This is a genomic window from Streptomyces sp. NPDC002788 (assembly GCF_053592115.1).
Window position 1 is genome coordinate 1 of sequence record NZ_JBSFVB010000017.1, and the last position, 111,711, is coordinate 111,711.

A 111,711-nucleotide genomic window follows, 5' to 3' on the forward strand; every position below is an offset into this window, starting at 1 on the left:
TTCCCTCCCCGACGCTCTTCCGATCTGCGAACACAAGCCGCCACCGTCGTTTCTGCGCGCCTTCGCCGCGCGGCCCGTGGGGGCTCCGTACCCCCACCCCCTCTTGGCACGGCGCCCCGGGTCGGAAGCCCGGCGCGGCGCAATCGCACCGACCGGAAGCCGCTCGCGGAAGCGAGGGGCCTTCTCATATGCCCCAGGGCCCGAGGGCGCTCCTCCTCTGTGGCCGGAACCCGGCCCACCGCACGGTTGGCCGGATACCCTCTCGCCATGGCAGCGCGCGACCTCCAGGAGCGGATCAAGAAGCTCATCATCGACCGCCGGCTGGCCTCCGGGGCCCCGCTGCCGACCGAGCCCGAGCTGATGGAGTACCTCGGTGCCAGCCGGAACTCGGTGCGGGAGGCGCTGAAGGCGCTGCAGGCGATGGGCATCGTGGAGATCCGGCACGGGTTCGGGACGTACGTCGGCCCGATGTCGCTCGCACCGATGATCGAGGGCCTGGCCTTCCGCACGGTCGCCGGGCACTACCGGGGCGAGGACTCCCTGCTCCAGCTGCTCGAACTGAGAGAGGCCGTGGAAACCGGGCTCGTCTCCCGGCTCGCGGGCCGGATCCCGCGGGAAGACCTCCTTGAACTGGACGCGCTCGTCGACCGTATGGAAGAGCAGGCCGCGCACGGAGCCGGCCTCGCCGAGACCGACCGGGCCTTCCACGCCACCCTCTACCGGGGGCTGGACAACGCACTGCTGAGCGAGGTCCTGGAGGCGTTCTGGGACGCCTTCCACCGGGTCCGCACGGACCTCGGGGGCGAGCCGCAGGACCCGAAGGTGACCTGCCGGCAGCACCGGGAGATTCTGGACGCGGTGCGGTCCGGCGACTCGATGCGAGCGGAGGAGGCCATAAGGGAGCACTTCGGCAACATCCGCGCCCGCCTGTCCACGACTGCCCCACAAGGTCACCGCAAGCGCCCCAATGAACGGGTATGACCGGTAAACACCGCGTTTCGCATCTTGCGATCATGATGAACACCGTAGAACTCTGGCTTTCCGGTATTTCAAGGTGCCGCGGTTTCGCGGCAGTTGGGGGGAGTCCGAGCCGGTTGCGGGCTGGGCGGGGGCAGGGGCCCCGTTCATGAGGCGATGCCGTGGGGGGCATCATGCAACCGGAAGGTCGCTTTATCGTGTCTATAGGGTGTGGGTGACGTGGTGACTGCGACCCACCACTGATACGTCTGTGAAGGTCGAGGGGGACCCGCAGCAGACGGTAGGAAGCTACGAAACACGCGGTTGTCCGCGTGTGGGGGGATGACTCATGACGTCGAGGCCCACGGGTGCCCGGCAGGACCACGACCCGTCCCAGACCACCCAGCTCAGGGTGCCGGCACATCGGATGAGCACCACGGGGACGTTCCGGCGGATCAAGAAGACGCTGCCGCGATACGACTACGAGCACTACAGCCGGCTCGCCGGTCCCCTCACCCAGCCGGATCCCAGCAAGCCGTACAAGGTGCAGTACCGCTCGCTCATCTCGCAGGAGCCGCACCGCATCAGGGTCGCCCTGATGCTGGCCGCGGCGCCGGTGCTCTCGCTGGTGCTGCTGTTCTGGCTGCTCCAGCCCGAGCACTGGACCGAGCGCGACTACCCGGCCTTCGACTGGCTGCCCGCGCTCGACATGGTGATGCTCGTCTCGATCGGCCTGATCGAGTTCTTCCGCTGCATGAACGTGCTGTCGAACGCGCACGCCACGCTGGTGGCCCGCGACCCGATCCCGGTGGTGCCCGAGACCGGCACCAGAGTGGCCTTCCTGACCTCCTTCGTGCCCGGCAAGGAGCCGCTGGAGATGGTGACGAAGACCCTGGAGGCGGCCGTCAGGATCCGCCACCGGGGCCTGATGCACGTGTGGCTGCTCGACGAGGGCGACGACCCCGAGGTGAAGGCGGTCTGCGAGCGCCTGGGCGTGCACCACTTCTCCCGCAAGGGCGTCGCCAAGTGGAACCAGGCCAAGGGCCCCCACCGCGCCAAGACCAAGCACGGCAACTACAACGCCTGGCTCGAGGCGCACGGCGACGACTACGACTTCTTCGCCTCGGTCGACACCGACCACGTGCCGCTGCCCAACTACCTGGAGCGGATGCTCGGCTTCTTCCGCGACCCGGACGTCGGCTTCGTCATCGGCCCGCAGGTCTACGGCAACTACGACAACCCCATCACCAAGGCCGCCGAGTCGCAGCAGTTCCTCTTCCACGCGCTGATCCAGCGCGCGGGCAACCGCTACGGCTCCCCGATGTTCGTCGGCACCTCCAACGCCGTGCGCATCAAGGCGCTCAAGCAGATCGGCGGCCTGTACGACTCGATCACCGAGGACATGGCGACCGGCTTCGAGATGCACCGTCACAAGAACCCGGCGACGGGCCGGAAGTGGCGCTCGGTGTACACGCCGGACGTGCTCGCGGTCGGTGAGGGCCCGAGCGCCTGGACGGACTTCTTCACCCAGCAGATGCGCTGGTCGCGAGGGACGTACGAGACGATCATCGGGCAGTACTGGAAGGGCTGGTACTCGCTGCCGCCGAGCAAGCTCTTCAACTACACGATGATGATCATCTTCTACCCGATGTCGGCCCTGAACTGGATCCTGGCGGCGCTGAGCTGCTGTCTGTTCCTGGGTCTGGGCGCCTCGGGTGTGAACATCGACCCGGCGGTCTGGCTGATGCTCTACGGCAACGCCTCCGCCCTGCAGATCGGCCTGTACGTCTGGAACCGCCGGCACAACGTCTCGCCGCACGAGCCGGAGGGCTCCGGCGGTGTGGCCGGCATGGTGATGTCCGCGCTGTCTGCGCCGCTGTACGCCAAGGCGCTGATCGACTCCGTGCTGCGACGCAAGAGCAAGTTCGTGGTCACTCCCAAGGGCGACTCGGCGAGCCCGGACCGCTGGTTCGGCACGTTCCGCTACCACTGGTACTTCGTCGCCATCTTCGGCGCGTCGATCGCCGCCGGCTTCGTGTTCGGCCACTCCCACCCGGCCATGATCATCTGGGCGACGTTCGCGTTGCTGATCACCGCCTCGCCGGTGTTCGCCTGGCGCTGGCAGCTGCGGCAGGACGCGAAGAAGCCCGCCGGCCACGCCGCGGAACAGCCGCAGGACCCTGCGGGACCGCACGGGACGCAGCCGCTGCCCATCCCGCAGCAGCAGGCGCCGCACGCCCCGCAGCACAAGCCCAGTTGGGCCGCCGCCCCGGGCGGAAACGGGGAGGTCGGGGGATCCGACCAGACCATGCAGATCGCCCTTGGTGGACTTGGGGGACGTAAGGAATGAACGACCGTGCAGGCCGCCGCCGGGCCCGTCGACTCGCGATCGGCACGGCGGTGGTACTCGCGCTGGCCGGGATGAACGGGCCGTGGCTCTACCGCTTCAGCACCGAGAAATACCACCAGTACAAAATCGACAAGCCGGAGTACAAGGCCGCCAACGGCAAGTGGGAGATCATCGATTTCCCCGAGGAGTACCGGCAGAACACCATCCACGCGGCGCTGCTGCGCACGGGCAAGGTGCTGCTCGTCGCGGGGTCGGGCAACAACCAGGCCAACTTCGACGCGAAGAAGTTCGACACCCGGATCTGGGACCCGGTCAAGGGCACCATCAAAAAGGTCCCCACGCCCAGCGACCTGTTCTGCACCGGCCACACGCAGCTCGCCAACGGCAACCTGCTGATCGCGGGCGGCACCAAGCGGTACGAGAAGCTCGAGGGCGACGTCACCAAGGCCGGCGGCCTGATGATCGTCCACAACGAGAATCCGGACAAGCCGATCACGCTGAAGGCCGGCACCAAGTTCACCGGCAAGGAGAACGGCAAGACCTTCGTCTCGAAGGACCCGGTCCTGGTGCCGCGCGCGAAGAAGGTCTTCGACAAGGCGACCGGCGCGTTCCTGCGCAACGACCCCGGCCTCGGCCGGATCTACGTCGAGGCGCAGAAGCGGGGCCAGAAGTACGAGACGGGCACGCAGGACAACTACCGTGTGCACGGGCTGAAGGGCGATGACGCGCGTAACACGTACGGCATCGCGCAGAAGCTCGCCCTCGACAAGAAGGACTTCCAGGGCATCCGGGACGCCTTCGAGTTCGATCCCGTAGCCGAGAAGTACATCAAGGTCGACCCGATGAAGGAGGCCCGCTGGTACCCGACGCTCACCACCCTGAGCGACGGCAGGATCCTCAGCGTCTCCGGCCTCGACGACATCGGCCAGCTGGTCCCGGGCAAGAACGAGGTCTTCGACCCGAAGACCAAGAAGTGGACCTACACCGACAAGGTCCGCCAGTTCCCGACCTACCCGGCGCTGTTCCTCATGCAGAACGGCAAGATCTTCTACTCGGGGTCCAACGCGGGCTACGGGCCTGACGACGTGGGCCGTGAGCCGGGCGTGTGGGACGTGGACACCAACACGTTCTCGAAGATCCCCGGACTGAGCGACCCCGAGCTGATGGAGACGTCCGGCACGGTGCTGCTGCCGCCGGCGCAGGACGAGAAGTACATGGTGATCGGCGGCGGTGGCGTCGGCGAGTCCCCGGAGTCCAGCGAGAAGACCCGGCTCGTCGACCTGAAGGACGCGAACCCGAGCTTCGAGGACGGCCCGTCCCTGGACAAGGGCACGCGCTACCCGAACGCCTCGATCCTGCCCGACGACAGCGTGCTGATCTCCGGCGGTTCGGAGGACTACCGCGGCCGCGGCGACTCCAACATCTTCGAGGCGCGGCTCTACGACACGGAGAAGAACGAGCTCAGGCGGGTCGCCGACCCGCTGGTAGGCCGCAACTACCACTCCGGGTCGGTCCTGCTGCCCGACGGCCGCGTGATGTTCTTCGGCTCCGACTCGCTGTACGGCGACAAGGCCAACACCAAGCCGGGCAAGTTCGAGCAGCGCATCGAGATCTACACGCCGCCCTACCTCTACGGCGACGGGGGCCGGCCCTCGTTGTCCGGCGGGCCGCAGACCATCGAGCGCGGTGAGGCGGGGACGTTCACCTCGTCGGACGCGGCGAAGATCAAGAAGGTCCGGCTGATCCGGCCGAGTGCCGCCACGCACGTCACGGATGTCGACCAGCGGTCGGTCGCCCTGGACTTCAAGGCGTCCGGCGACAAGCTGACGGTGACCGTGCCGGAGAACCGGAACCTGGTCCAGGCGGGCTGGTACATGCTGTTCGTGACGGACGCCCGGGGGACGCCGAGCAAGGCGCAGTGGGTCAAGGTGCCGTAACCGGCTGATGGGGCGCTCTCCGGCAGGGAGGGCGCCCCTTTCGCTCGGGCCGGTACGTCAGCCGCTGGCCTTCGCCAGCTTCAGGGCGTAGTCCGCCCACCACTGGCCCGCCTTGGGGCCGCCCTTGCACTCGCCGTCCGACTCGCCGGGACGCTTGACCCACAGGTAGGCGTCGACGAGCGGGTCCGCCGTCTTCGTCGTCGGTGTTTCACCGAGGGCGCGGCCGGGCGGGTTGCACCAGCGTTCGTCCGGGTTGCCCTCGGTGTAGGGGCCCTTGCCGTTGCGGCTGGTGTCGATGACGAAGTGCTTGCCTCCGACCTTGGCGGAGAGCTGTTTGCCGTAGGCGATGGACTCCTCGGTGGAGTAGAAGTTGGAGACGTTGACCGAGAAGCCGTCGGCCTGTGCGATGCCCGCGCGGTTCAGCGGCTCGAAGATCTGGTCGGGGTTCTGCCAGCCGGCGTTGCCCGCGTCCAGGTACACCTTCGTGTTCTTCAGGGACTTCAGCTTCGTGACGGCGCCCTTGAGGAGGTCGTAGCGCTCCTCGTGGAACTGCTGCGGGGTGCAGCCGTCCACGAGGTGGAGCAGCGCGTCCGGTTCCAGGATGACCGTGGCGGACCGGTCGCCGATGCCCGCCGCCACGCCGTCGAGCCATTCGCGGTAGGCGTTGCCGTCGGCGGCGCCGCCCTGCGAGTACTGGCCGCAGTCGCGGTGCGGGATGTTGTAGAGGACGAGCAGGGCGGTACGGCCGGCCTTGCGGGCGGCCTCGGTGAAGCCCCGGGTCTGCTCCTGCGGATCGTCCGGGCCGACCCACTCCGCGACCGGCTGCTCCGCGATCTTGCGGATCTGCTCGGCGTCCTGCTTCTTGCCGGACTTCTCCAGCGCGGCGACCTGCCGGGCCGCCGTGCCGTCCGGGTTGACCCAGAACGGGGCGGTCGTCCTGGGTTGTTGGGTGATACCTGCGCCGACGTCGGCGCCTTCGTCCGATCGGTCTCCTCCGTCGGAGGAGGAACATCCCGTGATCAGCAGTGCCGCCCCCAGCACCACCGCGGACATCCGCCTCCCCGCGGACGCCCCGACCCCCCTGCTGCCGTACATCCAACTCCCCCTTGGGTGCACCGTTCCAAGTGTCAATCCTGACATACGCCGCGACACCCACGATGCCGAACCCAGCCGGAGCCGTCAGAGGCCGGTTCCCGTCAGGTACGCCGAGACGACCACGTTCGCCGTGTAGCTGCGGGTCGTACGGTCGAAGCTGCCGCCGCAGGTGACCAGCCGCAGCTCGGCCCGCCCCGACTCGCGCGGCCCGTACGCCTGGTGGGCGTCGAAGCGGTCGCGGGTGAGGACCTGGACGGACTCGACGGTGAACTCGGCGACCTTGGCATCGGCCCGGATCACCCGGATCGTCTGGCCCGGCCGCATGGCGCTGACCTTGTAGAAGACGGCCGGACGGGTGTCGGTGTCGACATGGCCCACCATGAGCGCGGTGCCGGGCGCCCCGGGCGCCACGCCTCCCGCGTACCAGCCGACCACACCCGGCTGGTCGTACGGCGGCGGATCGAGCGCCCCGCGCGCGTCCAGACCGCGCGCCACCACCGGTGCCTGGACACCCAGCCCGGGGATGTCGACGCGTTGCGGCAGCGCGTCCCCCAGCGGGCGGTGCGCGGGCGGCAGCTTCACGTCCGGGGGCCGTCCGGCCGCCGCCATGTCGCCCGTGGTGGGCGCTGAGATGCCGTGCCGTACATCGGTCACCTCGCGCCCCCAGAGCCACAGCCCGAGCAGCAGCACCACCCAGGCCACACCGGCCAGCAGGCGGCCGGTGCCGGATGAGCCTCCGTGCGTCTGATCCTGGTCGGACATGGTCAGCCCGTTCCCCGGCCCCTGCGGACGCCGCCCAGTGCGACGACCACCGCGGCCACGCCCGCGAGCACCAGCCCGGTCACCCCGTGTGCGGTGTTGGGACCGGCCCCGCGGTCCTCGGCGGCGACAAGGTCGGCCGCACCGCCGCCGCCCGCCTGGACGGGGGCGACGGGTGAGGCCGGCGCGCCGGGCGACGGCTCCTCGGTGGCGGGAGCGGACGGCTGCCCGCCCTTCCCGGGCACGGGCGGCCGGCCGACGGTGCCGGGTGCGGGCGGCTGCCCATCGGTCCCGGTCACGGAGGACTCGTCTCCGCCCCCGGTCGCGGAGACCCCCTCGCCGACGCCGGTCACGGAGAACTCCCCACCGGCCCCGGTCACGGAGGACTCGTCTCCGGCCCCGGTCACGGAGGACTCGTCTCCGGCCCCGGTCACGGAGGCACCCTCACCGACGCCGGTCACGGAGGACGTTTCTCCGGTGCCGCTCCTGGACGGCTCCCCCTCGGCTCCGGACGCGGACGAACCGCTCCCGGACGGAAGATCCCGCCCAGGGCCGCCCCGGACGGTGAACGTGCCGGTCCGTTCGCCGCTGCCGCAGGTGACCTGCACGGCGTACGTCCCCGGTTCGAGCGTGGAGCGGACGCGGCTGTCACCGGCGAGCTCGCGGCCGTCGATGACGGTGAGCCGGGCGTCGGCGACGAACGCCTTCGAGGCGGCGACGGCCGTCCGCTCGGCGCAGTCGGTCAGGCGGAGCGTGACGTCACTGCCGGGCGCGGGGGTCGCCGGAGTCACCGTGACACCCCCTCCGTCCGCCGCGTGTGCCACCGGGGTGAGGGCGACCACGGCGAGAACGCTCGTACAGACAGTGACTCTCAGGGAACCCATCGTGAACCTCCAGACGACTGGAGCCTCCCCCGCACGGTGGGCCGCCGCATCCTCAGGGACGCGGTGGCTGCTCCATGCGGGTGACGAGGGGTTTGAGCCCGGTGTGCGGTGCCTCCCGGGGTCAGATCCGGTCGACCAGGTCCGCGATCGAGTCCACGACCTGCGACGGCCGGTACGGGAAGCCGTCGACCTGGTCGGGCCGGGTCAGGCCGGTGAGCACCAGGAACGTCTGCATCCCGGCCTCCATGCCGGCCAGCACGTCGGTGTCCATGCGGTCGCCGATCATGGCGCTGCTCTCGGAGTGCGCCCCGATGGCGTTCAGGCCGGTCCGCATCATCAGCGGATTCGGCTTGCCCGCGAAGTACGGCTTCTTGCCGGTCGCCTGGGTGATCAGCGCGGCCACCGCACCGGTCGCGGGCAGCGGGCCCTCGGTGGACGGGCCGGTCTCGTCGGGGTTGGTGCAGATGAAACGGGCGCCGCCGAGGATGAGCCGGACCGCCTTCGTCATGGCCTCGAAGGAGTACGTGCGGGTCTCTCCGAGGACGACGTAGTCCGGCTCGTGGTCGGTGAGGATGTATCCGATGTCGTGCAGCGCGGTGGTCAGGCCGGCCTCGCCGATGACGTACGCCGAGCCGCCCGGCCGCTGGTCGTCCAGGAACTGGGCGGTGGCCAGGGCCGAGGTCCAGATGCTCTCGATCGGCACCTCCAGGCCCATGCGCGCAGCCGGGCGTGCAGGTCGCGGGGGGTGTACATCGAGTTGTTGGTGAGGACCAGGAAGGGCCTCCCCGACTCGCGGAGCTTCTTCAGGAAGGCGTCGGCGCCGGGGATCGGTACGCCCTCGTGGATGAGTACACCGTCCATGTCGGTGAGCCACGACTCGATGGGCTTGCGTTCTGCCATGTGCGGGATCTCCTGCCGTACGCGGTCCAGCGTGCGTCCCAGCCTAAACAGTGGCGGGATCTTGCGGAACGGCTCCCGTACGGCGTCCCGACAGGCGGGACGACGGGTTCAGCGGCGCCGGCGCACGAGGAGCAGCGTGCCGCCCGCGGTGACCAGCAGGGCCGCCGCTGCCGCCGCGACCCGGCCGCCGGCCCCGGTGCGGGCCAGTTCCTCGGCGAACGGGAACCGGTCCTCCCGGGGCGGGACGGTCGCCTCGGAGTCGGGCGGAGGGTCGTCCGTCCGGGTGTCGCCGCCCGTCTCTCCGTCGTCGATGCCGAACCGGTAGTCGTTCGACTGCCCGACCCAGTCGCCGTCGTCGTCGTGGCGTTGCACGACCGCCGCGTTGACGGTGACGTCGTTCGGCACGGCGTCCGAGGTGACCGCGAGCCGTACCTTCACGGTGACGGTCTTCCCCGGCCCGACGGTGAACCCGCCGAAGCGGCCCTCCTCGTCGGTGAACGCCCCGACGAGCTCGTCCTCCCCGGTCTTCTCGAACCGCACGGGATGGGCCCGCGGTCCGTCGAAGAACTCCAGCCGGGGCTGGGACGGCTCCAGGACCCGCTTGTCGTCCATGATCACGACGACGGGGTGGATGTCGCCGCAGGTCCGGTCGGTCGTGTTGGTCAGGTCGACGTACCAGGTCCCGAACCCGCCCCCGGCCGTGTAGGAGTCCGGGCCGCCGTGGATGCGGGTGGTGAGCGGGAAGGTGTGGTCGTCGGGCGCGGCACAGGCGGGCGCCGGGTCGTCCGCGTACGCCGGGTGAGCACCAGGGATCAGGACGGCGGCTGCCGTCGCCAGGCAGAGGTGAACGGGCGTGCAGAGTCGCATGATGATGTGACATTGCCGGGCGGCGAGGCCGGCACGTCGACGTCGCCGGGAAGTACCTCGAACGGCGGTGCGGATCCGCCCGGTCGGCGGACAGGCGCGGTGGCCTCCGACACTCCAGGACCTTCGCGTGCGTGCCCCGGGAGGCCGCGCCCGAGGCGCCGGACGCCAACTCCAAGTGGCCCAGCCGGTCAGGAGGGCACCGGCGGCGGTGAGGGCGGAGTGGGCGACGAGCGGCCGGCGCAGGGCCCGCCACCCGCTGGGCCGCCTCCGGCCTCTCCTCGGCCACGGCGGTATCCGCCGACCCGAACGCGGGCGACCGGGCCGGCCTGGTCCAGAGCGCGATCGACCGGCAGGTCGACGGCATCGCCGTCGAATCGGGCCGCGCACCGGCCCGGCCACCCCCTCAGCCACCCCCACGCCCGAACACCGGCCCCAGCACCAGCTGAGCCGCCCCGACCGCCACGACTCGCCCATCCCCCGGGGCGACCCGCACGGGCACCGTGTCCTGACCGGTCCGCCGGGCCCAGGCCCCCAGCACCGCACCGACGCCCCGCACGAACACCTCGGGCGCCGCCGTCACCGTGCGGCCGCCCAGCAGGACCACGTCGATGTCGAGCAGGCCGACGAGGTTCGCCGCCCCGGCGCCCAGCACCCGGGCCGCTTCCGTCAGGTCGCCGCGCGCCACCGCGCCGAGGCACAGTGCCTCGACGCAGCCGCGGTTGCCGCAGGTGCAGGGCGGGCCGTCCAACTGGATCACCTGGTGGCCGAACTCCCCGGCCCCGGTCCGGGCGCCCCGGTGCACGCCGCCTGCGATCACCAGCCCGGCGCCCAGGCCCGTCCCGAGGTGCAGGTAGGCGAAGGAGCCGCCCTCTCCCCGGGCGGCGAGGCCGAGCGCCGCCGCGTTGGTGTCCTTGTCGACCACCACCGGCACTCCGAGCCGCTCGGTCAGCGCCTCCCGCAGCGGGAAGCCGCCCCACTCGGGGAATCCGGTCACACGGTGCAGCACGCCCCGGGCGTGATCGAGCGGCCCGGGCAGCGCCACGCCCGCCCCGAGCAGGGCACTGCCGAGTCCGGCCATCGACTCGCCTGTCGTTCCCGTCACCGCCGCCAGTACGGCCTCGGTTCCCGCCCCCAGGTCCAGCGCGGCGCGCCGCTCCCGTACCACGCTGCCCCGGAGGTCCACGAGCACGGCCCGCACCTCGTCCCGGTCCAGATGGACGCCAACCGCGTGCCCGGCCTCGGGCACCAGCCGCAGCACCGTGCGCGGCTTGCCCCCGGTCGAGGCCCGTCGCCCCGCCTCCGCCGCGAGCCCGTCCTCCCGCAGCCGGCCCGTGATCTTGCTGACGGCCTGCGGGGTGAGCCCGGTCCGCTCGGCGAGTTCGAGCCGGCTGATGCCCTCGGCCCCGGCCGTGCGCAGCAGGTCGAGCACCAGCGCGGCGTTGTGACTGCGCAGCGCGAGCAGATTCACCCCGCTGCCGGTGCCCCGCATGCCGCCCACTCCGCCCGTCCGGTCGTCCGCCCTGTCCACGTCACCCATTGTCCCCGGCGCTTGCACTTTGGCAACAGCGTTGCGAAAGTGGGTGGCATGACTGGCACACCCCTCGGCACAGCCCCCGGCTCGCTCCGCGTCGGCCTCGTCGGCTACGGCCTCGCCGGCTCCGTCTTCCACGCCCCGCTGATCGCCGCCACCGAGGGCCTCGTCCTCGACGCGGTGGTCACCTCGAACCCGGAACGGCGGCAGCAGGCCCGCGCCGAGTTCCCGGACGTGCGCCTCGCCGCGACCCCGGACGAGCTGTTCGGCCGGGCCACCGAGCTGGACCTGATCGTCGTGGCGTCGCCGAACAAGACGCACGTGCCGCTCGCGAGGAAGGCCCTGGAGGCGGGACTGCCGGTCGTGGTCGACAAACCCGTCGCGGGCACCGCGGCCGAGGCCCGCGAGCTCGCCGCCCTGGCCGAAGAGCGCGAACTGCTCCTCTCCGTCTTCCAGAACCGCCGCTGGGACAACGACTTCCTCACCCTGCGCAAGCTGCTGAACGAGGGCGAGTTGGGCGACGTCTGGCGCTTCGAGTCCCGGTTCGAGCGCTGGCGCCCGAAGCCGAAGGGCGGCTGGCGGGAGTCCGGCGACCCCGCAGAGATCGGAGGTCTGCTCTACGACCTCGGCAGCCACGTCGTCGACCAGGCCCTGGTCCTGTTCGGCCCGGCGGCCGCCGTCTACGCGGAGACGGACATCCGCCGCCCGGGCGCGGAGACGGACGACGACACGTTCATCGCGATCACGCACACCAACGGCGTCCGCTCCCACCTCCACGTCTCCGCGACGACCGCCCAACTGGGCCCGCGCTTCCGCGTCCTGGGCTCCACCGCCGGCTACGTCAAGTACGGCCTGGACCCCCAGGAGGCCGCCCTCCGGGACGGTCTGCGCCCCGGCGCCGACTGGGGCGTGGAGCCCGAGTCGCTGTGGGGCCGCGTGGGCTCCGGCGAGTCCCCGGTGACGGGCGGCGGCCGCCCCGAACCGACCCTGCCGGGCGACTACCCCGCTTACTATGCGGCCGTGGCGAAGGCCCTGCTGGAGGGCGCTCCCAACCCGGTGACCGCGCGGGAGGCGGCCGCCGCCCTGGACGTACTGGAGGCCGCCCGTCGTTCGGCCCGCGAGAAGGTGACGGTGACCCTGTGACTCACAAGAGCAACCCTTCGCACAGCCCGGAACTCACCCCGAAGTTCCACCCGGAGCTCACCCCGAGCCTGGAGGAGTTGGAGAGGGAGGAACGCCGCCTGGTGTTCCGCCGGTTCTCCCATGACGACGCCTGGGCGCTCGGCTCGCTCCTGGTCGAGATGGCCCGGGAGCGGCAGGCACCGGTCGCCATCGACATCCACCGCGCCGGCCAGCAGCTCTTCCACGCGGCGCTGCCCGGCTCCACCCCGGACAACGACGCCTGGATCGCCCGCAAGCGCCGGGTGGTGGAGCGCTACGGCTCCGCGTCCTACCTGATCGGCGCCCGCTTCCGCGCCAAGGGCACGACGTTCGAGGAGTCCTCACGCCTCGACCCCGACACGTACGCGGCCCACGGCGGCTCCTTCCCGATCACCGTCGAGGGCGTGGGCGTGATCGGCGCGGTGACGGTGTCCGGTCTGCCGCAGCTCCACGACCACCGGTTCGTGGTGGAGGCGCTGGAGCGGTTCCTGGACAACGGCCGGTAACCGGCCGGAATGAGTGAGGGGTCCCCCCGGTTGGCACCTGCTGTACGCGTGATCGACACGGCGCCCAACCGGAGGGATCGGACAGATGAGCACGCCCGTCAAGGAAGCGGTCGGCCGATACGGCGTCTGGAGCGTGGGCCTGCGCTCGGAGGACCCGGAACGGCGCGGCGAACTCGCCGAGGCAGCCGCCGAACTGGAGGAACTCGGCTACGGCGCCGTGTGGCTGGGCGGAAACTCCTCCGCCGCCAACGCGGTCCCGCTCATCGAGGCGACCTCTAAGCTCACCGTAGGCACCAGCATCCAGAGCATCTGGCAGCACGAGCCGGACGCCGCGGGCGCGGCCTTCGCGGACCTGGAGTCGGCCCACCCCGGGCGTTTCCTGCTGGGTCTCGGCGTGAGCCACGCCAAGCGGGTGGAGCAGTACGCCCGCCCCTACTCGGCCCTGGTCGACCACCTCGACGGCCTGGACACCGCCGGAGTGCCGGCGGACCGCCGTCTCCTGGCCGCCCTGGGCCCGAAGTCGCTGCGGCTGGCCCGCGACCGGGCGGCGGGCTCGATCCCGTACCTGGTCACCCCGGAGCACACCGCGCACGCCCGCGAGATCCTGGGCGACGCCCCGCTGCTGGCCCCGGAGGTGGGCGTCATCCCGGAGACGGACCCGGTCCGTGCCCGGGCCCTGGCCCGCGAGTTCCTGGGGTTCTACCTCCCGTTGCCGAACTACACCAACAACTTCCTCCGGCACGGCTTCACCGAGGACGACCTGAAGGACGGCGGCAGCGACCGCCTGGTGGACGCCCTGTTCGCGTGGGGCGACGACACGGCGATCCGCACCAGGCTCGACGCCTTCTTCGAGGCGGGCGCGGATCACCTGGCCCTGCAGGTCTTGGACGGCACGCCGCGGGACACCCTCCCGAGGAAGGCGTGGCGCGACGTGGCCGATCTCCTGGCATGAGAGCGAGCGCAGCCTGATTCGATGGGGCGGGACGAGTCAGCCGAAGGGCTCGGCCCATCGTCATGGCATGCCGCGGTCGCTGACCGCCTCGGCCTGCTGGGCGTCCCTGGACGGGGCCCCTTCGGGCGCCGGTGGCTCGGCTCGGAACGGTGGACGGCCTTCGGCGAACGTTCACCTGCTCGGAGTGCGTTCAGGTTCGGCAGCTTCGCTGCGTAGATCCAGTCGAAGCCGTCGTAGCCGGTGCCGTCGAGGTGTTCTGCCCGGATCAGGCCGGCACGTACCGCCACGCGCTGGGAGGCAGCCCGAGGCGCGGATCTCCCGGCAGCAGGAGTCTGTCGACCTGGGTATTCCCACCTTCCGGGAGATCGCTGCTCGCACCGATACGGCCGCCGCACCGCCAGAGCCTTCGTAAAACTGCGATCACCCACCGGAGTGGTGGAGGGCCCAGTTCCGGTCGTTCGGCGTTGGCTCGGTCCGCCAACGAGCCCGCAGGAATCCGTCGCCATCGGGCATGACAGCGGTGAACAGAGGAACACGTTCACCCGCGTATACGGACAGGAGCGCGGCGGCGGGAGCGCGGCGCATCCGGGCGGTCAGCTCCGGGAACGCGCTCTCGTCGGCGATGGCGCTGTGGATGTGGCCGTCGTCGTCCTGCCAGACGCCTTCGACGAGTCCTTCTGCGGGGAGGGCTCCCAGGACGGCGTCGATGTTGGAGGACAGGGGCGGCCATACGGCCAGACGGGCTCGGGGAGCCACTCCGGCGCGAATCGTGTCGACGGCGTCGCGGGTCAGGTGGTGCCATCGTGAGGCGCCTTCGAGGTACATCTCTTCCAGGATTCCGGCGCTGCCGTCGGCGACTGCCCGGTGCAGGTCGGCCCAGAAGTCATCGTCGCCGGGTCGCTGGACAACGTCCTCCTCGGCCTCGAAGCCGTACGGGGAGGCATCCAGGCGTTCTGGGAACAGTCCAAGCCCGCGGGCGCGTGCCGACGCTTCCTCGCAGGGCCGACTGCTGCTGATGTACAGGTACTGGTCCCATCCGACGTGCACTGCGAATGTGCCCTCCGCTTCCAGCCGGCACCAAGCGCCGCTGTCGCGAAGCATGAGCCGCACCAGCTCCAGTCCGACGTCGAGCGGCACCTCCGCTCCGTCATGGAAGCCGGTGAGGCCCGTCGAGAAGAGCCCCTCGAGCCCGAAGCCGTCCAGGGGCCGCTCGAGGCCGAAGTGCGCGAGGGACGGGACCTGCGGCTCGCGTACGGACAGGCGATCGACGCCGGCCTCGACGGCGAACGCCAGGACTGACTGCAGATAGGCCGCCTCGATCTCGCCGTGATCGCTTTCGGTGTCCTCGGTGCCCGTGCAAGGCCCGTATTCATCACGGTCGGCGGGGTCGTATTTGGTGACGCGGTAGACGTAGGGGAGCTGCACATACGCATCTTCCCGCACAACCCTGACATCGCCCCGAAGGGACTCCCACCGCCAAGCGTGAGGGCCTTCACCTCATGGAGGTGAAGGCCCTCACCGCGTGGACGGACAGGCGGGGCGGCTGCCCACTCCTCAGGCGCTCTTGAACTCCTGCCGCTGGCGCCCGAGCCCGTCGATCTCCAGCTCCACGACATCCCCGGCCCGAAGGAACGGCTTCGGCTCGGGCGCCCCCAGCGCCACGCCCGCCGGCGTCCCCGTATTGATCACATCCCCGGGGTACAGCGTCATGAACTGACTGAGGTACCGCACGACCTCCCCCACCAGGAAGATCTGCTCGGCCGTCGTCCCGTCCTGCTTCAACTCCCCGTTGACCCACAGCTTCAGAGCGAGATCCTGCGGATCCGGTACTTCGTCCGCCGTCACCAGCCACGGCCCGAGCGGATTGAACGTCTCGCAGTTCTTCCCCTTGTCCCAGGTCCCGCCCCGCTCGATCTGGAACTCCCGTTCGGACACGTCGTGCGCCACCGCGTACCCGGCGACATGCGCGAGACCTTCCTCGGCGGACCCCAGATACCTGGCCGTGCGCCCGATGACGACGGCCAGTTCGACCTCCCAGTCGGTCTTGAGGGAGCCGCGGGGTACGAGCACGGTGTCGTCGGGCCCGACCACCGTGTCCGGCGCCTTCATGAAGACGACCGGCTCGGCGGGCGGCTCGGCCCCCGTTTCGCGGGCGTGGTCGTGGTAGTTGAGCCCGATGCATACGATCTTGCCGATCCGTCCGAGCGGCGGTCCGATCCGCAGCCCGACCGCGTCCAGGACGGGCAGCGTGCCGGCGTCGGCGGCGGCCCGCACCCGGCCGAGTGCCTCCTCGTCGGCGAGCAGCGTGCCGTCGATGTCCGGGACGACGCCCGACAGGTCCCGCAGGGTCCCGTCGGCGTCGAGCAGCGCGGGCCGCTCCGCCCCCGCCGTACCGACTCGCAGCAGCTTCATGGTCACGTCTCCCTCGATCGCGGGCGCCCGCCCGATGCGCGCGACCCGGATGCGGCGGGGCAGCCATCGGAGGACTGGTCGATCCTCCAAGGTGGGCGTGCACTGCGCAATACCCCGTTCACGTACTGGACCTTCACCTGGCCGGCCGGTCGGTCACCGGTACAGCACGGCCCGCTCGACGACGCTCCACGTCGTGCTGGTCACCACGTACAGCGCGGCGGCCAGCGGTACCACGGCCACGGTGACAAGGGTGAAGAACGACATGAACGGCATCACCCTGGTCATCGCCCCCAGCCCCGGCACCTGTTCGCCACCACCGGCCTGAGCGACCGGGTTGGCGGCCATCATGCGCTTGCTGAGGCGGTAACCGACCGCGGCGACGCACCCGACGACGACGAACAGCCCGGCGTACACGAGCCCCGCACCACCGAGGAGACCGCCCTGCAGCGCGTCCACCCACCGCTCTCCCAGTGGCGCGGCGAGCAACCGATGACCGAGCAGCTCATTGGCCTGCCCGCCGATCGTGTCGCTGGAGAACAGGTGGTAGAGCAGGAAGAACGCGGGGATCTGGAGCAGCCCGGGCAGGCAGCCGGCGAGCGGCGACACCTTCTCCTCGGCGTGCAGTTCCAGCACGGCCCGTTGCAGTTTCTCGGGGTTCTTCCCGTGCTTCCTCCGCAGCTCGGCGATCTTCGGCTGGAGGGCGGTGCGGGCCTTCTGGCCGCGTGCGGCGGCCCGTGACAAGGGGTGGACGAGGAGCCGTACGAGCGCGGTGAACAGGACGATCGCGGCGGCGGCCGCGGACGCGCCGAACAACGGCCGGAGCAGGTCGGCCAGGTGCTCGACCAGGTTGGCGAAGACGGACATGGGTGAGCCCTCCGGGGGTCTCGTCGTGCCGGGAGTGGGACATGGCGGCATGACGACCCGCGCGGGGTCCGGTTACGTGGACAGGCCCCTACGCGACGGTCGCCCGGAGGGCGTGACCGGGTGCTCGGGGCCGGGTGCGCCCCCGGGCGTCGGGATCGCGCTGGGGCAGGAAGGCCGTACGGCGGTCCCGGTCACGGATGGCCGTACGCACACGCGTGCGCGGCACGGTGGGCGCGCAGCGCGAGGCGACGACGGCGCAGACCGCGAGGGCGGCCGAGGCGGCGGCGGTCGCGGCGAGCGCGACGGTGGCCGAGAGGCTGCCGGTGTCGAGCAGCGCCACCTCGACGAGCAGGAACAGCAGCGCGAGGGCGGGACGCAGAGTCGCCCAGCTGCGGTTCATCGGCTGCCCCTCCCTCGTACGCGTGTACGCCCTGTTGTTCGTTATACAGGATCCCCCTCCCGAACACGTCCGAGACTTCGTACACGGGTTTGAGGAAGGTACGTCAGAACTCTCGACAACCCACCCGCCACGCCCGATGCTTCTCGTCACCGACAACGGGGCACCTCGCGACGCCGGGCCGGGGGGCGGCGTCCGTCCCCCATCTCCCTTACGGAGGAGCCGTGATCAGACGCAGGAGTCTGCTGGCCGCAGCAGGCGGTACGTTCCTCGGCAGCGCCCTGGCGACGGGCACCGCGCACGCGGACGCCACGATCGCCGTCAATCCGTCGACGACGTACGGCACCTGGGAGGGCTGGGGCACCTCCCTGGCTTGGTGGGCCAACGTCTTCGGAGCCCGGGACGACTTCGCCGACCTCTTCTTCACCACCAAGTCCGTGACGTACAACGGCCGTTCCCTGCCCGGCCTGGGCCTCAACATCGCCCGCTACAACCTCGGCGCGTGCAGCTGGAACAGCGTCGGCGGCGAGACGATGGTGGAGTCGCCCAACATCCCCGGCTTCAAGCAGATCGAGGGCTTCTGGCAGGACTGGAACAACGAGGACCCCACCTCCTCGGCCTGGAAGTGGACGGCGGACGCCAACCAGCGCGCGATGCTGGTGAAGGCGACGCAGCGGGGCGCGATCACCGAGCTGTTCGCCAACTCCCCGATGTGGTGGATGTGCAGCAACCACAACCCCTCGGGCGCGGCTGGCGGCGGCAATAACCTCCAGACCTGGAACTACCGCCAGCACGCCTCCCACCTGGCGGCGACGGCCCTGTACGCACGGAACAACTGGGGCGTGAACTTCGCGACGGTCGACCCCTTCAACGAGCCGGCCTCCACCTGGTGGACCGCGACCGGCACCCAGGAGGGCTGCCACATGGACCCCGCGGTCCAGGCGGCCGTACTCCCCTACATGCGCAGCGAGTTGGACAAGCGCGGCCTGACCGGCATCCGGATCGCCGCCTCGGACGAGACCAACTACGACACGGCCCGCTCCACCTGGGCGTCCTTCAACTCGTCCACCAAGGCCCTGGTCTCCCAGGTCAACGTGCACGGCTACCAGGGCTCGGGCGGCCGCCGCGACCTCCTCTACACGGACGTGGTGACGACGTCCCGCAAGAAGCTGTGGAACTCCGAGACCGGCGACAGCGACGGCACGGGCCTGACCATGGCGTCCAACCTCTGCTACGACTTCCGCTGGCTGCACCCCACGGCATGGTGCTACTGGCAGGTCATGGACCCGACGACGGGCTGGGCGATGATCGCCTACGACAAGAGCACCCTCCAGCCGACGACAGTCCAGACCAAGCACTACGTGCTGGCCCAGTTCAGCCGCCACATCCGCCCCGGCATGACGATCCTGGACACGGGCGTGAGCTACGCGGTGGCGGCGTACGACGCGACGTCCCGCCGCCTGGTGATCGTCGCGGTGAACACGTCCACGTCCGCCCAGACCCTCACCTTCGACCTCTCCCGCTTCTCGACGGTGACGGGCGGCACGAACGGCGCGGTCCCCCGCTGGAACACGGTGACGACGGGAGGCGGCGACCTGTACACCCCTCGCTCGGACATCCGCCTGTCCGGCAAATCGGTCAGCGTCCCGTTCGCCGCGAAATCGGTCCAGACCCTCCAGATCGACGGCGTGACGCGGTAGACCGGGCAGCCGGGCCGCTGGGGCGCTTGGTCACTGGCGGCTCGGCTTGGCCGCTTGGCCGCCGGCGACTCGGCTTGGTCGCTCGGCCGCTGGCGGCTCGACTTGGTCACTGGCGGCTCGGCAGCTGCTCGGCGGTGGTTCGGGGCGACTGTGGAGCCGGGGATGGCGAGTGTGGGGAATCCGGGCAGGCCGGTGGTCTGGCCTGCGCATCTCTCACGCTCGTCACCTCCCGGCAGTACGGTGTCCCCCATGCGCCCCGACACGCCTGCCGAAAACGTCGACCACACCGCCGAGGCGGCACGCCTGGAGCGGACCGCCGGCCTGTACCCCGAGGACGCCGAGGCCCTGCTGCTGCGGGCAGCGGCCCACCTGGAACTCTCCGGCGACCGCCCCACGGCCACGGCCCTCTACGACCGTCTGCTGTCCTCCACGGACGGCCTGGAGAACCCCCACCTGGTACGGGCACTCAAGGCCTCGAACCTCTGGGAGTACGGCCACGAGGCCGAGGCCAGGGCGATCATCGAGGGCGTCCGGGTGGCGGCCCCCAAGGACCCGGCCCCCTGGGTGATCGTCGCGGAGTCCCTGGAAGCCCACGACGAGCTGGAAGCGGCCCACGACACCTTCACGGAGGCCGTACGCCGCCTCCTGACGGACGTCGCGGAGCCCCCCTACGCCACCCACCCCCTCCTCTTCGGCCGCCACCGCGTACGGCGCATGCTGGGCAGGTCCCATGACGAGTGGGACGCGCTGGCGGACACGGTCCACTCCCTCCCGATCACTCTGGACGAGCTCCACGACCCCAAGCGCGTCTGGTCCCTGGGCTCGGAGAACCCCGCGGAACTGGAGGCGGAGATCCTCCGCCTCCGGGCAGAACTCGGCGCGTACCGGGAGGCCCTCTCCCGCCCCTTCCCGGTGGCGGTCCTCCACTGGCCCGCCGAGGAGCTGACGGAACTGCTCGAGGCGTATCCGATCCTGGCGACGGAGTACCCGTCCCACGGCGAGCACCTGTCCTCGATAGAGCGGTCCCTGCGCGAACTCTCCACCTCCGGCACCCCCAACCTCGGCATCGTCACCGGCACGGTCCCGTCGTACGAGGCCTTCGCGGCCTCGGAACTCTCCTCCCCGGGTGATTCGACCCTGCTCCCCCAGTACGCGACGACACTGGCGGCGCGGGGGCGGGCCGTGGCTTGGCCGCCGCAGCAGGGGGCGGGGTGCTGGTGCGGGGCGGAGGCCCCATACAGCGAGTGCCATGGGGCCGACCAGGGCAAGGGTGGAACGGCCAACGCTTGTCTGTACACCCCTTAAAATCGCCCTCTCCCCGGTGCGCTGCGCGTAACCGAGGGTTAGTCTCGCCAGCCTGGTATCCGGCGGTCACCTACTGGTGTCAAGGGAGAGCCTGGTAAATGCGAGACTTTGGTTCGGAGCGCCCGTCCACAGCCACGGTCCCTCCTCAGCACGATGGTTCATCCCCAGAAGGAGCGGCATGCCCCCCAGCGGCCAGAAGCGTCCGCAGTTCACCACGCCACTGACCTCGATCGAGATCTGCGCGGGGGCCGGTGGGCAGGCCGTGGGGCTGCACAATGCCGGATTTGACCACTTGGCACTTGTCGAGTGGGACCAGCACGCGGTCAGTACACTGCGGGCCAACGTCGGACGCTGGCCCGGGTGGACGCCTCAGAAGGCCCAAGCCCTCGAGCCTATGGACGTCAAGGAATTTCTCACATCAGACGCATGCCAGGGTATTGACCTCAGAGGCGACAGCCTCGACCTCTTCGCGGGCGGCGTTCCCTGCCCTCCTTTTTCCCTGGCCGGAAAAAGACTGGGCGAAGATGACGAGCGCGATCTTTTCCCGGAAGCTCTGAATATAATTGAAAAACTCACCCCTAAAGCAGTCATGATCGAAAATGTCCGGGGGATCCTTGAGCCACCCGAGGTTTTCATTGAATACAGGGGCAAGATCCTCGATCGATTGCGCCGCGCTGGCTACACAGTCCCCAACGTTGACGCTTCACTTTCCCCAGAAGCCCAGGATCTCGAGATGCGAAAGGTGTGGCGCCGACTCGACGCGAAGGATTTCGGCGTCCCTCAACTACGCCCTCGAGCCATCCTAGTCGCCATCCGTGAGGACTTCTCAAAGCCCGGCATCAATGAATTCTGCTGGCCGCTGGGAATCAAGGCCGATGAAGCCACTGTCGCGGAAAGCCTCAAAAGGAGCATGCGGGAACGGTGCCTTCCGTACTGGGACAAAAACAAGTGGGGCGAGCCGGCCAAGCCCGGACAGCGGACAGGCGAGGACGTCTACAACGACTGGCTCGACGCGGCCCAGAAGTCCGCGGCCGCCGGCCGCGGCGTTGCCCCGACCTTGGTGGGTGGATCCAGGAAGCACGGCGGCGCCGACCTTGGACCCACGCGAGCCAAGAGGGCATGGGCAGCCATGGGAGTTGACGCCATGGGAGTCGCCAACGACCCGAAAGCATGTGACCCGGAACGGGACTTGTTCAGGGAGAACGGCCCTATGCTCACCGTCGAGCAAGCCGCCATCATCCAAGGGTTTCCGCGAAACTGGCGGTTCCAGGGGAAAAAGACAGCACAGTACCGGCAAGTGGGAAATGCCTTCCCTCCGCCGGTCGCTGAAGCCGTAGGCCGCGCAATCGCTGCTATTCTGCGACCGGAGCACCGGGAAGAACTTCTTAGCAACTACGACATCGACTCCTCGGGCTCAGCTGCCCTAGATGACATTCCACGCCAAATGGAACTCTCAATTTCAGCGACAACCACTCCCGCGCCTGCGCGCGAGGACCGTCGCGGCAATCTTGTCGGCACAAGCCACTGACTGCTCGTGCTCCCAGAACCGGAGCACGAGCCAGCCCGCGTCACTGAGCCTCTGATCTGTGTCCCGGTCCCGCTTCACATTACGCAGCACCTTCTCCGACCAGTAACCGGAGTTCGTTCTAGGCGGCACATAATGTTCAGGGCAGCCATGCCAATAGCAGCCGTCAATGAATACCGCGACCTTCGCTGGGCGGAAGACCAAGTCGGCCGTCCGGCGAAGGTCTGGTAGGGGGCGTGCTGCCACCCGGTAGCGGAGCCCTTGGGCGTGCACCAGACGTCTGATCAGCCATTCCGGCTTTGTATCTCGGCTGCGGATCGCCTGCATGTTGCGACGGCGGGCGGCGGACGAAGCCCAGGAACCTTCCGGGGCTTCCCATACGGCTTCGGAGGACACAGCATCGATCGTAGTGCGCTGCGTCCACCTCACGCAGCCAGCTACCGGTTGCCCCCCAGGTGACTCAGCAGCGCTTCGATGTCGCTCGGCGCCAGACCAGCCGCCACCGACGGCTCCTCTTCCAAGTCGGCAAGCTGCTGGACTGTGGGGTCATCCAGGATCTGGCCCATGAAGGCCAGCTTCTGTTCCAACCGCGCAGCCACGACCTCGTCTATGGAGTTGCGTACGGCGAGGACCGTGACCCGCGTCTCGGTGTCCGGCGCGAGGCCGAGGCGATGGATGCGGTCCAGGCTCTGCAGAAACCGGCCGGCCATGAAGTCGCGGTCCACGTAGACAGCGTCATGACAGTGGTGGTGCAGGCTGATGCCCTCGCCGAGGGTCGCCGGGTTGGAGATGAGCACCATGCAGGCCGGATCATCGCGGAACCGCCGGATCTGCTCCTCTCGGTCGGGGGTCCCTCCGTAGACCACGGCCGGACTGAATTTCCCCAGCATGCGCTCCAGCGTCGTAAGGCTCCGGACGAACGTCGTCCAAACCAGCGTCTTACGTCCAGCCGCCGCGTTCTCGGCGATGATCGCCACGGCTTCCTTGTACTTCGGTGACAGCTCGTGGTCGGGGAGGTTCTGCAACTTCGAGTACAGAGAGGCGCCTGGGGGAATCTCCAGCGGAGGCAACTGGTAAGCCAGCGGCTCGTACTTGGTGGCTCCCTCCAGGAGCAGAGCCGGACTCGTAGCGGCCATCAGAAGCCGCAGAGCCGTCTTGCCGAGCGCGCTGAGATCCTCCCTGGCCGCCCCGTTACTCATCCCGCCGACGAGGGAGCTGTAGATCTCGTCATGCAGGGGCGGCATGTCCACGTAACGGATGCCCAGATCAACAGGAGGCAGACCGAGTTCCTGCTTGGTCGTCCGCGTGAACAACGGCCGCAGCACCTTACTTGCCTGCCGAAGGTCTCCCCCGGCCACGGCGCGCACGACGGTCTGTTGCCCGTGCCCCGGCCACACGAAGCCCAATAGATTCTCCAGGTCCTTGGAACCGTTCGGAGCCGGCGTACCTGTGAGGATCAGCCGCCGATCCGCATGTGGCCCGAGGGCCATGCACGCGGCACCGTAGGTGCCCCGGGCCCCGAGCTTCATCCTGTGCGCCTCATCAAGAATGATCATGGAGGGCTGGGCTGCCAGCCAGGTGGTCAGCATCGACAGCGAGCGGTCCAGCCGTTCGTAGTTGACGACGAGCACCTCCGCCCACTGGTCCAGCGACCCGTCCAGGACGTTGACGCGCAGCGCGTGCGTCAGACACTCCGCCGTCTCGAAACGCCACGAGTCGTAGGCCGACTTCGGGCAGACCACCAGAAGCCGCCGCGCGTGGCCGACGGCCTTCTGAGCCGCATACACAGCGAGCGCGACGCGCGTCTTGCCGGCCCCGGGCACGCTGAAGTTGGCACCGTGCTGGAGAGACAGGAGCTTCGCGATGTCCCTGCGCTGGAAGGCGCTCAGCTCACCCTTCCAGTTGTCACCGAGCAGACTCGGGACATCGTCCGCGTCGACCTCGCCGACAGATCCCGTACCCGCCAGCCTGGTTTCCACGGTCCGCGCGTCCTGGAGGACGCCGGTCGCCAGCTTCCTCAGGGCGGAGGACCACTCCACACCGCTGGGGTCAGGCCAGTCACCAAGAACTTGCAGGTTAGCCAGGAAGTCATCAAGAGCAACAGAGGCGCTGAGCAGGCCGAGCTGGCCGCCCGTCCGGAAACGGGCGGCCAGCTGGACCAGGTCCGGCTGGTGGTGCTCAGTGGTCCGGAGCACGACACGCGTGTGCGTCTCGTCAAACCCCAGGTGCAGAGACGTTCCGCTCGGTTCGTTCGTCACTGCCGACCCTCCGTGACGACGGCGTCCATCAGCCAGGCCACGCCGTCGCCCGGATTCTGCAGACCACGGCCGGCCTGCTGCGCGAGCTTCAGCAGGCTGCCACGGAGCTTGATCACCGCGTCATCGAAAGCTTCTTCGTCGAGACTGCGCGACGTGCGGGCCTGCACTAGGTCGCTCACGCACTGGTCGATGCTGGCGCACGCCTCTGCGAGACGGGCCGGCGCAAGCTGCTTCCGCTTGCGCAGCCGGGCATTGCGGCCAGCGGCTTCGATGGCGTCATCGAAAGTATTCTTCGCGTCTTCCAGGAGGCTCTGCGCCTGCTCCTTCGCCTCGTTACCGAAGTCAGGGCCCTCGCTCCTGCTTCGTACAACAGCGGCGGCCCGCAACAGACGGTCGTTGAGCGCCTTCATGTCGGCCACCGCGGAGGAGGCGGCCGGAACCTCCACCCCGAGCCCAGGGATCACTACGCCCGTCGGCTTGGCCTCAGGCCGATCCTCAGGCGCCGGACCGGCAGAAAGAAGCCTCTGCTCCAGCCCCTCCTTGAGGAAGTCCTCGTTGATGTGCCGCACGTCGGTCTTGGAGAAGTTGAGCAGAATGGCGGCCAGACGCAGTTCCTTGAGAATCTCCGCCTGGTCGCGGTCGAGCGTCTCCAGCTTCACGTACAAGCGCTGGAGTTCCTTGAGGCGCTCCTGGGCGCCTTCCCAGTCGACGAGCCGGAGGCCGTTGCCGTTGGCGTCCTGGCTGCGCTTGATCAGCTCACGGATCGTGGCAAGGATCCAGCGTTCTTGGTGGTACGTCCGGACCTGGATCCGGAACTCCTTAGCAATCTGTTCGGGCGTACGCCCGAGGGCCGCCTGCTCCTCCATGGCGATGATGCGGTTGATGTAGGAGTAGTCACGCCGGTGATCCCGACGGAGCTGCAAGGACAGCTCCACGGCGTTGATGTCCGCCCAGGTGAACCACTCGGGCAGCACGCCCACCCGCATCGACTGCACGCCAAGCAGTTTCAGGGCGGCTGCTCGGGTATTGCCGTTGACCAAGATGCCCTGATGAGTGACGAGCCCGGGGTCGTTCTGGCCGAACTCTTCGAGGCTGTCCTTGAGGGCGTCGAACTCGACGTCGCGCAGACTGGTGTCGGCCGGCGAGACCTGGAGCAGGAAACGGAGGTAGTCCTGGCTCTCCTCACTCCACGGGTCCTGATCCAGCCCCGCGTCCTTCGCGGCGTCGTGGCTCCGCTGGGCCCGGATACGGTGCGTGCTGGGGTTGAAGTAAAGCTTGCTGAGGGGCAGGTCGATCACGTCGACGTGCGCCTTCTGCTCATTCCAGTCAACCGTCACCGTCTCGCGGGTCCCGCCCGCCGTTTGCGCCTCCGCAACCTTCTTCTTGATCAGTTCGCTCAGTTCGTCCGCCTGCGGCGGAGCGGGAAGTTCTCGCATCATTTTTTCGGGTGTCCTGTTCCTAGTCGTTCGCGCCATCGAGTGCATCCGCCACAGCCTTACGGGAGGTCTCCGGAAGAGTCCGGTACTGGCCCCAGAGCTTGTCCAGCGGGCTCAGGGAACGCCGGTCCGCAGCGATCCAGGCCCCAAGCACCCGCTGTTCCATGGGCGACAGGGCAGCCGCCTGCTCCAAGACCCGCCCGAGGTCGGCCTGCCGGCCGGAGCTGCCGACACCACACCGCTTGCACTCGGTGACCAACTCGTAGGCGACGTCTCCGCCAGGCTGGATCACCTGGCGGCGGGCCACGTTGAGCACCGCCTGTTCGATTCCCTCCTCGTACGGCTCACCAGCCGCGATGCCGCACGTGCGGCAGAGATAGCCGTCCTCGTCCAGCACCTTGGCGCGCTGGGCGGCGGTAAGGCTCGCCTTGTGCTTCGGCGCCTTCGACTTGCCAGGAATCCACACCTCCGCCCCTTGCGCCACGAACCGCTGCTCCTGCTGACGGAGAGTCGGGTCCTCACGGCTAGTCGAGATCTTCCAGTCGTGGTCCCGCAGGTCGCGCATGCGCCGGTCGATCTGAGCGACGTCCGGGAACGCCTCGCGCAGCTCGGCCTTCGTGAAGATCTTGCCCTCCCCCACTTCCTGTACGAGCCACAGTGCGGCCCGAGCCATGCTTCCCAGCTTCGCGTCCCGCCAGGACGGCAGCGCCATTTGTCACTCCTGATGTCGAATCGCACGCATTTTGGCAAAGGCGCAGTATGCGCGCATGCGTAACTCACGCAGCGACACAGGCGCCTTAGCCACCCCCCGCTCCACGAGCGGCTATCCACAGTGTCCCACCGAGAACCGAAAACCAGTCCCCACTGGAACGCTTGCGCACCAGGTAGCAAGAACACAACTCGCCTCCCGTCGTGCACAATTGACCAGGCCTCAGTCTGGAGTGGCCGCAATGTCGACAACACGGGTCAGCGGCAGGCCGATTTGAGCCAGTTCGCTACATATAGACCGGAAAGCGAAGTGCGTGATATGCCACGACCAAAAGGAAGCAAGACTCCTTACTGCTGGACGGTGAAGGAGTTCGGCAGTGACGTTCCGCCAGGGAAACGCGCGCTTGCTGCTGAGCTGCAGAAACTCTGCCGCCTCCTGGCCTTGGAACCCAACGGCAGCGCCCCCACACAGAAGCAGGCAGCCGACCGGCTGCACACCTGCGATACGTCACTGTCCAGATTTCTCCGCGCCGAGTACCTGCCGGACATAACGATCGTCAGGCTTCTTCACGCTGCCGCGGCCAAGGATGCGGGGGGTGTGGAGAAGGTAGGCATCACGCTCGCCGATCTGGAGGAGATGCACTCCACGGCCACCGCGGAGCAGCAATGCGGCGACTGTGTGAGCTTGCGCGGTGAGGCGTCGGCGTTGCGGCAGCAGGCCAGCGATAGCGGCGATGAACTCAACAACATCCAGGCCGAACTCGGCACCGTAAAGGAGGAGACCGCAGCCCTACGGGAGGAGGCTGCGGCCTTGAAGCACGAGGTGCGGACACTGAAGGCGGAGGTACAGACACTAAAGGCGAGAGAGGGGCGCGCACTTAAGGCCACCGCACGGCGTGCCATTCGGGCCGGCCAGCGATCACGTCTGGCGGCCCGGGCGGATGCGGCTCTGCTGCCGGTCCCCCCTCGGAAGGGGGACCGGCAGCAGAGTAATCCCGAGAAGAGGGCGGCACTGACTGTCGCCCGCCAAGCCAAAGCCCTGCAGAACGGCAGCCGGCAAGACGAGGCTCTGGCTCTGCTGCGCCACTCAGTAGAAGTGCTCAGCCCGGCAGAGACGGCGGCTCTTGTATGCGTCCTGCGCGAAGGTCAACTGGACGAACTGGCAGCCACATTGATCCACATCTACGGACGGGACAACCCTGAACTTCATGTGATGCGGGCAGCGGCCCAGCTTCACCAGCACGGAGCGTCTGACGATGCCGCCGCACTCTTGCGAGCGGCTCTGTCTTCGCGGCAAGGGGCACCTTGAACCCAAGGGCAGGCCTGTCGGCGGTCAGGCGGCGGCAGCCACTTCGGCTTCATAGTGCACTTGTGCCCGGTCGAGTACGTCATCCGGGTCTTGGCCCTGGGCGGCGGTCCAGTGCAGCAAGTCCGCGATCAGCTCGACCGCAGATTCCTCAAGGAGAACCGACTTGCTGCGACCTTCCGCAGCCATGGCGGGGTGGCCCTCTCTGTACCACTCAAGCGCTCCGCGAGCCCGCTCGGCACGTCGGCACACAGCCGTCGGCTGTGCAGCGATCTCACACCACACGGACTTGCCGGCAGCCGTGAGGACGGCCCCCCAGTCCGCCGCCAGAGCCGCGAGCAAATGGAGGCCGCGCCCGCATTCCTCGTCACAGCGAGCCCTCACGGGAGTCGGCAGGACACGGCTCTTGTCGTGGACCTCGACGCGCAGGCGTTCATACCGCCACTCCAGGATGAGTGTCGCCGGGGCGCCCTCTCCCACGTGTTTGATGACGTTCGTGACGAGTTCCGTCACCAGCAGCTCCGTCTCTTCCGCCGCAGAAGACACGCCCCATCGGGCAAGCTGTGCGACGGTGGCTCTGCGCAGCAGACGGACTTCCGTGGGCTCCGCCTCAAACGGCAGGACACAACGGAGTCCGGGTTCGGTGACTTGCCAGCCTGACATTGGGCCACTCCTCCCTCCCATGCCACGCACCTAGTGCGCTGCCGTATTCGTACGGCTGCATTGCGTAGCGACCTGTCGAGCATGGCACAGAGAAGTCTCACTATGTAACTTCTCATGAGAACCTATCGGGTGAATCTGATGGTGGCGCGGCGCCCCGCTGCCTAGCCTGATGAAGATTTCCGGGCCCGCCACCCAACGCTTGGCGAAGGAGCTGCATGTCCGAGCGGACTACCACCCGTCGGCGACAACTGGGCGCGATGTTGAGGAAGTTGCGTGCCCGGCAAGGGCTGACACTTGAGGAGGCCGGCCGACGCGTCGACGTGTCCAAGGCAACAGTCAGCAGGTACGAGACCCAGTCCGGACCGGTCAAGTGGATCCTCGTCGATGCACTGTGCCGCGAGTACGGGGCGACGGATACCGAACGCGACGCCATTGTCCGACTCGCCAAGGACGCCAAGCAGCAGGGCTGGTGGAGCTCCTTCGCTGACGCCATCCCTGAAAGCATGAACCTCCTGCTCACGCTGGAGGACGAGGCAGTAAGCGAGAACCACTTCTCCTGCGTGTACGTCCCAGGCCTCCTACAGACGCGTGCCTACAGCACTGCGCTGCAGAGAGCCAACGAGGTGCCGCTGGAGTCGACGGAAATCGAGCGGCTGGTCGACATCCGCATGAAACGGCAGGAGATCCTCACCCGCACAAAGCCGCTGCGCCTCTGGGCGATCCTCGACGAGTCAGTGATCCGCCGGGTTGTCGGTTCACCCGAGGTCATGCGAGAGCAGCTCGACCGGCTACTCAAGGCGAACGAGTCTCCTCACATCACACTCCAGGTGCTGCCCTTCTCGCAGGGTGCCCATGCGGCAGCGCTGGGGAGCTTCGTCATCATCGGCGGCCCTCAACCAGCCCTCGATGTGGTGTATGTCGACTTCCATACGGGCTCTCTCTTCCTGGAAAAGGAAGCAGAACTGGAGCGGTACAGACTTGCGTTCGAGTACCTCCGCGCACAAGCGTTGGACATGGAGGCTTCCTCCGCCCTGATCCATCGCGCCCGCAAGGAGCTATGAATGGCCGCCGGTCCCCAGATCGCCTCCGAGCCCAGGTGGTTCAAGTCGTCCTACAGCGGCGGCAACACCACAGAGTGCGTGGAGTGCTCATACAGCGCCAACGGTGCGCTCATACGCGACTCCAAAATCTCAAGGGGACCCATCGTCCACGTCGGGAACGAGGCATGGCGGTGCTTCATACGAGCGATGAGCAGCTCGCCATGGCCCGCGTACTCGAGAACGCCTTGAAAGTCGTGCCCGTTGCTGACGTGCGGTGATCGAAGGGCCCGGGACGCGACCTAGTGCAGCCCCTTCTCGAACCGGTACTGCTCGACCAGTTCCTCCCACTCATCGGCGTCGCCTTCGCTCAGGGTAATGGGCCGTTCCTCCCCCACGAGCGTGCGCACCCGGAGTGCCACCTGTGTGGCCTGGCCGCTGGACGTATACACGCCCAGAACGAGAGCGGTGGAGTCGTCGGGGCCCCCGCCGGCGACGGTAAAGCTCCAGGGGACCTCGCACGGCGGCGCGTGGTCGGGGTCCGGGCACAGGAGGCGTTTGATCGGGTCCTGGAGGGCGAGCGCCTCCTCCGTGCTCGGGTGTCCGGCGATGCGGATCTCGTACACCCGTGATTGGTCTTTGGCCGGTGACAAGCGCCCCTCCTAGTTCGGCTCAGCGGCCTCAGACCGTAGAGACCACCGCGTACTTGCGCACCAGGTTTTGCCTCGGCAGAGGGGGTGAACGCGTTCGAGCCGTGCCAGGCGCAGTCATTGACCGCCATGCTGTCCCGCTCCCGAAGGCGCGGTTAGCCGCCCTAGTGACGGACCGATCGGGCCCGGTGCCCCGCTCTCCGCAGGTCGATAAGCTCGCGGGCATGACTGACTTCGTGCAGGTATCCACAGCGACGGAAACCCGTGAACAAGCGGTCGAACTGGCCCGATCGGTCGTCCAAGGCAGGCTCGCTGCGGGCGCCCAGATCGTCGGCCCAGTGACCTCCGCCTTCTGGCACGACGGCGAGTTCGGCACCGGCGAGGAGTGGCAACTGCTCCTCAAGACCCAGCAGAGCCGGTACGCGGCTCTGGAGACACACCTGCTCAAGCATCATCCATGGCAGAACCCGGAGATCGCGGCCGTGCCGATCGTGGGAGGCTCGGAGGCCTGCCTGCGGTGGCTCACCACTCACACGACGCCCGGCGAGTAGGCGTCACGCCCTAGCCTTGTCCAAGACCTCGGCGACGGCTGGGAGTGCCTGGTGCTCGCTCAGCCGTTGCAGTAGGGAGGCAAGGCGCTGCCGTGGCCGTACAGAGGCAACCCCGGAGGCGAGGTCGAGCGCTCGGTTCGTGACCGAGGCCGCCTGCTCGACCTCTCCGGCGGTCAGGTAGGAGTCGGCGAGCCAAGACAGGTAGAGGCTTTTGTCCCGCGCGTGCGCATCGTCGTACTGGGCGAGCGCGGCTTCGAGCACGGGGACTGCGCGGAGAGGTCGGCGCAGCTCCGTCCAGCACCGGCCCGTCATGATCTGTAGTTCGGCTTGGTCGACCCACGCCACCCAGTCAGGCTGCCGGTTGTCGCCGTCGACCTCGGTCAGGGCATTCTGGGCAGCCTCCAGAGCCCGCTCCGTCTCCACGTCGTTGCCCGCCACGGCGTGCGCCCACCCGAGCCGCTCATGAAGCAACGCGCGAACACCAGGAGCCGCGCCCGGCCCTGCCTCGTTCACGGAGCGGGTGGCGATCTGGATGCCCGCTTGGCGGTCGCCGTTGAGGGCCTGGTAAGCAAGGAAGGCGAGCGCGTTGCCTGCCAACTCGGTGTCCCGAGCGTCGACCGCGGCCCTGTGGCTGTCTTCGTACAGGCCGGCCGCGTCCCGGTGCCTACCGCTGTCGAACGCTGCCCAACCGGCCTGCTGCGCCTGCTCGGCGAGCACAGAGAGAAGGGCACGCCCTGTCTGATCGGTGTACGTGGCGTCGCGCAGGAGCGCCTTCGTAGCCGTGTACTCGCCGACGTATACCCGGTACGTGTCGCCACCGCCGAGGACGTCATCAAGACGGCGCAGGCGCGCCGTCCGCTCACGTAGCCGCTTGGGGTAGTCACTTCCGATCCGGCTGCCCAGGCGTGGGTGCGCCAACTCGGGCAGACCGACCGCGAGCCCAGCCGCGGCCGAGGTCTTAAGGAATTTCCTGCGCCGCACTCCCTCTCCGTCCCCGTCGAGTCCAAAAGCAGATGCCGGAAAGGCCCTGTGCGGCGAGGTCGGCCTCTCCCAGTCTCGGGGGGCGAGGCCGAGCAGCTGCCCTGGGATCCGTAAGGCATCCGCGATACGCGTGATCTTCTCGAACGTTGTCACGCTCCCCTGCCCCCGCGCCAGAAGTCCGACGCGGTCCGGCTTCATATCGCACTCGGCTGCGATCTTCGAGTAGCTGATCTGAGCCTCGGCGCGTGCGAGACGGAAAACTGTGCCGAAGTCGTGAGCCGCAAGCGCGGCCAGCATGTCCGCCCGCTCGAACAGTCGGCGCGGTAGTGCGGTTGGCGGTTCGTAACCGGTCATCAAGGCTCCCGTCACACCGTGCGTGTCGCTGCAAGGGAAGCAACCTACCCATGACGGGGATACCCGCAGACGGGAAGTCAGCAGCGCATCCGGCTGGCAGGTTGAGGCGCTCAGACCCGGTGACATGGCAGGGCCCCGGGCGTGGTCAACGCTGCTGAGGAGCGCCCGGCATCATGCCGCACCTACCGGGCGACACAGTCCCCCGCCCCGCACCCATAGCGCTGCAGCGGGGGGGAATGCACCACGCCCATCCGAAGCACATCCGACTCAAGGAGGCAGGGCACGTGACCACGATGAAGGAACGCCCCACGACCGACCCCCGCAGGCTGCTCGGCGCAGAGATGCGGGAGACCCTCGCATCCAGCATGCTCGACAAATTCCCCCAGCTGACGCCGGAGAAGGCCGACCGCGGCGTGGGGCAGATGCTCGCCTTCCTCGCAGCATGCGCATACGCCGGCCGGCCGCTCAGCCCCTCACCGCTCGTCGACGACTTCTGGCACGCCTTCCTCCTCCACACCCAGGCGTACCGGGAGTTCTGTGAGGAGAAGTTCGGGCGCTTCCTTGACCACCAGCCCGGCTTCCTCGACAGGGCGGAGCACGGGGGCGGCAAGGCGCTCCGGGCCCGGACGGTCGACGCCATCACCCTAGCCGGGTACGAGATCGACCTGGAGTTCTGGCCCGAGCTGGATCTCGCCGACTGTTCGCAGTGTCACGCCAACTGCTCCGACAGTCCGAACCATCCCTGACGAGACAGGCCCCCGGTCTGTGTCACCCTGTGGCCAGGCCGGGGGCTGTCCCGTTTCGCTCGACCCGTCACAGGAGACCGCGGTGAACCGCATCGAATGGCAGGACCTCCCCTCTGCGACCCGGGCCGCCGTCGAACAGCACATCGGCCCGGTCAAGACGGCCGAGAACCCGCCGCACGGCGTCATGTCCCGGCTCGCCTGCATCGTCCGGACATCGACGGGTCGAGCGTTCGTCAAGGGAACCCGCCAGGACGACCCACAGGCATGGGTGTACCGCCACGAGGCGGACGTCACGCGCTTCGCCCCCTGCGCGCCCAAGGTGCTGTGGGCAGCCGACGCCGGCGGCTGGCAGCTTTACGGGTACGAGTACGTCACCGGCCGCCACCCGGACCTAAATCCCGGCTCCACCGATCTCGGCCCACTCGTGCGCACCCTCGCCGTACTGTCCGAGGCGCCCTGGCCCGAGACCCTGCGCAAAAAGCCGCTCCACTCACGCTGGAGCGAGTTTCTGCCCGAGGACGTACCGCCCTACCTCCAAGGCGAAGGACTCGCGCACACGGACATGTCCCCGCACAACATGCTGATGACCCCAGCGGGCGACCTGCTGCTGCTGGACTGGGCCCTTTCCTGCCCCGCACCTGTGTGGGCAGACACCGCACTAATCATCCCCCGGCTCATCTCCGCCGGCCACGCACCGAAGCAGGCAGAGACGATCGCCTGGCAGGTTCCCGCGTACCGCGCTGCCGCCCCTGCCGCCGTCGACGTATTCGCGCACACCGTCTACGCCGCTTGGTCGGACTGGGAGCGCACCCGCCCGATGCCCCATAGGGCCGCGCTCACCGCCGCCGCCCGGGACTGGGCGGCGTACCGCGACTCAGTCGCCCACGTCGGTACATGATCACCTGTACAGGGCCTGGGCATCCTTCCTGAGGCGCTGAACTGCTGGTTGGCCAAGCGGTACTCACGACCGCCCGGTTCTCACGACGTTGGCGGTTCAGGGGCGAGGGTGGGGCGGCGGGGCCCGGTGAGTGGGGGGTCGCGGAAGCGTGGCCGGGTGGCGTGTTCGGGAGGGGGAGCGAGGTCAGGACACACTCGCACCTTCTCAGTCCTCCGTTTTGTCCAGTTCTCCTCGCTCGACGCAGAACTCATTGCCCTCCGGGTCCGCCATAACCACCCAGCCCCGGCCGTTCGGGAGGGTGCGGTCCGTCAGGATCCGGGCGCCGAGGGAGACCGCGCGTTCGACCTCCTCGGCGCGGGTGCGGCCTGTGGGGCCCAGGTCGAAGTGGATGCGGTTCTTGGCTGTCTTGGCCTCCTCGACTCTGACGAAGAGGAGGCCGGGCACTCCGTTGGGGAGTTCGACCAGGACCTCGTCGTCGCCGGGCTTGTCGATGTCGGAGATCGGGTGGCCCAGGAACTCGGACCAGAAGCGGGACAGTTCGTAGGGCTCGCCCGTGCAGTCGAAGGTGATGTGGCGGATGGTCGGGTTCAACGGCCCTCTCCCTCAGAGGTGTTCTGCGAGGTGCGTCTCGCAGGATGCGTGGGGAGGCCGGGGCCTGTCGAACTATTTGGGGTTCTCGGGCAGGTTTCCGTCGCCGCCCAGGTTGGCGACCATCCGGCGCAGGACGTTGATCGTGGTGATGAAGTCGGCCTGGGCGATGCCCTCGTGGGCCTGGGTGTGGACGCGGAGGTTGCGTTCGCGGGCGCGGAGACGGCCGGCCTCGCCCTCCTCGGTGAAGGTCATGGCGCCCGTCGCGTCCTCGGTCAGCCAGCCCCGGCTGATGAGGTCGTCGTAGACCGCGTCGAAGTCGGTGTCCTGGTCGTCGTAGGGGGTCAGGCGGTCGGTCAGGGTCGCGCGGGTCCATGAGCCGGGGGCGCCGGACGCGTGGTTGAGGGTCCGCCAGTGGAACTGGGTGAGGCCCTCCACCGCCAGTTGGGCACGGAGGGCTCCTACCACCAGGCGGTAGGCCTGGCCCGTCCATGCGCCGATCGGCTGGGCGGCCAGCTCGTCGTGGGTGTACTCCTTGAGGTCCTGTTCCTTCGTGTGCGCGCTCACGCGTTCCCCTCCCGTGGTTGCCTGGACACGATCAACGTAGAACCTCGAGTTTGGTTGAGCTCAAGGGTCAGCCGATGAAGGTCCTGATCGCTTCGTACAGGCGGTCCGGCTGGTCCAAGTGGACGTCGTGGGCCGCGTCGGGGATGCGTGTGAGCCGGGTGTGCGGGCGGTGGGTGAGCATCGTGGCCGGTTCGTCGGGGCGCATCGTGCCGTGTTCGCCCTGGATGAGGAGGGTGGGACAGGTGATGCGGGACCACTCGGTCCAGTAGGCCGTGGTGGCCAGTTCGGCGACCGTGTCGATGATCGTGGTGCGGTCCCACGCCGGATACCAGCCGTCTTCTCGTTTCTCCAGGCTTCTCGCCCAGGCCTCGTGGCCCAGGAAGGCCTCCGCCTCATCGAGGGACTTGAATGGGGTCGGCCAGCTGTCCAGCCAGGCCGCGATCTGGTCGGGGAGGCCGGGGGCCGGGCCGGCCGGGCCCGCTTCGACCAGGATCAGGGACTGCACCAGGTGGGGGTGGGCCGCGGCCAGCAGCAGGGCCGTGTGCCCGCCCAGGGACTGGCCCAGCAGGGTCACGGGGGCCAGGCCCAGTTCCTCGATCAGGGCTACGGCGTCCTGGACATGGGCCGCGCGGGTCGCGGTCGCCGGGGTGCGGGTGCTGGCGCCGTGGCCTCGGGCGTCGTACGTCACCACGCGGTGGCCGTCGGCCGACAGCCGCGCGGCGAGCGTGTCCCACTCGCCCTGGTGGCCTGCCAGGCCGTGCTGGAGGAGGAACGTCGCCGCGGGTTCCCCGGCGGGGCGGTGGTCTCTGTGGGCGAGGTGCGTGCCGTCGGGGGTGGTGAGGGCTGCTGACCTCGTGCGGGTCAAGTGGCGGCTCCTGGCGGTGGCTTGGCCGTCTGCCCGACGGCCACCGTCGGCCTCGGCGGTGGCCGTCGTACCGGGTGTCTTGCGCGGTGTCGTACCCGGATCCGGGGCCTACGCCGCCGGACTCAGGTCCGCCCGGCCGAACAGGAGGGCGTAGCCGGCGGGGAGTTGGGCCAGGATGCGGGTCACCAGGTCGTCGCCGACCAGGGACGGCAGCACGCTGAGGACGGAGCTGACGTCCCAGCGGGCGGTGGCCGGGGTCGCTCCCTCGATACGGGCCGCGACGGAGTCGACGAACTCCGCGGCGGTGAGCCGGCGCGTGGCCGGGATCTGGGAGGCGACCACTCTGGCGGCCTCTTCGGGCAGGGCGCGGGCGAGGTCGACCCGTTCGTCGCCGATCACGTGACCGCCGAGGGCGGACAGGACGATACGGGTGACCCGCTCGGCCTCCGGCCTGGTGGCGTACTGCCCCGCTTCCTGCACCGCTTCGACCAGCCGGGCCCAGGCGTTGTCGTCGCCTCGGGCCTGGCGGTCGTGCGGCGGGGCGGGGATCAGGGTCTTCGGGGCCGTGGGTGTCGTCGTCACACTGGGCACCGTCGTCACGCTCATCTGCGGGTCTTCCTCCGGATCCGGTGCTGCCTCGTGCCGCCGGGATCCGATACCGGCGGCACGCGGCGTGGGTGAGGTGCGGGGCCGCCCCGGGGGGACGCCCTCGGGACAGCCCTCGCGCGTGGGTGGGTACGGTCAGCCGCTGAGCTGCCTGCGCGCGTCGCCGCCCGTGATCTGGATGCGGCGGGGCTTGGCCTGTTCGGCGACGGGGATGCGCAGGGTCAGGACGCCGGCCTCGTACGAGGCGTCGATGCGCTCGGTGTCCAGCGTGTCGCCGAGGAAGAGCTGGCGGGTGAAGGTGCCGGTGGGTCGCTCGGCGACCAGCGGTTCCGCACCCTCGGGGGCCGGCGACCTGCGCTCGGCTCGCACGTTCAGGACGTTGCGCTCGACGTCCAGCTCGATCGTCTCGGGGTCGATGCCGGGGAGATCGAAGTGGACGAAGAAGTCGTCCCCGGAGCGGTAGGCGTCCATCGCCATCGCGGACGGGCGGGTGGCGGAGCCCAGGACCTGCTGGGTGAGGCGGTCGAGTTCACGGAAGGGGTCCGTGCGCATGAGCATCACTGGTCACTCCTCTCTTCAGACGCAGTAGGTGCGATGCCCAACGTTCTGCGTCTTCTTATATAGCTCGGAGGAGGAAAGTTGACAACCCCAGGCTCAGGTTGGGGTGCGCGCTTCCTGTGCCCTGGCGCATGTGCCCCGCGGCGCGGGAGCTAGCCTCAAGATCTCGAGCAGGGCCCGGAGCAGAGCTGAGAGCTTGGGCGCGGCACAGGATCGCAGGACGCGGGAGGCAGGTATGGCGAAGGTTCCGAGCGCGGTGGTGGCCGCGAGTGGGCTTGTGGGCGGGTACGGCGTGGCCCGCTGGACCAGGCAGCGGCCGCTCGGCGGGGTCGTCCTCGCCGTCGCCGGGGCGGCGGCCGCGCGGCAGTGGCGGCAGCAGGCGGGTGGGGTGGCCGCGGGCGCCTTGTCCGCCGCGTACGTCGCCGCCTTCGCCGGGTCGCACCCCCTGGCCAGGAAGGTGGGCGCCTGGCCGGCCGTCTTCGGGGTGGCGGGGGCCGTGGGGCTGGCGTCGTGGGTGGTGGCGGATCGGCAGCGGCCCACCGCGTAAATGTGTGCACAGCGAAGAACCCGGCCCTGAATCCCAGGGCCGGGTTCTTGTCGGAGCGCCGGGCAGGCCTTGCACCTGCATTTCCCCACAGGAAGTGGGGCGTCTTTCCTTGGACCACCAACGCACTGTCCGCCAGCCGGAGTTCCGGCGGCTGGACGCAGATCAACTATAGCGCAGTTTTTGTTATCGCCCTCACCGTCCGGGCGTCTCCTCGCCGTCCCCCACAGGTGAGCGACTTACGACGCCGAGGTACGACGACGTGACACGACAGTTCAGCCGCCGGAGCATGCTGAAGGCCGCGGCAGCCGGAGCCGTGGGAGCCGGGATGGGCACGGCCGCGCCGGCCGCCGCTGCCGGCTTCGCTCACCCCGGACTGCTGCACACCAGGACCGACCTGGACCGCATGGCCGCCAAGGTGAAGGCGGGCGCCAGAGCGTACACGGCCGGGTTCGCCGCGCTCACCGCCAACCGGCACGCGCAGAGCGGCTGGCAGCCGAACCCGCAGGCCACCGTGTACCGGGGGTCGGGTACGCCGGAGAACTACCGGATCCTCTACAACGACCTCCACGCCGCCTACCAGAACGCCCTGCGGTACCACGTGAGCGGGGAGGAGGCGCATGCGCAGCGCGTCCGTCCGCGGCCGGCGGCAGTCGCACGTCCCTCTGCGCCCCTACGCCCCTACGCAGTCACCGGCCTCGATCCCCGGGTGCCGGCGTCGTCGTCTCCCGGGCCGTTGCCCGTCTGCTTCTCCGCAGCCGTCAGCGGGTGGGCGATGTCCTCCAGGGAGCGGCGTTCCGCCTTCACCGCCAGGAGCACCGCCACCAGCCCGGCCAGGCACATCAGCGTCGCGCCGATCGAAAAGGCGAGGACCGTGTCGGCGACGACGCCGGTCTCCGTGAGCTTGGCGAAGAGGAGCGGGCCGCTGATGCCGCCGGCCGCGGTGCCGATGGCGTAGAAGAAGGCGATCGACATCGCCCGGGTCTCCATGGGGAAGACCTCGGAGACCGTCAGGTAGGCGCTGGAGGCGCCGGCCGACGCGAAGAACAGGACCGCGCACCAGCACGCCGTCATCGTGGTCGCGCTCAGCAAGCCCTGGTCGAAGAGCCAGGCCGTGCCGAAGAGGAGCAGGCCGGACAGGAGGTACGTGCCGGAGATCATCACGCGGCGGCCGACCGTGTCGAAGAGCTTGCCCAGGAGCAGCGGGCCGAAGAAGTTGCCGAGGGCGATGACGGCGAAGTAGTAGCCGGTGCTGCCGCTCGGGACGTCGAAGAACGTCGTCAGGATCGCGCCGAAGCCGAAGGTGATCGCGTTGTAGAGGAAGGCCTGGCCGATGAAGAGGGAGAAGCCGAGAATCGCCCGCTTGCGGTAGTCGGAGAACACCGTGCGGCCGATCTCCAGGAAGGAGACGCTGCGGCGCTGGTGGATGGTGATCTCGCCCTCCGCGGGCGGCAGCGGCTTGCCGTTCTCCCGTTCGATCTCCTGCTCGATCGAGGAGACGATGCGTTCCGCTTCGTCGTCGCGGCCGTGGATCAGCAGCCAGCGTGGGCTCTCCGGGACGTGCCGGCGTACGAGGAGGATCACCAGGGCCAGGACGGCGCCGAGTGCGAAGGTCAGGCGCCAGCCGACGTTCGCCGCGAAGATGTCGGTGTCCAGCGCGACGATCGACAGCAGCGAGCCGAAGACCGCGCCCAGCCAGAAGCTGCCGTTGATCATCAGGTCGACGCGGCCGCGGTACTCCTTGGGGATCAGTTCGTCGATCGCGGAGTTGATGGCCGCGTACTCGCCGCCGATGCCGAAGCCGGTGAGGAAACGGAAGAGGAAGAACCACCAGGTGTCGAAGGCGATCGCGGTGAGGGCGGTGGCCGCCAGGTACACCGCGAGGGTGATCATGAAGAGTTTTTTGCGCCCCCATTTGTCGGTCAGGCGGCCCCAGAACAGGGCGCCGGCGCAGGCGCCCGCCACGTAGAGGGCGGCTGCGAGGCCGGTGACCTCGCCGGACGTGATGGGCAGGCCGCTGCCGGGTTCCGACAGGCGGCTCGCGATGTTGCCGACGACGGTGACTTCCAGACCGTCGAGGATCCACACGGTGCCGAGACCGAAAACGATCGTCCAGTGCCAGCGCGACCACGGGAGGCGGTCGAGGCGGGCGGGGATGTCGGTCGTCACGGTTCGGCCGGTCTCGGCCTGCGCGGTGGTCATGGGCTCCCTCCCCATCGAGAAGAACCCGGTTCAGGTGCCCTGAGCGCTTCTTCTTACGCCCCCAGTGCGTGCGACACCGTGTAGATCAGCAGGCCGGCCAGCGAGCCGACGACCGTGCCGTTGATGCGGATGAACTGCAAGTCACGGCCGATGTTCGCCTCGATCTTCCGTGTGGTGTGCTCGGCGTCCCAGCTCGCCACCGTGTCGGTGATCAGGGAGGTGATCTCCTTGCGGTAGGTGGTGACGACGTAGACGGCCGCGTCCTCCACCCACTGGTCGACCTTGTCCTGCACCTTGCGCTCGGCCGCCATCCGGGAGCCCAGCGACAGCAGGGAGGCCCGCACGCGCAGCCGCAGCTCGCTGCGCTCGTCCTCCGCCGCCGCGACGATCATGGACCGTACGGCCGTCCAGGCGCTGGCGATGAGGTCCTGCACCTCGCCGCGGCCCAGCACCTCGCCCTTGAGGCGCTCGATGCGGGCGCGGGTGTCGGTGTCGGACTGGAGGTCGGAGGCGAAGTCGGTGAGGAAGCGGTCGAGGGCGCCGCGCGCGGGGTGGGCGGGCATGTCGCGCATCTCGGTGGTGAAGCGCAGCAGCTCCCGGTAGACCCGCTCGCCGACCTTCCGGTCGACGAACTTCGGCGTCCAGCCGGGGGCGCCGCCCTCCACGGCGTCCATCACCTCGTCGCGGTGCAACACCAGCCAGTCGTGCGCGCGGGTGACGACGAGGTCGACGACCCGTTTGTGGCCGCCGTCCGCGACGACCTTCTCGAGCATCTTGCCGATGCCGGGGCCGATCTCCTGGGCGTTGGCCCGCCGGGTGATGGCCTCGCCGACCACGGCCTGGACGTCGGAGTCGCGCAGGACCGTCAGGGCGCCGCGCAACGCGGTCGACAGCTCGGCGGTGACCCGGTCGGCGTGTTCGGGGACCGCGAGCCAGGCGCCGAGGCGGCTGCCGATGCCGACGGCACGCAGCCGCTGCCGTACGACGTCCTCGGAAAGGAAGTTCTCACCGACGAACTCGCCCAGGGAGACGCCGAGCTGGTCCTTCTTGGTGGGGATGATCGCGGTGTGCGGGATGGGGATGCCCAAGGGGTGGCGGAAGAGGGCGGTGACGGCGAACCAGTCGGCGAGCGCGCCGACCATGCCCGCCTCGGCGGCCGCGGCGACATAGCCCGCCCAGGGGCCGGCGCCGGAGTTCTGAGCCCACTTGGCGAGGACGTAGACCACGGCCACGAACAGCAGGAGCCCGGTCGCGGTGAGTTTCATGCGGCGTACGCCGCGCTGTTTCTCCTCGTCCGCCGGACTGAAGGTCGTCATCGCACGGTTCACGGCGACGCCGGTGCGGGCATGCTGCCCTCCGACGCCGCCCTTTTCTTCGGCTTTCGTCCGTTCCATCCGCTCCACCCGCTTGGTGATCCCGCACACATTGTCCCTTCCTGACCGACTCCTGGAACGGAACAGGAGTTCCCGGCGTCTGTCGGGAGGGGGTTTTGCCACGGGGTCCTGTGAACTTCCCCCGGTCCATGACGCATCATGGGCACATCAGATCGGAGCCTTGGGCTCCCATCGCCCGAGGAGAACTACACAGCATGACCCGAGGACGTGGCTACGCCCTCCTGGCCGTGGTCGTCGCAGCGATCGTGGCCCTTTCCACCGCCATATACGTCGGAGCGGCTTCCGACGACGACATGCGCAACCGGGCCGTTCTCGGCGACGGCCGCGCCCCTCACAACTCCGCCGCCCCCGCCTCCACCGGCACCTGGGTCGGCACATGGTCCGCGTCTCCCTCCGCCGGCGAGCCCGGAACCGAGACGACCGGCATGGCCGACCGCTCGGTGCGCAACGTCGTCCACACCAGCGTCGGCGGTACGAGTGCCCGCGTGACGCTGTCCAATCTCTACGGACAGTCGCCGCTGAACATCACGCAGGCCTCGATCGCCGTCGCCGCCGGCAGCGGGACGCCCGCGGCGCTCACGGACACCCTGCGGCAGCTGACCTTCAACGGCGGTCCGGCGGTCGTCATCCCGCCCGGCCGGCAGGTGCTGAGCGACGCGGTGCGGATCGTCATCCCGCACGACGCGGACGTGCTGATCACCACGTACACGCCGACCAGCTCCGGCCCGGTGACGTACCACCGGCACGCCCGGCAGACCTCCTACGCCGCCCAGGGCGACCACACGCAGGACGCGACGGGCACGCCGTACACCGAGCGGACGGGAGCCTGGCGGTACCTGACGGCGCTGGACGTGCTGAGCAACGAGTCCGACGGGACGGTCGTCGCCCTCGGCGACTCGCTGACCGACGGCATCACGTCCACCTCGGACACCAACAGCCGGTGGACCGACGTGCTCTCCGACCGTCTACGCGCGGAGATCGCGGCCGGGCGGGACCTGCCCCGCTACAGCGTCGTCAACCAGGGCATCAGCGGCAACCAGGTCCTCGCCGACGGGCTGGGCCGCCCCGCGGACAACCCCAGCGGGCTGAACCGCTTCGCACGGGACGTACTGGAGCGGACGAACGTCAAGGTCGTGGTCATCGATCTCGGAGTCAACGACATCCTGCGCAACCCGCGGCTCGCGGATCCGAAGGCGATCCTGGACGGACTGCGGACGATGGTGGGGCAGGCCCACGCCCGCGGGGTGAAGGTCGTGGGCGCGACCCTGATGCCGTTCTACGGGCACCGCGGGTACACGGAGGCTCGTGAGGCGGTACGGCAGACCATCAACGCCGAGATCCGCTCGGGGCGGGTCTTCGACGCGGTGGCCGACTTCGACCAGGCGCTACGCGATCCGTACGACCCGCGCAGGCTGCGGCCCGTGTACGACTCGGGGGATCATCTGCACCCCAGCGACAAGGGGTACGCGCGGATGGCGGAGTCGTTCGACCTGGAGACGCTGAAGGGGTCGGCGCCGGCGGAGCTGTAGCCCTGCCCGCCGTCTGCGGGCAGGCGGCGGCGCTCAGAGCTCAGGGCTCAGTGCTCCCAGTGCGAATCCCGGCGGCGGGGCTCGTCCAGCTCCCGTCGCCCCGCCTTGCGCTCCAGCTTCTCCTGCCGCCGCTCCTCGCGGATCCGGAGCGTCTCCGCCCGCGTCGGCTTCCGCTGCACCCCGACCCCGCCCCAGAACGCGAACCCGGTCACGACCACCCGCGGCGCACCCGGCTCGCCCGGTACGCCCTCCTCACGGTGGTCGAAGCCGCCCATGACGCCGATGCCGCGCACGACGACCTCGACCCCGGGCGGCACGACCACATCCACCCCGCCCATGATCGCGACGGCGTTGATCTCGACCTCGCGGTCGGTGAAGTTCGCCTCACGCAGGTCGATCTCCCCGCCGCCCCAGAAGGCGAGGCAGGTGAACCGCCGGGGCATCGTCCAGTGTCCCTTGCGCTGGAAGCCGGACATCACGGCGACGGCCCACGTCGAGGACCCCTCACCGCCGACGATCCGCCCGGACCAGTCCGAACCCGTGACCGCCTCCTTGCTCAGCGACACCACCGGTGCCGTGACGCCCGCGGCGGGCAGATCCCGGGTGATCGGCGCCAGTTCGCCGTACGTCCGTGCCTGGTACGTCGCGTCCAGCCGCTCCTCGAACTCCGCCATGTCCAGACGGCCCTCCGCGAGGGCGTCCCGCAGGATGTCGGCGACCCGTTCGCGGTCGGCGTCGGAGGCGCGGAGGTCCGGGACTGCGTCGTCGGTCATACACAGCAGCCTACGAGTTCACCCCGCCGGGGGCTACGAGATCACCCGCTCGGCCTGCTCGGCGTACATCTTGGCGATCACCGCCTCGATGTCCGGCTCCCGCACCGACAGATCGACCAGCGGATACTCCGCCGCGATCCGCGCCACCAGCGGCGCCGCCGACTCGGACGCGGGGAACGCCAGCCACTGCCGCGGACCGTCCACCCGGACGACCCGCGCGGGCGCCGGCGCCTCGATGGGCGGCAGTTCCCGCTCCAGGTCCACGACCAGGATCCGCTCGCTCTCCCCCGCCTCGTGCAGCCCGGCGAGCGGACCGTCGTACATCAGGCGCCCGTGGTCGATGACCATCACGCGCCTGCACAACTGCTCGATGTCCTGCAGGTCGTGCGTGGTCAACAGCACCGTCGTACCGCGCTCGGCGTTCACCTCCCGCAGGAACTCCCGCACCCTCGACTTGGAGACGACGTCCAGCCCGATGGTCGGCTCGTCGAGGTACAGCACCTCCGGGTCGTGCAGCAGCGCCGCCGCGATGTCGCCGCGCATCCGCTGGCCGAGGGAGAGTTGCCGTACCGGCACGTCCAGCAGGCCGCCCAGGTCGAGGAGTTCGACCAGGCGGTCGAGGTTCTCCCGGTAACGGGCGTCGGGGATGCGGTACATGCGGTGCATCAGCCGGTAGGAGTCGACCAGCGGCAGGTCCCACCACAGCGTCGTACGCTGCCCGAACACCACGCCGATGCGGTGGGCGAGGCGCGTCCGCTCGCGGGAGGGGTCGATGCCGGCCACCCGGAGCCGACCCGCGCTCGGCGTGAGGATGCCGGTCAGCATCTTGATCGTGGTCGACTTGCCGGCGCCGTTCGGGCCGATGTAGCCGACCATCTCACCGCGCTCCACGCGGAAGGAGATCGAGTCGACGGCCCGCACCCGCCGCCGCTCCCGCTTCATGAAGCCGGTCTTCTTGCGCACCTCGAAGACCTTCTCCACACCGTCGAGTTCGATGAACCCGCTCTCCGAACCGAACCCGCTCTCCGAACCGGTCAACTCAACTCCCTGTACTCCGGTAGGAACGAAGCCCCGTCCGCCACGCCATCGCGGCCAGTACGCAGCAGGCCGCCGCCACCAGCGGCGAGGCGAACGCCGTCCACTCGGGCAGCCCGATCGGATACGGCCGTCCCAGCACATAGGCGGCGGGCACCCAGTTCACGAAGGCCAGCGGCAGCATGAAGGTCACGCCCCGCACCAGGTCCTTCCCGAACACGGTCGGCGGATACTGCAACAGCGTCGTCCCGCCGTACGTGAAGGCGTTCTGCACCTCGGCGGCGTCCTGCGCGAAGATCTGGAAGGCCGCGCCCGCCACGAACACCGCCGAGAAGATCACCGCGCCGCCGGCCACCATCACCGGCACCAGCAGCACCTTCGCCACGCTCCAGTCGACGTCCACCGACACCAGCGCCCAGCCCAGCACCACCGAGCCCTGGGTGATCCGGCCCAGGCGGCGCAGCGCGAACCGGTCGGCCCCGACCTGGGCGAGCACCGGCGCGGGACGTACCAGCAGCGTGTCGAAGGAGCCGTCTCGTATCCGGGCGCCCAGCACGTCCATCGAGCCGAGCGCCAGGTCGGCGATCCCGAAGGCCGTCGCAGACAGCCCGTACAGGAAGGCCACCTCGGGCAGCGACCAGCCGCCGAGCGAGTCGACCTGCGAGAACATCAGCAGGATCCCCACGAAGTCCAGACCGGTCACCACCAGGTTGCCGAACACCGTGACGACGAAGGAGGTGCGGTAGGTCATGCTCGACCGGATCCACATCCCGGCGATCAGCCGGTAGGCCCGCAGCCCCTCGGCCAGGGCACCGCGCTCACCCACCCTGCACCACCACCCGCCGCGTCGCCGCCGACTGCATCAGCCGGCCCGCCGCCAGCAGCACCACCGCCCACGCCGCCTGGAAGGCGAACGCCCTGAGCGGGTCGGTCTCCCCCATCAGCACATCCGCCGGCATCTGGATCTGCGCCGCCCACGGCAGCACCCGCACGACCTCCCCGAGCGTGCCCGGGAAGGCGTTCAGCGGCAGCACCATGCCCGAGAAGAAGACCCCCGTGACCATCAGGACCTGGCTGACGCCCGTGCCGTCCATGAGCCAGAACACGCTGAGCGCCGCCAGGTAGCGGATCGCGAAGCTGACGACCGCCGCCAGCAGCAGCGTGACCGAGAAGGCCGCCCAGGGGGTGATGTCCGTCGGCAGCGCCATGGGGAAGAAGACCGCGCCGAACGCGAAGGGGATCACACCCCGCCCCAGCATCTGGAACAGCGCCCGCCCGATGTCGCCCGCCATCCACCACAGCTGGAGATCGGCCGGCCGGTACAGGTCGACGGCGATCTCACCGGTGCGGATGCGTCCCATCAGGTCCTTCTCCGCACCACCGCCCTGGATGGCGAGGGTCGCGTAGAGGCACTGCCCGAGCCAGACGTACGTCACGGCCTGCGCCTGGTCGTACCCCCCGAGGTGCGGTTTCTCGTCCCACAGCGCCAGATACGTGTGGACGAGGATGACGCCGAAGACCGTGTTGGTGAACACCCCGGCCACCGTGGCCGCCCGATAGGTCGCGTACCGCCGGAAACCCCCCGCCGCGACGGCCGCGTACAACCGTCCCGAGCCCACAACCACAGCCCTCCTCGCCGCCCGGCACCGAAGCGCAGGAGCCTAGTGGTCCGGCGATCGGGCATGCCACAGGTTTTCGCGGGGCCGGTGCCGGGCGCGGCGCGAGTCCGCACCGGGCCAGACGGTACGATCCGAGACGTCCGCGTGGGCCGAGGCACCCGTGGCCAGGGCGAGCAGCGTGGCGGCGGTGCCGGCCAGGGCGGAGCGTGCGATCCGTCGCACCTTCGGTCGTGCCCCCTTCGGGGGATCTCGCGCAAGCAGGATCGCAACGAACAGGCGTACGGGGTGGCGGGTTCACCCTCCGTTCGCCTGTACGTCCCCCGCGTGCCGCCGGCCCGGCCACCCGCCACACGACACGGCCCTCGATCAGGGAACTGATCGCCGGATGGGACAGTCTTCATCACAGGCGCGCAAGAGCGAGCAGAGACGTACGGGAACGACGTACGCGACGCGAAACAGGAGTCCGTGCACGACATGAGTGACGAGCCTCAGCCGCAGCAGCCGAGTCAGGGCTGGGCACCGAGAGAGCCGCAGGCGGACGCCGACGGCGCCCCCGGTACGCCCCAGGCGGCCGGGAAACCGAAGCGGACCGGCTGGCGCCGGATGATCCCGACCTGGCGCATGACGCTGGGCGCCTGCCTCATGGCCGCCCTGCTGCTGGTCGGCGGCTTCTTCCTGGGCTACTCGCTCGTGAAGATCCCCCCGGCCAACGCGCTCGCCACCAAGCAGGCCAACGTCTACCTGTACGCGGATGGCTCGGTGATCGCCCGGGACGGCGAGGTCAACCGGGAGAACGTCACCCTCGCGCGGATCTCCAAGGACGCCCAGCACGCCATCCTGGCCGCCGAGGACCGCGACTTCTACACCGAGTCCGCCGTCGACCCCAAAGCCATGGTCCGCGCCGCCTGGAACACCGCCCTCGGCAAGGGCAAGCAGTCCGGCTCCACCATCACGCAGCAGTACGTCAAGAACTACTACCTGCGCCAGGATCAGACCGTCACGCGCAAGGCCAAGGAGTTCTTCATCGCGATCAAGCTGGACCGCGAGACGAGCAAGGACCGGATCCTCGAGGGCTACCTCAACACCAGCTTCTTCGGCCGCAACGCCTACGGCATCCAGGCCGCCGCCCAGGCCTACTACGGCATGGACGCCAAGGACCTCGACCCCGCCCGAGCCGCCTACCTCGCCGCGCTCGTCAACGCCCCCAGCCAGTACGACGTCGTCGCCCACCCCGAGAACCGCAAGGCCGCCGAGTCCCGCTGGAACTACGTCCTGGACGGCATGGTCAAGAAGGGCTGGCTCAGCGAGTCGAAGCGGGCCGGCATGAAGTTCCCCGTGCCGAAGGAGTCCACCCTCTCCACCGGCATGTCCGGGCAGCGCGGCTACATCGTCCGGATCGTCAAGGACTACCTGGTCCAGAACAAGATCATCGACGAGAACAAGCTCGACGCCGGCGGCTACCGCATCACCACCACCCTGCAGAAGCCCGAGCAGGACGCCTTCGTGAAGGCCGTCGACGACAAGCTGATGTCCAGGCTGGACACGAAGAACAACAAGGTCGACCGCTACGTCCGCGCGGGCGGCGCCGCCGTCGACCCGAAGACCGGCAAGGTCGTCGCGATGTACAACGGCATCGACTACGTCAAGCAGTACACCCCCAACGCCACCCGCAGGGACTTCCAGGTCGGCTCCACCTTCAAGCCCTTCGTGTTCACCTCGGCCGTCGAGAACCACTCCGAGACGCAGGACGGCCGCGTCATCACCCCGAACACGATCTACGACGGCACCAACAGGCGCCCCGTCCAGGGCTGGACCGGCGACCCGTACGCCCCCGAGAACGAGGACCAGGTGTCCTACGGCGACATCACCGTCACCGAGGCCACCGACAAGTCCGTGAACTCGGTGTACGCGCAGATGGCCGCCGACGTCGGTCCCCAGAAGGTCAAGCAGACCGCCATCGACCTCGGCATCCCCGAAGCCACCCCCGACCTCGCCGACGGCCCCGCCATCGCGCTCGGCACGGCCACCGCCAGCGTCCTGGACATGGCCGAGGCCTACGCCACCCTCGCCAACCACGGCCGCCACGGCTCCTACACGATCGTCGAGAAGGTCGCCAAGGAAGGCACCCCGATCGACCTGCCCGACCGGCGCACCCGGCAGGCCGTCAGCCGCGAGGCCGCCGACACCACCACCAAGGTCCTGCAGAGCGTCGTCCAGAACGGCACGGCCTCCGCCGCCCAAGCCACGGGCCGTCCCGTCGCAGGCAAGACCGGCACCGCCGAGAACGACAAGGCCGCCTGGTTCGCCGGCTACACACCCGACCTCGCCGTGGTCGTCTCCGTCATGGGCCAGGACCCCGTCACCGCCGCCCAGAAGCCGCTGTACGGCGCCCTGGGCCTGCCCCGCATCAACGGCGGCGGGCCGCCCGCCGAGATCTGGGCGCAGTTCACCCGCGACGCCCTCGAGGGCAAGCCGGTCACGGACTTCGACCTCAGGCTCCAGCCCGGCTCCGACGTCCCCCAGACCCCCGGCACCACGGCCCCCTCCGACCCGGCCACGGACGGCACCGACGACGGCACCACCACCGGCGGTCAGGACGAGGGCGGCCAGACGCCCGAGCAGAGCCCGAGCGCCCCCGAGGGGCAGAACCAGGGCCAGACCGACGGCGGCGCCACCGACGGCACCACCGGCGGCGAGTCCCCGACCGGCGGCGGCACCGGCGACGGCGGCGCGACCACCGACGGCGGCACCTCCGACGGCGGCACCACCGGAGGCGGCGGCGACACGAGCGACGGCGGCACCACCGGCAACCCGACGGGCCCCGACTGGGGCGCGGTCCCGCAGACCGCGCGCCGCGAATGAGTCAGTGACCCGAGGTCGCCTTCAGCCCCACCACGGCGACCAGCAGCAGGCACACGAAGAAGATGCGGGCGGCGGTCGCCGGCTCCCCCAGAACCACCATGCCGAACACCGCCGCCCCCGCCGCACCGATCCCCACCCACACGCCGTAGGCGGTACCGATGGGCAGGGTCCTGGCGGCCTGCGACAGCAGCAGCATGCTGGCGACGATGCCGATGCCGGTGAGAACACTGGGAACCGGACGCGTGAAGCCGTCGGTGTACTTCATGCCGACGGACCACCCCACCTCGAGCAGACCGGCGACGACGAGCAGAACCCAGGCCATGACGGGCACCTCCGGGAACGGGCTGACGGTGCAGGTGCGTCGTCTTTGCCTTGGGCCCGGTACGGCGCGTCTCGTCGGGGCCTCCAACGTAGCAAAGCCGCAGTCATGGCGAAGGGGCCGGTGACAACCGTCACCGGCCCCTTCGCGCTGCCGCCGGTCCTACAGGTAGAGCCCCGTCGAGTCCTCCGAGCCCTCGAACCGGTCCGCGGCCACGGCATGCAGATCGCGCTCGCGCATGAGCACGTACGCGATGCCCCGCACCTCGACCTCGGCCCGGTCCTCCGGGTCGAACAGAACCCGGTCGCCCGGCTCCACGGTCCGCACGTTCTGTCCCACCGCCACGACCTCGGCCCAGGCCAGCCGCCGGCCGACCGCCGCCGTGGCGGGGATCAGGATGCCGCCGCCGGAACGCCGCTCGCCCTCACTGGTGTCCTGCCGCACGAGTACGCGGTCGTGCAGCATCCGGATGGGCAGCTTGTCGGGATGGGTGCTGTGCTCGTTTCTCTTGGCGCTCACGCCCTGAAACCTACCTGTCTTCCCGGCGAACGTACGCAGTCGGGTCAGCCCTTGCGGCGCCGCGCGCTGATCGCGAGCAGCCCGACCACTCCGACCACGACGAGCGCGACGGGCACGACCCGCTCCAGCCGCGGCGCGCCGTCCTCGTCCACGAACCGGGTCCGCACATCGGTGACGGCCCGGTTGACCCCCACGTAGGCCCGCCCGAGGGTGTGATCGATGTTCGAGGCGACCTTGGCCTTGGCATCCCCGACGATCGTCTTCGGGTGCACCCGCACCCCGATCTCGTCGAGGGTCTCGGCCAGGGTCGCGCGGCGGTGCCTGATGTCCGCCTCGATCTGCGCCGGGGTCCTGGTGTCCGCCGTGTCCGCCACCGTGTCGCCTCCGAAGTCGGTGTGAAGCCTGTGCCGGACAGTCTGTCAGCTCCACGGCTCATCGCACGGTCAGGACCCCCGGTTAGGCTGGTCCGATGAGCGAGCGACTCCAGCCGGGGGACGTGGCCCCCGCCTTCACCCTGCCCGACGCCGACGGCCACGAGGTGTCCTTGTCGGACCACAAGGGCCGCAAGGTCATCGTCTACTTCTACCCGGCCGCCCTCACCCCCGGCTGCACCAAGCAGGCCTGCGACTTCACGGACAACCTGGAGCTGCTGGCCGGCGCGGGTTACGAGGTGATCGGCATCTCCCCCGACAAGCCGGAGAAGCTGGCCAAGTTCCGCGACAAGGAGTCCCTGAAGGTCACCCTGCTGGCCGACCCGGACAAGCGGGTCCTGGAGTCCTACGGCGCCTTCGGCGAGAAGAAGCTCTACGGCAAGACGGTCGTCGGCGTCATCCGCTCCACGGTGATCGTGGACGAGGACGGCAAGGTCGAAAGGGCCCTGTACAACGTCAAGGCGACGGGCCACGTGGCCAAGATCATCAAGGACCTGGGTATCTAAGAACTCGGGTACCTGAAGGAAACCCAGACATCGGGAGCCAGGTCGGCCCGCCCGGGAACCGGCCTGCGCTCCTCCGTCCACGCCCCCGGCGCCAGCTCCTCGCCAACCCGCCGCCAGAAGCTCACGGCGCCGGGATTGTCGTCCTGAAAGGCGACCTGCCACTCCCCCGGATGCCGCCCCACGACATTCCGCACGGCCGCCAGCCCGACCCCTTCCCTGCGCATGCCCCGCACGACGAAGAAGCTGTTGATCACGCGGGTGGGCGCGCTGAGAGCCCTCACGAACGCGAACCCGACGGGCTGCTCGCCGCGGCTGATGAGATACGGCGCCCAGTCGATGGCCCCGGAGAGGGCGGCCTCCAGCCGCTCACTGCGGAAGGTCCCGTCCGGGTTGGGCAGTTGCCCACCGAACTCGGACATGTCATGCCCGAACATGAGCCAGAGGCGCTCGACGGTGGGGCGGTCGGCGGGGGTGGCCGGGCGGACGGTCAGCTCTGAAGAGGTCATGAAAAAAGCCTCCCGAGCGGACAAGGGCCGTGTCGGAAGGCGTCATTGATGAGTGACAGTGCGAGGAGCCTCTACCAGAACGCGAACGGCGCAGCTATCCGGAAGAACTCCTCAGAGAAGCCGCCGCTCACTCGTACAGCATCCGGGAGATGCTGGAGTACATGGGGCTTCCTCCACGCGACAGCCCGTACGGCCACATTAGAAGGAAGCTGGACAAGTTCGAAATCGACACCTCGCACTTCACCGGAAGAGGCGGCAAACGCCCGGGGACTCTCTTTCCACGCGAAGACATCACACGAGCCGTCGCCGAATCGCACAGCGTGGCCGGAGTGATTGTGCATCGAGCGCGGCACAGGGGAAATTCGGCAGGGCAGGAAGCTCGTTCTGGAAGTCGACCACATCAACGGCGATCGGCTGGACAACCGGATCGAGAACCTGCGATACCTCTGCCCGTCCTGTCACAGTGAGACGAAGACCCACTCTCAGCCTCGCCGCACAGTCACCGCGATCGACCCAGTAAAGTAACCGTGACGGGTCCGTACCCCAGCTGGCCAAGAGGGCGCCGGTTTAGGTCCGGTGTGTCGTGGGTTCGAGTCCCACCGGGCCCACCGCCAACTGGGGCGCAGCACCATCGCGGTGCCGCGCCCCTTCGGCCTATGTGCGTGGCGCAGTGCTCAGCCCAACAACTCCCGAACCACAGTCACCAGCGCCCTGAACGCCTTCCCCCGATGACTGATCGCGTTCTTCTCCTCAGCGCTCAGCTCCGCACACGTCCGCGTCTCCCCCTCCGGCTGCAGAATCGGGTCGTACCCGAAGCCGTTCGTGCCCACCGGCGCATGCCGCAGCACCCCCCGCAGCTGTCCCTCCACCACCCTCTCCGTGCCGTCCGGAAGGGCGAGCGCCGCCGCGCACGCGAAGTGGGCGCCCCGGTGCTCGTCCGCCATGTCGGACAGCTGGGCCAGCAGGAGCTCCAGGTTCGCGCGGTCGTCGCCGTGGCGGCCCGACCAGCGAGCGGAGAAGATACCGGGAGCGCCGCCCAGGACGTCGACGCAGAGGCCCGAGTCGTCGGCGACGGCGGGCAGGCCCGTCGCCTGGGCCAGGGCGTGGGCCTTCAGCAGCGCGTTCTCCGCGAAGGTGACGCCGGTTTCCTTGACGTCGGGGATGTCCGGGTAGGCGTCGGCACCGACGAGTTCGTGGGGCAGCCCGGCTTCGGCGAGGATCGCGCGAAGTTCGGTGATCTTTCCGGCATTGCGGGTGGCGAGGATCAGGCGACTCATGGCCCCAGTATTGCCGCAGTACCGGGCGCGGCCCCGCAGGGGGCGCAGCCCGACAGGGCGCGGGGAACCGAGGCGACCAGCCCCCACGCACCCGCGCTCACCCACCGGCACCGGCACCGGCACCGGCAGGCGAGCGGCGTGGCCCGGTCGGCGCGGCGTTACGGCGTGCAGACCTTCGTCAGTTCGCCCGCGGCGTCCGTGACCGGGCTGATGTCGGGCGTCTCGTCGCCGTTCTCGATCGACGTGCGGACGTTGCCGACGGCCTTGTTCAGGTCGTCGACGGCCTTGCTGACATCCGCGTTGTCGGTCTTGTCGCCGATCTCGCCGAGGTTCTTGTCGATGGAGTCGAGGGACTCGTCGAGCTGCGTCGGGTCGCCCGCGGCGTTGTCGACGGCCTGCTGGAGATCCGTGACGCTGTCTGCGATGGCGTCGGCTGTCTGGACGCAGTCCAGCGCCTTGTCGACGGCGGCGCAGCCGGTGGTGAGTCCGGCGGTCAGCGCGACGGCCGCCAGGGTGGTGGCGACGGCTGCGGTGCGGCGTCGGCGGCTCGCGGCCATGGAACGGTCCCTCTCGTTCGACGGGCCGGTCGGGCCCGGTGGCTGGCCGGACGCACAGGGATGAGCCGTGCGCCCGTACCTCTTCAGACGCGAGTGTGCTCGGCGCGGTTGCCCGTGCCGAGCACCGGTTTTGGCGCGTCCTTTACTTTTCGAGGGCCGTTTCGAGCGCGGTGCGCTGGTGGGCGGCGAGTTCGGTGCAGCCGGCGACGGCGAGGTCGAGCAGGGCGTTGAGTTCGTCGCGGGCGAAGGGTTCGGCCTCGGCGGTGCCCTGGACCTCGACGAAGCGGCCGTCGCCGGTGCACACGACGTTCATGTCGGTGTCGGCCTTGACGTCCTCCTCGTAGCAGAGGTCGAGGAGGGGGACGCCGCCGACGATGCCGACGGAGACGGCGCTGACGGTGCCGGTGAGGGGCTGGCGGCCGGCCTTGATGAGCTTCTTGCGCTGGGCCCAGGCGACGGCGTCCGCCAGTGCCACATAGGCGCCGGTGATGGCGGCGGTGCGGGTGCCGCCGTCGGCCTGGAGGACGTCGCAGTCGAGGACGATGGTGTTCTCGCCGAGGGCCTTGTAGTCGATGACGGCGCGCAGCGAACGGCCGATGAGACGGCTGATCTCGTGGGTGCGCCCGCCGATGCGGCCCTTGACGGACTCGCGGTCGCCGCGGGTGTTGGTGGAGCGGGGCAGCATGGAGTACTCGGCGGTGACCCAGCCTTCGCCGCTGCCCTTGCGCCAGCGCGGGACGCCTTCGGTGACGGAGGCGGTGCAGAAGACCTTGGTGTCGCCGAAGGAGACGAGGACGGAGCCTTCGGCGTGCTTGCTCCAGCCGCGTTCGATGGTGATCGGGCGGAGTTGCTGGGGGGTGCGGCCGTCGATTCGAGACATGCCGCTGAGCCTATCCGTACATGCGGAAGGGGCCCCTCCCGCGGTGGGAAGGGGCCCTCATCGGTGACCTCTGGGGTCTGTGCGGTGACCTCGGGGGTCTGTCAGGGGGTGAAGCCCGGGACGATCCCCGCGCTTCACATCATGTCTTCGATCTCCGCCGCGATGGGGTCGGCGTCGGTGCCGATGACGACCTGGATGGCGGTGCCCATCTTCACGACGCCGTGGGCGCCGGCGGCCTTCAGGGCGGTCTCGTCGACCTTGGCGGGGTCCACGACCTCGGTGCGCAGGCGGGTGATGCAGCCTTCGACCTCTTCGATGTTGTCGATGCCGCCGAGCCCGGCAACGATCTTCTCAGCCTTGGTGGCCATGTTGGTTCTCCCTGATCCGAACCGCTTTGTCGCAGTAACCCACAGTTGGCTCATCTTTGCGAGCGGTCATGTCGTGCGTACCCGAGGGGTGGCGTCACGTCAGCGCGACCGTCCGAACGACTGGTCTACACCACGAGCCCGTCTCTCGACAAAGGGGGCCGGAAATGAGTACCGACGGCCCTGCCGGCGCCGACGCCGTCGCCAGCCCTGCGCGGGCTGGCTGGAACCGGTTGTTCCAGGGCTCCAGAAGACGGGCCCGCGGTCTCATGCTGCCGGTGGCGCTGACGTCGTTCGTCACCGGGATCACCGAGCCGGTCGAGTACTCGTTCCTGTTCGCCTCGCGCGGTGCGGTACGTGATGCACCCGCTGCCGACGGGGGTCTCGATGACTATGAGTGGGGGCTGGGCGTGCGTGACGGCTTCAGCTTCTCGGCGGGGCTGGTCGACTGCGTCGTCCACTGGAACCGGCGACCGAGCCGTGGCCGATCATCCCGATCGGTCCGGGTCCCGCGCTCCTCTCCTGCGTGATCTTCCGGTTCGCGATCACGAAGTTCGATCTGGGGGCCGGGGGCGGGCGCCCGCGGAGGAGTCGAGGACAGTCAAGGGGTGATCGTCGCGGCGGGCGGAATTGGTGGGTTCCACTCGTTCGGCCTACCGTGCTACAACTGGTCTACACCACTCACCGGTGGAGGTCGCGCGGTGGAGACCGCGTTCCCCTTTCTTTGAGACGCCGCCGTCCCCCGTCGCGTTCTTCCTGGGCGGCGCCGTGCCCCCTGGAGGAAAGTTCACATGTCCACAGCCACAGCCGCGCCCGCGAGCCCGAAGAAGGGGTCGGCGGTGATGGCCGTCCTGCAGCGCATCGGCCGCAGCCTCATGCTGCCGGTCGCCGTGCTGCCGGCCGCCGCGCTCCTGGTCCGCCTCGGCAACAGCGACATGCTGGGGCGGGACTCCTTCCCGGGGTTCATCACCAAGATCGCGAGTTTTATGACCGCGGGCGGCAACGCGATCCTCGACAACATGCCGCTGCTGTTCGCCGTGGGCATCGCCATCGGCTTCGCGAAGAAGTCGGACGGCTCGACCGCGCTCGCCGCCGTCGTCGGCTACCTGGTCTTCAAGAACGTGCTGGCCACGTTCACCGATCCCACCCTGCCCAAGGTGGCGACGGCTGTCGACGGCAAGGCCCTCATGACGGACGCCCCCGCCGACGCCAAGGTGCTCGGCGGAGTCGTCATGGGCCTGGTCGTGGCCTTGCTCTACCAGCGGTTCTACCGCACCAAGCTGCCCGACTGGGCGGGCTTCTTCGGCGGACGCCGCCTGGTCCCGATCCTCGCCGCCTTCGCGGGCCTGGTCCTCGGCACGGTCTTCGGCTACATCTGGCCGGTCCTCGGCACCGGGCTGCACAACTTCGGTGAGTGGCTGGTGAACTCCGGCGCCTGGGGCGCGGGCATCTTCGGTGTCGCCAACCGGGCGCTGATCCCGGTGGGCATGCATCACCTGCTGAACTCCTTCCCCTGGCTCCAGGCCGGCTCCTACGAGGGCAAGAGCGGCGACATCGCGCGCTTCCTCGCCGGCGACCCGACCGCCGGGCAGTTCATGACCGGCTTCTTCCCGATCATGATGTTCGCCCTGCCGGCCGCCTGCCTCGCGATCGTGCACTGCGCGCGGCCCGAGCGCCGCAAGGTCGTCGGCGGCATGATGTTCTCGCTCGCGCTGACCTCCTTCGTCACGGGTGTCACCGAGCCGATCGAGTTCACGTTCATGTTCATCGCCCCGGCGCTGTACGCGCTGCACGCGGTGCTCACCGGTGTCTCGATGGCGCTGACCTGGGCACTCGGCATGAAGGACGGCTTCGGCTTCTCCGCGGGCGCCATCGACTTCCTGCTGAACCTCGGCATCGCGACCAAGCCGTGGATGCTGGTGTTGGTCGGGCTGTGCTTCGCGGCGGTCTACTACGTGGTGTTCCGCTTCGCGATCATCAAGTTCGACCTGCCGACGCCGGGCCGGGAGTCCGACGAGGAGCTCGCCGAACTCCAGAAGGCCGAGGCCAAGTAACCCGAGTGACGCCGAAGGCCCCGGAACCCGCCCTCGGATTCCGGGGCCCTCGCGTGCCGTATCTCAGATCTCGTACGTCTGCCGCGGTGCCGCGAGGTCCACCGGACCGTCGTACACCTCGCGGGCGTCGGCGAGGTTGACCTGGGGGTCCGTCCACGGCGGGATGTGGGTGAGGACCAGGCGGCGGGCTCCGGCCCGGGCCGCCGTCTCGCCCGCCTCGCGGCCGTTGAGGTGCAGGTCGGGGATGTTCTCCTTGCCGTGGGTGAACGCCGCCTCGCACAGGAACAGGTCGGCGTCCCGGGCGAGTTCGTCCAGAGCGGGGCTCACGCCGGTGTCGCCGGAGTACGTCAGGACCTTGCCGGCGTGTTCGACGCGGATGCCGTACGCCTCCACGGGGTGGGCCACCCGCTCGGTGTGCACCGTGAACGGGCCGATCTCGAAGGTGGACGGCTTGACCGTGTGGAAGTCGAAGACCTCGCTCATGGAGGAGGCCGAGGGGGTGTCCGCGTAGGCGGTGGTCAGCCGGTGTTCCGTGCCTTCGGGGCCGAAGACGGGGAGCGGATCGCAGCGGCCGCCGTCATGGCGGTAGTAGCGCGCGACGAAGTAGGCGCACATGTCGATGCAGTGGTCGGCGTGCAGATGGCTGAGGAAGATCGCGTCGAGGTCGTAGAGACCGCAGTGGCGCTGCAGCTCGCCCAGGGCACCGTTGCCCATGTCGAGAAGCAGCCGGAAGCCGTCGGCCTCGAGGAGGTAGCTCGAGCAGGCCGATTCCGCGGACGGGAACGACCCCGAGCAGCCGACGACGGTGAGCTTCATGAAGCAGAAACCTCCGCTGGCGGGAATGTCTGTGAGGGGCGTCGGGGGTCGTGCGGTTCGTCGAGCGTAAGGCGCAAAACCTCCAGTAGCTCCTCCGCCAGGGCCCGTTGTGGGCGAACTCACCCGTGGTGTCACCGGTTCGGCTGGCACTGTCGGGCGGGAACCTGGTGAGGGGGAGCGCGCGGGAGGGACGGCGCCGGTAACGTCTCAGTATGGACACGTCCTGGTGGCTGGCGCTCGCCGCGGTGGTGCTGCTCGCGCTCATCGCCACACTCGTCGACGGCTGGGGCCGGGGGCGGCGTCCGCCGGCCCGGCGGAACCGGACGGCGGCACCGGGCGTCGCGCCGACGGGCCGGCCGCAGCCGGCGGAGATCTGGTGGGCGGACGTTCCCTACGAGGATGAAGCCCGGGCCAAGGACCGGCCCTGCCTGGTGCTGGCGGTGCGCGGCGAGCGGGCCACCGTCGCGAAGATCACCACGCGGTTCCGCGACGAGCGCACCGGCGTGATCCCCCTGCCCCCGGGTTCGGTCGGTGACGCCCAGGGCCGTGCGAGCTTCCTGGAGACGGACGAGCTGCGGGAGGTCCCGGTGTGGGGCTTCCGGCGGCGGATCGGGGTGGTGGATCCGGCGCTGTGGGACCAGGTGCGGTATCTGGCGGGGTGAGAACGGAAAAGGGCTGGAGTCGTGACCCCAGCCCTTCTCGCCTGTTCTGTTCGCCGCCGGCTACGCCCAGAGCTGCCCCTGGAGCGTGTCGATGGCCTCCTCGGTCGTGGCCGCCGTGTAGACGCCCGTCGAGAGGTACTTCCAGCCGCCGTCGGCGACGACGAAGACGATGTCGGCCGGTTCACCGGCCTTGACGGCCTTCTTGCCGACACCGATCGCGGCGTGCAGCGCGGCGCCCGTGGAGACGCCGGCGAAGATGCCCTCCTGCTGGAGCAGCTCGCGGGTGCGGGTGACCGCGTCCGCCGAGCCGACCGAGAAGCGGCTGGTGAGGACGGACTCGTCGTACAGCTCGGGGACGAAGCCCTCGTCGAGGTTGCGCAGTCCGTAGACCAGGTCGTCGTAGCGCGGTTCGGCCGCGATGATCTGGACGTCCGGCTTGTGTTCGCGCAGGTAGCGGCCCACGCCCATGAGCGTGCCGGTGGTGCCGAGGCCGGCCACGAAGTGGGTGACGGACGGCAGGTCGGTGAGGATCTCCGGGCCGGTCGTCGCGTAGTGGGCGCCCGCGTTGTCCGGGTTGCCGTACTGGTAGAGCATCACCCAGTCCGGGTGCTCGACCGAGAGTTCCTTGGCGACGCGCACGGCGGTGTTGGAGCCGCCCGCGGCCGGGGAGGAGATGATCTCCGCGCCCCACATGGCCAGCAGGTCCCGGCGTTCCTGCGAGGTGTTCTCCGGCATCACGCAGACGATGCGGTAGCCCTTGAGCTTCGCCGCCATCGCCAGGGAGATGCCGGTGTTGCCCGACGTCGGCTCCAGGATCGTGCAGCCCGGCGTCAGGCGGCCGTCCTTCTCCGCCTGCTCGATCATGTGCAGGGCCGGGCGGTCCTTGACCGACCCCGTCGGGTTGCGGTCCTCCAGCTTCGCCCAGATGCGGACGTCGGTGGACGGCGACAGCCGCGGCAGGCGCACCAGGGGGGTGTTGCCTACCGCGGCCAGGGGGGAGTCGTAGCGCATCGGTGATCAGACCATGCCGCCGGCCACGGCCGGCAGGATCGTGACGTTGTCGCCGTCCGACAGCTTGGTGTTGATCCCGTCGAGGAAGCGGACGTCCTCGTCGTTCAGGTACACGTTGACGAAGCGGCGCAGCTGGTCGCCGTCCACGATGCGGGCCTGGATGCCCGCATGCCGGGTCTCGAGGTCGGTGAACAGGTCGGCGAGGGTGTTCCCGTTGCCCTCCACCGCCTTCTGGCCGTCGGTGTAGGTGCGGAGGATGGTCGGGATGCGGACCTCGATGGCCATGGCTCAGGGCTCCTGTCGGAAGGTGTCGTCGGGTGGTGGCGCGCGGCGGCGCGGGATTGCGTGGTCGTACGCAGGCGGAGCGTTTCGCCGCGGCTCACGGCCGTACGGCGGCAGGGTGCTGCGTCAACAGATGGCGCTGGCGAGCCTGCACAGGTCGACGTGCAGCCGCGCCACGAGCAGATCGCCCGGCGTCTTTTCGCTCACGTCGTGGAAAACCATGGGCTCATCGTATCGATTCCCGAGCGGGCCCCCGGAGTGTGATCCCACACTTCGGACGAAATTCATCCGCATGTCGAGATCTCCGAGTTCAGGCCGAGATCAGCCGAGGATCGGGGGGAGATCATCCGGAGTTCAGTACGCCTGGACGACCGCGACTTCCTCCTCCGTGACCTCGCCCTCGATGATCCGGAAGGAGCGGAACTGGAACTCGCCGGCCCCGTCGGTGTCGGCGGTGGAGACCAGGACGTAGTGCGCGCCGGGCTCGTTGGCGTAGGAGATGTCGGTGCGGGAGGGGTAGGCCTCGGTCGCCGTGTGGGAGTGGTAGATGACCACCGGCTCCTCGTCGCGGTCGTCCATCTCGCGGTAGAGCTTGAGCAGATCACCGGAGTCGAACTCGTAGAACGTGGGCGACATGGCCGCGTTCAGCATGGGGATGAAGCGCTCGGGGCGGTCCGAGCCCGCCGGGCCCGCGACGACGCCGCACGCCTCGTCGGGGTGGTCCTTGCGCGCGTGGGCGACGATCTGGTCGACGAGGGCCTGGGTGATGGTCAGCATGCTGGCCAGGATAAGCAGAAGGGCCGTTCCGTACCGAGGGTTGGTACGGAACGGCCCACATGCCGGACGCCCTGAGCGGCAGCCGCAGGGAGTGCCACGAGTACTTCCTGCGGCGGGCGTCCCGCGGGTTGGTCAGCCGACCTTCTCGAACTCCGCGTCGCCGCGGCGCTCGGTGATCTGCGGGTTGCGGCTCTTGAGGACCTTCCAGCCGATGCCGAGGGCGACCGCCCAGCCGGCCGCGACGTACAGGCAGACCCGGGCGTCCTTGTCGTACGCGATCATGCAGGTCACGCCGACGAGGAAGAGGAGCGCGACCCAGCTGAAGAGCGCCCCGCCGGGGGCGGGGAAGGACGAGGCGCGCAGCCGGCCCGCGTCGACGGCGGCGCGGTAGCGGATGTGGCTGACGAGGATCATCATCCAGGTCCAGATGCCGGCCGCGGTGGCGACGGAGGTGACGTAGAGGAACGCCTTCTCCGGGACGACGTAGTTCAGGACGACGCCGATACCCATGAGCGCCACGGAGACCGTGATGCCGACGGCGGGCGTCTTGCGGGCGTTGAGCTTGCCGAACGCCTGCGGCGCCTCACTGTTTGCGGCCAGGTCGCGCAGCATCCGGCCGGTGGAGTACATGCCCGAGTTGCAGGACGACAGGGCCGCGGTGAGCACCACGAAGTTGACGATGCCCGCGGCGAGCGGGATGCCGATCTCGCCGAAAGCGTGGACGAACGGGCTCTCACCGGCGGAGAACTCGGTCCACTTGACGACGGAGAGGATCACCAGCAGCGCGCCGACGTAAAAGACGATGATGCGCCAGGGCAGGGTGTTGATGGCCTTGGGCAGGGTCTTCTCGGGGTTCTCGGACTCGCCCGCGGTGACGCCGACGAGCTCGACGGCGAGGTAGGCGAACATGACGCCCTGGAGCGTCATCAGGCTGGAGCCGATGCCGTTCGGGAAGAAGCCGTCGTGCGACCAGAGGTTGGAGACGGTGGCGGTGTCGCCGGCGTCGGAGAAGCCGAGGGTGAGCACACCGAGGCCGATGACGATCATGCCGATGATGGCCGTGACCTTGATCATCGAGAACCAGAACTCGACCTCGCCGAAGATCTTGACGGAGATCAGGTTGACGCCGAAGAGCACCACCAGGAACACCAGGGCGCTGACCCACTGCGGGATGTCGGGGAACCAGAAGTGGATGTAGATCGCGGCGGCCGTGAGTTCGGCCATGCCGGTGACCACCCACATGAGCCAGTACGTCCAGCCCGTGACGAATCCGAAGAACGGGCCGAGGAATTCGCGGGCGTATTCGGCGAAGGAGCCGGAGACGGGCCGATAGAGGAGCAGTTCGCCCAGCGCCCGCATGATGAAGAAGATGACGACGCCCGCGAGGGCGTACATGAGGATGATGCTGGGGCCGGCCTTGGCGATGTTCGCTCCGGCACCCATGAACAGGCCGACGCCGATGGCGCCGCCGATCGCGATCATCTGGACCTGGCGGCTGCCGAGTCCGCGCTCGTACCCCTCTTCGGAGACGTTTTCCGTGTCGACCTGCGCAGAGGTCATGTGTGGTGCGCCTTTCTCCATGCCGACCCGGACCTCTCGTCGGCCTCGGATCGGGTCTCGATCCCCCCGGATTGATGGAGTGAGCGGGTCTCGGAAGCCCGCTCGTGCCTGGCCGGCTGTTGCCGGCTCGGTGGCGCACCCGGCCGAACATTCGGGTGGTGCTCAGCCGGGCGATCGTGAAGATTTATCACGGCCGCAATACTGATCACAGGGGCGCGCTGTGGCACACCGCACAGGAAAACTGGACAAAGAGAACCCGAAGGGGCCATAGAAGGCAGGTGCGGTGACGCGATCGTTATCCGGATTTGAGTGCCCTCTGAGCGAACACGAATCGGTCACCCGGCGGTCACGGAATCTGCACAGATCAGGGCATAAGCGTTCCGACCAGCGTCTCCTGGAGTCCACCCAGCCACAGATAGGCCATCACCATCGGCTTGCGCGGATCCTCGTCCGGGAGACGGAAGAGGAGGTCGCTGTCCTCCTCGTCGGTGATCTCCAGCCGCGAGCCGATCGCCAGCCGCAGGTCGTTCAGGGCACCCAGCCACCGCTGCGACTCCTCCACCGACAGCTTCAGCACCGCCCCGCCCTCACCGGCCGAGGCCGAGGCGAGCGCGTCCAGGGAGCGGATCACCGCCAGGGCGTTGTCCCGCTTGCCGGCCCGCAGGTCGTTCTCGGTGTAGCGGCGGAACTCGGCGGAGTACGCCCGCTGCTCCTCGGCGTCGCGGGGCGAGCCGGGCTGCTCGGGGTCGCCGTAGGCGTCCGGGAAGAGCCGCCTCAGCACCGGGTCGGCGGGCGGCTCGCTCGGGCCCTGCGCGAACAGCTCGGCGAGCGGGTCGTCGGAGGCGTCGCCGGCGGGGCCCGGGCCGATGAGCTCCAGGAGCTGGACGGTGAGCGACCGGATGATGGAGATCTCGACGTCGTCGAGGGCGACGGCCGCGCCGCCGCCGGGAAGCGGTTCGAAGGTTCCGGGCATGAACGCCTTTTCGCTGCTGGGCGGGATGCTGGCTACTTGCGGTCCTGCTGGAGGGTGGCCCACAGGCCGTAGCCGTGCATGGCCTGCACGTCGCGCTCCATCTCCTCGCGGCTGCCGCTGGAGACGACCGCCCGGCCCTTGTGGTGGACGTCGAGCATGAGCTTGGTGGCCTTGTCCTTGGAGTAGCCGAAGTACGTCTGGAAGACGTACGTCACATAGCTCATGAGGTTGACCGGGTCGTTGTGGACGATGGTGACCCAGGGGACGTCCGGCTCGGGTACGGCGAAGACCTCCTCCGCCGACTCGGTGCGTTCGATCTCCAGGGGCGCGGGTGACGTCACACTGCCCATGCTGCCACCCGAGAGGGGGAGACGCACAAACGGGCCTGGCCATAAGGCGATCGCGCCCCTCGGGACCGCAATCGTCAGATTGACGAAATGGGGGTACGATCCCGCTCATGAACACAGCGGACCTTGGGCTGCCGGTGGATGTCCCCTCGACGGCGCTCTTCACGGACCAGTACGAGCTGACGATGCTGCGGGCCGCCCTCTCGGCGGGGACGGCCGAGCGGCGGAGCGTGTTCGAGGTCTTCACCCGGCGGCTGCCGAACGGACGGCGCTACGGCGTCGTCGCGGGCACCGGGCGGGTGCTGGACGCGGTGGAGAACTTCCGTTTCGACACGGGCGTCCTCGGCTTCCTGCGCGAACGGGGCATCGTCGACGAGGCGACCCTGGAGTGGCTCGCCGGCTACCGCTTCAGCGGGGACATCTGGGGCTACCCCGAGGGCGAGGTGTACTTCCCGGGCTCGCCGATCATGCGGGTCGAGGGCACCTTCGCCGAGTGCGTGCTGCTGGAGACCGTGATCCTGTCGATCCTCAACCACGACTCGGCGATCGCGGCGGCCGCCTCGCGCATGTCGGCGGCCGCGGGCGACCGGCCGCTGATCGAGATGGGCGCCCGGCGCACCCACGAGCTGGCGGCGGTCGCGGCGTCCCGGGCCGCGTACGTCGGCGGCTTCGCGACCACCTCCGACCTGGCCGCCGGGTTCCGCTACGGGATCCCCACGGTCGGCACCTCGGCGCACGCCTTCACCCTGCTGCACGACAGCGAGCGGGACGCCTTCCAGGCGCAGGTGAACACGCTGGGTCGGGGCACGACGCTGCTGGTGGACACCTACGACGTGGCCGAGGCGGTCCGGACGGCCGTCGAGGTCGCCGGGACCGATCTGGGTGCGGTGCGGATCGATTCCGGCGACCTGCTGCTGGTGGCGCACCGGGTGCGGCAGCAGCTGGACGAGCTGGGAGCGACCGGCACGAAGATCGTCGTGACCTCGGACCTGGACGAGTACGCGATCGCCTCGCTGGCGGCGGCGCCCGTGGACGCCTACGGCGTGGGTACGCAGCTGGTGACCGGCTCCGGCCACCCGACCTCCTCGATGGTCTACAAGCTGGTCGCGCGTGCCGAGTCCGCCGACCCCAAGGCGCCACTGGTGCCGGTCGCGAAGAAGTCCAGCGGCGGCAAGTCGTCCGTGGGCGGACGCAAGTGGGCCGCCCGGCGGCTGGACTCGTACGGGGTCGCCGAGGCCGAGGTGATCGGCACCGGGCGGGTGCCGGGCGAGCTCGCGGACCGGCAGCTGCTGGTGGAGCTGGTCAAGGGCGGCGAGGTCGTGGCACGCGAGCCGCTGGACGCGGCGCGGGAGCGACACATGGCAGCGCGGGCGGGGCTCCCGATGTCGGCCACGCAGCTCTCGCGCGGGGAGCCCGTCCTCCCCACGGAGTACGTGCACGGCACCTCGGGTAGCTAATTGCGGTGTGCCGTGATGCGCCGACCCGTCCCCCTTCCCGCCCTCCCCTCCCTGTCAATAGGCTCGGTGGTTCACCGGCCGGGCTTGCCGACCTCATAGCCGAAGGACTCCGACCATGCGCCGCGCCTTGATCGTCGTCGACGTGCAGAACGACTTCTGCGAGGGGGGCAGTCTCGCGGTGGCCGGCGGTGCCGATGTGGCCGCCGCCATCACCGAGCTGATCGGGCAGGCGGCCGGGGCCGGCTACCAGCACGTCGTAGCCACCCGCGACCACCACATCGCCCCCGGCGGGCACTTCTCCGCCAGCCCGGACTACGCCCGCTCCTGGCCCGCGCACTGCGTCGCCGGCACGGAGGGCGTCGGCTTCCACCCCAACTTCGCCCCGGCGGTCGCCTCCGGCTCGATCGACGCCGTCTTCGACAAGGGGGCCTACTCCGCGGCCTACAGCGGCTTCGAGGGCACCGACGAGAACGGCACGCCGCTGGCCGACTGGCTTCGCACCCGCGAGGTCACCGAGGTCGACGTCGTCGGCATCGCCACGGACCACTGCGTACGCGCCACGGCCCTGGACGCCGCCCGCGAGGGCTTCCGCACCCACGTCCTGCTGGACCTCACGGCAGGCGTGTCCCAGGCCACGACGGAACGGGCCCTGGAGGAACTCCGCGAAGCAGGCGTGGAACTCTCGGGCAAGCCGGTCGTGCAGTAGCCGCAGCCGGGCGGGGCTTCCCGGGCGGACGGCTGCGGGCCGGTCCTGCCCGGCCGGCCTCGCGAGACGCGCGGCGCGCCCCGGCCGGGGGCGACGGGCATCACCCTCGGCGCGGCCCGTCGGCGTGGGAAGGGACGTCAGGTCCGGGGCGTCGGGCGGCGCAGGAGGGATCGGATCGGGCGCCACAGTTCCTGGACCAGGTCCGGGGCCGTTGCGACACCGTTTTCGGGGGCGGTGCGCCATATGAGGCCGTCCGGGTGGTGGAGGACCGCCGTGATCTCGTCGGGAGTCGGCGGGGCCGCGTTGCCGCGCAGGTAGACCGACCTCAGGCCGAGGTTGCGGAGCCTGGTCAGGGCTCGGGCGCGGTTCACGGAGTGGACGAGGACGCGGACGGCACCGGGGCCGTCGGCGGCGGGGCTGGGCAGGTTCAGCGCCACCACCACCATGCCGTTCGGCAACTTGCAGAAGCCTCCTGCGGCCATGCGCTCATCCCCCCGTGTCGGTCGGTGTCAATAAGAGAGCCACAGGACGCACCTAAACACGGATCGGCGGTGACCCGCCAGTGGGTCACCGCCGATCACGCTCTGACCTGCGAGGATGCGGGTTACCTACCTGCGGGGCCGACCTCCAGCTCGATCGTCGAGCCGTTCTTGGCCTCCTTGAGGATCTTGATCTTCGTGTTGGTGTCAGTGATCTTGACACCCGCGGTCGGGTTCGACGCGTCGTAGTAGTCGCTCGTGCGGTCGTTGAAGACCGACACGCCCTTCGAGCCCGGGATGTACTTCGCCACGTCCGCCTTGTGCAGCGTCATGCCGTCGGTGCGGTAGAGGCTGAACGGCGAGTCGTAGGACTGGATCCGGTTGCGCATCAGCGTGCCGTCGGCCCACTTCAGCGCGGTCGGGTGCGAGTCGATCGGCAGGACCAGACCGGTGCCCTGGTGCTGGCTGGTGTTGTTGTCCGCCTGGGAGGTGTCCCACTTCCAGATGAGCAGACCGTTCTGGTACTCGTAGTGCTCGACCCAGTCCGGACGCTCGGTGAAGCCGAAGTTGTACGGGCCGGTCTTCAGCGTCTTGTCGTACGACACGTACTGCCGGTTCTCGGCGAGGTAGTACTGGGCGTAGTCCTTGGTGAAGGACGCGCCGATACGGGAGAAGCCGGTGGCCTTCCAGGCGGCGTCCGCGCTTTCGGCATTGTCGGCGAAGACGGGCGCGCCGTCCGCCGTGACCGTGATCGCGTCGGCCGCGAAGCCCTTCTTCGACACGCCGCTGTCCGTGGCGTAGCGGAAACGAAGGTCGATCTTCTTGCCCACGTAGGCGTCGAGCGGGTAGGCGAGCTTCTGGTACGAGTCGACCGTGCCGTCCAGAGCGGGGTTGTCGCTGCCGTCCCGGCTGATCGCCTTGCCGTTGGCCGTGCCGTCCACCGCCGTCCAGTTGGCGCCGCCGTCGGTCGACACCTCGGTGTAGACGAAGTCATACTTCTTCTCGGTGTCCCACCAGCCGTCGAGACTGAGGGTTGCCGAGGACTTGCCCGTGAGATCCACGGAGCGGGCGAGCGTGTTCTTCAGGTTGTTGCCGCTTCCGCTCCACCATTGAGTGGCGCCCTGAGCCGGAGTGACGAGCTCGGTGGTCACCCGCTTCTTGGGCAGCTCGACGACCAGGGCCTGCTTGTGCTTGGTGTTGTACTCCGCGACACCCAGCTTGTGCCAGGAGTTGACGCCCGCCTTGGCCGTGTCGTAGTTCAGCCAGCCCAGCTGGAGCTTGTCCCAGGCGGTCATGTCGCCGGGCAGGTCACCGATCTCGTTCTTGCCGGTGCCCAGCCAGGAACCGGACGACATCAGCGTCCAGAAGCCGGTGGAGTTCTCGCCGCCCGCGGTGTCGTAGTGGTCCGGCAGACCGAGGTCATGGCCGTACTCGTGGGCGTAGACGCCGAGCCCGCCGTTCTCCGGCTGGACGGTGTAGTCGCCGACCCAGATGCCGGTGTCGCCGATCTTCGCGCCGCCCAGCTTGTTGTTCTCCGGGCCGGTGGCGCCTGCGTCGGTGCCGAAGGCGTACCAGCGGTGGGCCCAGATGGCGTCGGTGCCCTGGGCGCCGCCGCCCGCGGACTCGTCCTCGCCGGCGTGCACGATCTGGAAGTGGTCGATGTAGCCGTCGGGCTCGTTGAAGTCGCCGTCGCCGTCGAAGTCGTAGCGGTCCCACTCGTCGAACCGCGCGACGTCCGCCTTGATCTGGGCGTCGGACCTCCCCGCTGCCTTCTGCTGGGAGACCCAGGCGCTCAGACCGTCGCTGACGACGTTCCACACGCTCGAGCAGTTGGTGTCACCGCAGGCGTTGTTGCCGTAGCGGGCCTCGTTGTAGGGGACCTTGACCCAGTCGGAGACCTCGCCTTCGACCGAGTAGCGGCCCGAGGACTGCTTCTCGTAGTACGTCTTGACCGAGTGGACGCCCTTGCCGGAGCCGAAGTACAGCTCCTCGAAGTGCTGCTGGTCGTAGTCGGACTTCCAGGCCGTGGAGTTGTCCTTCTTGCGGTCGGGCTTGGGGATCTGGTTGTGCAGCGGGCCCGGGGTGCCGCCGTAGCGGCTGTCGATCTTGTCGCCGAACTCGACCAGGATCGTGAAGATCTTGTCGGTCTTCTCTCGGCCGAGCTCGACGTACTTGTTGTCGCCCTTCTTGCTCTTGAGCTGGACGACCTTCGAGCCCTCGCGGTCCTTCACCTTGGCCTTGCCGGAGATGACCTGCTCGAGGGCCTCCTGGCGCTGCGCCTCCCGGGTCTTGCTCAGGGGGCCTTCGAGGTCGTGCTCGTCGTGGTGACGATCCGCCGGGTCGTGCCGGTCCACGGTGGTGGACCGCGGAGCGGAGGCGTCGTCGGCCACCGCATAGGTAGAGGCGGTGGCGGTGGCCGCCGCGAGCGCCACACCGATGGCGGCCGCTCTGAACGTCCAGGGTCTACTGGTCACTTGAGTTCCTCCCCCGCGTCCGGGCGCGCGGGAGGCCGGGTCTGGTCATGGAAGGTCCGCGCGCGCGTGATCAACGCGTGTAGTCAAGTGACGACATTTGACTAGAGGTTCACTGAAAAAGACAGACCTTGACTTGCACAAGTCAAGTGCACTATGCGGAGCCGACGTTCGTTTTACGGACAACCAAACGGTTGCCCCGAGACCCTCCCGGCCGTGCGGGCGCGTGCACATGTCCACTCCGTGGACGCCATGACTCCGTGCGCCCCCTGTGCACCGCCCTTGTTGATTAGGTCACGCTTACCGCTCGTTCCGCTCGGGCACGCTGCCGGTGAGAATGTCGGCGGGCGGAACGCCCGGAAGCCGGCGGAATGCCGGGCCGACACCCCCGTGGACCCCCACTTTCGAGGACATGATGGCCATGCCCCGTCCGACTGCCGCACAGCTCGCCTATGGTTCGTGCACCGTGATCTTCTCGACCCTCGCCATGCTGACGCTGTCCCAGACGACTTCGGGCGCGGGGGTCGCGATCATCGCCGTCGCGGCGCTCGTCCTGGGGCTGCTGGTCGCCATGACGGTGCCGCTGCCCGGAAGGCGCCCGGCCGCCGTGGAGCGGCCCGCACCCCGGCAACCCGTACGGGCCTCGATCCCCGCGCCCGCCCCGGAGCCGGTACGCGAGCGGGCGGCCTCCTGACCGCCCGCTGACTATTTGACTCTTCCGCAGGGACAGCTGACCCCGCCATGCCTCAATTGGTGCTGACTACGACCGTTTTGGCCGCCTTGTCGTGCAGACCCTGCTTGTAAGGGCGGTCGAAGAAGCTCCAGCCGCCCGCGATCGCGGTCCAGACGCAGGCGCAGCAGAAGGCGAAGGGGATCCACAGCACCGCCGCGCGCACCAGCGCGTTCTGCACGGAGGGCGTGGCGCCGTTGTCCAGGTTGGCCACGCGCAGGTGCAGCAGTTTCTTGCCGAGGGTCTGGCCCGTTTGTGCGGTCAGGACGGTGTCGTAGGCGATGTAGAGGACGGCGGCCACCGCCGACTGCCAGAAGGACTTGCCGACCTCGATGCGGTCGCTGTCCACGTCGTACTCGTTGACACCGAAGCCCCAGGTGAGGAGCCAGACGACGACACCCACCAGGATCATGTCGATGATGCGGGCGAGCGTGCGCTTGCCGCTGTCGGCGAGCGGGGGCATGCCGGCGAGGGGGTCGGTGGGGTGGGAGCCGCCGCCGTACGGGTCACCGCCGTAGGGGCCGCCGCCGTAGGGGCCGCCCGGACCGCCGCCGGGGCCGCCACTCGGACCACCCGGGCCGCCCGGGCCGCCGCCCGGATACGAGGGCGGGGGTTCGCTGCCGTAGGGCGAGCCCGTGCCCTCGCGGGGCTGCTCGCCCGGGGGGCGCTTCCTGAACGGATCGTCTTCCGGGGGCTGCTGACCGGAGCCGGGGGGCGGTTCACTGCTCATGGCCCGAGTCGACCGCGAACCCCCCGGCTCCGCATCCGGCAGACGGCCGTCCGAGGTACGGAATCCTCTGACGCCGTCGCGGTACGCCGCCCTGCTGTGGGAGGCGTACGACTGCTGCCGCTCAGCCCGCCACGAACGTGCGTGCGACCTTGTCGTGCCAGCACTGGCGCCACGGCTTGTCGAAGAGGCACCAGGCGACGCCGACCAGCCCGATGACGAGGAGCCCGGGCACGCTGTACACCAGCCAGCGGCGCAGGGCCGCGCCGAACTCCGGGGCGTCGTGGCCCTCGATGTCCCGCACGTCGAGACCCATCAGCTTCTTGCCGAGCGTGCGGCCCCACTTGGCCGTGGGCAACACCTCGGAGACGACGCCGACGAGCAGCAGCACGGCCACGACGATGCCTAGGTACATCGACGTGGTGCCGTCGAGCAGCCAGACGGTGACGGTCTCACCGGAGAGCTTGGCCGCGTCGATCTTCTCGTTGACGTGGTCGACGGCCTTGATGCCGAGCGGGACGGCGGCCGCGGCGGTGACGCCGGCCAGGACGACGGTGTCCAGCAACCGAGCGGCCAGCCGCTTTCCGAGACCTGCGGGGCGGGCCGCCGCCTGACGCCGGGCTGCCGCCTGGAACACGTCCTCGACCGGGGGCTTCCAGGGCGCAACGGGCTGCTCGTCACCGCCCCCGGCGAGCCGGTGCACCTGCTGCGCCCAGGACGGCTGACCGCCGCCGGTGCCCGCGCTGAGTGGGGAGGCGGAGGATGCGGCGGCGCCGGGCCGGGCGCTGCCGGGTCCGCCGGACTGCGCGGGGACCGCGGGGGCCGCGGGGGCCGTCTGGGGGCCGGACAGCGCCGGAGCGGCTGCCGCGGCCTGAGCACCGGCTTGCGCGGCGGCGGCCCGGGCGGCGGCAGCCTTGCCGGCCGCGAAGCCGGGCCCCGCGGAGCCGCCACGGGAACCGGCCGCCCCGGCCGGCCCGCCGAAGACGGGTCCCGCCGGGCTGCCGTCCGGGTCCGTCGATCCGGCCGGCCCGCCGAAGGCGGGCGCCGAGGGGGTCCCGCCCGGCCCCGCCGCGCCGAAGCCCGAAGCCCCGGAGTCGCCCCCGGAGCCCGCCGGGCCGAAACCGGCCGCCGCAGAACCGTGGCCCGAACCACCCGGGCCGTCGGCCGGCTTCGAGCCGCCGGACGCACCCCCCGGCGACACCGCGCGGAACTTCATCGTGCCCTCGTCGGGGGCGTCCGCGGAGGCCGATCCCCCTCCCCCGGGCTTCCCCGTCGGGCGGCGGAACACGAACGTGCCGCCGGCCTCCGCGGCGTTCGGCCCCGGGCCGGCCGAGAGGTTCGCGGCCGTGCCGTCGGTGCGGGGGGACTCGCCGGCCGGCCGGCGGTCGGCGCCCGTCACCCTCGGGTCGGCACCACCCTGCTGGGGAGCGCCTTGTGCCCCTTGCGGTGCCCCCCACGACACGCGGCGGTCCTGGTCGCCCCCGAAGCCGGACTGGCGGGAGCGGTCGGCGCCCCAGGCGGAAGCCGGTTCGGGACGACTGCCGTGCTGGGCATCGGCAGGAGTCGGCTCGTCGACCGGGTCCTCGTCGAAGAAGTGCGGGCCGGTCTCCTCGACCGGCGCGGCGGGTGCCGCCCCGGCACCCGGCGGCGGCGCCAGTGACTCGCCGTCCTTGGGCGCCGGACGGCTGGTGCCCGGTACCCAGGAGGCACCGTTCCAGTACCGGACGTATCCAGGAATGGACGGGTCCGGGTAATACCCTTCGCGGGGCCTGTCGTCACCGGGGGCCGGGGTTGGGGCGCTCATGTCCGTCCGTCCCGTATCTGCTCGGGGGCCAAGTGGGGGCCTCCACATCTATCAGACGAGCGCAAGCCCCACTGCCGCTCCCACCGGACCCACCCCTTTCGAGCACCGATGTGCTACGCACCGCACTCCGGCGGATGCCCCCTGCGGAAAAACTTCCGGCGACCCGCGTAATGCCGCCGCCCCGGACCGCTCTCAACCTCCTGACCGGCCCTCGCGGGCAGCCGTCAGGAGAAGGGAACACGCCATGCGGACCGTGGTGGAGCGGGAACTGGAGTTGAAACTCGTCCTGTCGCCGGAGCGCAGATTCCCGGTGCCGGCCCGGCTCGGGTATGTCACCGACGATCCGTACGCCGTGCACATCACCTTCCACATCGACTCCGAGCACCCGGTGCACTGGACGTTCGCCCGGGACCTGCTGGTGGAGGGCGTGTTCCGGCCCTGCGGGCAGGGGGACGTACGGGTGTCGCCGACGAAGACCGAGGGGCGCGGTGTCGTGCTGATGGCGCTGAGTTCGCCCGACGGGGACGCCCTGCTGGAGGCCCCGGCGGCGCAGGTGTCGGCCTGGCTGGAGCGCACGCTGCGGGTGGTCCCGCCGGGGACGGAGGGTGAACAGCTCGGGCTCGACGACGAGCTGGCCCGGCTGCTCGCCCGGTGAGATCAGAAGAGCTTGCCGGGGTTCAGGATGTTCAGCGGGTCGAAGGCCTGCTTGACGGCCCGCTGCATCTCCATCCCGACAGGGCCGATCTCGCGCGCCAGCCACTCCTTCTTCAGGACGCCGACGCCGTGTTCACCGGTGATGGTGCCGCCGAGTTCCAGGCCGAGGGCCATGATCTCGTCGAAGGACTCGCGGGCGCGCCGGGACTCGTCGGGGTCCGCCGGGTCGAAGCAGACCGTCGGGTGGGTGTTGCCGTCGCCCGCATGGGCGACGACACCGATGGTGAGTCGGTACTTCTCGGCGATCCGGTCGACCCCGTCGAGCATCTCGGCCAGCCGGGAACGCGGCACGCACACGTCGTCGATCATCGTCACGCCCTTGACGGCTTCGAGCGCGGTGAGCGACAACCGCCGTGCCTGGAGGAGCAGTTCGGACTCGGCCGGGTCGTCGGCCGGGACGACCTGGGTGGCGCCTGCGGCCTCGCACAGTGCGCCGACGGCGGCGAGGTCGGCGGCCGGGGCGGTGGTGTCGAAGGCGGCTAGGAGCAGGGCTTCGGTGGTCTCGGGGAGGCTCATCTGCGCGAGGTCGTTGACGGCCTTGACCGTTGTGCGGTCCATGAGTTCGAGGAGTGACGGCACGTGGCCGCCCTCCATGATCCGGCACACGGCGTCGCAGGCGGCGGCCCCGGAGGCGAACTCGGCGGCCAGCACCAGCTGTGCGGGCGGCTTGGGGCGCAGTGCGAGGACGGCTCGTACGACGATGCCGAGTGAGCCCTCCGAGCCGACGAACAGGCGGGTCAGGTCGTATCCGGCGACGCCCTTGGCGGTGCGGCGGCCGGTGGACATGAGCCGCCCGTCGGCCAGCACCACGTCCAGTCCGAGGACGTATTCGGCGGTGACCCCGTACTTCACGCAGCACAGGCCGCCGGAAGCGGTGCCGATGTTGCCGCCGATGGTGCACATCTCCCAGCTGGAGGGGTCCGGCGGGTAGTACAGGCCGTGCTCGCCGACGGCCCGGGACAGGGCGGCGTTGATCACGCCCGGCTCGACGACGGCGATGCGGTCGACCGGGTTGATCTCCAGGATCCGGTCCATCTTCGTCAGGGAGAGGACGATGCAGCCCTCGGAGGCGTTCGCGGCACCGGACAGTCCGGTGCGGGCGCCCTGGGGGACGACGGGGACGCGCAGGGCGGTGGCGGTGCGCATCACGTGCTGGACCTGTTCGGCCGTGCGGGGCAGCACGACGACGGCCGGGGTGCCGGCCGGGCAGAAGCTCGCCATGTCGTTGGCGTAGGCGGCCGTGACGTCGGGGTCGGTGAGGACCGCCTCGGCGGGGAGGCCGCCGAGGAGCAGGTCGACGAGGTTGCCGGTCGTCGCGGTGTCCTCGGAGCGGGGCGCTTCGCTACGGCTCATGATCACAGGTTCGCACCCCGGGGCCATCGGTGTGAACCCCGTCGGCGGCACCCTTCACCTGCCCGGGTGTGGTCGTCGTACTGACGCACAGTGAGCGCCATGGAGAACCAGCAGGAGGGTCCGGAGCGGCGGGGCAGCGGTGCGGGGCGCCGCGTTCGCACGCGGCGGGCGCTGATCGCCTCCGTGGCGGGGTGTGCCGTGCTGGGCGTGGCGCTGGTGCTGCTGCCGTGGGACCGGCCCGCCGAGCCGGTTCCGCCGTCGCCGGGGGCGCCGGCCCTGGCGGCGGTCAGCGCCGGGGTGCCGGCCGCGCTGCCCGATCTGGCGGAGCTGATCGACGAACGGGAGCGGCGGGTGCGGTCGCATCCGAAGGACGCGACGTCCTGGGCGGTGCTCGGGGCGGCCTACGTGGAGCAGGGGCGGCGGCTGGCGGAGCCGGCGTACTACCCGCGCGCGGAGAAGGCGCTGCGTACGTCGCTGGCGGTGCGCCCGCAGCGCAACACCCGGGCGCTGGCCGGGCTGGCCGCGTTGTCGAACGCCCGCCGGGACTTTCCCGCCGCGCGCCGGTGGGGTGAGGCGGCGCTGCGGCTTCAGCCGCGACGGTGGACGACGTATCCGCTGCTCATCGACGCGTACACCGGGCTCGGCGAGCACCGGGCGGCCAAGCGGATGCTGGACCGGCTGACGGAGCTGCGCTCGGGTCCCGCCGTGCTGGCGCGGGCCGCGGCCGTCTACCGGGACCGGGGCTGGCGGGAGGACGCCGCGGCCTCGCTGGCGGACGCGGCGGCGGGCGCGCGGGCCCCGGCCGAGCTGGCGGCCTACCTGGAGCGGGCCGGGCAGCTGGCCTGGGAACGCGGGGACCTCGAGGACGCGCTGCGGCACTTCCAGGAGGCGGTGCGCCTCGACCCGGACCAGCGGGCCGCGCAGGCCGGTCAGGGCAGGGCGCTGGCCGCGCTGGGCCGGACGACTCAGGCGCTGAAGGTGTACCGGGTGGCGCTCGCCAAGCAGCCGTTGCCTCAGTACGCCCTGGAGCTGGGCGAGTTGTACGAGTCGCTGGGGATGCCGGAGGCGGCCCGGGTGCAGTACGACCTGCTGCGCGAGCGGGTGCGGGGCGCTGCGGCGAGCGGGGCCGACGAGGAGCTGGTCCTCGGGCAGTACGAGTCCGACCACGGTGATCCGCGGGCCGCGGTACGGCGGTTGCGCGCCGAGTGGCGCCGCCAGCCGGGCACGGAGGTCGCCGACGCCCTGGGCTGGGCGCTGCACCGGGCAGGTCGGTCCGAGGAGGCGTTGCGCTACGCGGTGCGGGCGACGGACGGGGAACACGGCGGCGGGGTGCGCAGTGCGGCGCACATGTATCACCGCGGCATGATCGAGCGGGAGCTGGAGCGGTACGGGGCGGCCCGGCGGCACCTGGCGGAGGCGCTGCGGATCAACCCGCACTTCTCGCCGCTCCACGCGCGTGCGGCGAAGGCGGCGTTCGAGGCGCTGGGGGAACCGCCGGAGGAGGAGCTGCCGGAGATGGACGAGGGGTGAGGCGTGCGGGTGCCCCGTGACACCCGCACGAGATCGGCGGGGCGAAACGCCTCACAGGTTGCCGCGGCGGGCCTGTTCGCGCTCGATCGCCTCGAAGAGGGCCTTGAAGTTGCCCTTGCCGAAGCCCATCGAGCCGTGGCGTTCGATGATCTCGAAGAAGACGGTCGGACGGTCCTGGACCGGCTTGGTGAAGATCTGCAGCAGGTAGCCGTCCTCGTCGCGGTCGGCGAGGATCTTCAGTTCGCGCAGGGTGTCGATCGGGACGCGGGTCTCGCCGACCCACTCCCCCAGCGTGTCGTAGTAGGAGTCGGGCGTGTTGAGGAACTCGACGCCGGCCGCGCGCATCGTGCGGACCGTCTGCACGATGTCGTTCGTGTTGAGCGCGATGTGCTGCACACCCGCCCCGCCGTAGAACTCCAGATACTCGTCGATCTGGGACTTCTTCTTGGCGATGGCCGGTTCGTTGATCGGGAACTTGACCTTCAGGGTCCCGTCGGCGACGACCTTGGACATCAGCGCGCTGTACTCGGTGGCGATGTCGTCGCCCACGAACTCCTTCATGTTCGTGAAGCCCATCACCTTGTTGTAGAAGCCGACCCACTCGTTCATCCGGCCGAGCTCGACGTTGCCGACGCAGTGGTCGATCGCCTGGAACGTGCGTGGCGCGGGCGGCTCCACGATCGGCTTGGCGGCGACGTAGCCGGGCAGGTAGGGGCCGTCGTAGCCGGAGCGCTCGACGAGGGTGTGGCGGGTCTCGCCGTACGTGGCGATCGCGGCCAGGACGACCGTGCCGTGCTCGTCCTTGAGCTCGTACGGCTCGGCGACCGGGCGGGCGCCGTGCTCGACGGCGTAGGCGAACGCTGCGCGGGCGTCCGGCACCTCGATGGCGAGGTCGACGACCCCGTCGCCGTGTTCGGCCACGTGCCGGGCGAGGAAGTGGCCCCAGTCCGTGGTGGGCTTGATGACGGAGGTGAGGACGAACCGGGCCGAGCCGTTCTCCAGCACGTAGCTCGCGCTCTCGCGGCTGCCGTTCTCCGGTCCGGAGTAGGCGACCAGCTTCATGCCGAAGGCGGTGGAGTAGTAGTGCGCCGCCTGCTTGGCGTTGCCCACGGCGAAGACGACCGCGTCCATTCCCTTGACCGGGAAGGGGTCGGCCCGCCGGGCGGTGTCGGGAGTGTGGTGTGTGGTCTGCGTCATAGTCGCAGGGTCTCCCCGCTCGGCAAGGTGCGCAATAGTTTGCGTTTCAGCTGGGCAATCTGTTCAGCAATACGGCCGTATCGACGGCCATTCTGTACAGGATGACCATGCCCGGAGGCTGCTGTGGCGATCGATCATCTGGACGGCCGGATCATCCTGCTGCTGGCGCGGGAGCCGCGGATCGGGGTGCTGGAGATGTCGCGCCGGCTCGGCGTGGCCCGGGGCACGGTGCAGGCGCGGCTCGACCGGCTTCAGTCGAACGGAGTCATCCGCGGCTTCGGTCCGCAGGTGGATCCGGCGGCGCTCGGCTACCCGGTCACGGCGTTCGCGACGCTGCAGATCCGGCAGGGGCAAGGCGCCGACGTACGGGCCCACTTGGCGACCGTGCCCGAGGTGCTGGAGCTGCACACCACCACCGGCAGCGGGGACATGCTGTGCCGGCTGGTGGCCCGCTCGAACGCCGATCTCCAGCGTGTGATCGACCGGGTCGTCGGTTTTGATGGCATCGTCCGGGCCTCCACGGCGATCGTCATGGAGAACCCCGTTCCGCTGCGGATCATCCCGCTGGTGGAGCAGGCCGCGGAGGAGACCTGAAGTCTAGGGGTGAGCGCGTGTGAACTTCTGGGAGTACCTGGCCGGCCGGCACCAGCAGTTGCTCACGGACGCCTACCAGCACGCGAGCGCCGTCTTCCAGTGCATGGTCGTCGCGACCCTGCTCGGGGTGCTGATCGGCGTCGCCACCTACCACAGCGAATGGGCCGGGAACCTCGCGACCACGACCACCGCCACCGTTCTGACCGTGCCGGCGCTCGCCCTGATCGGTCTGCTCGTCCCGGTCGTGGGACTGGGCGTGCCGCCCACCGTGATCGCGCTGACGCTGTACGGGCTGCTGCCGGTGGTGCGCAACGCGATCGTCGGGCTGCGCGGGGTCGACCCGACGCTGGTGGACGCGGCCACGGGCATCGGGATGTCCCGGCCGGCCCGGCTGCTGCGGATCGAGCTGCCGCTGGCCTGGCCGCCGATCCTGACCGGGATCCGGGTCTCCACCCAGATGCTGATGGGCATCGCGGCCATCGCCGCGTACGCCTCCGGCCCCGGCCTCGGCAACGTCATCTTCCGCGGCCTCGCCTCGCTGGGCAGCGCCAACGCGCTCAACCAGGTCCTCGCCGGCACGCTGGGCATCATCGTCCTGGCGCTGCTGTTCGACGCCGCGTACGTCCTGATCGGGCGGCTGACCATCCCCAGGGGGATCCGTGCCTGAGACCGGCGAGCGCGGTGCCTCCATCGAGCTGGAGAGCCTGACCAAGCGGTTCCCCGGCAGCGCGCAGCCGGCCGTGGACGACGTGAGCATGGAGATCGAGGCGGGCGAGGTCGTCGTCTTCGTCGGCCCCTCGGGCTGCGGGAAGTCGACCACGCTCAAGATGATCAACCGGCTGATCGAGCCGACCAGCGGCCGGATCCGCATGGGCGGCGAGGACGTCACCGACATCGACCCGGTCGGGCTGCGCCGCAGGGTCGGCTACGCGATCCAGTCCGCCGGGCTCTTCCCGCACATGACGGTCGCGCAGAACATCGGCCTGGTCCCGAGGATGATCGGCTGGCCGAAGACCCGGATCAAGGAACGGACCGAGGAACTGCTCGACCTGGTCGGCCTCGACCCCGGCGAGTTCCGCGGCCGCTACCCTCGCCAGCTCTCCGGCGGCCAGCAGCAGCGCGTGGGTGTGGCCCGGGCCCTGGCCGCAGATCCCCCGGTACTGCTGATGGACGAGCCTTTCGGTGCGGTCGACCCGATCACCCGGGAGCACCTCCAGGACGAGCTGATCCGGCTGCAGCACGAGCTGCACAAGACGATCGTCTTCGTCACCCACGACTTCGACGAGGCGATCAAGCTCGGCGACCGCATCGCCGTGCTGCGCGAACGTTCGCACATCGCCCAGTTCGACACCCCCGAGGCGATCCTGACCAGGCCGGCGGACGACTTCGTGTCCGGGTTCGTGGGCGCCGGGGCGGCGCTGAAGCGGCTGAACCTGACCCGTGTAAGGGATGTGGAGATCACCGACTATCCCACCGTCACGGTCGACGACCCGCTGCAGCAGATCTTCAACCGGCTGCGGGCCGACGGCACCCGCGAGATCCTGCTGCTCGACCGGCGCGGCCGCCCCTACAAGTGGCTTCGGCGCGGCGACCTGATGCGGGCCGGGGGCTCCCTGGCCCGGGCCGGAACCCTGGTGCACGACACGGTCACCCGGGACGCCACGCTGCGGGACGCGCTGGAGGCGGTGCTGACCGACAACGCCGGGCGGGTGGCGGTGACCGGGCGGTACGGCGAGTACACGGGCGTCGTCGACATGGAGACGCTCATGAACTCCGTCCACGAGATGCTGGCGGTTGACCGGCTCGACGCCAGGGAGCACCTGCGCGAACCGGAGTCGCTGCGGGCCTCGTGGCCCCAGGCCGGGCGGGAGGGGGCCGGGGGTGTGACGGGCGTGGGCCTCGGAGGGGAGCGGTGACCGCCGCGGAGGTCGAGGAGACCTCCCGCGAACCGGAGATCGGGACCGCGTCCCGGCCACAGCCCCGCGCGGCGCGTATCAGCTGGCAGAAGCTGACCTTCCTGCCCGTGGGCCTGATCGCCGTGCTCCTCGCCACCTGGCTCTGGTTCCAGCAGGCCGACCTGGACGCGCTCACCCGCAACGCGCTGTCGGGCGGCCAGGTCTCCAACGCCCTGTGGCAGCACATCCAGCTGACCGTGATCTCCACCTTCTTCGTGCTGGTCATCGCGATCCCCCTGGGCATCCTCCTGACCCGGGGCGCGCTCAGCAGGGCCACCCCGGTGGCGATGGCGTTCGCCAACATGGGCCAGGCGGCCCCGGCGATCGGGCTGCTGGCCCTGCTGGTCATCTGGCTGGGCATCGGCCGCAGAGCCGCCCTGACCGGCATGATCGTCTACGCCGTCCTGCCCGTGCTGTCGAACACCATCACCGGCCTGAAGGCGAACGACCCGACCCTGCTGGAGGCGGCCCGCGGCATCGGCATGTCCCCGACGGGGGTACTGACCCGGGTCGAACTGCCCCTCGCGGTGCCGCTGATCCTGGCGGGCGTGCGGACGGCCCTCGTCCTGAACGTCGGGACGGCGACCCTGGCGGTCTTCGGCGGAGGCGGCGGCCTCGGCGTCCTGATCACGACCGGGATCACCAACCAGCGGATGCCGGTGCTCGTGCTGGGCTCGATTCTCACGGTGGTACTGGCGCTGCTCGTGGACTGGCTGGCGTCGCTGGCGGAACTGCTGCTGCGGCCACGGGGGTTGCAGGCATGAGGCGGCCGCCGTGCCTCGCCGTGGGGCTGCTGGTGGCGGCTTCCGGCTGCGGCCTGACCAGCGGCTCCCCCATGGCCGACGATGTGCGGCCCGGATCGGTCGGGCGGGGTGAGCCGCTCGAGGGCGCGCGTCTGACGGTGACGTCGAAGTCGTTCACCGAAGGCCTGATCCTCGGCGCGATCATGGGCATCGCCCTTGAGGCGGCCGGGGCGGAGGTGCTCGACCGCACGGGCATCCAGGGCTCCATCGGCAGCCGGGAGGCGGTCCGCGAGGGCGACGCGGACGCCGGGTACGAGTACACGGGCACGGCCTGGATCACGTACCTCGGGCACAGCAGACCGATCAGCGACCCGCGCCAGCAGTGGGAGGCCGTACGGAAGGCCGACGTGCCCAACGGGCTGGCCTGGCTCCCTCCTTCGCGGCTGAACAACACGTACGCCCTGGCGATGAACCAGCAGAACGCGAAGAAGTACGGCACGAAGAGCCTGTCGGACGTGGCGGAGCTGGCGAAGTCCGACCCGGCGGCGGTGAAGCTGTGCGTGGAGGTCGAGTTCGCGAACCGGGCGGACGGGCTGCCGGGCATGCAGCAGGCGTACGGGATGAGGCTGCCGGCGCGGAACGTGACCCAGATGGACACGGGGATCATCTACACCCAGGCGGCGAAGGGGAGTTGCGCATACGGGGAGGTGTTCACCACGGACGGACGCATCAAGTCGATGAACCTGGTGGTGATGGACGACGACAGGAGGTTCTTTCCCCACTACAACGCCGCGCCGATGATCAACGCGAAGACGTTGAAGGAGTGGCCGGCGATCGCGGACGTGCTGAACCCGGTGACGGCGAGGCTGGACAACTCGGTGGCGCGGGACCTGAACGCGAAGGTGGATGTGGACGGGGAGGATCCGCATCAGGTGGCGTTGGACTGGATGGTGGCGGAGGGGTTCGTCAGGGAGGGGTGAGCGCGGGGAACCGGGCAGACTTGCAAAGGAACCCTTGCAACGATTCCTTTGCAAGGATAGCTTTGCACCGTGACCGAACCCCAGAAGCCGCAAGTACGGCAACTCGACGCCCGATCCCTGCGCGGACTCGCGCACCCCCTGCGGATGCAGCTGCTGGACGCCCTGCGCTTCGGCGGCCCGGCCACGGCCTCGCAACTGGCAGCGAAGCTGGGCGAGTCCAGCGGCGCCACCAGCTACCACCTGCGCCAACTCGCGGAGTACGGCTTCGTCGAGGACGCCCCCGAGCGGGGCAAGGGGCGCGAGCGATGGTGGCAGGCGTCCCACCGCGGTCTGCGCTTCGACGCCGATCTGCTCAACGACTCGGATCCGGCGGTACGCGGCGCGGCGGACATGTACCTCCATGAAGTCGCCACCACGCAGACCCGGGACCTTTCGACATGGCTGGGCAACCGCGACTCATGGCCCGAGGAGTGGAGCGACGTCTGGGACATGAGCAGTTGGACGCTGCGACTGACGCCCGAACTGACGCGGGAGCTCGTCGAGAAGATGCACGCGCTGGTCGGGACCTACCACGACCGCGCGACCGCCGAGGACGCCCCCGGCGCCGAGCAGGTCCGCTTCCACACCCACGCCTTCCCGATCAGGACGGACTGAGATGCACCCCGACATCCACCTCGCCCTGCACCACGCCCGCGTCGCGGAACTCCGTGCCGAGGCCGGAGCCCAGGGCCGTGTCAGGACCAAACCCTGTCACAGCCTGCGCACCCGCCTCGGCTGGACCCTCGTAGAGGTCGGTCTGAGGCTCGCCGCCCGGCCGGGGATGGCCGCCGCCCACTAAGGGGTCCTTGCACTATGAGCGTCCGATCAGGTCGCGTGGTCCGGTGCCGTGCATCGCAAGGCGCCTAAGTGCCCTGGTAGCGGAGCTACCTGGGCGCTTCGGCAACGCGGCGAGGCGCGGTGCCAGGCCGCGCGACCCGGGCGGGCACAGTGCAAGGACCCCTAACAGCTGGGCACGGACCCCTTCCCCGTCTCCAGGGCCACCAGTGAACTCACCGTGCCCTTCAGCGTGGTCACCGGAATCAGCCGCAGGCCCTTCGGCAGCTCGGCCCGCGCGTCCGCGCACTCCGCCTTCGGGACGAGGAACACGGTGGCACCGTCACGCTTGGCGGCCTGGGTCTTGAGGGCGACGCCGCCCACCGCCCCGACCTTGCCGTCGGCGGCGATCGTGCCGGTTCCGGCGATGACACGGCCCCCGGTGAGATCACCACCGGTGCCGTCACCGTCGAGCTTGTCGATGACGCCCAGGGAGAACAGCAGCCCGGCACTGGGGCCGCCCACGTCCGCGAGCTTCAGGCGGACCTTGACGTCCTTGGCGTCGAGGCCGAGGTAGCCCAGCGCGGCCTCGGTCGCCGCGTCCTGGGACTCCTTCATCTGCTTCTCGTTGTGCCGCTCGATCTCCTGGACGGTGTCGCCGCTCGGGTAGATCGCGTCGCTCGGCATGACCGCCCGGTCCGTGCGGAACCAGCTGTCGATGATGTCCGGAAGCGAGACCCGGGTTTCCGGTGAGGTCGCCTCGATGGTGGTCATCCGCAGCTGACCCCGGGTGTCGTGGACCGGCGCGCCCGAGATGGTGATCACCGGGGCGCCCTTGTCCTCCCCGAGCACGTTCGTCGTCTGGCCGGGCTGCGCCACCGAGAACGGCAGCGGCGCGAACACCGCCGTGGCGAGCAGAGCCACGACGGGTAGGGCGCAGACGGCGATGGCCTGGGGGCGCGTGAGGCGAGAGAACACGGGATCAATCTAACTCGGGCGTGGGATCCGGCCGGGCCCAGGTCCTCCGGGGCCCGGCAGGAGGGCAGCACACGTCAGCGAAGCGCGTCCGCGACCTCTCGCGCCGCCTCGACGACCCTCGCCCCCACCCGTTCCGGCACCACGTCCGCCAGCATCACCACGCCCACGCTGCCCTCGACGCCCGTCACGCCCAGCAGCGGCGCCGCCGCCCCGCACGCGCCGGCCTCCAGCTCCCCGTGCGTCAGGATGTAGCCCGGGTCGGCCATCGGGTGCTGCCGGGCCGCGAGAATCGCCTTGCCGGCGGCGCCCCGGTCCAGGGGGTGCCGGAACCCGGCCCGGTAGGCGACGTGGTAGTCCGTCCAGGTCGGTTCGACCACGGCGACGGCGAGGGCGTCCGCCCCGTCGACCAGGGTCAGGTGCGCCGTCGCGCCGATGTCCTCGGCGAGCGACCGCAGCGCCGGCATCGCGGCCTCCCGTACGAGGGGATGGACCTGACGCCCCAGGCGGAGCACGCCGAGTCCGACGCGGGCACGTCCGCCCAGGTCACGGCGTATGAGGGCGTGCTGTTCCAGCGTGGCGAGCAACCGGTACACGACGGTCCGGTTCACGCCCAGTTTGAGGGAGAGCTCGGTCACGGTCAGCCCGTGGTCCGTGTCGGCGAGCAGCTTGAGGACACGCAGTCCCCGGTCGAGCGTCTGGGAGGTCTCCGCGGTCACGACGCCCACTCCTTAGTGGTGAGGTCGACGGCCCCCTGGTCGGCGGATGCGTCACCGAGTCCCGTCGGCGACGCGCTGGAGAGGCCGCCGATCGGCCGGCGGCCCGGCCTGTCCGGGCCGCGTCGCTTCACGGCTGCGCTCCGCGGCGGCGCTGCCACGGGGCGTGTGCGTAGCGGGACAGTAGCGAAGCCGGTTCGCTGAGCGGAAGTCTCCGTCCAGAATCCGGGCACGATAAGGAACCGGCTTGCCCCCTTTGCCCGAGTTCGCACCAGGGGCTCATCGCGCCCGATGCACCGCGCGACACCCACACATGCGGAAGGGCCGGGCACAGCCCGGCCCCGTGACGACGAGAGGTCATCGCATCCGCGTAGCCCACTCCTGCACCTTGGCGATCCGCTGCCGCAACTGCCCCGCCGTCGCCTCGGCCGCCGGAGGCCCCCCGCACACGCGCCGCAGCTCCGTGTGGATCACCCCGTGCGGCTTGCCGCTCTGGTGCACGTACGCGCCGACCATCGTGTTGAGCTGCCGTCGCAGCTCCATCATCTCCTTGTGGGAGACCACCGGCCGCCGTTCGGCGGGCAGTTCGAGCAGGTCGGCCTCGTCGTCCGGCTTCTTGCGGCTGTGCGCGATCTGCCGGGCCTGCCGCTTCTGCAGCAGCAACTGGACCTGGTCGGGCTCCAGCAGCCCGGGGATGCCGAGGTAGTCCTGCTCCTCCTCGCTGCCCGGGTGGGCCTGCATGCCGAACTCGGCGCCGTTGTACATGACCCGGTCGAAGACGGCGTCCGACTCCAGCGCCTCGAAGGGCAGCATGTCCTGCTCGCCGGTGTCCTCGTCCTGCTCCCGGTTCGCCTCGTCCATCTCCTTCTCGGACTCGGCGTACGGGTCCTCCTCGCCCGCCTTCTTCGGCTTGTCGAGGACGTGGTCGCGCTCGCGCTCCATCTCGTTGGCGAAGGAGAGCAGGTCGGGCACGGTCGGCAGGAACACGGAGGCGGTCTCGCCGCGCCGCCGGGACCGCACGAAACGCCCGACGGCCTGTGCGAAGAAGAGCGGCGTCGAGATGGTGGTGGCGTAGACCCCGACCGCGAGGCGGGGCACGTCGACGCCCTCGGACACCATCCGCACCGCGACCATCCACCGGTCGGTGTTCGCGCTGAACTCGTCGATCCGCTCGGAGGCGCCGGAGTCGTCGGACAGCACGAGGGTCGCCTTGCTGCCGGTGATCTCCCGGATGAGCTTGGCGTAGGCACGCGCCGAGTCCTGGTCGGAGGCGATGACGAGCGCGCCCGCGTCCGGGATGGCCTTCCGTACCTCGGTCAGCCGCTGGTCGGCGGCGCGCAGCACGGCCGGCATCCACTCACCGCGCGGATCCAGCGCGGTACGCCAGGCCTGGCTGACGGCGTCCTTGGTCATGGGCTCGCCGAGCCGCGCGGCGACCTCGTCACCGGCCTTGGTGCGCCAGCGCATGTTGCCGCTGTAGGAGAGGAAGATGACGGGCCGGACGACGTTGTCGGCGAGCGCGTTGCCGTAGCCGTAGGTGTAGTCGGCGGCGGACCGCCGGATCCCGTCGTTCCCCTCCTCGTACGTCACGAAGGGGATGGGGTTGGTGTCGGACCGGAAGGGCGTACCGGTCAGGGCCAGCCGCCGGGTGGCGGGTTCGAAGGCCTCCAGGCAGGCCTCGCCCCAGGACTTGCTGTCACCGGCGTGGTGGATCTCGTCGAGGATGACGAGGGTCTTGCGCTGCTCGACCCGGTTGCGGTGCAGCATGGGCCGCACGCCGACACCGGCGTACGTCACGGCGACCCCGTGGTACTCCCGGCCGAGCGGCCCGGCGCTGTACTCCGGGTCGAGCTTGATGCCTATCCGGGCCGCGGCCTCGGCCCACTGCTTCTTCAGGTGCTCGGTCGGGGCCACCACGGTGACCTGCTGCACGACGTGGTGGTGCAGCAGCCAGGACGCCAGCGTCAGCGCGAAGGTCGTCTTGCCGGCGCCGGGGGTGGCGACCGCCAGGAAGTCCCGCGGCTGCTCCTGGATGTACTTCTCCATCGCGCCCTGCTGCCAGGCGCGCAGTTTGCTTGCGGTACCCCAGGGGGCGCGGCCGGGGAACGCCGGGGACAGGTGGTGCGAGGCGGTGCTGGTGCCGGCGGTGGTAGTCACGGTCTCCGTTGGGGGTCGGGCGGCTCGTTCGAGGGAGCCTGACGGCTCGGCTACGTATGACAACCGGGCCACCCTACCGGCGGCCCGCCCCCGTCAACGCGCGGACAAGCCCGCACCACCCACGGGTGGGACCCACGTCACAGCTCCCTCGAGCGCCCCGCGATCCTCCCGGCCTCCCCCCTACGCCCCGGACGCCACGTCGACGACCAGCGAGTACGCCACGTCCTGGTCCACACCGGCCACGACCGCGGCACGACGACCGCGTTCATATCCGGTTATGACGCCCGGCGTTCCCGCAACCGCGTCGACACCCATGCCCCGATCAGCGCCACCGCGGCCATCGGCAGGAACACCGCGGCGAAAGCGGCCGGGTGCGAACCGGAGGCATGGCCGGTCGTGTGGGACACCGTGCCCCCGCCCAGGGCGGCGAAGGCGGCGCCTCCGGCGGACAGCAGGACGACGTTGGAGAGGCCGTCGGAGATCTGGAGGGCGGCGGAGTTGCTGCCCGCCTCCGTCGGCGCGGAGAGCTTGAGCAGGAGCACGCTCGTGGAGGAGATGACGAGCCCCATCCCGAAACAGCCGAAGGCCCAGGCGACGGCCACGGTCCAGACGGGCACGGAGTCGATCAGCACACTCGGTGCCGTGGCGACGGCCGCCGCCACCAGCAGCATTCCGACGGTGGTCAGCCGCTCCCGGTACGGCTCCACCCGCGACCGCGACTGCACCCACGATCCCAGCGCCCACGTCCCACCGCCCGCGGCGAGCGAGAACCCGGCCAGGGTCGGGCTGAGCCCCCGCTGCGTGACCAGCATCAGCGGCACGAACGACTCGGCGGCGATGAACGACCCGGCGGCGACGCCCCGCAGCAACACGACGGAGGGCAGCCCACGGGCCGCCCGGTACGTACCGCGCGGCAGCAGCCCGAGCACGGCCGGCACGAGCAGGGCCACCCCGATCGCGCCGGGCAGCAGCGAGAACGGGCGCAGATCCTGAGCCGCGTACTGGAGCAGGCCGGCACCGAGGGAGATGGCGAGGGCCAGGTGGATACGGCGGCGGTCGAAGGAGGGGGGAGGGCCGGCGGGGGCGGGCCCACTTGGCGAGGCGGGTTCATCTGCCGGGTCGTCACCCTCGGCTCGGTGTTGCCGGTCGCCCCGGTCGGCCTCGCCGATCTCCGCAACCGGCTGCCCCACCGGCCCGGACGCCCGCCGCCGGATCTGCGGCAGGGCGAGCGCGAGCGGGAAGACGACGAGCACGGGTATCCCTACGAACACCCACCGCCACCCCAGTTGCTCGGTCACCGTCCCGGCGGCGAGCGGGCCGACGATCGACGGCAGGATCCAGCTGGCGGCGAACGCGGCCATGATGGCCGGCCGCAGCCGCTCCGGGTAGGCCCGTCCGACGACGACGTACAGGGCGACGATCACCAGCCCGCCGCCGAGCCCCTGCACGGCCCGTCCCAGGATGAACACCCACATCGCCTCGGCGGTCCCCGACAGCAGCAGCCCCGCCCCGAAGGAGGCGATGCCCGCCGTCAACGGGCCGAACGGTCCACGCCGGTCCGACCACTGCCCGGCGAGCACCATCCCGAACAGACTGGTCGTGAAGTACCCGGAGAACGCGAACGCGTACAACGACACCCCGTCGAGCTCCCGCGCCGCGACGGGCATCGCCGTACCGACGGCGGTCGCCTCGAAGGCGATGAGCAGCACGACGGAGACGATCCCGAGGCTCAACGCCCGGTAGCCCCGCCCCAGCACGGTCTCCTCCACCTCGGCGACGGAGGGCAGGTCATCGGCACCTACGACATCCGCGTCAGGCGGCTTCGGGACACTCATGCCCGCCAGCGTAAGGCGCACGGGCCACGTTGACCCCTGTCGCGAGACGGTCCCCCACTGAGACCTTGGTCGTACCCCCTCTACTCGGCCACCCCGGTCCATGCACTGCGTATGGCAGTCACGTCGCACCCGGCCGGGTGCCCTTGAGCCCCGGCACACCCGCGTCCTGCGGTCACTGCACCGAGTTCGACGAGGCCGTGTGCCCGAGTGGTTCAGGGCTCGCCCGCGCCGCGTCAAGCAGCGAGCTCCGCTCGCGGGGAGTCACGCGGGTTCGAATCCCGCCACGGCCTCCACCAGCGACCAGGCGTCATGACGAGGACGCCGTCAGCCGGCGTCGGGAAGTTCCTCCGGATCGGCGCCCTGGCCGGCCGCACGCCGCGCCCGCCGCGCGTTCTCCGCGCGTACCGCGTCCAGCCACCGCCACAGCCCGGCCTCCTCCAGGCTGAGACCGGGGCAGGTGATCCGATGCGGTACGCGGCACACCGCACCGGGCGCCGGCTCGTCCTCGCGGCTGTTCCAGGCCGTGCCGTCGGCGTCGACGTACCAGCGGTGCCAGGCGGGCACCATGTGCGCGGGCACCGGCATGTCCGGTTCGAGGAGGACGTGCCGGCCGTAGTAGGTGACACACCGGTCACCGGCAAGCCCGCAGTGGGGGCAGACGGGTGGAGCGGGTGGCTCCGGACCGGTGGCGCCCTCCATCGCCGCCTGGGCACGGTCGGTCTTCTCCCACGGTTCCGGCACGCCCGAGGGCGCCTGCCGGTGGCCGTCAGGGCCGGGTAACGGGATGATGTTCGGCTCGCGTGTATCCCCCATGCGACCGAGCATGTGGGCGGGTCCAGGAATGGGCCAGGGCGCATTCAGGGCGCAACGGGAGCAGTCGGATGGGGGCGAAGGCCGCATCACCGCTCGGTTCGAGACATCCCGCCCTTGACCCTGACGCAGGGTCAGCCTCTCAGCGCTGCCGCATGACTGCGAGGGCGAGTAGCCGTGGAGTTGCTGAAGCAGCGGGGCGGGGCCGGGCGCTCCGGAGCGTGGACCCGGCTCCTACGGCACCCCGCTCCTACAGCACCCCGCCCGCCTCGTCCTGGAACGCGTCTGTCCAGTAGTGGCGGCCCGTCCGGCTCGCCGAGACGCCCGTCGGGTCGACCGTGGACAGGACATGGAGCATCGTCATGGCCAGTTGGTCGTACGTGTCGGTCGTCAGCTCGTGGTCCGACTGGGCGTCTATCGCGCGCTCGCGGTGCAGGAGCCAAAGGGTGAAGGCGAGGGTCGAGACGTCCGTGTTCAGGGGGTGGAGCGTCGCCTCGGGTTCGCTCCAGTTGAGGACCGCTCCCGTCACACCGTCGATGACCAGGCTGTTGTCCTCGACCAGGTGGCCGAGCCTTATCAGGCGGTGGGCCGCGGAGGGGAGGTCCGCCAAAGCGTCCGTGTCGGCGTAGTACTCGGCCGGCGTCGCCAGCGGGACGTCCGTGTCGAGGGAGAAGACGTACGCGTCCTCCGGCAGGCCCACCTCGCGCAGGAAGCGGCGGGTCGGCTCGTGGGTGAGGGTCGCGGGGAAGTCGACGTCCTCGAAGCGGGCGACCTTGCCGGGGCCGAACTCCTGGTCCAGGAGGCGGTGCGGGAGGTCCAGGGAGAGGCCGGAGGTGCCGCTCCGGCCGGCCACGAGGGAGAGCGGGCGGATGAGGGCCGCCATCTTCCAGAAGGGGGCCGGTTCGCCGTCCGTCCCGTCGTGGAAGACCGACAGGAGGTGCCGGGAGGCCTCGGCCACCGCCTTCGGGCCGTAGCGGTCCGCGTAGGAGGCGAACTGGCCGCGCAGACCCGCCAGTTCGTCCGTCGCCTCCGCGAAGCGGACCAGGGTCCGCAGGGAGGGGGCCAGGGGGCGGCGGTCCATCAGGTCGGGGCGGTCGTGCAGGAAGTGCGTCGTGGAGATCTCGCCCGTCGCGCCGTCCAGCAGGACCGATTCGGCCTCCAGGCCGCCGGGGCCCAGCAGTCCGCCTATCACCAGTTGCTCGCGCAGCTCCGCCGAGAGGAGGTCGTCCGGGCCGCCCGTGGAGTCGGCGACCGTGCGCAGACCCCCGCGGCTCAGCTCCTCGAAGCTCAGCACGCCGCCGCCGGACGGCAGTCCGGGGCCGGTCAGCCAGTGCCGCGTCGACGCGTGCGTCACCCACGGGTCCAGCTCGGCCTCGGTCAGGGTGATCATCACGGAACCGGCGTCGGTCGTACTCATGGGCTCCCCCGCATGTGCTTGCTCACCGTCCCCTGTCGGAGTACGGCGAACCGCCCGGCCAGGCCCGGCAGCCGTCCCCCACTGCCCAGAACACTACGCCCCACCACTGACAACGCCCCGGAACAGCGACGCGTCCCGCGAGCCGAGCGCTCAGCGACCACGACGCGTCCACCCCACAGGACGCTCAGACGACCCTCGCGCGTTCCCTTTCCGCGAGAATCGCCTCCACCGTCTGCCCCACCGTCAGCTCCGAGGTGTCCAGCCACAGCCCGATCCGCGGGGTGCGCGTGCGCAGCGCCTCGTCCAGCAGGCCCACGGTCCAGGCTCCGGTGTACCCCGTTTTCGTCCGCCCCGTCTCCCGCGCGGCCACCGCTTCGGGGCGCGGCGCGAGGACGATCACGTACAGCGGTCGGGTGCGCACCAGATCGACGTACGTGCGCAGGTCCTCGCCCAGCACCACGTCCTGCACGACCGCAGTGAAACCGGCCTCCGCGTACGCGTCCGCCGTCGCCGCCGACAGCCGGTGGCGCAACCGCAACTGGGCTTCCGCCTCACCGCCGGCGCCGGGGACGTACTCCTCGCGCCCGGACACGATCATGCGCCGGAACATGTCCCCGCGTACGTGCGCCGCCCTCGGCAGGGACTCCGCCAGTGCCTGCGCGACCGTCGACTTGCCGGCCGCCATGATGCCGGTGAGGAGGACGACCCCGTCCACGCGGACCGTCAGGACCGTTCCGTGACGACCGCCGCCTGCGGGCGGATCGGCAGCCGGTTCACGGGGCGGCCCGTCGCGGCCCGTACGGCGGAGGCGATGGCCGCCGGGGACGCCACCACCGGCACCGCGCTGACCGCCTTCGCGCCGAAGGGCGCGACCACGTCCCGTTCCTCCACCAGCCGGACGATGCGGATGTCGGGCGCGTCGAGGGCGGTGGGGAGGGCGTAGCCGGTCAGGTCGGGGTGGCGGATCAGGCCGCGGGGCGTGCGGAGGTTCTCCATGAGCGCGATGCCCAGGCCCTGGGTCACGCCCGCCTCGATCCGGGCGGCCAGCTGCGCCGGATTGAGGACCCGCCCCACGTCCTGGGCGACGGCCAGTTCCACGACCCGCACGGAACCGATCTCGATGTCGACGTCCACCACCGCCCGGATCGCGCAGAAGGCCATGCCGACGAACGCGTCGCCCTGGCCTGCCTCGTTCAGCGGCTCCGTCGGGTGCGGGCGGCACTGGGCGGTGGCCCACAGTTCCTTGCCGTCCAGCGCCTCGGTGACGGTCGTCGAGAGGACTCCGTCGTACGAGGTGATCTTGCCGTCGGTGATCTGGAGCAGCTCCGTGGACATGCCGAACTTGTGGGCGAGCGGCTGGAGGAGCTGCGTACGGACCATCTTGGCCGCGCGTTCCACCGCACCGCCCGACACCCAGGTGTGCCGGCCGCGGCAGCCCGCGCCCGCCGGGGGCTGGTCGGTGTCGACGGGCGCCACATGCACCTCGTCGATGCCGAGGGTCTCCTGGACGATCTGCCGGGCCAGTGTCGTGAAGCCCTGGCCGGCCTCGACGGCCGCGCACAGTACCGTCGCCACGCCGTCGTGGACCTTCACGGTCGCCGTGGAGACCTCGTCCGCGCCCTCGGCGCCGAGCATGTGCACCATGCCCACGCCGTAGCCCACGCCCCGGCGCACCGCGCCCGGTTCGCCCGCGCCCTCGGGACCGCCGGGCAGCAGCCACTCGTCCTCGGGTGTGTCCTTGGGGAGCGGCGGCAGCGGGAAGTCCCGTACCGCCTGGAGGAGTTCGGCGACCGGGGCCGGGCAGGTCACGGTCTGACCGGTCGGGAGGACGTCACCCGTCGCCAAGGCGTTGCGCAGACGCACTTCCGCCGGGTCGAGGCCGAGCTTCTTGGCGATCTTGTCCATCTGCGCCTCGTAGGCGGCGCAGACCTGCAGGGCGCCCTCGCCGCGTACGTGGCCGGACGGGGGGTTGTTGGTGCGTACGGCCCAGCCCTCGATGAAGGCGTTCGGGACGACGTACGGGCCGCAGGCGAAGGCGACGGCGGCGGCCAGGGCGTCGGCGGAGGTGTCGGCGTAGGCGCCCGCGTCGAGCAGGATCTGCGCCTCGACCTTGACCAGTCTGCCCTCGCCGTCGGCGTGGTGGCGGTAGCGCAGGAGCGTGGGGTGCCGGTGGGTGTGCCCGAGGAAGGACTCCTCGCGCGTGGCGGTGAGCTTGACCGGGCAGCCGGTGCGCAGCGCCAGCAGGCCGAGCGGGAGCTGGAAGCTCTGGTCCTCGCGGTCGGCGCTGGCGCCGGGGACGCCGGTGACGACGACCTTGACGCGCTCGGGTTCCAGGCCGAACGCGGCGGCGGCCACGTCGCGGTCGGCGTGCGGGTCGGTGGAGGCGAGGTAAAGCTCCACGCCGCCGTCCGGGCGCGGTACGGCCAGGCCCGCCTCGGCGCCGATGGGCGCGGGGTCCTGGCGGCCGATGCGGTACAGCCCCTCGACGACGACCTCGCCGGCCGCCTCCGGGTCGCCGTGGCGCAGCGGGATGTGCCGGATCAGGTTGCCGTCGGGGTGCAGCGGCTCGGCCTCGAAGGCCTGCTCCGGGTCGGTGACCGGGTCGAGCACCTCGTACTCGACGATGACGGCGGCGGCGGCCATCCGCGCGGTGTCCGGGTGGTCGGCGGCGACGGCGGCGATGGGCTCACCGTGGTGGCGCACGACCTCGGAGGCGAAGACCGGGCGGTCGGCCTTGCCACGGCCGTGCAGCGGGCTGCCGGGGACGTCCTCGTGGGTGACCACGGCGCGGACGCCGGGCATCTCGCGCGCGTGGGTGGTGTCGACGGACACGATGCGCGCGTGCGGGTGCGGTGAGCGCAGTACGGCCGCCCACAGCAGGCCCTCGGCCCACAGGTCGGCGGCGTACGGGAAGGTGCCCTCCGTCTTGGCGCGGGCGTCGGCGGCCGGGAGGGAGGCGCCGAGGCCGTGCGGCAGTGGTTCCGGGGCGGGGGCGGCCTCCGCGGCCTGTGCGGCCTGCGCGGTGGCTGCTTCGTTGCTCACGCCTGGCCTCCGTCCTGGCCGTAGGGCTGGTCATGCGGTTCCGGGGAGTACGGTTCCGGGGGCGCTCCGAAGGCCGACGCGTTCACGCCACCGGCGCCCGGGCCCGCCTGGTGCGGGATGCGGGCCTCGTCGGTGCCGCCGTCGGGCGCGGCGAGTGCCTCGCGCTCGGCGACGACCTCCTGGACGGCGTTCACCACGCCCCCGTAGCCGGAGCAGCGGCACAGGTTGCCGCACAGCGCCTGGCGGGTCTCCAGCTCCGTGGGGGCCGGGTTGCCCTCCAGCAGGTCGTGCACGGTCATCGCCATGCCCGGCACGCAGAAGCCGCACTGCACGGCGCCGCAGCGCGCGAGCGCCCGCTGCACGTCCGACGGTTGCCCGTCCGCGGCCAGCCCTTCGACGGTACGGACCTCGCTGCCGGCGGCGGTCACGGCCGGGACCAGGCAGGAGGCGACGAGCCGCCCGTCGACCTGGACGTTGCACGCCCCGCACTCGCCCTGCGAGCAGCCGTCCTTGGCCCCGGCGAGTCCGAGTCGCTCGCGCAGCACATAGAGCAGGGACTCGCCGATCCAGGCGTCGGCGACCGGGCGGTCGGCGCCGTTGACGCGCAGGACGTAGGAGGCGAGGGGGTGTTCGTCCTGCGGCGCCGTGGAGACGGCGGGCTCGCCGGGAGTGCCGGGCTCGTCCGAGGTGCCGCGCTCGTCCGAGGTGCCGCGCTCCTCGGAAGTGCCGCGCTCCTCGGAAGTGCCGTGCTCGTGCGGGGTGCCGTGCGAGTCGGCGGTGGCGGCCGGGGCCTCTTCCGGGGCCGGGTCGTCCGGGGTCTCGCCGCCGGCGGCCTCGGGTTCGGTGTCCGCCTCCGGGTCGGCCAGGCCGGGGAGGGGGTCGGCGGCAGGCTCCGCGGGGCTGTCTGCGCCCTCCGGAGCCCCTGGGGCGTCCTCGGCGGGCTCACCGGAACCCGGAGACGGCTGTGAGGCTTCCTGGGCGGCCTGCGGGCCCCCAGGGGTCTCGGCCTCGGGGTACGGCTGGACCGGCGCGGGTGCCTGCTCGACGGGGTGACCGGCCGGGGCGGTCGGCTCCGGGGCGTGCGCGGGTACGTCCGACGACTCCGGGGTGTGGCGGGGCTCGTCCGACGGCTCGGGTCCGTGGTCGGCGAAGCGGGACTGTTCGGAGGCGGGGGCGATGGCATCCGGCCCCGTGGCGCCGTCCGGCCCGTGCTCGGCGAAGCCGGACTGTTCCGAGACGGGGGCGATGACATCCGGCCCCGTGGCGCCGTCCGGCCCGTGCTCGGCGAAGCCGGACGTCTCCGGCGCGTGCCCGGCGGCCGACTGCTCCGCGGCCGACTGCTCCGCGGCCGGGGACTCTCCCGGCTCGTGGGCGGCACCCTCCGCGTGCCGGGGCGCGTGCCCGTCACCGGGCGTCTCCGGCCCCTGCTCCGGCGCGTGGCCGAACTCCCCGTGAGGAGCCGCGTGGTCCTCGTGCGGGCCGGTCTCCTGCGGCATGGGCCCGGCAGGCTGCTGCGGGGCGTATCCGGCGGCGCCCTGCGCCCCGGGCTCGTGCGGGTCCGGCCCCGCCTGCTCCTGCCCCGCCGCGTCCTGCTGCCCCCACGGCTGCCCCGCCGCCTGGGTCGCCCAGGGCGCGGGCGCGCCGCCCGGCAGGGTCGCCGGCGGGGTGCCGCCCCACTGCTCGACCAGCGAGGACGTCGTGAACTCGCCCGATTCGTCCGGAAGGTCACCCCCGGCGACGGGGATGGACCACTGCCCGGTCACGTCATGGCCGGGCGCGGCCTCCGCCGCAGCGGCCTCCTCGAAGTTCCACTGCCCGGTTGCTCCCGGGTTGTACGTGAACCGGTCGTTCGTGCCGTGCTGCCCGGCCCCCGTGTCGGTGCCGTACCCCGCACCGGAGCCGTAGGGCACGTCGGAGCCGTACGGCGCGTCGGAACCGTACGGCGCGTCGGAGCCGTAGGACTGCTCCGCCAGGTCGTGGCCCTGCTGCTGGTGCCCCGCGTACGGGTCGTGCCACTGTGCCCCGTCGACGGGCGCGCCCGGAACCGGCCACGCGCCGGCGGCCGGGTCGGTGCCGGCCGTCGCGGGGTTGACCGTGATCTGCGGCGGCACGTAGCCGTGGCCGGGCGCGGCGAGGGGGCTGTCGGCGGCCAGCAGGGCGTCGACGCCGCCCTCGGGGAGTTCGACGAAGGCGGTGGCGCCGTCGTCGTACTCGCCCTGGGGCAGCGGGTCCCAGCGGCTCCCGCCCCGGGGCGTGCCCTCTTCGTGCTGGTCGTCGGTCACGACAGCGCCCTCCCCAGTGCTCGTCGGGCCAGCGCGGCGACGGTGCGCCGCAGGTGCAGTACGGCGGGCGGAAGCTGCGGTACGACGCCGTCCTCGCCCGGGGCCGCGTCAGGGATGCAGGCCGCGGCGACGTACTCCCCGAAGGCGTTCAGGGCCTCCGGCACGAGCGCGCGGCTGTTGTCCCAGTCGATGAGCCGGCCGACCCACTGCTCGGCCTCCAGGGGCCGCAGCGGCATCGGCGCTATGGCACCCACCGCGCAGCGCACACCCCGGCGCGCGGGGTCCAGGACCACGGCCACGGACGCCGCCGCACGCCCCGGGCCGGTCCGGCCGGTCGCCTTAAGGAAGACCTGAGGGGCGTGCAGCAGCGGCACGCGCACGTAGCCGATGAGTTCGCCGGCGCTCAGCATGTCCATCCCGGCCAGCAGGTGCGAGACCGGGAGTTCCCGGCGGACTCCGCCCGGGCCCGCGATGATCAGGGTCGCCTCCAGGGCGGCCAGCACCGGCAGTGCGTCCCCGGTGGGGGCGGCCGAGGCGATGTTGCCGCCCAGGGTGCCCGCGTTGCGGATGTGCGGCGGGCCGGCGGCGCGCGCCGCGGCGGCGAGCGCCGGGATCAGGGCCGCGAAGTCGGGGCGGCCCATGCGCGCGTGCGTGAGGCCCGCACCGAGCAACGCGTGGCCGTCCAGGTACTGCCAGCCGCGGATCTCGCTGATCCGGCCGAGTCCCACGAGCGCGGCGGGCCTGAGCTGCCCGGAGTTGACGGCGGCCATCAGGTCGGTGCCGCCCGCGACGGGCACGGCGGCGGGCACGGCGGTGAGTGCCGCCACGGCCTCGTCCAGCGTCGTGGGCAGCGTGACGGCCTGCGCCGCCTGCGGTGCGTGCGTGGTCAAACCGGCTGCCCCTTCCCGCTGCCCCACCTGGTCCCACCTGTGCTGCCGTACGGTACGTGCTGACAGGGCGGACGTGGCAACTCTGGCACATCTTGGCGAGGGCCGAGGACACGGGTCCGCTAGGAGGCATTCGCCCACCTCACCGGGGAGATGGTCCGTTTTCGTACGGGTTCGCCAGTGCGTGCCGATTGGCACTTTCGGTGACCCTTGTGCGCTTTTTCCGTGGCCTGTTCGAGCTGTTCGGTAGCGACGGCGGCCTCTACCGACTGGGCGGCGGGCCGTCGATCGGGCGGCCCAGCACCCCCGGACGCCGCTGCCAGGGCAACGGGCCCGCGGGAGGCCGGTAGGCGACGCCCAGGGCGTCGAGCCGCCGGTAGTGGGCCGTCATACGGCGCTCGAAGCCGGCGAAGTCCCGTTCCGCGGGGGCCGGCAGGGCACTCCAGGCGACCTCGGCGAAGGCCGCGAGCCGGGGGAACGCCTGGTAGTCCACGCGCGCAAGGTCCTCCATCACCTCGGTCCACAGGTTGGCCTGGGTGCCCAGCACATGCCGGGCCTCCTCGGGCGTCAACTCCGGCGGCACCGGCTCGAACCGGTAGACGTCCTCCAGTGTGCGCACCCACCCGATCGGTACCGGCTCCTCGGGACCCGGCGCCTGACGGTGGTCCAGATACACCTGCTCCTCGGGGCACATGACGACGTCGTGACCGGCCCGGGCGGCGGCGATGCCGCCGGCGTAGCCGCGCCAGGAGGAGACGGCCGCACCCTTGGCCAGTCCGCCCTCCAGGATCTCGTCCCAGCCGATCAGCCGGCGCCCGCGCACGGAGAGCCACGCGTCGAAGTGCCCGATGAACCAGGACTGGAGCTCGTCCTCGTCCGCGAGCCCGAGTTCCCTGATGCGCGCCTGGGCGGTCCGCGACCGCCGCCACTGGTCCTTGGGACATTCGTCCCCGCCGACATGGACGAACTCCGAGGGGAACAGCTCGAGTACTTCCTCGAAGACGCCTTCGTAGAAGCGCAGGGTGTCGTCGGTGGGGGCGAGTACGTTCGGGTTGATTCCCCAGGTGTCCCAGACGGTGAGGGTGGTGGTGTCGATGACGTCGGTGTTGCCGAGTTCCGGATACGCGGCGATGGCGGCCTGCGAGTGTCCCGGTACGTCGATTTCGGGGACGACGGTGATGTGCCGCTCGGCCGCGTAGGCGACGATCTCCCGGATGTCGTCCCGGGTGTAGTAGCCGCCGTGCGGTTTCTCCTCCCACAGCGGCGAGGCCCGGTGGCCGATTTTCGTGCGGGCGCGCCAGGAGCCGATCTCGGTCAACCGCGGATACCGCTCGATCTCGATGCGCCAGCCCTGGTCGTCCGTCAGATGGAAGTGGAAGACGTTGAGTTTGTGCGCCGCCATCAGATCGAGGTAGCGCAGGATGCCTTCCTTGGGCGTGAAGTGCCGGGCGACGTCGAGCATCAGGCCGCGCCAGCCGAATCGGGGGGGCGTCCTCGATCGTGAGGTACGGCACGGCCCAGGTGCGGTCGCGGCTGACCGGGGCCTCGCGGTACGCGCCGGGGCCGAGAAGCTGCCGCAGAGTCTGGGCGCCCCAGAAGACACCGGCCGAGCCGCCGCCCTCGATGAGGACGCCGTTCCCGTTGCTGACGAGGCGGTACTCCTCGGGGCCGAGCTCGGGGTCGAGTCGGAGCCCGATGCCGTCGCCGCCGGCGTCGTCGCCTTCCCGCCCTTCGCGCAACGGCAGGCCGGTGGCCTGCCGGAGGACGGTGCGCAGCCAGTGGCCGACGCCCTGCGTCCCGGTGCGGGCGTGGAGCTGGGAGTGCGCCGTCAGCCGCACCTCGCCGGCAGCCGCGACGACGCTGCGGGGCTTCGGAATCAGTTCGGTCACGTCAGTCCTTCGCCGCTCCGCCCGGTCCGGAGAGCGGGCGCCGCTGTACGAGTACGAAAAAGAAGAATCTGCCAGAGGAAATCGCACCGAGGTCGCGACCGTCGATGGACACGGGCCCCTCCAGGGCCTCCGGAACGGCTTTCACGAACCCGCGCAACAGCCGGATCGCGAAGGGCGGTGAGAAGGCGACGTGGGGCAGGATCAGCGATCCCGGCTTGTTCGGCTGACCGGCGCCCCCGCATGACGGAGGACAAACGAAGAACAGGGGGACCGCGAGGGCTTCCACGGGCACCGTCCGGGCCACCGGAAACATGATCAGAAGGATGGTCCCGAGGCGGAACCGGAATCGCGTGACTGCGGTCGCGGCGAGAAACGCGATCAGCCCGGAGGCGGTCACTACACAGTCCGCGACGACGAGGCTGTCGGAAGCAGCGGCCGAATTCCCGCTGCCCGAAGACCCGCCGGGCCGGCCCCGGCCGAGCCCCTGCGGGACTCGATGAACACGCCCGCACGAGGTCTCCACCGCTCTGTGACCGGCCGACGCACTCCGTGCGGTGTCCGGACAGCACAAAGGCCTCCAGGGCACGCGAAGGCACCCTGAAGACCTCACGCCTGGCGGACCGGACCTACTTGTCGCCCTTGCCCTGGTCGTCGTCGCCGGAGCTCATGGACTCGTAGATCTCCTTGCACATGGGACACACGGGGTACTTCTTCGGGTCGCGGCCCGGCACCCAGACCTTGCCGCACAGCGCCACGACGGGGGTGCCGTCGAGCGCGCTCGCCATGATCTTGTCCTTCTGGACGTAGTGGGCGAAGCGCTCGTGGTCACCGTCACCGTGGGAGGTCTGCGGCGTCGGCTCTACGAGGGTCCCCGTACCAGTCCCGCGCTCGGGCTCGAGAGTGCTCATAGGCCCAAGGGTACTGAAGCTCACCCGCATCAGTTGAGCGAAGGGTCGTCGGGGTACGTCGCCACCATCGCAAGCTCGCTGCGCTGGCGCCGCAGGACCTCGCGCCACAGCCGCTCCGGGGACGGGGACGAGACGTCGCCGGGTTCCGACTCGACGACGTACCAGGCGCCCTCGACCAGCTCGTCCTCCAGCTGGCCCGGGCCCCAGCCGGCGTACCCGGCGAAGATCCGCAGGGAACCCAGGGCAGAGGCCAGCAGCTCCGGCGGGGCCTCCAGATCCACCAGGCCGATCGCGCCGTGCACCCGGCGCCAGCCCAGCGGGGCGGCCTCGCCGGACACGCCGCCGGGGACGACGGCGACCCCGAGGGCCGAGTCCAGCGACACCGGGCCGCCCTGGAACACGACACCGGGCTCGACGGCGAGATCCCCCCAGCCCTCCAGGATGTCGCCCACGTCCACCGGCGTGGGGCGGTTGAGGACCACACCGAGGGAGCCCTCCTCATCGTGGTCGAGGAGCAGCACCACCGCACGGTCGAAGTTCGGGTCCGCCAGGGCGGGCGTGGCCACGAGCAACCGCCCTGTGAGCGAGGACACCTCGGTCATGCCAGACATGATCCCGCATCTTCCCTTTCCGTGGGGAGGCAATGCGGCACGGAGCGGGAACGCGGCCATGAAGGGGAAAGAGGTGGCCTGGTGAGGCCTCCGGCGAGGCCGGTGGCGGCAGACGGGCCGGCACACGGACACGCCCCCACGCGCACGAATGTGGTCGTGACCCCACGTGCCCGGCACGGAACAGTTCGTGTTGTGACAGACCCATGACGTGACTGGGTCTGACTCGGGCTTACGGAAGGGGGGTGGAGGGCGATTACCCTTTCCCTCCTGGCCCCTGCCCGACTCCACGGAACGCGAGATTCATGACCGTCAACGACGATGTCCTGCTTGTCCACGGCGGAACCCCGCTGGAGGGCGAGATCCGTGTCCGCGGTGCGAAGAACCTCGTACCGAAGGCCATGGTCGCAGCGCTGCTGGGCAGCGCTCCGAGCCGGCTGCGCAATGTCCCGGACATCCGCGACGTACGGGTCGTACGGGGTCTGCTGCAGCTGCACGGTGTGACGGTCCGTCCGGGTGACGAACCCGGCGAACTGGTGATGGATCCGACGCGCGTGGAGAGCGCGAACGTCGCTGACATCGATGCCCATGCCGGTTCGAGCCGCATCCCGATCCTCTTCTGCGGGCCGCTGCTGCACCGGCTCGGCCACGCCTTCATCCCCGGCCTCGGCGGCTGCGACATAGGCGGCCGGCCCATCGACTTCCACTTCGAGGTGCTGCGGCAGTTCGGCGCGAAGATCGAGAAGCGGGAGGACGGTCAGTACCTGGAGGCGCCGCGGCGACTGCGCGGCACCAAGATCCGGCTGCCGTACCCGTCCGTCGGCGCGACCGAGCAGGTGCTGCTGACGGCCGTCCTCGCCGAAGGCGTCACCGAGCTCTCGAACGCGGCCGTCGAGCCCGAGATCGAGGACCTCATCTGCGTCCTGCAGAAGATGGGCGCCATCATCGCGATGGACACCGACCGGACCATCCGCGTCACCGGTGTGGACCAGCTGGGCGGCTACAACCACCGCGCCCTGCCGGACCGCCTGGAGGCCGCGTCCTGGGCGTCGGCGGCGCTGGCGACCGAGGGCGACATCTACATCCGCGGCGCCCAGCAGCGCTCGATGATGACGTTCCTGAACACCTACCGGAAGGTGGGCGGTGCCTTCGAGATCGACGACGAGGGCATCCGCTTCTGGCACCCCGGCGGGCAGCTGAAGTCCATCGCGCTGGAGACGGACGTCCACCCCGGCTTCCAGACCGACTGGCAGCAGCCGCTGGTGGTCGCCCTGACCCAGGCCACGGGCCTGTCCATCATCCACGAGACGGTCTACGAGTCCCGCCTCGGCTTCACGTCCGCGTTGAACCAGATGGGCGCCCACATCCAGCTCTACCGCGAGTGCCTGGGCGGATCCGACTGCCGATTCGGTCAGCGCAACTTCCTGCACTCGGCCGTGGTCTCGGGCCCCACCAAGCTCCAGGGCGCGGACCTGGTCATCCCCGACCTCCGCGGCGGCTTCTCGTACCTCATCGCGGCCCTTGCGGCCCAGGGCACGTCCCGGGTGCACGGCATCGGCCTGATCAACCGCGGCTACGAGAACTTCATGGAGAAGCTCGTCGAGCTCGGCGCGAAGGTCGAGCTGCCCGGCAAGGCGCTCGGCTAGCTGACAGCCAGCCCTGCAGACGCCGATGGGCGGCCACCTGGATCCAGGTGGCCGCCCATCGGCATTCATACGGCTCTCGCGGACGACGCGCCGTGGGACGCGCCCCGAGGGGCGCCGGGAACTGCGCGACCAGCCACTGGCGGGCACGCAGACGCCCACGGCGCTGTGCGGAGCGGCTTACTTGCCCTTGGCGGCTTCCTTGAGCTTCGAGCCCGCGGAGACCTTCACGCTGTAACCGGCGGGGATCTGGATGGGCTCGCCGGTCTGCGGGTTGCGGGCGGTGCGAGCGGCACGGTGGGTGCGCTCGAAGGTCAGAAAGCCGGGGATGGTGACCTTCTCGTCGCCCTTGGAGACGATGTCGCCGACGACGTCGGCGAACGCGGCCAGGACGGCGTCGGCGTCCTTGCGGGTCACCTCGGCGCGGTCGGCCAGCGCGGCCACCAGCTCACTGCGGTTCATGTTCTTACTCCCGTGTTCATCTTGCCGTTGAGGCGTCAGATCGAAGCCGATGCTGCCAGGGTCCTCAGTGAGTCCCCGGACCCGGGTCCGTCGTCAGACCCTCGCGCCCAGGGACGCATCCTGCCTCTACCTGCGGCGGGAAAGCCAATCCGGCACCCGCAGGAGTCGTGAGAACACCCTTGGGGAGTCACACGAAAAGAGGGCCTGAGCCTGGCGCCACGATAGCTGCGCTGCTGACACGGGTCGTGCGACGCGCCGGGTGCCCGGCAGCCGTGGGGTTGCTCACAGTCCGGGGCCGCCGCCCCCGGACCCCGGCCCGGGCGGCCTCGCCCTCAGACGCCGGAGGGGCTGCCCGCCGTCGCGCCCGCCGCCTTCGCGGCCTCCCGCACGGCTCCGGCGACCGCGCCGGCGACCTTGTCGTTGAAGACGCTCGGGATGATGTAGTTCGGGTTCAGCTCGTCCTCGGTCACCACGTCCGCGAGGGCCGTCGCGGCGGCCAGCATCATCTCCGTGTTGACGGTGCGGGACTGCGCGTCCAGCAGACCGCGGAATACACCCGGGAAGACCAGCACGTTGTTGATCTGGTTCGGGAAGTCGGAGCGGCCCGTGGCGACAACGGCCGCCGTCTGGCGGGCGATTGCCGGGTCGACCTCGGGATCCGGGTTCGCGAGCGCGAACACGATGGCCCCGCCGGCCATGGCGGCCACGTCGTCGCCGTCGAGGACGTTCGGGGCCGAGACGCCGATGAAGACGTCGGCGCCGCGCACGGCCTCCTTCAGCGTGCCCGTGAGGCCCTCGGGGTTGGTGTTGTCGGCGATCCAGCGCAGCGCGGAGTCCGGGGCGGCGTCCACCAGGTCCTCGCGGCCGGCGTGCACGACGCCGTGGATGTCGGCGACGACGGCGTTCTTGACGCCCGCGGCGAGCAGCAGCTTGAGGATGGCCGTACCGGCCGCGCCGGCGCCGGACATGACGACCCGGATGTTCTCGATCGCCTTGCCCGCGACGCGCAGTGCGTTGGTGAGCGCGGCGAGGACGACGATGGCGGTGCCGTGCTGGTCGTCGTGGAACACGGGGATGTCGAGGGCCTCGCGCAGCCGGGCCTCGATCTCGAAGCAGCGGGGCGCGGAGATGTCCTCGAGGTTGATGCCCGCGAAGCCCGGGGCGATCGCCTTGACGATCTCGACGATCGCGTCGGTGTCCTGGGTGTCGAGGCAGATCGGCCAGGCGTCGATACCGGCGAACCGCTTGAAGAGGGCGGCCTTGCCCTCCATGACGGGCAGGGCGGCCTTCGGGCCGATGTTGCCCAGGCCCAGCACGGCCGAGCCGTCCGTCACGACCGCAACGGAGTTGCGCTTGATCGTGAGGCGGCGGGCGTCGTCGGGGTTCTCGGCGATCGCCATGCAGACGCGGGCCACGCCGGGCGTGTAGACCATGGACAGGTCGTCACGGTTGCGGATGGGGTGCTTCGACGCCATCTCGATCTTGCCGCCGAGGTGCATGAGGAAGGTCCGGTCCGAGACCTTGCCCAGGGTGACGCCCTCGATGCCGCGGAGTTCCTCGACGATCTCGTCCGCGTGCGAGGTCGACGTCGCCGCGATGGTGACGTCGATACGGAGCTTCTCGTGACCGGATGCGGTGACGTCGAGGCCGGTCACCGAGCCTCCGGAGGACTCCACGGCGGTGGTGAGCTGCGAGACGGCGGTTCCACTCGCGGGCACCTCCAGCCGGACCGTCATCGAGTAGGAGACGCTGGGCGCCGTTGCCATGACCGACTTCCTCTGCTTTCACCTGACGCTGAGTTGTGCCGTCCGATCGTCGCACCTACCGCTGAGTAGCAGGTAGCCGCCCTCTATTGCGAACGTTTTGTTCGCGGAATGCGCCAGCAAAAAGAGACCCACGTCACTCGGACGTGGGTCTCTTCGGAAGTCGAGTGGCACCGACCCGCCATGCTCGCCTCGCGGCAAGTGGTCGCTCGTAGCGACGAAGGTTGGGCCCGGGGGCTTGGATCGAGCCGGTGCCACGTCCAGGCTAACAAACAGATCCCGTAAGGCCATTCCCATACCGGGAGTTCATTTCGCCGCCAAGTGGGTAACGTGCCTCAGTCCCTGAGCAGATCCGGGACTCCGGCCGCGTCGGGCTCGTCCCGTTCGGCGGAGACGACCGTCAGCTGCTGGGTGGCACGGGTCAGTGCGACGTAGAGCACACGCAGGCCGGCCGGGGACTCGTCGGCGATCTCCGCCGGGGAGACCACGACCGTCGCGTCGTACTCCAGGCCCTTGGCCTCCAGGCTGCCGAGTGCCACGACCCGGTCGCCGAGCCCGGCGAGCCAGCGGCGGGCCTCCTCGCGGCGCTGCATCGCGACGACCACACCGACCGTGCCGTCGACGCGCTCCAGCAGCCGAGCGGCCTCGCCACGGACGGTTTCGGCCAGGGTGTCCTCCACGACCGTGAAGCGCGGCTCGACGCCGGTGGAGCGGACCGCCTTCGGGGACGCCGAGCCGGGCATGGCGAGGGCCAGCACCTTCGCGGCGAGCTCGGCGATCTCGGCCGGGTTGCGGTAGTTCACCGTGAGCTCGAAACGGCGGCGCGGGCGGGTGCCGAGGGCCTCGTCGCGGGCGTGGGCGGCCTCGTCCGGGTCGGACCAGGAGGACTGGGCCGGGTCGCCGACGACCGTCCAGGTGGCGTGCCGGCCGCGGCGACCGACCATGCGCCACTGCATCGGGGTGAGGTCCTGGGCCTCGTCGACGATGACGTGGGCGTACTCGGTGCGCTCCTGGGCGAGGCGCTCGGCCCGCTCGCGCTGCGACTCCTCGCGCACCGGCATCAGCTCCTCCAGGCCGGTGAGCTGGTCGAGCGGGTCGAGTTCCCGCTTCTTCCGGGGGCGGGCCGGGGCGCCGAGGACGGCCTGGAGCTCGTCGAGCATCGCGATGTCGTGCACGGAACGGCCCTCGCGCCTGAGGGAGCGGGCGACCTTGCGGATCTCCCCCGGGTTGAGGATCCGCCGGGCCCAGCGGCCGAGGCGCCGCTCGTCGGCCATGGCGTCCAGAACGGCCGCCGGGGTCAGCTCCGGCCACCAGGCGTCGAGGAAGCCGATGAAGGCGTCCTCGGAGGTGATGTCCTCGTCGAAGGAGGAGCGCAGCTCGGCGGCGAGCTCCGGGTCGGTGTGCCGGCCGGCCGCGCCGGACCGCTCCCACAGGGCGTCCAGCAGCAGCTTGCGGGCGCGGGGGCGCAGCAGGTTGACGGGTGCGGTGCCGCCGAGGGCGTTGCGGCGGATGCCCTCCAGCTCCGCGGCCTCCAGTTCCAGGCGGCGGCCGAAGGCGACCACGCGCAGCCGGTTCGGCGCGTCGTTCACCTCCAGGGCTCCGCGGGCGGCCTTGCGCAGCACCTTGAGCATGCGGGAGGAACCCTTGGCGCGGGCCACGGCCGGGGAGTCGTAGAGCGTGGCCTCGGCGCCCTCGACGAGGGAGCCGATGGCGCGGATGGCGACCTGGCCCTCCTCGCCGAGGGAGGGCAGCACGCCCTCGGTGTAGGCGACGAGCAGCGGGGTCGGCGAGACGATCAGGATGCCGCCCGCGTACCGGCGCCGGTCCTGGTAGAGGAGGTAGGCGGCGCGGTGCAGGGCGACGGCTGTCTTGCCGGTGCCGGGGCCGCCCTCGACGTACGTCACGGAGGCGGCGGGGGCGCGGATGACCAGGTCCTGCTCGGCCTGGATGGAGGCGACGATGTCGCGCATGGTGTGGCTGCGGGCCTGCCCGAGCGCGGCCATCAGGGCGCCGTCGCCGATGACGGGCAGCTCGTCCCCGTCGAGGAAGGCCTTCAGCTCGGGGCGCATCAGGTCGTCCTCGACGCCGAGGACCTTGCGGCCCTTGGAGCGGATGACCCGGCGGCGGACGACCCGGCCGGGGTCCACGGGCGTCGACCGGTAGAAGGGGGCGGCGGCGGGTGCCCGCCAGTCGATGACCAGCGGGGCGTAGTCCTGGTCGAGGACGCCGATGCGGCCGATGTGCAGGGTCTCGGCGATGTCGGCGGTGTTGTCCTCGCGGACCGCGCCGTCGGCGGGCTCGACGGCGGTGTACGCGCCGTCCGGGCCCTTCTTGCCGTCCTTGCCGGGCAACAGGTCGATACGGCCGAAGAGGAAGTCCTCGAACTCGTTGTTGAGCCGGTTGAGGTGGATTCCCGCGCGGAAGACCTGGGCGTCCCGCTCGGCGAGCGCGCCGGGGGTGCCGACCTGGCCGCGCTGGGCCGCGTCGTTCATGAGGAACTCCGCCTCGTGGATCTTCTCCTCGAGGCGGCGGTACACCCGGTTCAGGTGTTCCTGTTCGACGCCGATCTCTCTGTCTCTCAGGGAGTCGAGCGCGGTTTCCTGTGGAGCCTGAGCGGCCACCGGGCCCCCTTCTGACGTGCTGGGCAGCCGTCCACCGTACGCGAAGGGGACCCGGTAAGGCTACGCGTCGACCTCGACCAGCCGCTTGCCGTCGAAGGTCACGACCTCGAAGTGGTCGATCTCGTTCGGCTCGAAGGCAGCGCCACCCTGGACGTACAGCGGCTCCTTGGCCTTCTCGGACTTGGCGTCCGGCAGGCCGTAGCCCCAATCGGGGACGGACCAGGAGGCGAGGGTCTCCCGCTCGCCGTTCTTGCCGACCGCGACGAGGGCGCACTTGAGCGGGCCCTTGAGGTTCTTCAGCTCCAGGACGGTGCCGGTGCCCCAGTCCTTCTTCTGGACGGCGACGGTCGCGGAGACCTTGGTGGACGGGTCGGTGGCCGTGATCTTGTCGGAGATGCCGTCGAAGGCTTCCTTGGCGGGGCTGGAGGCGAGCGGGCGGTTCTCCGCGCCGCCGCCGTCACCGCCGCTGTTCGTCGCGACCGCGACGAACGGGCCGCCGATGATCAGCGCGCCGGCCGCGGCCACCATGTAGAAACTGCGGCGGCGCTTCTGGGCGCGGCGGTCGGCGACCTCGTCGACCAGCTTCTCCACCAGGCGCGGCCGGGGCTTCGCGGACAGCGACTCGCCGATCGCGGGTGTGCCGGAGCCGGGCAGGTCGGCGAGGGCGGCGAGCATCGGCTCCATGCCGGCCAGTTCGTCGAGCTGCTGGGCGCACCACTCGCAGGTCGCGAGGTGGGCTTCGAAAGCGGTTGCTTCGGCGTCGTCGAGGATGCCGAGAGCGTAGGCGCCGACGGTCTCGTGCTCGTTCGGCACCGGAGATCCCTGCATGGGTCCAGACATACCCATGCCTCCCGTACCGAATCCCTGGTTTCCCCCGTAAACACTCATCACGCCGTCACCCCCCGCTCCTCCAGTGCCAGCTTCATGGAACGGAGAGCGTAGAAGACTCTGGAGCGGACGGTTCCGCTGGGTATGCCCAGAGTTTCGGCCGCCTCGTTGACGGTACGCCCCTTGAAGTACGTCTCGACGAGCACCTCCCGGTGAGCGGGGGTCAGGTCGTCGAGAGCGTCCGAGAGAGTCATCAGCCACAGCGCCTTGTCGATCTCGTCCTCCGCGGGGATGACCTCCAGCGGCGACGGGTCGACCTCCTGCGGCCGGGCCTGCCGGCTGCGGTGGCCGTCGATGACGATGCGCCGGGCGACCGTCACCAGCCAGGGGCGTACCGATCCGGTCGCACGATTGAGCTGACCGGCGTTCTTCCAGGCACGGATGAGCGTCTCCTGCACGACGTCCTCGGCGCGCTGCCGGTCTCCGGCGACCAGGCGCAGGACATACGCAAGCAGGGGTCCGGCGTGTTCGCGATAGAGCGCACGCATCAACTCCTCGTCGGGTTCCGAGGGCTGGGACATGCGATGTCGGGCCCTCGGTGCTCGTTCATTGGCCACGACGGAATCCTTGCGCACGCCCACCTCCGATGTCCGGGGGTTCCCCCAGTCGGTCGCTCGACATGCCGTACGCACGGGAGGCGTTGGGCGTTCAAAGGGACGCGACAGTTTTCTTCGAGGTGACGTGACGAGGGGGACATGGGAGCACATTCCCACCCCGCTTTCTTTACATTTCCGCCACAACGGCAAGATCAAGCCAGGGCTTCCCTACGGGAGCGTAGGCAAACGACATGTAATCGAGATCACTTCGACAGCGCGGTCGCAGAAGTAGCATTTAGGACAGGGAAATCGAGTGCACGGACCACTCAATTCCGTTTCACGTACGGGCGAGTGCCGCGCGGCGTCGGTGGCGGGCGACGCGTTCGCGGTTCCCGCAGAGCCCACCGGAGCACCAGCGCCTCCTGCGTCCCCTCGATGTGTCGAGGTACACGATGGGGCAGTTGCCCCCTTCGCACTGCCGCAGGGCCGCGCGGGCGACGGGGTCGGTGAGCAGGTCCACGGCGTCCCGGGCGACGACCGCGAGCAGGGCGGCGCAGGCGGGTGGGGCGTCCAACTGCCGTAAGAGTCCGCCGTCTGAGTCACGGACGGCACGTGGGGCCGGGGGCGCGGTCCGGGCGATGTCGTTGACACGCGCGAGCGCGAAGTCGTACGCGCTCGGCCCGGGCCCCGGCCGGCCACGCACCAACCGGCCGATCTGGCCTCGCAGTTCACGGAAGGAGGCCGGCCAGCCGGCGTCGGCGTGGCTCAGCACCGTGTCCGCCGGGACGAGTCCGGAGCCGGTGATCCAGGCGCGCAGCACGTCCACGGAGTCCAGCCGTTCCTCCGGGTGCCTGGTGGAGAGCAGATCCAGGCAGATCCGCCCGGCATCGAACCGCAGCTCGTAGGGGGCCGTTGCCGTACCCGTACCCAGTGCCATGTGCCTGTCACCGCCTAGGGTCGGTGAGATGCCGGTGAGAGGGCTGGGAAACCGTTCCCTCTCAGGGGTCCTTGCACTATGAGCGTCCGATCAGGTCGCGTGGTCCGGTGCCGTGCATCGCAAGGCGCCTAAGTGCCCCGGTAGCGGGGCTACCTGGGCGCTTCGGCAGCGCGGCGAGGCGCGGTGCCAGACCACGCGACCCGGGCGGGCACAGTGCAAGGTCCCTCTACAGTGCCTGCCCCGGGACGCGCCGGAAAGACCTCGCGCGGGGGCGACATGGCGGGTCGGCCTGGGGTGTGGGCGTTCAGGCCAGGGGCTCGCGGGCTTCGGGGCGGGCACAGGGTCGTCCGCGGGGCCCGGTCCGGCACGGCCGGAGCGTGTCCTGGCCCGAGCGCCCGCCGTTCCGGCCGCAGCCCGCCGCCACCCCGGCTCCCGCGCGGCGGCGTCGCGCGGGAGCGTACGACCGCCTTACCGCCCGGCGAACCTCACGTGTCCGCGTACTTCGTCTCCGCTGCCGGGTCCAGGGCCAGTCGGTAGCCGCGTTTGACCACCGTCTGGATCAGTTTCGGGGTGCCGAGGGCTGTGCGCAGGCGGGCCATGGCCGTTTCCACCGCGTGTTCGTCGCGGCCCGAGCCGGGGAGGGCGCGGAGGAGTTCGGCACGGGCCACGACCCAGCCGGGGCGGCGGGCGAGGGCGCGAAGGAGGGACATGCCGGCGGGCGGGACGGGCTTGAGGTCGCCGTCGACCAGGACGGCGTGGCCGCGGATCTCCACCCGGTGCCCGGCGACGGGGAAGGAGCGGGCCCGCGCGGGGAGTTCCTGGCAGAGGAGCTGGACGAGGGGGCCGAGCCGGAAGCGTTCGGGCTGGATCGTGTCAATGCCGCGGGATTGCAGCGGCAGGGCCGTGACCGGCCCGACGCAGGCCGGCAGGACGTCGTGACTCAGGGCCGCCAGCACTTCGGTGAGCAGTCCGCGCTCCTCCGCCCGGGAGAGGAGGGACGCCGCGGCCGGGGCACTGGTGAAGGTGACCGCGTCCAGGGCCCGGGAGACCGTCGCGTCCAGGAGCCGGTCGATCGGGGCGATGTCCTCCGGCGGCATCCAGCGGTAGACCGGCACGCCGACGACCTCGGCCCCGCCCTCCCGCAGCGCCTCGACGAACCCGGGCAGCGGCTCGCCGTGCAGCTGGATGGCGATGCGCAGGCCCTCGACGCCCTCCTCCAGCAGCCGGTCCAGCACCTCGGCCATGGACTCCGACGACGGCGACCACTCCTCCGTCAGCCCGGCGGCCCGGACCGCGCCCTTGACCTTCGGCCCACGCGCCATGATCCGTACGCCGCCCAGCCGGGAGAGCAGGTCCTCGCCCAGCCCCCAGCCGTCCGCGGCCTCGACCCAGCCCCGGAAGCCGATCGCGGTCGTCGCGACCGCGATGTCGGGCGCCTGCTGGATGATGTCCTTGGTCGCGGCCAGCAGTTCGCTGTCGTCGGCGAGCGGCACGATCCGCAGAGCGGGGGCGTGCAGAACGGCGGCACCGCGCCGCTGCAGCAGCGCCCCGAGCTCATCGGCCCGGCGCGCGGCCGTCACACCCACGGTGAAACCGGCCAGTGGCCCGTGGTCCGGTCGCTGTTCTTCCTCGTACATGGCTCTCGTCCCGCACTCGAGTCGTCGTACTGCGTGGGTACGGCGTACCTACATGCCGAGCGAGCCTGTCAACGGCTCGTGACAGGCTCGGATCGGGTTGATGTCGCTGGTGTTACGTCACACCTCGGCGTAGCTGAGCTGCGGCTTCGTCTCCGAGGACGTGGTGACGGGTACCCGGGGAGCCGTGCGGCGAAGGTATACGGCCCAAGTGACCCCGAAGCAGACCGCGTAGAAGGCGAGGAAGGCGACGAAGGCGCCGGTGCCGGAACCGTAGGAGAGGAAGGACTGGCGGAAGGCGAGGTTGATGCCTACGCCGCCGAGCGCGCCCACCGCGCCGATCAGCCCCATGGAGGCCCCGGAGAGCCGCCGCCCGTACGCCGCGGCCTCCTCGCCCTCCAGCCCCTTGGCCAGGGCCTTGTTCTGGAAGATGCCCGGGATCATCTTGAACGTCGAGCCGTTGCCGAGCCCGCTGAGCACGAACAGCACCACGAACGCCACGGTGAACAGCGCCAGCGACTTCTCCATGGAGGCGCCGATCAGGATCGCCGTCGCCACTCCCATGCCCACGTAGTTCCACAGGCTGATCTTCGCGCCGCCGTACCGGTCGGCGAGCCAGCCGCCGACGGGCCGGATGAGGGAGCCGAGCAGCGGGCCGAGGAAGGTGACGTACGCGGCCTGCAGCGGCGTACGGCCGAACTGGTTCTGCAGGACCTGGCCGAAGGCGAAGCTGTAGCCGATGAAGGAGCCGAAGGTGCCGATGTAGAGGACGGACATGATCCAGGTGTGGGCGTCCCGCGCCGCGTCCTTGGCGGCACCGGTGTCGTTCTTCACGTTCTCGAGGTTGTCCATGAAGAGCGCGGCCATGACGGCGGCCACGACGATCAGCGGGATGTAGATCCCGAGCAGTACCCGGGGGCCGCCTCCGGCGCCGATGATCGCGAGGGCGGCCAGCTGGATCACCGGCACGCCGATGTTGCCGCCGCCCGCGTTCAGGCCGAGGGCCCAGCCCTTCTTCCGCAGCGGGAAGAAGGCGTTGATGTTGGTCATGGAGGAGGCGAAGTTGCCGCCGCCGACGCCGGCGAGCAGGCCGACGAGCAGGAACGTGGAGAAGGACGTGCCCGGCTCCATCACGGCGAACGCGGCGACGGTCGGGACCAGCAGCAGGGTGGCGGAGATGATCGTCCAGTTCCGCCCGCCGAAGATCGCGACGGCGAAGGTGTAGGGGACGCGGACGACGGCGCCGACCAGCGTGACCATCGAGGTCAGCATGAACTTGTCGGCCGGGGTCAGTCCGTACTCCGGGCCCATGAACAGCACCAGCACGGACCACAGGGTCCAGATCGAGAAGCCGATGTGCTCGGAGAGCACGGAGAAGAAGAGGTTCCGGCGGGCGACCTTCTCCCCGGTCTCCTTCCAGAACGTCTCGTTCTCCGGATCCCAGTGCCGGATCCAGCGTCCGCCCCTGCTCGGGGGTGCGGGTGCCGTGCCAGGGCCTGTCATGACGCCTCCACTGTGCTCCGGGGCTCGGTCGTGCTTCGAGTGACTGATCCCGAAGGTAGGGATGGCGCGTTTCCTGCCTGTGGCACCGGGTGACCGCGAGGGAACGTTGCTCTCACCCCGGGCCGGAGCGGGATGAGAGGTTCCGATCGGGAGGTTTCCGCGTCAGTGCGCGTCAGCGCTGCGGGGGCCGCCCGTGGGGGTGCTGCTGGGGGGTGGGGCTGGTTGCAGGGGCCGGGCTGCTGAGCACGGTAGGAGCCCGGGGTGGGTCGACCGCCGTAACGGAGGCTGTGCCGGCCGACCGCCGTGCGGAGGCCGTGCCGGCTGACCGCCGTACTCACCGGGAGCGGGCTGACCGCCGTACGGGGTCGGAGCCGGAGCGGGCTGGGCGTACGGCCCGGGCACCTGCTGTACGCCCAGCCCGCTGGAGCCGAGGGCGCCGCCCCTACCGCCGACGCCTCCGGCCGTTGCCGCCTCGCCCGTTCGGCCACAGCCGCGGCGACCGCTTCGCTGCGATGTCCTCGACCCAGCCGAACGTGAGGATCGCCGCGCCGATCAGAGGCCAGACCAGGACGAACATCCAGATGGTGTACGTGGTGTCCAGGGCGGACACCGCGCTGTCGCTCTGGAGGAAGGGCAGTTCGTAGAGCAGGTCGAGGATGGGGATCGTGGCCATGATGAGGAGGTTGTGCCAGAGGTAGATCGTGACGGCGCGGTTGTTGGAGAGGGTCACGAGCTTGTCCCACCTGGCCAGGCGGCCCGGGAGCTCACGCCAGGACGGGGAGTACTGGAAGAGGACGACCACGAAGCCGAAGGACCAGGCCGCCTGGGCCAGGGGGATGTCGTTGAGGTCCCAGCCGTCGGGGCCCAGGTGACCCGAGGCCCACCACAGGCCGAAGGCCATGAGCAGGGCCGCGCAGGAGATCGACAGGTAGCGGGGGATCTGCTTGAGCAGGCCTTCGTGGTGGGCGAAGCCCAGGACCCAGCAGCCGCCGTAGACCGCGAAGTCGGTCACCGCGTTGCCCGTCTCGCCGGGGATCTTCACCAGGCCCGTGCCGACGACCGCCGTGAGGCCCAGCGGTGCCAGCAGTGTCGGCCACGGTGCCCGGCGGAACGCCCACATCAGCAGCGGGGAGGCGATGACGAACCAGAGGTAGGCCCGCAGGTACCACAGTGGACCGGCCGCCTGTACCGCCCAGGTGTCCTCCAGCAGGCCGGACTTGGAGCCGAGGTGCCAGGGGAAAGGCGGAGCGCCGACGGGGAAGACGTAGTTG

The 111,711-nt window shown here is 70.3% G+C and carries 106 protein-coding genes, 2 tRNA genes, 5 pseudogenes and 1 riboswitch (1 of these 114 only partly in view); of the genes and pseudogenes, 39 read left to right on the top strand and 74 right to left on the bottom strand.

What is annotated here, in order from left to right:
* Positions 1-267: 267 nt before the first annotated feature.
* From ACWD1U_RS28055 to ACWD1U_RS28065, 3 genes are all read left to right on the top strand, one after another.
* Positions 268-981, top strand: coding sequence for a FadR/GntR family transcriptional regulator (locus ACWD1U_RS28055; RefSeq protein ID WP_451111635.1), 714 nt, complete (start codon positions 268-270; stop codon positions 979-981).
* 325 nt (positions 982-1,306) lie between these two features.
* On the top strand, positions 1,307-3,307 hold the full coding sequence (locus ACWD1U_RS28060) for a glycosyltransferase family 2 protein (protein ID WP_451111637.1): 2,001 nt from the start codon (positions 1,307-1,309) through the stop codon (positions 3,305-3,307).
* On the top strand, positions 3,304-5,244 hold the full coding sequence (locus ACWD1U_RS28065; protein ID WP_451111639.1) for a galactose oxidase-like domain-containing protein: 1,941 nt from the start codon (positions 3,304-3,306) through the stop codon (positions 5,242-5,244). The genes ACWD1U_RS28060 and ACWD1U_RS28065 overlap by 4 nt, the downstream gene beginning before the upstream one ends.
* Before the next feature lie 57 nt (positions 5,245-5,301).
* Here ACWD1U_RS28065 and ACWD1U_RS28070 read toward each other — a convergent pair whose 3' ends face one another.
* The 6 genes and pseudogenes from ACWD1U_RS28070 to ACWD1U_RS28095 form a co-directional block, all read right to left on the bottom strand.
* On the bottom strand, positions 5,302-6,339 hold the full coding sequence (locus ACWD1U_RS28070) for a glycoside hydrolase family 6 protein (protein ID WP_451111640.1): 1,038 nt from the start codon (positions 6,337-6,339) through the stop codon (positions 5,302-5,304).
* A gap of 84 nt (positions 6,340-6,423) precedes the next feature.
* A complete protein-coding gene (locus ACWD1U_RS28075; RefSeq protein ID WP_451111642.1) occupies positions 6,424-7,101 on the bottom strand; it encodes a class F sortase in 678 nt (225 codons plus the stop codon).
* A 2-nt stretch (positions 7,102-7,103) separates the two neighbouring features.
* Complete coding sequence (locus ACWD1U_RS28080) at positions 7,104-7,982, bottom strand: hypothetical protein (RefSeq protein WP_451111643.1); 879 nt, start codon at positions 7,980-7,982, stop codon at positions 7,104-7,106.
* A 121-nt stretch (positions 7,983-8,103) separates the two neighbouring features.
* Positions 8,104-8,882 (bottom strand): annotated as a pseudogene (locus ACWD1U_RS28085) (HAD-IIA family hydrolase).
* 108 nt (positions 8,883-8,990) lie between these two features.
* A complete protein-coding gene (locus tag ACWD1U_RS28090; protein WP_451111645.1) occupies positions 8,991-9,749 on the bottom strand; it encodes a hypothetical protein in 759 nt (252 codons plus the stop codon).
* A gap of 403 nt (positions 9,750-10,152) precedes the next feature.
* Positions 10,153-11,238, bottom strand: coding sequence for an ROK family transcriptional regulator (locus ACWD1U_RS28095; protein ID WP_451111879.1), 1,086 nt, complete (start codon positions 11,236-11,238; stop codon positions 10,153-10,155).
* A gap of 96 nt (positions 11,239-11,334) precedes the next feature.
* On the opposite strand from ACWD1U_RS28095, the gene ACWD1U_RS28100 reads away from it, so the two are divergent.
* From ACWD1U_RS28100 to ACWD1U_RS28110, 3 genes are all read left to right on the top strand, one after another.
* Positions 11,335-12,423, top strand: coding sequence for a Gfo/Idh/MocA family oxidoreductase (locus ACWD1U_RS28100; RefSeq protein WP_451111646.1), 1,089 nt, complete (start codon positions 11,335-11,337; stop codon positions 12,421-12,423).
* On the top strand, positions 12,420-12,947 hold the full coding sequence (locus ACWD1U_RS28105; protein WP_451111647.1) for a heme-degrading domain-containing protein: 528 nt from the start codon (positions 12,420-12,422) through the stop codon (positions 12,945-12,947). Before ACWD1U_RS28100 ends, ACWD1U_RS28105 begins: the two co-directional genes overlap by 4 nt.
* A gap of 85 nt (positions 12,948-13,032) precedes the next feature.
* Positions 13,033-13,899 carry an LLM class F420-dependent oxidoreductase gene (locus ACWD1U_RS28110; protein ID WP_451111649.1) on the top strand — a complete coding sequence of 289 codons (867 nt, stop codon included), beginning with the start codon at positions 13,033-13,035 and terminating at the stop codon, positions 13,897-13,899.
* A 420-nt stretch (positions 13,900-14,319) separates the two neighbouring features.
* Here the strand turns inward: ACWD1U_RS28110 and ACWD1U_RS28115 are convergent, their stop codons facing one another.
* The 4 genes from ACWD1U_RS28115 to ACWD1U_RS28130 form a co-directional block, all read right to left on the bottom strand.
* On the bottom strand, positions 14,320-15,324 hold the full coding sequence (locus ACWD1U_RS28115) for an RNA-binding protein (RefSeq protein WP_451111651.1): 1,005 nt from the start codon (positions 15,322-15,324) through the stop codon (positions 14,320-14,322).
* A gap of 129 nt (positions 15,325-15,453) precedes the next feature.
* Positions 15,454-16,311: a fumarylacetoacetate hydrolase family protein gene (locus ACWD1U_RS28120; RefSeq protein WP_451111653.1), complete on the bottom strand. Its 858-nt coding sequence runs from the start codon at positions 16,309-16,311 to the stop codon at positions 15,454-15,456.
* A 153-nt stretch (positions 16,312-16,464) separates the two neighbouring features.
* Complete coding sequence (locus tag ACWD1U_RS28125; protein ID WP_451111655.1) at positions 16,465-17,175, bottom strand: YidC/Oxa1 family membrane protein insertase; 711 nt, start codon at positions 17,173-17,175, stop codon at positions 16,465-16,467.
* A gap of 88 nt (positions 17,176-17,263) precedes the next feature.
* Positions 17,264-17,575 (bottom strand): DUF6412 domain-containing protein, encoded by a 312-nt coding sequence (locus ACWD1U_RS28130; RefSeq protein ID WP_451111657.1) that lies wholly within the window; start codon positions 17,573-17,575, stop codon positions 17,264-17,266.
* Between the two features lie 221 nt (positions 17,576-17,796).
* Here ACWD1U_RS28130 and ACWD1U_RS28135 point away from each other — a divergent pair, with 221 nt between their 5' ends.
* The 3 genes from ACWD1U_RS28135 to ACWD1U_RS28145 all read left to right on the top strand — a co-directional run bounded on the left by ACWD1U_RS28135 (position 17,797) and on the right by ACWD1U_RS28145 (position 22,105).
* Positions 17,797-19,272: a beta-1,6-galactanase gene (locus tag ACWD1U_RS28135; RefSeq protein WP_451111658.1), complete on the top strand. Its 1,476-nt coding sequence runs from the start codon at positions 17,797-17,799 to the stop codon at positions 19,270-19,272.
* 249 nt (positions 19,273-19,521) lie between these two features.
* The gene (locus tag ACWD1U_RS28140) at positions 19,522-20,577 is read left to right on the top strand and encodes a hypothetical protein (protein ID WP_451111660.1); all 1,056 of its coding nucleotides are present in this window, start codon (positions 19,522-19,524) and stop codon (positions 20,575-20,577) included.
* Positions 20,578-20,755: 178 nt separating this feature from the next.
* A complete protein-coding gene (locus ACWD1U_RS28145) occupies positions 20,756-22,105 on the top strand; it encodes a DNA cytosine methyltransferase (protein ID WP_451111662.1) in 1,350 nt (449 codons plus the stop codon).
* Here ACWD1U_RS28145 and ACWD1U_RS28150 read toward each other — a convergent pair.
* Genes ACWD1U_RS28150 through ACWD1U_RS28165 form a run of 4 tightly spaced genes read right to left on the bottom strand, consistent with a single transcriptional unit; the run spans position 22,037 to position 26,508 of the window.
* The gene (locus tag ACWD1U_RS28150) at positions 22,037-22,498 is read right to left on the bottom strand and encodes a very short patch repair endonuclease (RefSeq protein WP_451111664.1); all 462 of its coding nucleotides are present in this window, start codon (positions 22,496-22,498) and stop codon (positions 22,037-22,039) included. The genes ACWD1U_RS28145 and ACWD1U_RS28150 overlap by 69 nt on opposite strands.
* 41 nt (positions 22,499-22,539) lie before the next feature.
* On the bottom strand, positions 22,540-24,360 hold the full coding sequence (locus tag ACWD1U_RS28155) for a DEAD/DEAH box helicase (protein ID WP_451111666.1): 1,821 nt from the start codon (positions 24,358-24,360) through the stop codon (positions 22,540-22,542).
* Positions 24,357-25,799 carry a hypothetical protein gene (locus tag ACWD1U_RS28160; protein ID WP_451111667.1) on the bottom strand — a complete coding sequence of 481 codons (1,443 nt, stop codon included), beginning with the start codon at positions 25,797-25,799 and terminating at the stop codon, positions 24,357-24,359. Before ACWD1U_RS28160 ends, ACWD1U_RS28155 begins: the two co-directional genes overlap by 4 nt.
* A gap of 19 nt (positions 25,800-25,818) precedes the next feature.
* A complete protein-coding gene (locus ACWD1U_RS28165) occupies positions 25,819-26,508 on the bottom strand; it encodes a hypothetical protein (RefSeq protein ID WP_451111668.1) in 690 nt (229 codons plus the stop codon).
* A 357-nt stretch (positions 26,509-26,865) separates the two neighbouring features.
* Here ACWD1U_RS28165 and ACWD1U_RS28170 point away from each other — a divergent pair, with 357 nt between their 5' ends.
* Positions 26,866-27,813 (top strand): hypothetical protein, encoded by a 948-nt coding sequence (locus ACWD1U_RS28170; protein WP_451111670.1) that lies wholly within the window; start codon positions 26,866-26,868, stop codon positions 27,811-27,813.
* Between the two features lie 24 nt (positions 27,814-27,837).
* Here ACWD1U_RS28170 and ACWD1U_RS28175 read toward each other — a convergent pair whose 3' ends face one another.
* The gene (locus ACWD1U_RS28175; RefSeq protein ID WP_451111672.1) at positions 27,838-28,473 is read right to left on the bottom strand and encodes an ATP-binding protein; all 636 of its coding nucleotides are present in this window, start codon (positions 28,471-28,473) and stop codon (positions 27,838-27,840) included.
* 215 nt (positions 28,474-28,688) lie between these two features.
* On the opposite strand from ACWD1U_RS28175, the gene ACWD1U_RS28180 reads away from it, so the two are divergent.
* Both ACWD1U_RS28180 and ACWD1U_RS28185 read left to right on the top strand, forming a co-directional pair.
* Positions 28,689-29,534 carry a helix-turn-helix domain-containing protein gene (locus ACWD1U_RS28180; RefSeq protein ID WP_451111673.1) on the top strand — a complete coding sequence of 282 codons (846 nt, stop codon included), beginning with the start codon at positions 28,689-28,691 and terminating at the stop codon, positions 29,532-29,534.
* Positions 29,535-29,762 carry a DUF397 domain-containing protein gene (locus ACWD1U_RS28185; protein WP_451111674.1) on the top strand — a complete coding sequence of 76 codons (228 nt, stop codon included), beginning with the start codon at positions 29,535-29,537 and terminating at the stop codon, positions 29,760-29,762.
* Between the two features lie 50 nt (positions 29,763-29,812).
* Here the strand turns inward: ACWD1U_RS28185 and ACWD1U_RS28190 are convergent, their stop codons facing one another.
* Positions 29,813-30,163, bottom strand: a complete 351-nt coding sequence (locus ACWD1U_RS28190) for a hypothetical protein (protein WP_451111676.1) — start codon at positions 30,161-30,163, stop codon at positions 29,813-29,815.
* Positions 30,164-30,384: 221 nt separating this feature from the next.
* Here ACWD1U_RS28190 and cutA point away from each other — a divergent pair, with 221 nt between their 5' ends.
* Positions 30,385-30,711, top strand: a complete 327-nt coding sequence (gene cutA / locus ACWD1U_RS28195; protein ID WP_451111677.1) for a divalent-cation tolerance protein CutA — start codon at positions 30,385-30,387, stop codon at positions 30,709-30,711.
* A gap of 3 nt (positions 30,712-30,714) precedes the next feature.
* Here cutA and ACWD1U_RS28200 read toward each other — a convergent pair whose 3' ends face one another.
* A complete protein-coding gene (locus ACWD1U_RS28200; protein ID WP_451111679.1) occupies positions 30,715-32,046 on the bottom strand; it encodes a twin-arginine translocation signal domain-containing protein in 1,332 nt (443 codons plus the stop codon).
* Between the two features lie 284 nt (positions 32,047-32,330).
* Here ACWD1U_RS28200 and ACWD1U_RS28205 point away from each other — a divergent pair, with 284 nt between their 5' ends.
* Complete coding sequence (locus ACWD1U_RS28205; RefSeq protein WP_451111680.1) at positions 32,331-32,792, top strand: glycine-rich domain-containing protein; 462 nt, start codon at positions 32,331-32,333, stop codon at positions 32,790-32,792.
* Positions 32,793-32,874: 82 nt separating this feature from the next.
* Entirely contained in the window at positions 32,875-33,690 is an 816-nt protein-coding gene (locus ACWD1U_RS28210) for a hypothetical protein (RefSeq protein ID WP_451111682.1), read from the top strand.
* Between the two features lie 204 nt (positions 33,691-33,894).
* Here the strand turns inward: ACWD1U_RS28210 and ACWD1U_RS28215 are convergent, their stop codons facing one another.
* The 5 genes from ACWD1U_RS28215 to ACWD1U_RS28235 form a co-directional block, all read right to left on the bottom strand.
* Positions 33,895-34,281, bottom strand: coding sequence for a VOC family protein (locus ACWD1U_RS28215; RefSeq protein WP_451111683.1), 387 nt, complete (start codon positions 34,279-34,281; stop codon positions 33,895-33,897).
* A 72-nt stretch (positions 34,282-34,353) separates the two neighbouring features.
* Positions 34,354-34,845 carry a MarR family transcriptional regulator gene (locus tag ACWD1U_RS28220; RefSeq protein WP_451111685.1) on the bottom strand — a complete coding sequence of 164 codons (492 nt, stop codon included), beginning with the start codon at positions 34,843-34,845 and terminating at the stop codon, positions 34,354-34,356.
* A 67-nt stretch (positions 34,846-34,912) separates the two neighbouring features.
* Positions 34,913-35,710 (bottom strand): alpha/beta fold hydrolase, encoded by a 798-nt coding sequence (locus ACWD1U_RS28225; RefSeq protein WP_451111686.1) that lies wholly within the window; start codon positions 35,708-35,710, stop codon positions 34,913-34,915.
* A gap of 108 nt (positions 35,711-35,818) precedes the next feature.
* A complete protein-coding gene (locus ACWD1U_RS28230) occupies positions 35,819-36,316 on the bottom strand; it encodes a DUF2267 domain-containing protein (RefSeq protein ID WP_451111688.1) in 498 nt (165 codons plus the stop codon).
* Between the two features lie 135 nt (positions 36,317-36,451).
* Positions 36,452-36,874, bottom strand: a complete 423-nt coding sequence (locus ACWD1U_RS28235; protein ID WP_451111690.1) for an Hsp20/alpha crystallin family protein — start codon at positions 36,872-36,874, stop codon at positions 36,452-36,454.
* A 235-nt stretch (positions 36,875-37,109) separates the two neighbouring features.
* Between ACWD1U_RS28235 and ACWD1U_RS28240 the strand changes: the two genes are divergently transcribed.
* On the top strand, positions 37,110-37,421 hold the full coding sequence (locus tag ACWD1U_RS28240) for a hypothetical protein (RefSeq protein ID WP_451111691.1): 312 nt from the start codon (positions 37,110-37,112) through the stop codon (positions 37,419-37,421).
* Between the two features lie 286 nt (positions 37,422-37,707).
* Positions 37,708-38,043, top strand: a pseudogene (locus ACWD1U_RS28245) (alginate lyase family protein); the annotation flags it as partial.
* Positions 38,044-38,099: 56 nt separating this feature from the next.
* Here the strand turns inward: ACWD1U_RS28245 and ACWD1U_RS28250 are convergent.
* The gene (locus tag ACWD1U_RS28250) at positions 38,100-39,620 is read right to left on the bottom strand and encodes an MFS transporter (RefSeq protein WP_451111693.1); all 1,521 of its coding nucleotides are present in this window, start codon (positions 39,618-39,620) and stop codon (positions 38,100-38,102) included.
* Between the two features lie 53 nt (positions 39,621-39,673).
* A complete protein-coding gene (locus ACWD1U_RS28255; protein ID WP_451111695.1) occupies positions 39,674-41,014 on the bottom strand; it encodes a DUF445 domain-containing protein in 1,341 nt (446 codons plus the stop codon).
* A 194-nt stretch (positions 41,015-41,208) separates the two neighbouring features.
* Here ACWD1U_RS28255 and ACWD1U_RS28260 point away from each other — a divergent pair, with 194 nt between their 5' ends.
* Positions 41,209-42,543, top strand: a complete 1,335-nt coding sequence (locus ACWD1U_RS28260; protein WP_451111697.1) for an SGNH/GDSL hydrolase family protein — start codon at positions 41,209-41,211, stop codon at positions 42,541-42,543.
* A 47-nt stretch (positions 42,544-42,590) separates the two neighbouring features.
* Here ACWD1U_RS28260 and ACWD1U_RS28265 read toward each other — a convergent pair whose 3' ends face one another.
* Genes ACWD1U_RS28265 through ACWD1U_RS28285 form a run of 5 tightly spaced genes read right to left on the bottom strand, consistent with a single transcriptional unit; the run spans position 42,591 to position 46,192 of the window.
* Positions 42,591-43,316 carry a DUF1707 SHOCT-like domain-containing protein gene (locus ACWD1U_RS28265; protein WP_451111698.1) on the bottom strand — a complete coding sequence of 242 codons (726 nt, stop codon included), beginning with the start codon at positions 43,314-43,316 and terminating at the stop codon, positions 42,591-42,593.
* Between the two features lie 33 nt (positions 43,317-43,349).
* Entirely contained in the window at positions 43,350-44,354 is a 1,005-nt protein-coding gene (locus ACWD1U_RS28270) for an ABC transporter ATP-binding protein (protein WP_451111700.1), read from the bottom strand.
* A 1-nt stretch (position 44,355) separates the two neighbouring features.
* On the bottom strand, positions 44,356-45,177 hold the full coding sequence (locus tag ACWD1U_RS28275; RefSeq protein ID WP_451111702.1) for an ABC transporter permease: 822 nt from the start codon (positions 45,175-45,177) through the stop codon (positions 44,356-44,358).
* Entirely contained in the window at positions 45,170-45,970 is an 801-nt protein-coding gene (locus tag ACWD1U_RS28280; protein WP_451111881.1) for an ABC transporter permease, read from the bottom strand. The genes ACWD1U_RS28275 and ACWD1U_RS28280 overlap by 8 nt, the downstream gene beginning before the upstream one ends.
* A gap of 42 nt (positions 45,971-46,012) precedes the next feature.
* Entirely contained in the window at positions 46,013-46,192 is a 180-nt protein-coding gene (locus ACWD1U_RS28285; RefSeq protein ID WP_451111703.1) for a hypothetical protein, read from the bottom strand.
* Positions 46,193-46,444: 252 nt separating this feature from the next.
* On the opposite strand from ACWD1U_RS28285, the gene ACWD1U_RS28290 reads away from it, so the two are divergent.
* Positions 46,445-48,832, top strand: coding sequence for a transglycosylase domain-containing protein (locus ACWD1U_RS28290; protein WP_451111704.1), 2,388 nt, complete (start codon positions 46,445-46,447; stop codon positions 48,830-48,832).
* Position 48,833: 1 nt separating this feature from the next.
* Here ACWD1U_RS28290 and ACWD1U_RS28295 read toward each other — a convergent pair whose 3' ends face one another.
* The 3 genes from ACWD1U_RS28295 to ACWD1U_RS28305 all read right to left on the bottom strand — a co-directional run bounded on the left by ACWD1U_RS28295 (position 48,834) and on the right by ACWD1U_RS28305 (position 50,044).
* Positions 48,834-49,154 (bottom strand): DMT family transporter, encoded by a 321-nt coding sequence (locus tag ACWD1U_RS28295; protein ID WP_451111706.1) that lies wholly within the window; start codon positions 49,152-49,154, stop codon positions 48,834-48,836.
* A 33-nt stretch (positions 49,155-49,187) separates the two neighbouring features.
* Positions 49,188-49,252: riboswitch (guanidine-III (ykkC-III) riboswitch) on the bottom strand.
* A 61-nt stretch (positions 49,253-49,313) separates the two neighbouring features.
* Complete coding sequence (locus ACWD1U_RS28300) at positions 49,314-49,670, bottom strand: GroES family chaperonin (protein WP_010040015.1); 357 nt, start codon at positions 49,668-49,670, stop codon at positions 49,314-49,316.
* Positions 49,671-49,714: 44 nt separating this feature from the next.
* Entirely contained in the window at positions 49,715-50,044 is a 330-nt protein-coding gene (locus ACWD1U_RS28305; RefSeq protein WP_451111708.1) for a DUF3618 domain-containing protein, read from the bottom strand.
* Positions 50,045-50,139: 95 nt separating this feature from the next.
* On the opposite strand from ACWD1U_RS28305, the gene bcp reads away from it, so the two are divergent.
* On the top strand, positions 50,140-50,607 hold the full coding sequence (bcp, locus tag ACWD1U_RS28310) for a thioredoxin-dependent thiol peroxidase (RefSeq protein WP_451111710.1): 468 nt from the start codon (positions 50,140-50,142) through the stop codon (positions 50,605-50,607).
* Here bcp and ACWD1U_RS28315 read toward each other — a convergent pair.
* Entirely contained in the window at positions 50,604-51,113 is a 510-nt protein-coding gene (locus tag ACWD1U_RS28315; protein WP_451111711.1) for a GNAT family N-acetyltransferase, read from the bottom strand. The genes bcp and ACWD1U_RS28315 overlap by 4 nt on opposite strands.
* Positions 51,114-51,175: 62 nt before the next feature.
* On the opposite strand from ACWD1U_RS28315, the pseudogene ACWD1U_RS28320 reads away from it, so the two are divergent.
* Positions 51,176-51,638 (top strand): annotated as a pseudogene (locus tag ACWD1U_RS28320) (HNH endonuclease); the annotation flags it as partial.
* Positions 51,639-51,645: 7 nt separating this feature from the next.
* Positions 51,646-51,721: transfer RNA gene (locus ACWD1U_RS28325), tRNA-Leu, on the top strand.
* 66 nt (positions 51,722-51,787) lie between these two features.
* Here ACWD1U_RS28325 and rdgB read toward each other — a convergent pair.
* The 4 genes from rdgB to ACWD1U_RS28345 all read right to left on the bottom strand — a co-directional run bounded on the left by rdgB (position 51,788) and on the right by ACWD1U_RS28345 (position 54,195).
* Positions 51,788-52,390 (bottom strand): RdgB/HAM1 family non-canonical purine NTP pyrophosphatase, encoded by a 603-nt coding sequence (rdgB, locus tag ACWD1U_RS28330; RefSeq protein WP_451111713.1) that lies wholly within the window; start codon positions 52,388-52,390, stop codon positions 51,788-51,790.
* Between the two features lie 158 nt (positions 52,391-52,548).
* Positions 52,549-52,947, bottom strand: coding sequence for a hypothetical protein (locus tag ACWD1U_RS28335; protein WP_451111715.1), 399 nt, complete (start codon positions 52,945-52,947; stop codon positions 52,549-52,551).
* 142 nt (positions 52,948-53,089) lie between these two features.
* The gene (rph, locus tag ACWD1U_RS28340; protein WP_451111716.1) at positions 53,090-53,827 is read right to left on the bottom strand and encodes a ribonuclease PH; all 738 of its coding nucleotides are present in this window, start codon (positions 53,825-53,827) and stop codon (positions 53,090-53,092) included.
* Positions 53,828-53,961: 134 nt separating this feature from the next.
* Entirely contained in the window at positions 53,962-54,195 is a 234-nt protein-coding gene (locus ACWD1U_RS28345) for a glucose PTS transporter subunit EIIB (protein ID WP_086602225.1), read from the bottom strand.
* A gap of 164 nt (positions 54,196-54,359) precedes the next feature.
* On the opposite strand from ACWD1U_RS28345, the gene ACWD1U_RS28350 reads away from it, so the two are divergent.
* Together ACWD1U_RS28350 and ACWD1U_RS28355 are read left to right on the top strand one after the other, a co-directional pair.
* Positions 54,360-54,722, top strand: coding sequence for a hypothetical protein (locus ACWD1U_RS28350; RefSeq protein WP_451111718.1), 363 nt, complete (start codon positions 54,360-54,362; stop codon positions 54,720-54,722).
* Between the two features lie 261 nt (positions 54,723-54,983).
* Positions 54,984-56,246: a PTS transporter subunit EIIC gene (locus ACWD1U_RS28355; RefSeq protein WP_451111720.1), complete on the top strand. Its 1,263-nt coding sequence runs from the start codon at positions 54,984-54,986 to the stop codon at positions 56,244-56,246.
* Between the two features lie 63 nt (positions 56,247-56,309).
* Here ACWD1U_RS28355 and ACWD1U_RS28360 read toward each other — a convergent pair whose 3' ends face one another.
* Complete coding sequence (locus ACWD1U_RS28360) at positions 56,310-57,062, bottom strand: MBL fold metallo-hydrolase (protein ID WP_451111722.1); 753 nt, start codon at positions 57,060-57,062, stop codon at positions 56,310-56,312.
* A 212-nt stretch (positions 57,063-57,274) separates the two neighbouring features.
* Here ACWD1U_RS28360 and ACWD1U_RS28365 point away from each other — a divergent pair, with 212 nt between their 5' ends.
* Entirely contained in the window at positions 57,275-57,724 is a 450-nt protein-coding gene (locus ACWD1U_RS28365; RefSeq protein ID WP_451111723.1) for a type II toxin-antitoxin system PemK/MazF family toxin, read from the top strand.
* A 60-nt stretch (positions 57,725-57,784) separates the two neighbouring features.
* Here ACWD1U_RS28365 and ACWD1U_RS28370 read toward each other — a convergent pair whose 3' ends face one another.
* The 7 genes from ACWD1U_RS28370 to clpS form a co-directional block, all read right to left on the bottom strand.
* On the bottom strand, positions 57,785-58,735 hold the full coding sequence (locus ACWD1U_RS28370; protein ID WP_451111725.1) for a PLP-dependent cysteine synthase family protein: 951 nt from the start codon (positions 58,733-58,735) through the stop codon (positions 57,785-57,787).
* Positions 58,736-58,741: 6 nt separating this feature from the next.
* A complete protein-coding gene (locus tag ACWD1U_RS28375) occupies positions 58,742-59,020 on the bottom strand; it encodes a MoaD/ThiS family protein (protein WP_451111727.1) in 279 nt (92 codons plus the stop codon).
* Positions 59,021-59,143: 123 nt separating this feature from the next.
* Entirely contained in the window at positions 59,144-59,239 is a 96-nt protein-coding gene (locus ACWD1U_RS28380; protein ID WP_311688247.1) for a putative leader peptide, read from the bottom strand.
* 132 nt (positions 59,240-59,371) lie between these two features.
* Positions 59,372-59,794 (bottom strand): Mov34/MPN/PAD-1 family protein, encoded by a 423-nt coding sequence (locus tag ACWD1U_RS28385; RefSeq protein WP_451111729.1) that lies wholly within the window; start codon positions 59,792-59,794, stop codon positions 59,372-59,374.
* A gap of 132 nt (positions 59,795-59,926) precedes the next feature.
* Positions 59,927-61,354 (bottom strand): amino acid permease, encoded by a 1,428-nt coding sequence (locus ACWD1U_RS28390; RefSeq protein ID WP_451111730.1) that lies wholly within the window; start codon positions 61,352-61,354, stop codon positions 59,927-59,929.
* A gap of 364 nt (positions 61,355-61,718) precedes the next feature.
* The gene (locus tag ACWD1U_RS28395; protein ID WP_451111732.1) at positions 61,719-62,327 is read right to left on the bottom strand and encodes a DUF2017 domain-containing protein; all 609 of its coding nucleotides are present in this window, start codon (positions 62,325-62,327) and stop codon (positions 61,719-61,721) included.
* Between the two features lie 32 nt (positions 62,328-62,359).
* Entirely contained in the window at positions 62,360-62,677 is a 318-nt protein-coding gene (gene clpS / locus ACWD1U_RS28400; protein WP_010039975.1) for an ATP-dependent Clp protease adapter ClpS, read from the bottom strand.
* A 107-nt stretch (positions 62,678-62,784) separates the two neighbouring features.
* On the opposite strand from clpS, the gene ACWD1U_RS28405 reads away from it, so the two are divergent.
* Both ACWD1U_RS28405 and ACWD1U_RS28410 read left to right on the top strand, forming a co-directional pair.
* Positions 62,785-64,131, top strand: coding sequence for a nicotinate phosphoribosyltransferase (locus ACWD1U_RS28405; RefSeq protein ID WP_451111734.1), 1,347 nt, complete (start codon positions 62,785-62,787; stop codon positions 64,129-64,131).
* Between the two features lie 115 nt (positions 64,132-64,246).
* The gene (locus ACWD1U_RS28410; protein ID WP_451111736.1) at positions 64,247-64,837 is read left to right on the top strand and encodes an isochorismatase family protein; all 591 of its coding nucleotides are present in this window, start codon (positions 64,247-64,249) and stop codon (positions 64,835-64,837) included.
* A gap of 137 nt (positions 64,838-64,974) precedes the next feature.
* On the opposite strand, the gene ACWD1U_RS28415 is transcribed toward ACWD1U_RS28410, so the two are convergent.
* Complete coding sequence (locus ACWD1U_RS28415) at positions 64,975-65,319, bottom strand: hypothetical protein (protein ID WP_451111738.1); 345 nt, start codon at positions 65,317-65,319, stop codon at positions 64,975-64,977.
* Between the two features lie 122 nt (positions 65,320-65,441).
* The gene (locus tag ACWD1U_RS28420) at positions 65,442-67,790 is read right to left on the bottom strand and encodes an immune inhibitor A domain-containing protein (protein ID WP_451111740.1); all 2,349 of its coding nucleotides are present in this window, start codon (positions 67,788-67,790) and stop codon (positions 65,442-65,444) included.
* Between the two features lie 418 nt (positions 67,791-68,208).
* Between ACWD1U_RS28420 and ACWD1U_RS28425 the strand changes: the two genes are divergently transcribed.
* Entirely contained in the window at positions 68,209-68,481 is a 273-nt protein-coding gene (locus ACWD1U_RS28425; RefSeq protein WP_451111742.1) for a hypothetical protein, read from the top strand.
* 52 nt (positions 68,482-68,533) lie between these two features.
* On the opposite strand, the gene ACWD1U_RS28430 is transcribed toward ACWD1U_RS28425, so the two are convergent.
* Together ACWD1U_RS28430 and ACWD1U_RS28435 are read right to left on the bottom strand one after the other, a co-directional pair.
* The gene (locus ACWD1U_RS28430; protein ID WP_451111743.1) at positions 68,534-69,247 is read right to left on the bottom strand and encodes an RDD family protein; all 714 of its coding nucleotides are present in this window, start codon (positions 69,245-69,247) and stop codon (positions 68,534-68,536) included.
* Positions 69,248-69,368: 121 nt separating this feature from the next.
* A complete protein-coding gene (locus ACWD1U_RS28435; RefSeq protein WP_451111745.1) occupies positions 69,369-71,048 on the bottom strand; it encodes an RDD family protein in 1,680 nt (559 codons plus the stop codon).
* A gap of 244 nt (positions 71,049-71,292) precedes the next feature.
* Between ACWD1U_RS28435 and ACWD1U_RS28440 the strand changes: the two genes are divergently transcribed.
* Complete coding sequence (locus tag ACWD1U_RS28440) at positions 71,293-71,703, top strand: SsgA family sporulation/cell division regulator (protein WP_451111747.1); 411 nt, start codon at positions 71,293-71,295, stop codon at positions 71,701-71,703.
* 2 nt (positions 71,704-71,705) lie between these two features.
* Here ACWD1U_RS28440 and ACWD1U_RS28445 read toward each other — a convergent pair whose 3' ends face one another.
* The gene (locus ACWD1U_RS28445; RefSeq protein WP_451111748.1) at positions 71,706-73,121 is read right to left on the bottom strand and encodes an FAD-binding oxidoreductase; all 1,416 of its coding nucleotides are present in this window, start codon (positions 73,119-73,121) and stop codon (positions 71,706-71,708) included.
* A gap of 93 nt (positions 73,122-73,214) precedes the next feature.
* On the opposite strand from ACWD1U_RS28445, the gene ACWD1U_RS28450 reads away from it, so the two are divergent.
* Positions 73,215-74,645 (top strand): tetratricopeptide repeat protein, encoded by a 1,431-nt coding sequence (locus ACWD1U_RS28450; RefSeq protein WP_451111750.1) that lies wholly within the window; start codon positions 73,215-73,217, stop codon positions 74,643-74,645.
* 51 nt (positions 74,646-74,696) lie between these two features.
* Here the strand turns inward: ACWD1U_RS28450 and hppD are convergent, their stop codons facing one another.
* Positions 74,697-75,842, bottom strand: coding sequence for a 4-hydroxyphenylpyruvate dioxygenase (gene hppD / locus ACWD1U_RS28455; protein WP_451111751.1), 1,146 nt, complete (start codon positions 75,840-75,842; stop codon positions 74,697-74,699).
* A 123-nt stretch (positions 75,843-75,965) separates the two neighbouring features.
* Here hppD and ACWD1U_RS28460 point away from each other — a divergent pair, with 123 nt between their 5' ends.
* The 7 genes from ACWD1U_RS28460 (at position 75,966) to ACWD1U_RS28490 (ending at position 80,952) form a co-directional block, all read left to right on the top strand.
* On the top strand, positions 75,966-76,436 hold the full coding sequence (locus ACWD1U_RS28460) for an Lrp/AsnC family transcriptional regulator (protein WP_351406546.1): 471 nt from the start codon (positions 75,966-75,968) through the stop codon (positions 76,434-76,436).
* Between the two features lie 19 nt (positions 76,437-76,455).
* Positions 76,456-77,103: an ABC transporter permease gene (locus ACWD1U_RS28465; protein ID WP_451111753.1), complete on the top strand. Its 648-nt coding sequence runs from the start codon at positions 76,456-76,458 to the stop codon at positions 77,101-77,103.
* Positions 77,096-78,352, top strand: a complete 1,257-nt coding sequence (locus tag ACWD1U_RS28470; RefSeq protein WP_451111754.1) for a betaine/proline/choline family ABC transporter ATP-binding protein — start codon at positions 77,096-77,098, stop codon at positions 78,350-78,352. The genes ACWD1U_RS28465 and ACWD1U_RS28470 overlap by 8 nt, the downstream gene beginning before the upstream one ends.
* Positions 78,349-79,155 (top strand): ABC transporter permease, encoded by an 807-nt coding sequence (locus tag ACWD1U_RS28475; RefSeq protein ID WP_451111756.1) that lies wholly within the window; start codon positions 78,349-78,351, stop codon positions 79,153-79,155. Before ACWD1U_RS28470 ends, ACWD1U_RS28475 begins: the two co-directional genes overlap by 4 nt.
* The gene (locus ACWD1U_RS28480; protein WP_451111758.1) at positions 79,152-80,114 is read left to right on the top strand and encodes a glycine betaine ABC transporter substrate-binding protein; all 963 of its coding nucleotides are present in this window, start codon (positions 79,152-79,154) and stop codon (positions 80,112-80,114) included. The genes ACWD1U_RS28475 and ACWD1U_RS28480 overlap by 4 nt, the downstream gene beginning before the upstream one ends.
* Before the next feature lie 69 nt (positions 80,115-80,183).
* Positions 80,184-80,768, top strand: coding sequence for an ArsR/SmtB family transcription factor (locus ACWD1U_RS28485; RefSeq protein WP_451111760.1), 585 nt, complete (start codon positions 80,184-80,186; stop codon positions 80,766-80,768).
* A 1-nt stretch (position 80,769) separates the two neighbouring features.
* The gene (locus tag ACWD1U_RS28490) at positions 80,770-80,952 is read left to right on the top strand and encodes a hypothetical protein (protein WP_451111761.1); all 183 of its coding nucleotides are present in this window, start codon (positions 80,770-80,772) and stop codon (positions 80,950-80,952) included.
* A gap of 161 nt (positions 80,953-81,113) precedes the next feature.
* On the opposite strand, the gene ACWD1U_RS28495 is transcribed toward ACWD1U_RS28490, so the two are convergent.
* From ACWD1U_RS28495 to ACWD1U_RS28510, 4 genes are all read right to left on the bottom strand, one after another.
* Positions 81,114-81,905: a S16 family serine protease gene (locus ACWD1U_RS28495; protein ID WP_451111763.1), complete on the bottom strand. Its 792-nt coding sequence runs from the start codon at positions 81,903-81,905 to the stop codon at positions 81,114-81,116.
* 74 nt (positions 81,906-81,979) lie between these two features.
* Positions 81,980-82,621 (bottom strand): IclR family transcriptional regulator, encoded by a 642-nt coding sequence (locus ACWD1U_RS28500; RefSeq protein ID WP_451111765.1) that lies wholly within the window; start codon positions 82,619-82,621, stop codon positions 81,980-81,982.
* Between the two features lie 354 nt (positions 82,622-82,975).
* Positions 82,976-84,775 (bottom strand): DEAD/DEAH box helicase, encoded by a 1,800-nt coding sequence (locus ACWD1U_RS28505; protein ID WP_451111766.1) that lies wholly within the window; start codon positions 84,773-84,775, stop codon positions 82,976-82,978.
* Between the two features lie 275 nt (positions 84,776-85,050).
* Positions 85,051-86,610: an MFS transporter gene (locus tag ACWD1U_RS28510; protein WP_451111768.1), complete on the bottom strand. Its 1,560-nt coding sequence runs from the start codon at positions 86,608-86,610 to the stop codon at positions 85,051-85,053.
* Positions 86,611-86,803: 193 nt separating this feature from the next.
* On the opposite strand from ACWD1U_RS28510, the gene ACWD1U_RS28515 reads away from it, so the two are divergent.
* Positions 86,804-86,903: transfer RNA gene (locus ACWD1U_RS28515), tRNA-OTHER, on the top strand.
* A gap of 31 nt (positions 86,904-86,934) precedes the next feature.
* Here ACWD1U_RS28515 and ACWD1U_RS28520 read toward each other — a convergent pair.
* The 10 genes and pseudogenes from ACWD1U_RS28520 to ACWD1U_RS28565 form a co-directional block, all read right to left on the bottom strand.
* The gene (locus ACWD1U_RS28520) at positions 86,935-87,423 is read right to left on the bottom strand and encodes a DUF6083 domain-containing protein (protein WP_451111770.1); all 489 of its coding nucleotides are present in this window, start codon (positions 87,421-87,423) and stop codon (positions 86,935-86,937) included.
* Positions 87,424-87,670: 247 nt separating this feature from the next.
* The gene (locus ACWD1U_RS28525) at positions 87,671-88,837 is read right to left on the bottom strand and encodes an SUKH-4 family immunity protein (RefSeq protein WP_451111772.1); all 1,167 of its coding nucleotides are present in this window, start codon (positions 88,835-88,837) and stop codon (positions 87,671-87,673) included.
* Between the two features lie 184 nt (positions 88,838-89,021).
* Complete coding sequence (locus ACWD1U_RS28530; RefSeq protein WP_451111774.1) at positions 89,022-89,552, bottom strand: AAA family ATPase; 531 nt, start codon at positions 89,550-89,552, stop codon at positions 89,022-89,024.
* 8 nt (positions 89,553-89,560) lie between these two features.
* Positions 89,561-91,879 carry a xanthine dehydrogenase family protein molybdopterin-binding subunit gene (locus ACWD1U_RS28535; protein ID WP_451111776.1) on the bottom strand — a complete coding sequence of 773 codons (2,319 nt, stop codon included), beginning with the start codon at positions 91,877-91,879 and terminating at the stop codon, positions 89,561-89,563.
* Positions 91,876-94,161, bottom strand: a complete 2,286-nt coding sequence (locus ACWD1U_RS28540) for a 2Fe-2S iron-sulfur cluster-binding protein (protein ID WP_451111777.1) — start codon at positions 94,159-94,161, stop codon at positions 91,876-91,878. Before ACWD1U_RS28540 ends, ACWD1U_RS28535 begins: the two co-directional genes overlap by 4 nt.
* The gene (locus tag ACWD1U_RS28545) at positions 94,158-95,051 is read right to left on the bottom strand and encodes an FAD binding domain-containing protein (RefSeq protein WP_451111779.1); all 894 of its coding nucleotides are present in this window, start codon (positions 95,049-95,051) and stop codon (positions 94,158-94,160) included. Before ACWD1U_RS28545 ends, ACWD1U_RS28540 begins: the two co-directional genes overlap by 4 nt.
* 259 nt (positions 95,052-95,310) lie before the next feature.
* A pseudogene (locus ACWD1U_RS28550) lies at positions 95,311-96,937 on the bottom strand (beta-N-acetylhexosaminidase).
* Between the two features lie 62 nt (positions 96,938-96,999).
* Positions 97,000-97,401: pseudogene (locus tag ACWD1U_RS28555) on the bottom strand (carbohydrate ABC transporter permease); the annotation flags it as partial.
* Positions 97,402-97,563: 162 nt separating this feature from the next.
* Positions 97,564-97,845 carry a DUF3039 domain-containing protein gene (locus ACWD1U_RS28560; RefSeq protein WP_345660021.1) on the bottom strand — a complete coding sequence of 94 codons (282 nt, stop codon included), beginning with the start codon at positions 97,843-97,845 and terminating at the stop codon, positions 97,564-97,566.
* A 29-nt stretch (positions 97,846-97,874) separates the two neighbouring features.
* On the bottom strand, positions 97,875-98,447 hold the full coding sequence (locus ACWD1U_RS28565) for a YqgE/AlgH family protein (protein ID WP_451111781.1): 573 nt from the start codon (positions 98,445-98,447) through the stop codon (positions 97,875-97,877).
* Between the two features lie 311 nt (positions 98,448-98,758).
* Here ACWD1U_RS28565 and murA point away from each other — a divergent pair, with 311 nt between their 5' ends.
* On the top strand, positions 98,759-100,099 hold the full coding sequence (murA, locus tag ACWD1U_RS28570; protein WP_451111783.1) for a UDP-N-acetylglucosamine 1-carboxyvinyltransferase: 1,341 nt from the start codon (positions 98,759-98,761) through the stop codon (positions 100,097-100,099).
* A 177-nt stretch (positions 100,100-100,276) separates the two neighbouring features.
* Here the strand turns inward: murA and ACWD1U_RS28575 are convergent, their stop codons facing one another.
* The 9 genes from ACWD1U_RS28575 to ACWD1U_RS28615 all read right to left on the bottom strand — a co-directional run.
* Positions 100,277-100,558: an HU family DNA-binding protein gene (locus ACWD1U_RS28575; protein WP_003990598.1), complete on the bottom strand. Its 282-nt coding sequence runs from the start codon at positions 100,556-100,558 to the stop codon at positions 100,277-100,279.
* A gap of 332 nt (positions 100,559-100,890) precedes the next feature.
* A complete protein-coding gene (locus tag ACWD1U_RS28580) occupies positions 100,891-102,324 on the bottom strand; it encodes a malic enzyme-like NAD(P)-binding protein (protein ID WP_451111785.1) in 1,434 nt (477 codons plus the stop codon).
* 332 nt (positions 102,325-102,656) lie between these two features.
* Positions 102,657-104,942 carry a HelD family protein gene (locus ACWD1U_RS28585; RefSeq protein WP_451111787.1) on the bottom strand — a complete coding sequence of 762 codons (2,286 nt, stop codon included), beginning with the start codon at positions 104,940-104,942 and terminating at the stop codon, positions 102,657-102,659.
* Positions 104,943-105,002: 60 nt separating this feature from the next.
* Complete coding sequence (locus tag ACWD1U_RS28590; protein WP_451111789.1) at positions 105,003-105,830, bottom strand: anti-sigma factor family protein; 828 nt, start codon at positions 105,828-105,830, stop codon at positions 105,003-105,005.
* A complete protein-coding gene (locus ACWD1U_RS28595) occupies positions 105,830-106,351 on the bottom strand; it encodes a sigma-70 family RNA polymerase sigma factor (RefSeq protein WP_010039908.1) in 522 nt (173 codons plus the stop codon). The genes ACWD1U_RS28590 and ACWD1U_RS28595 overlap by 1 nt, the downstream gene beginning before the upstream one ends.
* Before the next feature lie 352 nt (positions 106,352-106,703).
* Positions 106,704-107,297 carry a CGNR zinc finger domain-containing protein gene (locus ACWD1U_RS28600; RefSeq protein ID WP_451111882.1) on the bottom strand — a complete coding sequence of 198 codons (594 nt, stop codon included), beginning with the start codon at positions 107,295-107,297 and terminating at the stop codon, positions 106,704-106,706.
* A 491-nt stretch (positions 107,298-107,788) separates the two neighbouring features.
* Positions 107,789-108,940: a uroporphyrinogen-III synthase gene (locus ACWD1U_RS28605; RefSeq protein ID WP_451111791.1), complete on the bottom strand. Its 1,152-nt coding sequence runs from the start codon at positions 108,938-108,940 to the stop codon at positions 107,789-107,791.
* A gap of 117 nt (positions 108,941-109,057) precedes the next feature.
* Positions 109,058-110,440 (bottom strand): nitrate/nitrite transporter, encoded by a 1,383-nt coding sequence (locus ACWD1U_RS28610; RefSeq protein ID WP_451111793.1) that lies wholly within the window; start codon positions 110,438-110,440, stop codon positions 109,058-109,060.
* Between the two features lie 442 nt (positions 110,441-110,882).
* Positions 110,883-111,711, bottom strand: the 3' portion of a protein-coding gene (locus tag ACWD1U_RS28615) for an acyltransferase family protein (protein WP_451111795.1). The gene runs 461 nt beyond the window's last position; only the last 829 of its 1,290 coding nucleotides appear in the window; its start codon lies beyond the right edge, outside the window; its stop codon occupies positions 110,883-110,885.

Excerpts from the sequence above, each read along its gene's own strand:
- ACWD1U_RS28055 (WP_451111635.1), top strand. The coding sequence starts at position 268 with ATGGCAGCGCGCGACCTCCAGGAGCGGATCAAGAAGCTCATCATCGAC.
- ACWD1U_RS28060 (WP_451111637.1), top strand. The coding sequence starts at position 1,307 with ATGACGTCGAGGCCCACGGGTGCCCGGCAGGACCACGACCCGTCCCAG.
- ACWD1U_RS28065 (WP_451111639.1), top strand. The coding sequence starts at position 3,304 with ATGAACGACCGTGCAGGCCGCCGCCGGGCCCGTCGACTCGCGATCGGC.
- ACWD1U_RS28070 (WP_451111640.1), bottom strand. The coding sequence starts at position 6,339 with ATGTACGGCAGCAGGGGGGTCGGGGCGTCCGCGGGGAGGCGGATGTCC.
- ACWD1U_RS28075 (WP_451111642.1), bottom strand. The coding sequence starts at position 7,101 with ATGTCCGACCAGGATCAGACGCACGGAGGCTCATCCGGCACCGGCCGC.
- ACWD1U_RS28080 (WP_451111643.1), bottom strand. The coding sequence starts at position 7,982 with ATGGGTTCCCTGAGAGTCACTGTCTGTACGAGCGTTCTCGCCGTGGTC.
- ACWD1U_RS28090 (WP_451111645.1), bottom strand. The coding sequence starts at position 9,749 with ATGCGACTCTGCACGCCCGTTCACCTCTGCCTGGCGACGGCAGCCGCC.
- ACWD1U_RS28095 (WP_451111879.1), bottom strand. The coding sequence starts at position 11,238 with ATGCGGGGCACCGGCAGCGGGGTGAATCTGCTCGCGCTGCGCAGTCAC.
- ACWD1U_RS28100 (WP_451111646.1), top strand. The coding sequence starts at position 11,335 with ATGACTGGCACACCCCTCGGCACAGCCCCCGGCTCGCTCCGCGTCGGC.
- ACWD1U_RS28110 (WP_451111649.1), top strand. The coding sequence starts at position 13,033 with ATGAGCACGCCCGTCAAGGAAGCGGTCGGCCGATACGGCGTCTGGAGC.
- ACWD1U_RS28120 (WP_451111653.1), bottom strand. The coding sequence starts at position 16,311 with ATGAAGCTGCTGCGAGTCGGTACGGCGGGGGCGGAGCGGCCCGCGCTG.
- ACWD1U_RS28125 (WP_451111655.1), bottom strand. The coding sequence starts at position 17,175 with ATGTCCGTCTTCGCCAACCTGGTCGAGCACCTGGCCGACCTGCTCCGG.
- ACWD1U_RS28130 (WP_451111657.1), bottom strand. The coding sequence starts at position 17,575 with ATGAACCGCAGCTGGGCGACTCTGCGTCCCGCCCTCGCGCTGCTGTTC.
- ACWD1U_RS28140 (WP_451111660.1), top strand. The coding sequence starts at position 19,522 with ATGCGCCCCGACACGCCTGCCGAAAACGTCGACCACACCGCCGAGGCG.
- ACWD1U_RS28145 (WP_451111662.1), top strand. The coding sequence starts at position 20,756 with ATGCCCCCCAGCGGCCAGAAGCGTCCGCAGTTCACCACGCCACTGACC.
- ACWD1U_RS28160 (WP_451111667.1), bottom strand. The coding sequence starts at position 25,799 with ATGATGCGAGAACTTCCCGCTCCGCCGCAGGCGGACGAACTGAGCGAA.
- ACWD1U_RS28165 (WP_451111668.1), bottom strand. The coding sequence starts at position 26,508 with ATGGCGCTGCCGTCCTGGCGGGACGCGAAGCTGGGAAGCATGGCTCGG.
- ACWD1U_RS28175 (WP_451111672.1), bottom strand. The coding sequence starts at position 28,473 with ATGTCAGGCTGGCAAGTCACCGAACCCGGACTCCGTTGTGTCCTGCCG.
- ACWD1U_RS28180 (WP_451111673.1), top strand. The coding sequence starts at position 28,689 with ATGTCCGAGCGGACTACCACCCGTCGGCGACAACTGGGCGCGATGTTG.
- ACWD1U_RS28185 (WP_451111674.1), top strand. The coding sequence starts at position 29,535 with ATGGCCGCCGGTCCCCAGATCGCCTCCGAGCCCAGGTGGTTCAAGTCG.
- cutA (WP_451111677.1), top strand. The coding sequence starts at position 30,385 with ATGACTGACTTCGTGCAGGTATCCACAGCGACGGAAACCCGTGAACAA.
- ACWD1U_RS28200 (WP_451111679.1), bottom strand. The coding sequence starts at position 32,046 with ATGACCGGTTACGAACCGCCAACCGCACTACCGCGCCGACTGTTCGAG.
- ACWD1U_RS28230 (WP_451111688.1), bottom strand. The coding sequence starts at position 36,316 with ATGAGCGTGACGACGGTGCCCAGTGTGACGACGACACCCACGGCCCCG.
- ACWD1U_RS28235 (WP_451111690.1), bottom strand. The coding sequence starts at position 36,874 with ATGCTCATGCGCACGGACCCCTTCCGTGAACTCGACCGCCTCACCCAG.
- ACWD1U_RS28240 (WP_451111691.1), top strand. The coding sequence starts at position 37,110 with ATGGCGAAGGTTCCGAGCGCGGTGGTGGCCGCGAGTGGGCTTGTGGGC.
- ACWD1U_RS28250 (WP_451111693.1), bottom strand. The coding sequence starts at position 39,620 with ATGACCACCGCGCAGGCCGAGACCGGCCGAACCGTGACGACCGACATC.
- ACWD1U_RS28255 (WP_451111695.1), bottom strand. The coding sequence starts at position 41,014 with ATGGAACGGACGAAAGCCGAAGAAAAGGGCGGCGTCGGAGGGCAGCAT.
- ACWD1U_RS28260 (WP_451111697.1), top strand. The coding sequence starts at position 41,209 with ATGACCCGAGGACGTGGCTACGCCCTCCTGGCCGTGGTCGTCGCAGCG.
- ACWD1U_RS28265 (WP_451111698.1), bottom strand. The coding sequence starts at position 43,316 with ATGACCGACGACGCAGTCCCGGACCTCCGCGCCTCCGACGCCGACCGC.
- ACWD1U_RS28290 (WP_451111704.1), top strand. The coding sequence starts at position 46,445 with ATGAGTGACGAGCCTCAGCCGCAGCAGCCGAGTCAGGGCTGGGCACCG.
- ACWD1U_RS28295 (WP_451111706.1), bottom strand. The coding sequence starts at position 49,154 with ATGGCCTGGGTTCTGCTCGTCGTCGCCGGTCTGCTCGAGGTGGGGTGG.
- bcp (WP_451111710.1), top strand. The coding sequence starts at position 50,140 with ATGAGCGAGCGACTCCAGCCGGGGGACGTGGCCCCCGCCTTCACCCTG.
- ACWD1U_RS28315 (WP_451111711.1), bottom strand. The coding sequence starts at position 51,113 with ATGACCTCTTCAGAGCTGACCGTCCGCCCGGCCACCCCCGCCGACCGC.
- rdgB (WP_451111713.1), bottom strand. The coding sequence starts at position 52,390 with ATGAGTCGCCTGATCCTCGCCACCCGCAATGCCGGAAAGATCACCGAA.
- ACWD1U_RS28335 (WP_451111715.1), bottom strand. The coding sequence starts at position 52,947 with ATGGCCGCGAGCCGCCGACGCCGCACCGCAGCCGTCGCCACCACCCTG.
- rph (WP_451111716.1), bottom strand. The coding sequence starts at position 53,827 with ATGTCTCGAATCGACGGCCGCACCCCCCAGCAACTCCGCCCGATCACC.
- ACWD1U_RS28345 (WP_086602225.1), bottom strand. The coding sequence starts at position 54,195 with ATGGCCACCAAGGCTGAGAAGATCGTTGCCGGGCTCGGCGGCATCGAC.
- ACWD1U_RS28350 (WP_451111718.1), top strand. The coding sequence starts at position 54,360 with ATGAGTACCGACGGCCCTGCCGGCGCCGACGCCGTCGCCAGCCCTGCG.
- ACWD1U_RS28355 (WP_451111720.1), top strand. The coding sequence starts at position 54,984 with ATGTCCACAGCCACAGCCGCGCCCGCGAGCCCGAAGAAGGGGTCGGCG.
- ACWD1U_RS28360 (WP_451111722.1), bottom strand. The coding sequence starts at position 57,062 with ATGAAGCTCACCGTCGTCGGCTGCTCGGGGTCGTTCCCGTCCGCGGAA.
- ACWD1U_RS28365 (WP_451111723.1), top strand. The coding sequence starts at position 57,275 with ATGGACACGTCCTGGTGGCTGGCGCTCGCCGCGGTGGTGCTGCTCGCG.
- ACWD1U_RS28370 (WP_451111725.1), bottom strand. The coding sequence starts at position 58,735 with ATGCGCTACGACTCCCCCCTGGCCGCGGTAGGCAACACCCCCCTGGTG.
- ACWD1U_RS28375 (WP_451111727.1), bottom strand. The coding sequence starts at position 59,020 with ATGGCCATCGAGGTCCGCATCCCGACCATCCTCCGCACCTACACCGAC.
- ACWD1U_RS28380 (WP_311688247.1), bottom strand. The coding sequence starts at position 59,239 with ATGGTTTTCCACGACGTGAGCGAAAAGACGCCGGGCGATCTGCTCGTG.
- ACWD1U_RS28385 (WP_451111729.1), bottom strand. The coding sequence starts at position 59,794 with ATGCTGACCATCACCCAGGCCCTCGTCGACCAGATCGTCGCCCACGCG.
- ACWD1U_RS28390 (WP_451111730.1), bottom strand. The coding sequence starts at position 61,354 with ATGACCTCTGCGCAGGTCGACACGGAAAACGTCTCCGAAGAGGGGTAC.
- ACWD1U_RS28395 (WP_451111732.1), bottom strand. The coding sequence starts at position 62,327 with ATGCCCGGAACCTTCGAACCGCTTCCCGGCGGCGGCGCGGCCGTCGCC.
- clpS (WP_010039975.1), bottom strand. The coding sequence starts at position 62,677 with ATGGGCAGTGTGACGTCACCCGCGCCCCTGGAGATCGAACGCACCGAG.
- ACWD1U_RS28405 (WP_451111734.1), top strand. The coding sequence starts at position 62,785 with ATGAACACAGCGGACCTTGGGCTGCCGGTGGATGTCCCCTCGACGGCG.
- ACWD1U_RS28410 (WP_451111736.1), top strand. The coding sequence starts at position 64,247 with ATGCGCCGCGCCTTGATCGTCGTCGACGTGCAGAACGACTTCTGCGAG.
- ACWD1U_RS28415 (WP_451111738.1), bottom strand. The coding sequence starts at position 65,319 with ATGGCCGCAGGAGGCTTCTGCAAGTTGCCGAACGGCATGGTGGTGGTG.
- ACWD1U_RS28425 (WP_451111742.1), top strand. The coding sequence starts at position 68,209 with ATGCCCCGTCCGACTGCCGCACAGCTCGCCTATGGTTCGTGCACCGTG.
- ACWD1U_RS28430 (WP_451111743.1), bottom strand. The coding sequence starts at position 69,247 with ATGAGCAGTGAACCGCCCCCCGGCTCCGGTCAGCAGCCCCCGGAAGAC.
- ACWD1U_RS28435 (WP_451111745.1), bottom strand. The coding sequence starts at position 71,048 with ATGAGCGCCCCAACCCCGGCCCCCGGTGACGACAGGCCCCGCGAAGGG.
- ACWD1U_RS28440 (WP_451111747.1), top strand. The coding sequence starts at position 71,293 with ATGCGGACCGTGGTGGAGCGGGAACTGGAGTTGAAACTCGTCCTGTCG.
- ACWD1U_RS28450 (WP_451111750.1), top strand. The coding sequence starts at position 73,215 with ATGGAGAACCAGCAGGAGGGTCCGGAGCGGCGGGGCAGCGGTGCGGGG.
- hppD (WP_451111751.1), bottom strand. The coding sequence starts at position 75,842 with ATGACGCAGACCACACACCACACTCCCGACACCGCCCGGCGGGCCGAC.
- ACWD1U_RS28480 (WP_451111758.1), top strand. The coding sequence starts at position 79,152 with ATGAGGCGGCCGCCGTGCCTCGCCGTGGGGCTGCTGGTGGCGGCTTCC.
- ACWD1U_RS28490 (WP_451111761.1), top strand. The coding sequence starts at position 80,770 with ATGCACCCCGACATCCACCTCGCCCTGCACCACGCCCGCGTCGCGGAA.
- ACWD1U_RS28510 (WP_451111768.1), bottom strand. The coding sequence starts at position 86,610 with ATGAGTGTCCCGAAGCCGCCTGACGCGGATGTCGTAGGTGCCGATGAC.
- ACWD1U_RS28520 (WP_451111770.1), bottom strand. The coding sequence starts at position 87,423 with ATGGGGGATACACGCGAGCCGAACATCATCCCGTTACCCGGCCCTGAC.
- ACWD1U_RS28525 (WP_451111772.1), bottom strand. The coding sequence starts at position 88,837 with ATGAGTACGACCGACGCCGGTTCCGTGATGATCACCCTGACCGAGGCC.
- ACWD1U_RS28560 (WP_345660021.1), bottom strand. The coding sequence starts at position 97,845 with ATGAGCACTCTCGAGCCCGAGCGCGGGACTGGTACGGGGACCCTCGTA.
- ACWD1U_RS28565 (WP_451111781.1), bottom strand. The coding sequence starts at position 98,447 with ATGACCGAGGTGTCCTCGCTCACAGGGCGGTTGCTCGTGGCCACGCCC.
- murA (WP_451111783.1), top strand. The coding sequence starts at position 98,759 with ATGACCGTCAACGACGATGTCCTGCTTGTCCACGGCGGAACCCCGCTG.
- ACWD1U_RS28575 (WP_003990598.1), bottom strand. The coding sequence starts at position 100,558 with ATGAACCGCAGTGAGCTGGTGGCCGCGCTGGCCGACCGCGCCGAGGTG.
- ACWD1U_RS28580 (WP_451111785.1), bottom strand. The coding sequence starts at position 102,324 with ATGGCAACGGCGCCCAGCGTCTCCTACTCGATGACGGTCCGGCTGGAG.
- ACWD1U_RS28590 (WP_451111789.1), bottom strand. The coding sequence starts at position 105,830 with ATGAGTGTTTACGGGGGAAACCAGGGATTCGGTACGGGAGGCATGGGT.
- ACWD1U_RS28595 (WP_010039908.1), bottom strand. The coding sequence starts at position 106,351 with ATGTCCCAGCCCTCGGAACCCGACGAGGAGTTGATGCGTGCGCTCTAT.
- ACWD1U_RS28605 (WP_451111791.1), bottom strand. The coding sequence starts at position 108,940 with ATGTACGAGGAAGAACAGCGACCGGACCACGGGCCACTGGCCGGTTTC.
- ACWD1U_RS28610 (WP_451111793.1), bottom strand. The coding sequence starts at position 110,440 with ATGACAGGCCCTGGCACGGCACCCGCACCCCCGAGCAGGGGCGGACGC.